Raw genomic sequence first — 115,343 nt, 5'->3', positions numbered from 1 at the left:
GCCGCATTGGCCGGCAAGCTTAAGCGTATTTAGGGATAAATTTTGGTAGCGTGCAGCAGACGTAGATACCGTTTTAAAATCGGTTAACCAGGTACTGCAGCAAAGCTCGCGGCCGCAGCTGCCTATACCGCCAAGGCGGCTTGCTTCCTGGCGCATACCTATCTGGCGCATCTCTATACGTATGCGGAAACTCTCGGCCATTTTCTTGATCAGCTCGCGAAAATCTACGCGGCCTTCGGCCGTATAATAAAAGGTGGCTTTGGTTTTATCACCCTGGTAATCCACATCGCTTATCTTCATGCTCAGCTTCAGCTCCAAAGCCAGTGTGCGTGCTTTGTGCATGGTTTCCCATTCCATATCCTTGGCCAGCTTCCATTTATCAACATCGGCAGGGGTGGCGCGGCGATAGATTTTTTTGGTTACATCCGCTTCCTTTACGTGGCGCTTGGTCATCTGCATACGCACCAGTTCGCCGGTGATGCTTACGTGGCCAATATCGTAGCCGCCGGTGGTGGTTTCAACCGCTACCAGTTCGCCCGCTTCCAGGTAAATATTATCGTGGTTATGATAGAACTCCTTTCGCGAGCCTTTGAATTTTACTTCTACTATGCTAAAGGGCTTATAATTGGTTGGCATATCCATGTGGGAAAGCCAATCGTGTACATCCAGTTTGCTGCAACCGTTAGTAAGGCAACTGCCGTTACTTTTGCAGCCCGCAGGTGAGCAACCGCCCCCTGTTGAGCAACTTCCGCATCCCATAATTAATTCGGTATATAATGATTCCCCGGGGGGACGATTTTTAAATTTAGTACTTTTATAATCTGCAAAGATACATCTAAAAACAAGATCTTAGGGTTAGCATTGCGTTCTATATGATAATGAGCTTTTTCCAGCTCGGTAATAATGGTTTCGGCTTGGGCAATATTCATTACGCCGGCCATTTTGCGGGCCGTATCCAGCTCTTGCGATGGTAAATGTACCATTCTTTCGGCACCTGCCGATATCAAACAACATTCGCGGATAAAATTGATGCCGTAGCGGATGAAATTCTTTTGGTTTTCGCGCCCCATTTTAGAGGCCTGGTCGGTAAACGCAAGCACCTCTAACCCTTTGTTGCCGAAGCATAAACGCAGCCACTGCACAAACATATCGTGGTAGCCTTTAGCATCCTGTTGCAGCATGTTTAGGGCTTCGGTCATATTGCCGTTGCTTAAGTAAGCAATTTCCGAAGCGGCGGTTTCAGTTTGATTATGCTGTGCGATGAGCTGGCTTTTTATATCATCATAATTTAAGCAGGGTATCTTGATGAGCTGCGTACGCGAGAGGATGGTGTTCAGTATCTGGTCCTGGTTTTGGGCCACCAGCAAAAATAGCGTGTTGGGCTGCGGTTCTTCAATCACTTTCAGCAGTGCGTTGCCTTGTTTATCCAGGTACTCGGGTAGCCACAGTATTAAAACTTTGTAAACCGACTCAAACGGTTTAAAGCTGAGTTTTTTGATAATTTGATGGCATTCGAGGATGTTGATGTTAGCTTGTTTGTTGCCAGAATCTAAATATCCCCGCCAGGTATCCAGGCTGAGGTACGGGTTTTCTGTAAAAGCCGTGCGCCACTGGTCTATAAAATCTATCGATGATTCTTTTGGCGTGCCGAAGGTTGGGTAGGAAAAATGCAGATCGGGGTGCATCAGTTTTTGATACTTGCGGCAGCTGGAACATACCCCGCAGGAATCTTCGGGCTGTTTATCCTCACAGCTTAGGTATTGGGCGTAAGCAACAGCAAGCGCCAGGCTGCCGCTACCTTCGGGGCCCAAAAACAGCTGAGCATGGCTTACCCTGTTCTCATTTACAGAAGTAATCAAACGTTGCTTTATAGCATCCTGCCCGGTAATTTGCTTAAACTGCATTGGTGCAAGGTAAAAAATAGATTTGAGATGTGGAATTAGATTTGAGATGTGAGATATGAGACCGAAGCTATGCCTGAGGTTTATTTTTAATGGATAATAAATAGATTGCCAGCCACAAAAAATCTCATATCTCATGTCTCACATCTCATATCTTTGTGCCATGAAAAAGTCTCATATCTCATATCTCATATCTCACATCTCATGAGAATCATGGCTTTCGATTACGGCACCAAGCGCATCGGCATTGCAGTTACCGACCCGATGCAGATCATAGCTACCGGACTGGATACCATCCACCCGCTAAAAATTATCGATTACCTCAAAAAATACCTGCAAACCGAACCCGTGGAGCGCTTTATTGTTGGCGAACCTAAGCAGATGGACAATACGCCCTCGCAATCGGCACCCCATGTAAAAGGGTTCGTTAACCTCCTGAAGAAAACTTTCCCCGAAATCCCCGTTGAAATGCTGGACGAGCGTTTCACCTCTAAAATGGCATCGGCAGTTATAGCCCAAAGCGGCATGGGCAAAAAAGCAAGGCAGAACAAGGAGTTGGTGGATACGATATCGGCGGTGATATTGCTGCAAGGGTGGATGGGGAAGAGTTTCTAATCCGTTGATCCTTCCCCCCACGTCATTGCGAGCCGCAGCGGGGAGGATGGGCGGTGGCGGCGTGGCAATCATCGGTCAGCAGAGCCGCTCTGCAAATCCGACCAGCCTGCCGATGATTGCCGCGCTATCGCTCGCAATGACGTGGTAGAGAGACATAAATTCCCTTCAAAAAATATTTCCCTAAATTTGCCCAATGGAAATTTTAGATCCGGCTCTGCAATCCTACCTCGATGCCCACCTCGACCCCGAGGCTCCCGAACTACAGGCGATCAACCGCGAAACATACCTTAAAGTGCTTAAACCGCACATGCTAAGCGGCCATTACCAGGGCCGATTGCTGAGCATGCTGAGCAAAATGGTGCAGCCGAAACTGATTTTAGAGATAGGCACTTTTACCGGCTACTCGGCTATTTGCTTAAGCGAAGGGCTTGTTGAAGGCGGTATTTTGCACACCATAGAAGTTAACCGCGAATACGAGGAAATGCTTGTTTCACATTTTAAATCAACAAATGTTGACAAAAAAATAAAGCTGCATTTTGGGGCCGCAGAGGCCGTTATTGCTGATTTAGAGGAAAATAACTTCGATTTAGTTTTTATTGATGCGGATAAAAGAAATAATTTTACTTATTTTGAACTCGTATTGCACAAGGTAAGGCCCGGTGGGTTAATAATAATTGATAATGTTTTGTGGAAAGGCAAGGTATATGGCAACGAAAAAGACGCCGATACCGTAGGCATCCGCAAGCTAAATGAACTGATAGCTTTAAATACGGATGTAGAGAAATTAATCCTCCCCGTTCGAGATGGACTACTGATCATCAGAAAAAAATAATTATGAAGAAACTCTTTACTGCTACACTACTGTTAGTATGCGCGTTAATTGCAACCACAGCAACCGTTTCGGCACAAACAGCTCCACAATCATACATCGATAAGTTCAAAGATAATGCCGTACGCATTATGCACGAAACAGGTGTGCCCGCCAGTATCATTTTAGGCGTGGCCATGCACGAATCTGCCAGCGGCAAGAGCAATATCGCCCAAAACCTGAATAACCAGTTTGGCGTAAAAGGAGGCGGCACTGTAGTTTATTACAAAAACAACAAAAAAGTACGCACACCATATAAACGGTACGATTCGGTTATGGATTCTTTCCAGGATTTTGCCCGCATCATGACAGAGCGCAAGCAATTTAGCCACCTGGCCGATAAGCTTACCCAGTATGATTACGCAGGTTGGGCGCGCGGCATACAACGCAGTGGCTACTGCAGCAGCCGCACCTGGGCATCGCAAGTGATGGCCATCATCAAAAAATACAAGCTGAACGACCTTGACGAAAAGCCAGTCGACGCAAATATGCCGGCACAACTAGCGGACAATAGCCAAAAATAATTTACTTTCGTTTTAGCCGTTCTATCGGCTAAGGTTATTGCTGCATGCGGAAATTTTACATCCTTTTCATCCTCGCTATTCTTTTCAATTCGTGCTCGGCGCATAAAAGCGCCATTAGCAATAGCAAAGCGCGAAAGAACAACCGGGCTATCCAAAAACGCAACCAGGCGGCCATCGCATCGCACCGCAATATGTCGTCCCTGGAGTATATCGACCGCTTTAAAGCCATCGCCATACAAGAGATGAACGCCTACGGCATACCCGCCAGCATAACGCTGGCGCAGGGTCTGTTCGAATCGGGCGCCGGCAACAGCGATTTAGCCGTAGCCGCCAATAACCACTTCGGCATCAAATGTGGTAGCACCTGGGCCGGGCCAAGCTACTATAAAGACGACGACCAAACCAACGATTGTTTCCGCGTGTACGACAACCCGGAAGACAGCTACCGCGACCACTCCGAGTTTTTGAAGAAGAAGAATTACGCAAGGCTTTTCGAACTGGATAAGGACGATTACACCGGCTGGGCGTATGGCCTAAAAAAAGCCGGCTATGCCACTAACCCCAGGTACCCCCAACTGCTGATAAACCTAATCGTAAAATATAACCTGGACCAGTATGATCGCCCTGAAGGTGGCGTTGCAAAAATAAAACGAGAGGACCGCGTGCTCACCGAAATAAACAACGACATTGGCAGCGCCCAGCCAGATACGATTGCCAAGACATCGCCCGACGATAAAATCTATACCGTAAAACAGGGCGATACACTATACAACATCTCCAAGCGTTTTGGTATCACCGTTGACGAATTGAAAGCGCTGAACAACCTGGCCGATAATAACCTAAAGATTGGCCAAAAACTAGTTGTGATAAAATAGCGTGTTAAAATTTGTTAATAAAACGTGCGGCTTCGCTGTAAACGCGTAGCTTTATGATTCCTACAATGAAACTATGGCTCTCCATCCTGTTTTGCATATTTTTTATGCCTGCTTTTGCCCAGCAAAAGCAGGTAACGGGTATCGTATTCGATAAAACAAGCAGCGTGCGTATTGCCCGGGTAAACGTGCGTAACAACAATACCGGCGAATCTATTTATAATACCATCAAGGGAGAGTTTACCATAAAAGCCAGCATTGGCGATGTGCTTATCTTTAGTAAATCCGACCATTTTGCCGATACCCTTACCGTAAAAAACTTTTTGCCATTGGCCGTTTATATGCGCCCGACGGCCATACAACTGCAAGAGGTAACCATACGCGACAACGTGCTTAACCCGCAACGGCGATATCTGGCCACAAAAAGCGATTACAGCAAGATATATGGTCCATCCAGCAACCCGGATCTGCTGTCGTTAGGACAAGGCGGCGTTGGCTTCAGCATAGATGCGCTTTACAACCTGTTCAGCAGCAGCGGCCGCAACGCCGAGCATCTGAAAGAAATTATCGACCGCGACTACCACCAATCGGTAATCGACTTCCGCTTCAATAAATCGTACGTGGGGGGTATTACCTTTTTAAAAGACCCCGAGTTAACCGATTTTATGCTGAAATACCGACCCAGCTACAATATGGTAACCACGGCAAGCGAGTACGACTTTGTTGCCTATGTACGCAGCAGCTACAAACGCTACCGCCGCAACCCCAGGGCATTCGAGTTGGCGCCCCTGCCAAAAATGTTTATCGATACCGCTAAATGAAGGGTTGGCTTATTGTTGCCTCCTGGCTAAATGTTAACGCCATGGCGCTGTACCCTTTTATTTTGCTCCGTAGCGATGCCATGCGCAACGACGAGGTGTTGCTTAACCACGAACAGATTCACTTACGCCAGCAGATAGAACTATTGGTACTGCCTTTTTATGTATTGTACCTGCTGAATTATCTGGTAAATCTTATTCGGTACCGCAATCATCAGAAGGCGTACATGAGCATTTCTTTCGAACAGGAGGCGTACAAAATGGAGGCGGATTTAGCCTATTTAAACTGCCGGAAATATTGTAACTGGCTGATTTTTTTTTAATAGCGAACACATTAGTTACAGTTTTTGCGTTGAAATAACAGATTTTTGCTTTTTCTTTGCGTTATGTTGAAAACCGGCTTTAGCTTCTTTTTCCTACTGTCCCTGTCAATTGCGTTGAGTGCCAACGCCCAAACAACCGATACCGCCAAGCGGGACACCGTAAAAATTGATACCAATTTATTGAACAGATACCGCATTGCGCCGCGGCCCAATTCAATACCGGTGCCAACCAGGCCCATACAGATACAGCAGGAGCTGATACCCGTAACCATGCTGGATTACAAAGTGAGCTATTGGCGCAGGTTTATTACCCTTGGTGTGAACTTTAATCAGGCCGCCTTCAGCAACAACTACAGCGCGGGTGGTGTTACCGCCATTGCTTTGGGTACTAATTTAATATACCGTACCGAGTATAGTAAAGCACCTTTTAGCTACGCTACCGAATTAAATCTGCTCTACGGAAAATCTAAAAACAAAGGTCAGGGTGCGCGCAAAACAAACGACCGTATTTTCCTGGATAACAAAGTGGCCACGCAGATGTCTAAACATTGGTTCTTCTTCGGGTCTTTAAGCTTCGAATCGCAGTTTGATAAAGGTTTTCAGTACGATGCTGCGGGCGTTAATCCGCCGGTGCTGATATCTAACTTTATGTCGCCGGGGTATTTAACCGAATCAGTGGGTTTTGAGTATAAGGCCGAAAAGTTCTTCGATCTTCGTTTGGGTACCGGCACGGCCCGCCAAACTTTCGTTATGGATACTACGATATACCACAATAACCCGGGCAATTATGGTGTTACGCCTGGCAAAACCATCCATACAGACATAGCCTTCCAGATGGTAGCCATATTTGATAAGGATATTGCCAAGAATATGCACTTTAATGCCCGTTACGATATGTTTGTACCTTACGGCAAACCGCTCGATTATGTTAGGCACAGATTGGATGCCGTGCTTGCAGCAAAGGTAAACCGCCTCATCAACGTATCTATAAACGGAACACTGCTTTTCGATAAGAATACTTCGAGCGATATACAAGGCACCGAAGGCCTGTCATTGGGGATATTGTACAGGTTTCCGTAACGGAAACCTTATTAGGCAAAGATATATTAAACAGAAAAATCGGCCATCAGCCGGTTTTTCTGTTTAATGACGTGCGTTTTATCCTTTTGTATGATGCTTCCTTAAACTCTGGAAATCTACGTAGTACAATATCTTGAGCGAGAAGTTGTTGTTCTGCGGCAGGTTGACGGTGTTATGTAAGTTATTGAGATAGCCTTCGTTTGCCGGGTTGGTGTCATTGTATGCCGAGTTTTTCCAGGCCAGGCTAAGCTCGCTGCCCGGGGTAAACTGCCATACGTACACCATATCCACGTTCCAGATGTTTACGTTTTGGTCACGGTTATGATTAAAATTTGTGGACGTTAGGGGTGCTACGTAACCATTTGCCCCGAGGTTAAAAAATTGTTTGACGTTCAGCTTGCTCCAGTAATGTCTCATACGCAGGTTTAAGCCCATGGTGCCGCTAAAGGCGTATTTGAGGCTAAAGATGTTTTCTACCGTGTGCACGTTCCTTAAAGCAAAAATGGGGTTGCCACTAATGGTATCTCTTGTTGAAAAACCAAGGTAGTTTATCCGCGGACTAAAGGTGATGTCTTCATTGATAGAAAACTTATTGCTTAGGCGCAGATTAACATACATTTCCAGGTCGTTACCGTGCGCATTGTGCCCGTTCCAAACCCAGGTATCCGAGTACCAGAAACCTCCCGAAACCATTTTAGAACGGTTGGTGCTCAAATTCCAGTTCAGCATGAAGTTCTGCGGGTTTTTATACATCAAGCCTGCAACACGCGGTTCGTAAAAATCCTGCCCCTCAAAACGAAAATGCCCATTAATATTTACCTGCCACAAATTTTTAAAGGCACCAAAGGCGCCAAAATTCTGATTAAAGTTTTGGTAAGCTGTAGGGTTTACGCGGCGCGAGTAGTATGTGTTGGTCCACACGCCATAATTGGTAAACAAATGCTTGGGTTTGTAATTACTGTATTGGAGGTTAAGATTGTGCTCTAAGTAGTTGTTGTTGTTGTAAAAGCCCAGGTCGTTAACTTCGTATTGGCTATCCACCATATCCTGCCCAACGTCCCAGGTGAAATTGCCGGATGATTTACCTCCGATAACCTCGTAGCTATAACCTGTTTTGGTTTTCATCCCGCCGCCGTACAAATTACTCATCATGGCAAAACCGCGTAATTTATAAGTGTTCTTTTTATTGTTGAGGTTATATACAAAGCCGCCAACGTCGGCAGAATAATCCTTGCCGAAACGTTTTACATTCGTGTTGATTAAAGTTATGGCCGAGTTGTTTTTTAAATTCTGGTCAAACACCAGGATGTTGTAATTGGTAACCGGGCTTGTCTGTACCTGCCTGCGGTTGCCTAAAGAGTCTTCAACGGTGGCATAGGCGGTATTGGTAACGGCGTTAAAAACGCCAATGGCAAGGCCATTTGATAACCGCCCGGAAAGTTTAACAGCATTTAGCAATTTTGTTTCGGTAGGATTGCTTACCACCACATCTTTTTTGTTTAACGGCATGTCGTCGTGGTGAAGCGGTTGCCCACCCACCCTGCGCGAATAAAACAAATTGCCTTTATTAAACAACTCGGTACCCTCGGTAAAAAAGGGCCGGTTTTCGTTATATTTTACTTCGAAGGGCGTAAGATTGAGCACCTTATTGTCAGACTGCACCTGCCCAAAATCGGGGATCAGCGTTAAATCCAGCGTGAAGGCATCATTGATACCATATTTTACATCCATACCTCCATTAACCGAAGCCTTGGTGTTAGGTACGCCGGCGGTGTTGTAAGGGTAATGGTTTACATAGGTGGAAAAATAAGGGTAGAAGGCCAATCGCACGGGCGGGTCTAATTTCTCTAAGCCGGTTAAAACGCCCTCCTGGTTAATAAAACCATTCATCTTAGGGTCTATTTCATTCCAGAATAATTGCTGCTGTATGCGCTGGCGTTTGCGTATGAGGTTCATGCCCCAGGTTTGCACATCTTTTTTTGCGAAGCGCAATGCCGAGTATGGGATACGCATCTCTACGCTCCAGCCGTGGTCGTCAACCACAACCTTGCTGGTCCAAACGGCGTTCCAGTTTGGGTCTTCGGTGTTGCCGTTTTGATCTGGCGGGGTATATTTAGCATCGAACTGGCTGTTGGCCGATGTTACGAAGAACCCCGTGCCGTTGATGCCGTCCTGGTAGGTATCGAATATCACGCCAAGGAAATCGGCGTTGCCCACGTTATCGCGCGTGGCAATCTCTTTGGCTACCTTGTCGCCGCTGGTTTCGTACATGCGGGCGCCAATGTAGATGGCGTTATTATCGTAAATTATTTTTACTTCGGTGCGTTCTTCGGGTTTTTCGTGCGTGCCGGCGTTGGGCTGCAGTTCCACAAAATCGGTTGCTATGGGCACGTTCAGCCAGGCTTTATCGTCAAGCAAACCATCCAGTTTTGGCGGCATGTCCGTTTTTGTGGCCACGAGGGTTTTCTTGGCCTTTTGCGAAAAAGCAGTTAGAGTTATTACCGATAAGGATATGGCGAGTACAAATGCCTTCATAATTGGGGAGCTAATAGTTCCTATAAGATGTGCGAAGTTTGCTAAACGTTACAATATCAACTGTTAAATATTGGTTAAGAGATGTTAAATAGTTGGCCATATGGTAAATAAGCCACAAAAAAACATGTTCCCCGTATGGATAAACGCAAAACAGGACCTTGTTTTGCACTTTTAGGGGGCGTTTGATGCCACAGATAATGCGTATTTTTACGCCTCCTCACCCATAAAAATGAGCTTTAACTGGTTTGATGTAATTGTGTCGTTTGGCATTCTGCAGGGTGTGGTTTCCTCGGTATTGCTGCTACGGGTTAAAAACAGCAACACAGCCACGAGGCTTTTAGCGGTAATGCTATTAGTATTTAGTCTGCTCAGTTTTAAAATCATACTCCACACCCTCGGGCTTTGGGACGAGCCCCTGCTACGCTATTTTCCATTAGCTATCGATCTGCTTATCCAGCCGCTGCTGTACCTGTATGTGATAGCGCTTATACGGCCCAAATTCAAGCTCCGGGGCAGGCAACTGTTGCATCTCGTGCCGCCGATGTTGCTTATGCTGCACGCCATAGCGGTTTATATAGCGGCGCTGCCGGTAAGCGGGCTAAGTGCTAAAGACGCCATGGCCGGGCGATTGTATTTTAACCAGGTTAAATCGGTGGAGGATGTGCTTTCGGTTATCAGCGGGGTTGTTTATGGGGTGCTGAGCTTTAGGCTGGTGCAGCGTTACCGGGGCTGGCTGTATAAAAACATATCTGGCACCGCTTACCCAACATTTACCTGGCTGAAGAATGTGTTGCTGCTTACCGGTGTACTAGGCGCCGGGCTGATGGTCAACGTCCTGCTCGATCAGGTTTTCCACTTCAATACGCGCCATTTTTTGCATTGGGAGGTTTTTTACATTTACCTTTCGGGGCTCATCTATTACATCGCCATTAAATCGTACCAGCAAAAAGATGGGTTACTGGCAGCCATGCCAGGCGAAGAAAAGGCCGGTTTAGCGGAAGCGCCGAAATCTAAACACACTGATGCCGAACTTGCCGCAGCAAAGGAAATGATAAGGGCGGCACTCGAAAAGGAAAAGATATTTTTAAATAATGAGCTCACATTAGATGTGCTTGCCTCTTATATAAAAAGCTCCCCGTCTTTAGTTTCCGAAGCCATCAATAAAGGGTTTGGTATGCCTTTCCGGTCGTTAATAAACCAATACCGCGTGGAAGAGGTAAAGCAAAAGCTGGCCGATAAAAAACTCAGTCACCTCTCTATCCTTGGCATTGCGCTAGAAAGCGGTTTTAATTCCGAAGCCAGCTTTTACCGCATATTTAAAGCCGCCACGGGCGAATCGCCCAAAAGCTATCTCGCCAAAACAAAGGCATTTGCCACACCGATAGTTCCCCGACTTTCTTAAGCGGCTATTTTTATTTGCTCTCATTACCTGTTTTGAGAGGATGTAGAATTCGGTTTGCCATTGCTTTGCCTTAAAACAAAGAACATGAAAAAGGCAATCAAGATTATTTTAGTATCGCTGGCTATATTATGTACCGGCTATGTATTCGCCGCAACCGCGCTTATCCCGGTTACAGATACGGTTCCCCAAGCCGATAGCGTATTCATAAAAACCCACTGGCAGCAAATGGGCGGCTTTGAAAGTTGTACGCCGGATAAAATGCGGCTGGGTTGCTGGAGCACCGCCCTGGCACAGATTATGTATTTTCACCGCCTGAAGCCATTCGGTCATGTGGCCTACATCTCCAGCAAGGGTTACCGTATAAACGAAGATATCGATAGCGCGGCCATCAGCATAGATAAACTGGCAAGCCGGATAGATAACAGTACTGGCGAAGAGCAGGTGGCAGAGCTGGCGAGGTATAACTACTACGCCGCGCTGGCCATCCAAAAAGATTTCGGTACCGATAGTTATATGCATAAGCTCGCGCCGGCCGGCCTTTTAGAGCAACATTATAAAGTAAAGGTGAGCCGCTATATCTCCTGGCGGCATTTGCTCCCCTATACTGCCGGCAAGCAAGAGCGCATCATTATGAGCGAAATCAGCAACAAGCGCCCAGTGTTCCTGCATTTTGCCAATCTTAAAAATTTCGGGCATTCGGTTGTGATAGATGGTTACCGGGATATCGACGGTGCGTTTATGGTTCACGTGAACCAGGGGCAGGGCGGCCCGCAGGATGGCTGGTATAATTATGATAAGGATATACTGAAAGAAGGCGACTGCAAGCTGCGTGTTATTTACACATTTGAGCCTTTGAAATAATAAAGACAAGGAAGTGGGCGATTTGTAATGAATTAAGTACTTTAACAGCACCCATTTCATCGCAATGAATTTTAAACTACCGGCCTTTATTACCTGCTTGCTTTTAGCGATCACCGCTTCGACCAGCTTTGCGCAAGATACAGGCCTAATCATACCCAATAATGTTAATTTGCCGCAAGACACCCTTACCAAACAATTGATAAGCGCGTTAAACGGCTTCCTCGCCAAAAAAGAAAAACCGAATAAGGACAACCCCTTCGTGCTAAAAGAAGAGCTTTTGGCAACATCGGCCCTGCTGGATGAAATGAAAGGGATAGAGCAAAATGTAACGCTCAAAGCGGCGGGTTTCTATAGGCCATACCTCACCAATGTTGTGAAACAGGGTGAAGGCCGCTATGCTGTCCAGTTTTCCTATATCGGTGTGGCCGGCGATACGCCGCTAATGAGGGCAAGCTTTAAGCTACTGGCTAAACAAGTAAACGGACGGTTTTACTTTTATTCGCCGCTCAGGCGAAACACAAGTTCCTGGAAAGTTAAAAGCCGTGGCGTAGTATCTTTTCACTATAGGGACACCCTGTCATCCGCCGACGCGAAGGAGTTTGTAAGGATGGTGGCGCTTTACAATAAAAAGCTCAACACCAAAAAACCGATCGTGCTTTATTATTGTGCGGATTTTTTAGAAGTACAACAGCTGCTGGGTATAGAATACATGGCAGATAACGCCGGCCTCGTAAGCAACCAGTTAGGCGCAGATGAAAACAACACCGACCTTATCATCAATGGCTGGAGCACGGTAAAAAACCGGTTCGACCCTCACGACCTGTTTCACGACAGGCTGCGCACCGTGATGAGCAGCGATATCATCAACCGGCCCGTAGATGAGGGTTGCGCGTACCTGTATGGCGGTAGCTGGGGCAAAAGCTGGCCCGAGGTTTCGGCAATGTTTAATACCTATGTAAAAGATAACCCCAACGCCGATTGGCTACAATTATACCAGGACGGGAAAAACTACTATAATGATGGCGGCAAGATTTTCAAGATATCCTACATGATCAACGCGCTTATCGTACAAAAACTTGAAAAGGAGAAGGGTTTTGAAGCAGTGATGGAATTGTTGGGCTGCGGTAAAAGGGAAGCCGGCGACGCAAATTATTTTAAAGCACTGGAAAAACTTACCGGCATAAACAAAGCCAATTTTAATAGCGAGGTTTCGAAATTGATAAAGGGGAGCTGATTTTCATTTTAGTAGAACGGGTTTCTGCTTCAAAATCATACCTTTGTATCCTCAAAAATTAGGATTATATAATGTTTGAAAACTTATCAGATAAACTCGACAGGGCGTTTAAAGTACTAAAAGGACAAGGCTCGATTACGGAGATAAACGTAGCCGAAACCATGAAAGAGATACGTAAGGCCCTTTTGGATGCCGACGTTAACTATAAAACCGCCAAGTCGTTCACAGACGACGTAAGGCAAAAAGCAATAGGCGCAAACGTGCTTACCTCTATTTCGCCTGGGCAATTGCTTACCAAGCTCATGAACGATGAGCTTACCGAGCTGATGGGCGGCACCACTGCCGAACTGGAACTTAAAGCATCACCTACCATCATATTGATAGCGGGTTTGAACGGTGCGGGTAAAACAACCTTTACCGGCAAGTTGGCCAACTATCTTAAAACACAAAAAGGAAAAAAACCATTACTGGTTGCCGATGATATTTACCGCCCTGCAGCTATAGACCAATTACAGGTTTTGGGCCAGCAGATAGGCGTACCTGTTTATGCTAACCGCGAATCGAAAGACCCGGTTGCTATTGCTTTGGAGGGTATAGCCCAGGCTAAACGCGATGGCAACAACGTAGTTATTATTGATACCGCCGGCCGTTTAGCTATAGACGAGGCCATGATGGTGGAGATAGAAAAGGTAAAAGCAGCCACTAAGCCACAGGAGATATTATTCGTAGTAGATAGCATGACCGGGCAGGATGCCGTGAACACCGCAAAGGTGTTCAACGACCGCCTGGACTTTACCGGTGTGGTATTGACCAAGCTTGATGGCGATACCCGCGGTGGTGCGGCGTTGTCTATCAAATCGGTTGTAAACAAGCCGATAAAATTCATAGGTACGGGCGAAAAGATGGAAGCACTGGATGTTTTCCACCCGGATCGTATGGCATCGCGTATCCTGGGCATGGGCGACGTGGTATCCTTAGTAGAGCGTGCGCAGCAGCAGTTCGACGAGAAGGAAGCTGCCGAGCTGCAAAAGAAGATACGCAAGAACAAGTTCGACTTTAACGACTTTTACAGCCAGATTCAGCAGATCAAAAAAATGGGTAACATGAAAGATCTGATGGGCATGATACCCGGCGTTGGCAAAATGATGAAAGATGTGGAAGTGAGTGATGATGCTTTTAAAAGCATAGAAGCCATTATTCAGAGTATGACACCCAAAGAGAAGGAGAACCCCGATATCATCAGCCCAAGCCGCCGTATGCGTATAGCAAAAGGCTCTGGCAGCGATTTGGCCGAGGTTAACCGCCTGATGAAGCAATTTGATGATATGAAAAAGGTGATGAAACAGATGAGCAACCCCGCAGCCATGGCCAACATGATGCGCAGGATGCCAAAACAATAAACAACATTTAAGCCTGTATTAAGCCTCAGCAGAAATGTTGGGGCTTTTTTATGGGGCGGGGGCCGCAAATAGGCTTATCAGTTTATAGCGGCGATAGGGATAGTTAAGTTAAGAACCCCCATGGGGGGTTAACGACTGTAGCACATCAATGAGCAAACTAAATCGTGCCGTTGGGTTAATGTTATTAAGGTAAGATTTTTTATCTCGCAAAGCCGCTAAGGTCGCAAAGTAAAAAGCTTCAAAATCTTTGCGCCTTCGCGCCTTTGCGTGAAATTAACTCGATGTTGCGTTTTAATCCTCCAAAAGCAACAAAAAACAAAAGCCCCGCTCAGTATAACCTGAACGGGGCTTTGGCCATTTATTTTGATTGTTTATTTAATGGTTGTGCTTACCTTGTTATCAAGCGTAAGATAATCTGTCAGTATCTGGCCGGCTTCGCGTTTCAAAAAGTCCAGGTCCTCGTTTTTAGGCTTGGTGTCGCCTTTTTTCAATGGCGGCAGGCCCATGGCTACGCGGCGCAGGTTGTTTTGCTCAAGGGCTTTCTTTTCGTCGGCATCGCGTTTAAGCCTTAATTGCGCTTCGTTAAGGGTAACGCTTACTTCCTGGTCGTGGGCTTTCATATCGGCAATATCCTGCAACAGGTATTTAAAGCTGTCGCTGCTGCTCATGCGTTGGTCGTGCAGTTTTTTAAGCTGCGGTATTATCGCGGTAAAATCGCCAACCCTGGTGTAATCCGTTTTATCGATAACATCGTAAGGCATAGCCGACGGCTCGGTGTCTTCGCCGTATTTATCAATCGGGATAACCGACGGGAACTCGATATCGGGCAGTACGCCTTTATGCTGGGTAGAACCGCCGCTGATGCGGTAGAACTTACCGATGGTTAAATTCAGTTGCCCGAATTTGTTTTGGCTACCCGTAGCAACGGTTGATTGCTTGCCCATGAGTTTCGCAAGGCGATCTTTGATGGATGGGCTTATCACCTGGTCGAGGTCTATAATGCGTTGTACCGAACCTTTGCCATAAGTTTGGGTACCTATGATAAGGCCGCGGCCATAATCTTGTATAGCGCCCGAGAATATCTCAGAAGCCGATGCGCTGAACCTATCTACCAGTACTGCCAGCGGGCCGCCATAAGCAACGGCGGGGTCGTCGTCTTTTTCCAGTTCTACCTGGTTGCGCGGATCCCTAACCTGCACTACGGGCCCTGTTTTGATGAAGAGGCCGGTAAGCTCGGTAGCTTCCATTAGCGAGCCGCCACCATTTTGGCGAAGGTCTAACACCACGCCGTCTACGCCTTCGCGTTTAAGGGTGTCCAGTATCAGCCTTACATCGCGGGTTGTGCTTTTGTAATTTGGGTTGCCCGATTTGTAATCGTTAAAATCTATGTAGAAAGCCGGCACATTGATAATGCCAATCTTAACTATTTTACCATTGGAGTTGTAGGTGCGTATTTCTTTTTTAGCCGAGATATCCTTCAGGATGATTTTTTCGCGAACCAGCTCAAGCACACGTGGTTTTACGGTTGCGCCGGTGCCTTTTGGCAATATCTGCAAACGCACTATCGTACCCTTGGTGCCGCGTATTAACGCGATAGCATTCTCTATCCTCCAACCCACTACATCCTGGAACTCGCCGGTTTTGCCTTGCGCAACGCCTATGATGCGTTCATCTACTGCCAATTGCTTGCTTTTATCTGCAGGGCCGCCGGGAACGATAGAAGTAACCGTAACATATTCGTTTTGCGATTGCAGCGTTGCACCGATACCCTCAAGCGAGCGGGAGATATCGATATTGAAGGCCGCCGCAGCCGATGGGATAAAGTAATTGGTATGCGGGTCTATAGCGCCGGTAAAGGCATCCATAAACACCTGGAATACATCGTTGCTGTTCAATTTGTTGGATTGCGAAAGCACGCCGCTGTAACGTTTTTTAAGCGTTTCTTTGTTAGCCTCGAGCTCTTTGCCGGCCAGTTTAAGGTTAAGCAGGTCGTATTTTACGCGCTGGGCCCACTGCTCGTGCAGCTCGTTCTCGTTTGCTGCGAAAGGCAGTTTCTCGCGGTCGTAAGTAAAAGTGTCGTTCTTGGTGAAGTCCATCGGCTTGCTTAGCTGCGCGATAGAGAAGTTCACATACTCGGTGTACCTTTTCTGGAAAACATTGAAGATGTAGAACACGTGGCTCAGGTCGCCGTTCTTGATGTCGTCGTCTAAAACGGTTTTGAATTGCTCAAACTCCTTTACGTCGCCGGCGGTGAGGTAATTATGGTTCTCGTCTATCTTTTTGAGGTATTCGGTGTAGATGATGGTAGAGATAGAATCGTTAAGCGGCACCTTTTTGTAATTATAGGTGCTTACCATGCCGGCTACGGTTTTCAATACCACGCTCTGCTGCTCATCGGGCTGCAAATCGTTCGGCCCGGCTTTTTTCATCATTGCCGGCTTGGTTGGCGAGGCGTTGCAGGCCAGCGCAGCCGCTAATGCCAGCATTAAATAACATTTTTTAAACATATCCTTTACAGTAGTTAAGTCGGGACTTTGGTGAAACATCAATACTAGTGCCTGGTTTAAATTCGCTTTATAAAAAAAGAGACAGCCACAAAGCCGTCCCGCTAATATATTGAATAACAATATTACAATAATGTTTGGGTTGTTTTATTATACGACCCGCATTTTACGTAAATGTTACATAAACGCGATATTAAGCCGTTTATTTTGATTTGGCGGGTAATTGAGCCGTTTCTGCATAACGCAGGTCGGCTTTTGACAGCCACACCTTATTGCTTTTTACGTAGGCTATTTTTTTATCTATGAACTGCACTTCGGCGTTGCGGCCTGTAGCAAAGGCAATGCGGCGCGCCTCTGCAAGATCTTGCTGCGCCTGGGGCAAGTCGCCTAAATCGGCTTTTACCATAGCCAGCGCAATTAGGCTTACGATAGTATGCGCATCATCGGCCTGTATTTTTGATAGGCGGATGCTTTGCAGGTAATACCATTTGGCTTCGGAAAGACGGTTCTCCAGCACGTACAGCTGCGCCAGTTCGCTAAAACTGTAACTGGCCATGGCGTATTCGCGGTAACGCATATGGTGCTGGGCGGCTTTTATCACTTCTTTTTCGCAAAGTTCGAGATTATATGCACTGCGCTGTACCTGCTTAACCTGTACCGTGGCTTTGGCCATGGTGAATTTGGGTAGGCGTTGCACGGAGTGAATTTTAGACTGCACGATGAGCGGATACCGTTTGTGCTTTTTGAAATCGCCCCGCCACCACTGGGCCGAAGCCGTAAGGTTGCAAGCGCAAAGAAGTACAATAATCAGGTATTTCATTTAGGGGTTTTTCGCCAAGGCGCAATTAAATTAACTAGTATGTAAAGATAATACAAATTTCAGAAATTCCAAATGGGGCTGGTTGCCCCTTTATTTGAAATAATCCACAATGCAATCAACGCATTTCTCGGGTGTTTGGTATATCAGGCAGGGCGCGCTAATTCACTATTTGGTCGAAAAAAATCAATTGTCAGTCTGAGCTTGTCGAAGACTTAACCGCCATGTAGAGCAGGCGAATGGTTCGATAAGCTCGGCATGACAGATCAAATTATTTTGTTTCTTTCACCAACCTCCTTATACTTACCGCGTGTGAAAATATTACCACCGGCACTAAAAAGCCGGGCAGCCATACAAAGGGGAAGTAGAACAATGCGATGTTAGGTTGTTCGAACCCGAACTGCTGAAAAGGGAAAGGCGCAGATAAAACGGCCAATACCACCACGTTGCCGAGTATCAGCAGACAGATAATATTCCAGCCTATGAGCACGGCTTTGCTCAGTACATTTTTTACATACCCGAAATACCAGGTTATTGGCGCGGTGATGCCGCACAGAATGTCGAAGTTGCGGCCTTCGAAGGTAACCAGTTGCGGCACAGCTTTGTGCAGGAATAGCCAGTACAAACAGAGCTCTACCGGTATGCGGATGATGTGCAGCAAGGTGAGGGTTTTTACGTCGAGGGTATCGATAAAGCTCCTGCCGTTTTTGCTGAGGAAGCGGGTAACAATAAAAATTACCGGGGGTATCAGCAATAGTCCAAATCTTGGTGGCATGGCATCCACCACTTTGTAAAAGCCGGTAAGGCCCAGCGCGGCATGCAGCGCCAGCCAGAGCAGGGATACGATGATAACCGTTTTGGAAAACCCGGTGGCTTTATAAAGCAGCGCTAGGGTAAGTATGGTAGTGAGGATGAATGTTATGGGTACATAAAGTGGTAGCGTTTCCATTTGTTTAATTTTTATAAAACAAAGGTGGCGCATTCTATGCGGCGGCATCTTGCCAATTGGCAAGAAATATACCAAGCGTTATTTTTTTGCGAATTCCTTGCGGATTCGGCTCAACGAGGTGTCGGTAATGCCCAGGTACGATGCGATATGCTTCAGTGGCGCATGCCGGAAAACTTCCGGATTGATTTTGAGGAGCGTTGTGTAGCGCTCTTCGGCGGTTTCGGTTATCATGGCCAGCATACGGGTTTTCAAGCCCGCGAACCCTTTCACCAATACGGAGCGACCGAACGCCCTGAAAGCTGGCAGTGAATGGAACAATCCGTTCAATTCCGCAAAGCTGATGTACCATCCTTCGCAATCGGTAAGGGCCTGTATGTTTTCTTTGGAGCGGATTCGCGTAAAAAAAGATGACACCTCAAATACCATTTGCCCCGGCGCATAGAAACTGGTGGTAACTTCATTCCCTTCGGTATCATGCGCGAAGCCGCGCATAAACCCACTCTCCAAAAACAAATACTCATCGCATATCTTGCCCTCGGCAAGCTGCAGCTGGTTTTTGGCGACGGTTTTATGTTGGAATTTATCCGCAATATCCGCTGCTATTGCATGAGATATTATTCCCGTGTTTTCTAGGTATTGTATGAGGGGTCCTTTACTCATGTTGAACAAGGTAAGGATTGTTTAATTATCCCCACAAAAACGTTACAATTTGTAGGGCGCTGATTTACTGTAAATTACACAAACCTCGAAAAAATTTAACATTTGGTTAATCTTTGCTGTGCAAAACCAGTCTAAATTTAGCTTAAACATTAGGTCTCCTATGAAACGAATTTTATTCTCCCTGGCCATTGTGGCTATATTTACTTCCTGCAAAAAAGAAAATAACCCACCAAAACCCACCGCCGGGTTCAGCTTTGCCCGCAATACATCGGCAGAAGCCATAACCATTGGTGCCAGCGATACGGCATCGGTAATCAGCAATGCTACCAACGCCGCTTCCATTAGCTGGGATCTTGGCGATGGGCGGACTGTGGCCGAGTACACAGTTGTGCTATCATACCCTAAAGCGGGCACCTACACCGTTACGCTTAACGCCAAAGCCGCCGACGGCACCATTGCTACCAGCACCAAAAAGGTTACTGTGCTGGATAGGGTGCTGAAAAACATTGTGATAAATGAAGTTTACTGGAACAACACGGATGCCATGTACAAAGATGCCGGCTGGCCCCTTACCGAAACTGCCGACATCTACGTGAAGATACAGCAGCTACAGGGCAACGAAGTGTATTTGCCCAACGGCGTAGTGCAGAATGCGCCGGTTATTTATACCAGCCCTGTAATAGCCAACGTAGCAAAAAACACCACTACCCCCCTACAGATAAACGTGAGCGGCAAGGTGGTACTGGATAAAACCGTGCTGGATAACTATAAGTACGTCATCAGCCTGGTTGCCAAAAACGCAAGTGGTGAATATGTGCTGTTCAATAACCATTACAGCGGTTCCGAACAAATGACAAAAGCAGACGATATTACAAGAAACCAGTTCGTGGTAAAAACAGATTTCTTCAGCTCGATGACGCTGAACGCGGAATTTGAATAAGCTTTCAGCTGACGCAAGCTGGAAGCTTGCTTAATGCAAGCCACGAGTTACGCTGCGCTAAACCCGCGGTAGCGATTACTTTGCATGCTGAGTTTGAATAGGGAGGCCTATTCAAACACCTCCGCTTCACCATCATGCAAAGCCCAAACCATGTAGGGGTGGGTATCCGCATGATAGATATCGCCGGTTTGGCTGATGCCGATGATGCCGGCAAAGCCATCGTAAGGCTTCATTTCATCAAGCGTTTTTTCTGTAGCGAGGGATAAAGGCATGCCGTCGGTTACGCGGGTAACTATTTTGGTTGCTACTGAGCCGCTTACGATGTCCTCACCTACGCCGGTGCAGGAGATGCCCGCAAAGGCATTGGCGTAATTGCCAGCCGTAGTTGCAGAATCGCTTACGCGGCCGGGTATCTCGAAGCCTTTTCCGCCGGTGGAGGTGGCAGCGGCTATATCGCCGTAAATATCCAGCGCAACTGCACCCACGGTGCCCAGGCGGATAGAGTCGCTTAGTTTTTTCTCGTATTCTTTGCGGCGCTGGGGTATCTCGGTATTGAAGTATCCGAAGCCGTTCTGCTTGGCAAAATCGCAGGCACCGTTTCCACTCAGTACCCGGTCGTCATACTCCATCAATTTTTCGGCAACGCAAATGGGATTGCGTACATCTTCTATATTGATAACTCCCGAAAACTTTTGGGTTTTGCCATCCATCAGGGCAGCGCTTAAACGGATCTTGCCATCGCTTTGTATCTGCGAGCCGGTGCCTGCGTTAAACAGGTCGCAATCTTCCAGCAGGCGCACGGTGTACACTACGGTTTGGGCAGCGGTATGGTGCTCCAGATATTTATGGCCCAGGTGTACTATCTCCAGCAGGGCATCCTGTTTGGCTTTTTTTACTTCCTGGTTTGTTTGGCTCTCGCTAAAAAAACCGCCGTGAATAATTAGCTTCATTGTAAAAGATCGTTACTACTATCCTGGGTGGTGATGAACACGCCATCTTCCACCCTCACCGTTTTTTTGATGATCATCCGTTGCTGCAGCAAGTCGTATTTGTCGAAGATAGACATTACATGCACCTTCAGGTTCTCTATAGAAACAGGATCGCCTATCTCTACATCATAAACGTTGGTTTCTACAATATTAGTGCCATCAACCAGCATGATCAACCCCGAGCCGATGGCTTCCATCATGCTGCCTTCGGTAATCAGCAGTCCGGCATCTTCGCCAAGGCCTATGCCTAATATGCCGGGATTTGTGGCTACGGCGTATAATAAACGACCGATACGGCCGCGTTGTACAAAGTGGGTATCAACGATAACCGAATCGATAAAACCCAGCCCGGCGGTAATCTGCACCTCGCCTTTTATCAGGGCCTCGTTGCTTTGCCCGCGGTATATCATGTGGGTTGATGCTGCGGCTGCACCAGCCGATGTACCGGCGATAACGAAGTTCTCGTTGTTATAGCGTTTTTTCAGTATCTGCAAAAATTGGGTGCCGCCGAAAATGGCCGTTAAGCGGAGCTGATCGCCGCCGCTGAACATCACTACATCTGCTTTGCTGATGCGGTCGAGATATTCGGGGTTGGCAGCATCCTCGCGGCTTTTGATATGGAGTATGTTTACGTGGGTTACATTAAGCTGGTTAAAGGCTTTGATATATTCGTTGCCAACCAGCTCGGGTATCTGCGATGCGGTGGTGATAACCTCAACCGATGAACCCTCCTTTTTTGCCGATTCGTTGATGATGCGGCGCAGGATGCCTTTTTCGAAAAACTTGATATAATGCGGCTGCATAATATGTTCCAGCACGCTTACGTTACTGCCCATATCCACAGCACCTCCAATTATTACCAATTTTCCTTTAGGATCCGCCATTTGTTCTTAATCAATTTATACAAATTAAAATAAAAATCATTAAAACAGGCTGATTTAATTAATAAAACTGCATTTTTCGGCCCAAAGGTTTTATTAGAATGATAAGTTTTTTAGATTTAAAACTTATTACTTCTCACACTCGTTTTGAATCACCTCTTATGAAGATAGAAAATATACAAGTACTGCGCGGGCCCAACATCTGGAGCGTTAACCGCAAAAAACTGATACAAATGCGGCTCGACCTGCAGGAAATGGAGCAGAGCCCCACCAATGAAATTGATGGCTTTTACGAGCGCATGAAAGCATTGTTACCTTCGCTGTACAATCACCGCTGCTCACCGGGGGTACCGGGGGGCTTTTTTGAGCGCGTGATAGCCGGCACCTGGATGGGCCACGTAATTGAGCATATTGCATTAGAGATACAAACCCTTGCGGGAATGGATACGGGCTTCGGCCGTACCCGCGAAACCAAAACGCCAGGCGTTTATAACGTAGTGTTTGCGTACCTGGAAGAAAAGGTAGGCGTTTTTGCGGCAGAATCTGCCGTGCGTATAGCCGAGGCACTGATAGGCGGCGAGGAATACGATTTGGAGAAAGATATACAGCAAATGCGCGAAATACGCGAGAATACCCGCCTTGGCCCAAGCACTGGTGCCATTGTTGAGGAAGCTATCGCGAGGAATATCCCCTGGATAAGGCTGAACAACCAAAGCCTTGTACAATTGGGCTACGGCAAAAACCAGGTACGTTTCCGCGCCACCATGACGGAGAAAACCAGCAGCATTGCCGTTGATATTGCCAGCAATAAAGACGAAACCAAGCGCCTGCTACAAGAGCAAGCCATCCCGGTTGCCAAAGGTATGACCATCAGCCGTACCGAGCAGGTGGTAGAGGCCATTCGCAAGATAGGCTTCCCGTTGGTATTTAAACCGCTGGATGGTAACCATGGCCGAGGCATCAGCATCAACATCAACACTACCGAGGATGCAATTGCTGCCTACGAGTTTGCCGCAAAGATCTCGCGCCGCGTAATTGTGGAGCGTTATATTACTGGCTACGATTTTAGGGTACTGGTGATAGATAATAAAATGGTGGCCGCCGCACTGCGCGATCCGGCACATGTTAAAGGAGATGGGGAACTCACCATCCAGCAACTCATCGATAAAGAAAACACCGACCCGCGCCGTGGCTACGGGCACGAGAATGTGCTTACCTTAATTGATGTTGACCGTGATACCTTAGACCTCCTAGAAAAGAAAGGCTATACCTTAGATACCGTGCCTGCCGCAGGCGAAAAGGTGTTCGTAAAATCCACCGCTAATCTAAGCACCGGCGGTACATCCGTCGATGTTACCGACCATGTGCATCCGCAGAACGTTTTCATCTGCGAGCGTATCTCTAAAATCATCGGGTTGGACATTTGCGGCATAGATATTATGGCCGAAAACCTTACCGAACCATTAACCGAAAACGGTGGTGTGGTTTTGGAAGTGAACGCCGCGCCGGGTTTCCGCATGCATATAGCACCAAGCGAAGGCTTGCCGCGCAATGTAGCCGGGCATGTGATAGATATGCTTTACCCAACAGGGAAATCGGCAAGGATACCTATTATTGCCATTACCGGCACCAACGGTAAAACCACCACCACCCGTTTGATAGCCCACATTGTAAAGAACAACGGGCACCGCGTGGGCTTCACCACGTCTGATGGTATCTACGTACAGAACACCATGATGCTGAAGGGCGACACCACTGGTCCTGTAAGCAGCGAGTTTATACTGAAAGACCCCACGGTTGATTTCGCCGTACTGGAAACAGCACGCGGCGGCATCCTGCGCTCGGGCCTGGGCTTTAGCTTCTGCGATATAGGCGTAATCACCAACATACAGGAAGACCACCTTGGCCTATCAGACATACATACCCTTGACGACCTTGCCCGTGTAAAAAGCGTGGTGACCAACGCGATAAAAAAAGACGGCTGGGCTGTATTGAATGCCGATAATAAATACTGCGTGGAAATTGGCAAGAAAGCCGATTGCAACGTGGCTTATTTCAGCCGCAACGAGAACAACCCCGTTGTGATTGCCCATTGCAAAAAAGGCGGCATTGCCTGCGTGCACGAAAACGGCTTTATCACCATACAAAAAGGCGATTGGAAAATCCGCGTACAGCGTACCATCGTTATCCCGCTAACTTTTGGCGGTACGGTTGGTTTTATGATAGATAATGTAATGGCAGCTACGCTGGCTACCTTCCTGCATGGGTTTAAAACGGAGGATATCAAGATATCGTTGGAAACCTTTATCCCATCGGCGGCGCAAACACCGGGACGGATGAACATCTTCGAGTTCAAGGATTTCCGTTTTATGATAGATTTTGCGCATAATCCTGATGGCTTTAACGGTATTAAGCAGTTCCTCAGCCACATCGATTCGCCGCTGAAGATTGGTATCATAGCCGGCACCGGCGACAGGCGCGACGAGGACATCATCGAACTGGGCAAAATTGCCGCCGAGATGTTCGATTACATCATCCTCCGCCAGGAAAAACACCTGCGCGGCCGCACCGAAGAAAACATTTTAGATTTATTGAAAGAAGGCATTGCATCAGAAGGCAGCAACACGCCATACGAAATAGTACCTAAAGAGATAGATGCCATTAAACACGCCATGAGCATGGCCAAACCCGGCGCATTCATCGTAGCGCTAAGCGACGTAATAAGCAACGCCATAGAAACCGTACAAAACTACCAGGAACAAGAAAGGAACGGGTTGTTTAACGTGTAGGCTCCCAGAATGGGGGCGAAGAGTATGCGGCGGCAGGATTAACACCCTGTCGCCTTTTTTATTCGTAGAGACGCAATATTTTGCGTCTCCCGTTTGCAATGTAGCGAAAGCCATTCCATGCATGTTCAGAGACGCAAAATATTGCGTCTCTACGGTTTTGCCTTTGGCGACGAAAGATAATAATGCCATAGCAACATACTCGCCACTGTGCGGTACGGCTGCCATTCCTGGCCAATTATCGCCAATTCTTCCTTAGGGGTTTCTTTTGGTAGGCCCTTCAATCTTTTGATGGCATTTACGATGGCAAGATCGCCCAAGGGGAGGATGTCCGTACGTTGTAGTACGAACATAAGGTAAACGTCTACCGTCCAGTTGCCGATGCCTTTGAGAGCACAGAGCTGGCTGCGGATGTCATCGTCTTCCATTTGTTTAAATTCTTCGAGATTTATTTGGCCACTGAGGATAGCTTCTGCCAGGTAACGGGTATAGGCCGTTTTTTGTCGACTGAAATAGCATTCGCGGAACTCCAAATCGGTTAGCAATAAAATTCTCGCTGGTGTCAATTCCCGAACCCGTTCCCGCATTTTGTTGAGGGCGGATAGGGCCGAAGCCAACGATACCTGCTGCTCCAGGATAATATGCACCAATGTTTCGAAGGTGTTTGGCCGAGACCACATGGGCGGGTAGCCGTAGCTGGAAATGACAGCTGAAAAATCGGTATCCATTTTGCCGAGCTCGTCGCAAATGGAGTGGTAGGTAGAAGAGGTAAACTGTTGTGGCATATGATTGTTATTTAAACGTACTAACTTTTTTAGGATTTAGCGTTTCAATTTCTGAATTTTACATTTATGAACAACCTCCCGCCATTAGCCGAACGCATGCGCCCAAAATCGCTGGACGATTATGTTGGGCAAAAACATCTGGTTGGCCGGGGCGCGGTGCTGCGCAAGGCCATAGAGAGCGGCTCGTTACCCTCCATGCTGTTTTGGGGGCCGCCGGGGGTGGGGAAAACTACGCTGGCGTACATCATCTCCCAATCCTTATCCCGCCCGTTCTTTTCTTTAAGCGCCATCAATTCGGGCGTAAAGGATGTACGCGAGGTGATAGAAAAAGCATCCATCTTAAAAGAACAGGGCGAAATACTCCCAATATTGTTCATCGATGAAATTCACCGGTTCTCTAAATCGCAGCAGGATTCATTGCTTGGTGCAGTAGAACGCGGCATCGTAACCCTTATTGGTGCTACCACCGAGAACCCATCTTTCGAGGTGATCTCCGCTTTGCTCTCACGCTGCCAGGTATATATTTTGCAGCATCTGGCAGAGCAGGACCTGCTCGACCTGCTGGATAAGGCCCAAAAGGAAGATGTCGTCCTCAAAGAAAAAAATATCGTAATTGAAGAACATGAAGCATTGCTGCGCCTCAGCGGCGGCGACGCGCGTAAGCTGCTCAATATATTCGAACTGCTGGTAAACGCTTTCGACAGCAAAAAAATAGTACTGACCAATGATGTGGTGCTGGAGCATGTGCAGCAAAACATGGCCCTTTACGATAAAACCGGCGAGCAGCATTACGATATAATTTCGGCCTTCATTAAATCCATGCGAGGCAGCGACCCTAACGGGGCCGTTTATTGGCTGGCCCGTATGATTGTTGGCGGCGAAGACCCACTATTCATTGCCCGCAGGATGCTCATTTTAGCGTCAGAGGACATCGGCAACGCCAACCCCAACGCCCTGCTGCTGGCACAAAGCTGCTTTAACGCCGTGCAGGTTATCGGTATGCCCGAGTCGCAATTGATATTGTCGCAAACGGTAATTTATCTGGCCACATCGGCCAAAAGCAATTCGGCCACCACGGCTATCGGCGCTGCAATAGCCTTAGTAAAGCAAAGGGGCGACTTGCCCGTGCCCCTGCACCTACGTAACGCGCCCACCAAACTGATGAAGAACATCGGTTACGGCAAAAACTACAAGTATGCCCACAGCTACGAAGGCAACTTTGCCGACCTTGATTTTCTGCCGGAAGCCATCCGCGGAACTAAAATTTACGAGCCGGGTAACAACCCGAAAGAAAACGAGTCGAAAGAGAAAATGAGGAAACTTTGGGGCGACAGGTATAAGTATTAGTTAATATTGTTATCTTCCGTCGTTAACCTTTAACCGATGCAACACCCCGATCTAAAAAAAGAATTCCAGGTAGAGCGGATCGCTTTCTTCAGTGATGCTGTTTTTGCGATAGCCATCACCTTGTTAATTATTGAGATTAAAGTGCCCGAAGTGCATGGCGAGCGTTTTTCCTCAGAAGAGATCGTTCGTGGCCTGCGGCGGCTTATCCCCCAATTTATTGGCTTTATCGTCAGCTTTTTTGTGATCGCCTTGTATTGGGTTAATCACCACCAAATATTTAAATACGTGGTACATTACAGCCCCAAACTGGTTTGGACCAACCTTTTCCTGTTATTTTCCATCGTGCTGATGCCGTTTAGTTCGGCCTTTTACAGCGACTACTGGTTATCTTACAGTGCCGTACCGCTGGGATTTTATGTAGTAAATATTTGCCTCACCGGCTTTATGAATACCCGTTTGTGGTACATTATCAGTAACCCGGCCAATAAGTTGAGCGAGGGACTGGACAATGCCGCTTTTGTAGCTTATTGCAAAACCCGCTCGATGATAGCGCCCAGCGTTTTCCTGCTTTCGTTTTTGGTAAGTATCTTTAGCATGCGTATTGCCTACTGGTGCCCGGGCCTTATTTTTATAATTATGATAGTTCTTAAAAAGCAGTACCGCAAAAAACACCCGGAACTGTTTGCCAAATAATCACATAATATGATCTCTACCTTTTTTAGCCACGAGTTAAAAGCCTTTTGGCGTTCAAAAAACACAGGCAAAACCATTGCCGTTAAGGCGGTAATGGGCGTGCTCATCCTTATCCTGCTGCTTTATGTAGTAGCATTGGGCGTATTGCTGGATATGATTTTAGGCAAAGTGTTCCCTAAAGATGATTTGGTGGTTACCTTTTGCGGCATCATCCTCATCTACTTTTTGTTTGATATGCTTATGCGCATGCAGTTGCAGGAGCTGCCAACACTTAAGGTGCAGCCATACCTGCATTTGCCCGTAAAACGCAACAGCGTTGTGGGCTATCTGGCCCTAACCTCGCTGCTTTCGTTCTTTAACCTTTGGCCAATCGTGCTTTTTGGGCCGTTCATCATCAAAGTTATTTTGCCATCATCGGGTGCCTTGGTAGCCATTGCGTTTTTGGCAGCGGTAATATCGCTGTCGGTATTCAACAATTACCTGGCTATGTACATCAAGCGCAAGTCCAATTTAAACGGCTGGGTATTTTTGGTGGCTTTTGCGGTGTTGGGACTGGCTATTGCCGGCGATTTTGCATGGCATATTTATTCGCTGCGTAACCTATCGTACCTGTACTTCGGAGCTTTGCTCACCAAACCTTATCTTGCCTTGCTGCCGCTGGCATTGGGCCTGGGCATGTTTTACTTCAACTTTATTTACTTAAAGGGTAACCTATATCTCGAAGAACTGGGCTCACGCAAGGCATCGGCCTATAAAAGCAGTACCGAGATACCTTTCCTTGGTCGTTACGGCAGCGTGGGCGATTTAGTGGCCAACGAAATTAAGCTCATCCTGCGCAACAAACGTTCGCGCTCAGCACTGGTAATGAGTAGTTTCATGTTGTTTTACGGGCTGATATTTTACACCCAAAAAGCCTATCCCGATGGCTTCAAGGTGTTCGTGGGCATGTTTATGACGGGTATCTTCATCATCAGCTACGGGCAGTTTATGTTCAGCTGGCAGGCCGCGCATTTCGATGGGCTGTTGGTGAGCAAAATTAAATTCTCCGATTTTTTGAAAGCTAAATATCTGCTGTTTACAGTAGTATCAACCCTGGCTTTTTTGCTCACGCTGCCTTATGTGTACTTCGGCTGGAAAGTTATCCTCATCCACTTTGTGATGTATCTATGGAACTTGGGCGTAAACACCACCATCGTATTGTTTTTTGCCAACCGCAATTACAAACGTATCGACCTATCTAAGGGTGCATCCTTTAATTGGGAGGGCGTAGGCGCAACCCAATTGCTGCTCTCGTTCCCGCTGATGATATTGCCTTACGTTGTGTACTGGCCGTTCAGCTTGTTAGGGATGCCTTACCCGGGATATGCCGCAATGGCCATCATCGGGTTGGCCTTTATAGCTACCCGAAGCTTCTGGATAAAAAAGCTGGAAGCCGATTTTTATGAAAAACGATTTAAAATAGCCGAAGGCTTCAGGAATATATAAGATGATTGAGATCAAAAACTTAAAAAAGGTTTACGCCGGGGTAACCGTCGTTAACGTACCTGCGCTCACTATAAACAAGGGCGAAAGTATTGGCCTTGTGGGCAATAACGGCGCGGGCAAAACCACGCTGTTCCGCATGATACTGGACTTGATACGCCCCGATGACGGCGAAGTATTATCCAACGGAAAGAATGTAGCCGGTGCCGAAGAATGGAAAGACTATACGGCCTCTTACCTGGACGAAGGGTTCCTGATAGACTACCTTACGCCCGAAGAATACTTTTACTTCATAGGCGGCCTGCACCAGCAAAACAAGCCCCAGGTAGACGAATACCTGGCCGGGCTAACCGAATTTTTCAACGGAGAGGTACTGAAGAAAGGCAAATACATCCGCGATTTATCTAAGGGCAATCAGTGTAAAGTAGGCGTTGGCAGTTGCCTGTTACAGAAACCGCAATTGCTGATGCTGGATGAGCCATTCGCAAACATCGACCCTAGCACACAGTTCCGCCTGAAGAATGTGCTGAAGGCCGAGAACAAGAATAATGGCGTAACCACTATCGTATCCAGCCACGATTTGAACCACATAACCGATGTATGCGAACGCATCTTACTGATGGAAAAAGGGCGTATCATCAAAGATATCGCCACCAGTTCATCAACCCTGAACGAGTTGGAAGAATACTTTGGCGTGGGGCAAACTATTACGCCAGGCTCCATTATAGATAAAGAAGAGAACCACTAAGCTGTATTATGTATTTGATTAGAGAGGCCACAACGGCCGACGTTGATACCATTTTGCAAATAGCCGAAGACACCTGGTGGCCCACTTACGAGCCATTATTGGGCAAAGAACAAGTTGCTTACATGCTAGGCACCATTTACACCCGCGATAAAATTTTAGGGCAGTTGGAAAAGGGAGAGCAAACCTATTTACTGTTGATAGAAGAGGGCACGCCAGTTGCCTTTGCCGCTTACTCGCCGCGTGAAGAAGATGCCGACATATACAAGCTGCACAAGCTTTATTGCCTGCCTGCAACGCAGGGCAAAGGCTATGGCAAAATACTGATTAACGCCGTTGTCGATAAAATAAAAGAGGCGGGCAAACACACACTCGACCTTAATGTAAACCGCTATAACAAGGCCAAAGATTTTTATGAGCGAATGGGATTCACGATAGCGTATGAAGAGGATATTGCCATAGGGCCTTACTGGATGAACGATTATGTGATGCGGAAAGAGCTGTAATCTGCACCATAGCTAAATCTTCAGCCGGATGTTTATTTTCTGCAATAAACCAGCCAGCCAAACAATTACCAGGGCAAAAAGCAAGGAGCGGATAAGCCCGCCGTTGCCCTGGTCAAAGTATTGGGGGTAAGTAAAGTTGGTCATTTGATACATAGGGTAAAACAGGTAAGGCAGCAGATAGCAGGTGAACGTGTTGGTGCCCGCAGGTTCTATCACCTTTACCCAGTTGTACTTTTTGCAGGTATCTACCGCAAAAACAAATATGGCGTAAACAATAAGGCTTATGCCCGTGCAAATGAGTACCCATGAGGGGGTATCGCGCATTTTGGATATGCCCCCGCTGAAATAACGCACAATAAAGCCCAGGTTGAACAATATAATGGCTATCAAAAACATAGCCACCCAAAGCATCTTCAGTTCGCGGTTTTGAGCAAGGCGCATGTATAATACTGACACAAAGATACCCGCCATGGTAAATGCCTGCATGGCCCCATTGCCCGATATCCAAACGTATTGTTGTATAGGGTTGAGGAAGGTAAGCAGCCCAAAGTGGTAATCGAGATTAAAAAACATGAAGAATAGCCAGGCCGCCGCCTGCACCCACAGCACGCCATTGGAGTAATGGTAAATAAAGGCACAAATAAGGTATGCCCAGCCGATGAGTCCAAGTATGCCCCACCAGGTAAGGTGCAGCCAGGCGTGCCCCGGGTCGGAGCTCTTATAGACCGCGCACACAGCAACTAGCAAGGCAACGCCAAAGCCCTGGCATAGGTAGCGTTTTAGCTTAGATGCAGTTTGGCTATAATCAATAAAAATAAAAAAGAAGCTAAAAGTTGCCAGGCTATCCCACACGGGCCTGGGTAAAATGGCGTGGGCCTCATCGTAAGTTTCCATATTGGCGTGGAAAAAGCCGATGAAGATGAGGGCAAAAGAGCGCGTAATGATACGCATGGGTATTTTGGCATCCTCTTTTTTAGAGCGATGCGCAAAGGCATATGGGATGGCCAACCCCACAATAAATAAAAAGGCCGGAAAAATCGTATCGGCTAATCCTAATCCATCGGCATTTACGGCCACGTGTTTGAGCCATTCGGGCGTATTGGGTACGCCGTCCAGGTCGTTCACGAAAATCATCAGGAACATGGTAACCGCACGAAACGCATCTATAGACCGGATGCGGTTAATTAAATTACTCATTAAACAGGAAAATGTTTTTTAGGGACAAATGTTTTAAGTAAACGGCAATTTTCTTAAAACAGTATCGCTAAAAGGGTAGTTTTAGTCCCTGTCGCGGCTAAGCTTGGTAAATAATAGCGGGTTTTCGTTCAGCTCGGCTGTTTCACGGCGGTGTTTGATGATATGGATGGCCGTGAATAACGCTTCACGGAAAGATATCTCCGATGCCATGTTTTTGCCCGCAATATCGTAAGCCGTGCCATGGTCCGGCGAAGTCCGTACGAAGCTGAGCCCGGCGGTATAATTTACGCCCGATTCGAAAGCGATTTGCTTGAATGGGATAAGCCCCTGGTCGTGGTACATAGCCAGTACCGCGTCAAACTGCATATAAGTACCGTTGCCAAAAAAAGCGTCGGCGGCATAAGGCCCAAAAGCCAATACATCGTGTGCACGGGCTTCTTCTATTGCCGGGATAATAACGTCTTTTTCTTCATTGCCTATCAGGCCGTTATCGCTGGCATGGGGGTTTAGGCCCAGCACGGCAATTTTGGGTTTGCGTACCCAAAAATCATCGCGCAGGCTGCTGTGCATCAGCTTCAGTTTGGCTATGATTTTTTCGGTCGTGATGCTTTCCGATATTTTCGAAACCGGGATATGCCCCGTAACCACGCCAACGCGCAGGGTTTCGCTCACCAAAAACATCAGCGATTCGTTTGCGCTATCGCGCGATTGCAAGTACTCGGTATGCCCCGGGAAATTGAACTCCTCGCTCTGGATATTATCTTTGTTGATAGGAGCGGTAACCAGCCCGTCTATCTTGCCGCTCAGGAGGTCGTCGGTAGCGCGTTGTAATGATTGATAAGCGTATTTACCGCCTTCGGCCGTAACGGTGCCCAGCTCTATACGTACGTCTTCTTCCCAGCAGTTCACCATATTGGCCCGCTTGGATATTGCTTGCGATGCATCGTCGACGATATTGAAATTAAGCTCGTTTACCTGCGTGGCCCTGCGGTGGAACGATGCCACCTTGCTGTGCCCGTAAACAATTGGCGTGCAGTAATCGTATATTTTGGTATCGGCCAGCGTTTTGATGATTATCTCTAACCCAATGCCGTTAATATCGCCGATGCTTATCCCTATTTTAGGTTTGTCGCTCATAGTTTGAATGATTTCACCGATTATATTTTTTTGATTCCACCGATTTGAATGATTTCACCGATTGATCTGTGAAATATTTGCGGGCAGAAAAACGTATCTCGGTTAGTATAATTGCTTTAAGCTTTGGCCGTTGCGGTTTAGCTTAATATGCAAAGAAAAAGATTTTAAGTTTATAATTCCTTAATAAAGCGCAAATATGCCTTAATTTGCTTAAATATACTTGTATAATGACATTAGTAAGAGCAAAAAAACATTTAGGCCAACACTTTCTTACTGATAAAAATATCGCGCAGAAAACGGTGGAGAGCCTGCAGGCGGGTGCTAAATACAGGCAGGTGCTGGAGGTTGGCCCCGGCATGGGTATCCTGTCGGACTTTTTGCTGCAAAAACCCGAGTATGAAGCCTTCCTGATCGACATCGACACCGAATCGTACACATTCCTGCAAAAGAAATATCCAACACTTGGCAACAGGCTAATCAATGCCGATTTTTTGGAGCTCGATTTCGCAAGCCTCTTCGAACCCAAGATGGCTGTTATCGGCAACTTCCCTTACAATATTTCCAGCCAGATACTTTTTAAGATACTGGATAACCGGGAGCGTGTGGTTGAGGTGGTTGGCATGTTCCAGAAAGAAGTGGCCGAGCGCTGCGCCAGCAAACCCGGCAGTAAGGAATATGGTATTCTGAGCGTTTTTTTGCAGGCCTATTATAAAGTTGAATATTTATTCACAGTTAAAGCAGGGGTTTTTAACCCTCCGCCCAAAGTACTCTCGGCCGTTATCCGCCTAACGCGTAATGAAACCGAAACCCTTGGCTGCGACGAAAAACTATTTTGGCAGGTAGTAAAGGCCGGCTTTAACCAGCGACGCAAAACATTGCGCAACGCGCTATCGTCCCTCATCAACAAAGAAAAAATGACCGAGAATAAAACGCTCGATTTAAGAGCAGAGCGTTTAAGCGTACAGGATTTTGTGGCATTGACCAATGAGATAACCGCGAATAGATGAAAAGGCTGTCGGTTACCATTTTCCTATTGTTTGCCGCTATTTGCGGCTTTGCACAAAAAACGCTCACTGCAAAGTCACCAGTTATAAGCACAAAAAAGGTTTACCTGCAGTACGGAAATCAAAAGGATAGCTTGTTAATTCCTGTAATATCTAACGATTACCCGGCTCTGCAAAAAGCGTTTTCAGATTCGGTATTATTCTCCGGCGATAAGCTCCCGGATGTGGTGGACAATTATAGTACTTGCGGATGCGGCGTTACGAGTTTAAATTACAAGGTAGAGTATTCCAACAATCTGCTTGTTTCCATTAGGTTGCTTTACGAAGGCATGGGGGCTTACCCTTCGTCTTATCAAAAATGGCTGACGCTATTTGTTGAAGATGGGAAGCCGATACCGTTAAACACAGTATTAGGCGAGGCGGGTATGGATTATGTATTGCGGAAGTATAAAGCAGTCCTCATTTCACGAATTAACCGCAATCTGATTACTCAGACGCATGATGCTGATGCTATTTCCGCACGCAAAGAACTATTAGAGGCCGCCCGAGGCTTAAAAGCGCATGATATTATTAGCAAATTCCTCATTACGCCTAAAGGACTGCTTGTAACAACGGATAATGTGCTGCCGCATGTTATACAAAGTTTTGAACCACAGCGCGAAGTGTTATTTACAAGGGCAGAATTGCGAAAATTCATCGCGGCTTATTCCGTAGAACCGGGATGGCATACTACAATCAAAAAACCTTAACCTCTGTTGAGCAATTTAACCCTGCGATTTCTTCACGCAATCGGCCATACGTTTTACAAACAGGTGGTTTGCCGTGCCGCCAATTACTACTCCGACAACAGGTATTAGCTTTGTGTTCAGCAAAACCGGCGTTTGGTTCAGAACAGACCCTATGCTTCGCATGTAGTTCAAGCGCTCGAACCCGACCGCGAGGTTTTCTTTTCTCATGCTGAACTAACAAAACATTAAACGCTTAAATTAGTAAACCTTCACCTCAACCGGCCCTTTTATCCCCTGCGATTTCTTCACCGAATCGGCCATGCGTTTTACGAACAGGTAATTTGCCGTGCCGCCAATTACTGCGCCAACAACAGGTATCAACCTTTCGGCAGTGCGTACGCCAAAGGCCAGCAACAGCTTTTCGGCAATGCTCTCCATTACGGTTTTGGTCATGGCAACGCCGGCTTCTATTTTAAAAGAGGCGGCAACCAGCCCCATAAATTCTTCGAAACTTATTTTATAACTACCGCGGCTGTAGTACATAATAGCCATGGTAACCCTGAACTGTTGAGTGATGAGGTTAATGAAATCGACCGGCATACCTACCACCATAGTGATGATGCCGCCGCTGCCCGATATGGCTCCCGAGCCTGCTGCCAGGTAGGCGCATTGGTTGATGAATTTATCCAGCCCCATTTTATCCACGCCGCGTTTGATGTTCAGCTGGTCTATATGGTCGAATATTTGCCTGAAGCCGTCGTTGGATAATTTAACGGCGTATTGTTTTATATCTGTGCGCGTACGCTTGAATGGTAATTTCATATTGGTTGCGGGCCTATGTTTGCCAATGATGTATTGCCATTTACGTGCCAACATTTTATAGCAGCAGAAATGGCACGTTTAGGCTGTTCCGTTGGCACGGATCATGTGTCATTCTTGGCTATTTTACAGGCAATTAGCCGCTGAAAATATTTTTTGCATATATGGAAATGTACGCTACATTTACCGCGTAATCGCATACCGGTGAAACTTCCCCGAAACCTCAAAATCCTCCCGGAACCTACAGGCAGGCGATGCGTTCATTAAATAACAAACATCATGTATTTACTTATTGTATTAGCTATCGCCCTTGTGCTGGTAGTAATTAGTGCTCACATTGCGCAGGAGTATCAACGCGCCATTGTTTTCCGTTTGGGCCGCTACAGCCATACGGCTGGTCCCGGGCTTTATTTTATCATTCCCTTTGTTGACAGGCAGATAACCGTAGACATTCGTACCCGCACAGTCGATTTAGAGCAGCAGGAAACCATCACTAAAGACAGCGTAACCATTAAGGTGAACGCCGTGCTTTGGTTCAAGGTAATTAATCCAGAAGACTCAATTATCAAGGTTGCCAATTACAACCAGGCGGTTTACCAGTTTGCTGTAACGGCGTTGCGTAATATTATTGGCCAGCATCATTTAGATGAAGTTTTACGCGAGCGCGAGCAGATAAACTCAACCATGCAAAAAATAGTAGATGCAGCCACCGAACCCTGGGGTATCAAGATAGTAATGGTAGAGATGAAGGACGTAGAAATCCCCGAATCGATGCAGCGTGCCATGGCCCGCGAGGCCGAGGCCATCCGTGAGAAACGCGCACGTATCATCAAGGCCGAAGCTGAGTTGGAAGCATCCATCAAACTTACCCAGGGTGCCAAACAAATGGAGGGCAGCCCAATAGCCCTGGAACTTCGCCGCATGCAGATGCTATCGGAAATAGGCATCGATAACAATACCACCACCATCGTATTGGTGCCATCCGATTTTACAAATGCTGCGAGGAGCTTTACGGAGATGGTGAGTAAGAAAACGGAGGCATAATATAGAACTTTTGTGTAGTCGCCGGACTTCTGTTCTGCGATTGTTATTTCGAGGCCTTGTAATCGCTCATCACCGGCACGCGATGGGCGATTACTTTGCTTTCTTTTTTAGTGCTTCTGTAATGAATGCACTCGGCTCATAAACCGAGATTTCGACATTCAAGTCAGATAAATACTGCTCTATAACAGGTTTGACAACCGTCCAATCCAAACCACCGTTTCCACAACCCAAAGCAGGAAGCGCAATTGATTTTATATCATATTTGATAATTTGCTCAAGAAGGTCCTTTAATCCGTCCTTAATCCATTGTAGTTTAGATGGATTACGCCAATGTTGTTTGGTTGGAAAATTGACGATGAATTTAACGCCGTTTAAGTCATTTACAGGAACAACCAGAACCTTACCTACGACAATCTCATTTCGCTCCGATGCTTGTTTATAGGCCACATAATTCTCCGGAAAAGCGTATTTAAATTGCAAAGCAATGCCTTTACCCATTACACCTACGGTATTAACGGCGTTCACAAGCGCATCGACTTTAGCTTCTAAAAGATTTCCTTCTTTATAAATTACCATAGAAATAATTCGAATATGTTGTTCTCTGTTCCCTGGGTTTAACAGGCAAACGTATCCATCTAATATAAAAACATTTTGATTAAATACTTATGTGCCAATCACGCCGCCATTCCAAGTATTCAGCGCACTTAAGTATCTTGCGACATGAACTTGCTTTTTTAGGCAGAGGATTTTGTATATTTGATTATTATGCTGACCGCAATTAAAGGATATTATGAAGAAGGGCACATCGTTTTGAGCGAGGAGGCCCCTGTACATTCAAAAACGGATGTAATAGTAACTTTTTTAACCGAACCGGTGGAGAAAAAGCAAGAAAAGCGCGTACCCGGAGGGTTGAAAGGTATGGCAACATTGCCCGATGACTTTGATGAACCATTGGACGAGCTGAAGGATTATATGTAATGGCTGGCAACAAGTATTTGTTGGACACACACGCCTTGGTGTGGTTTCAAAAGAATAACCCGCGCTTATCACGACGAGCCATTGTTATAATCGAAAACCCATCTAATATTATACTTTTCAGCCAGGTAAGCTTGCTTGAGTTGGTGATAAAACAACGGCTCGGAAAAATGCCGGAATTTTTAGTTTCGACAGACGATGTTAATTACCAAGCGGAAGAGGATGGATTTACCCTTGTTAGTATTCAAAACATTCATTTTTCCAGATATTCACAAATAGAACTGTTCGAAAGTCACAAAGACCCATTTGATAGATTGCTAATAGCTACCGCAATTGAAGAAAACGCAACAATTCTTTCGGGCGATGAAAAATTCAAACTTTATCAGGGTTCGGTAAAAGTCATCTGGTAACTACACCCCCACCACCATCAACTCCTCCAAAACCTCCAACGCTTCATTAATATTCCCCACCCTATCTACGCTTAAGCGCAGGGTGTTTTTTACTTCTTTAAGGTTGGTGCGGCGCGGGTTACGCTGTACAAAGTTGAGCACTTCCCGGAAGGCATCGCTTTCGAAATAGGCAGATTGCTGGTTGGTGATGAAGTAGCCGCGCAGCACGTTGTTTTTAAGGGATACCTTTTCGAAACCGATGGTTTTGCCCAGCCATTGCAGGCGCATGGAGTTCAGCAAATCGTTTACCTGCAGGGGTACGGGGCCAAACCTGTCGTGCAGTTGCTGTTTGAAGGCCTGCAGCTCGGTTTCGTTTTCTAGTTTGCTTAGCTCGGTGTACAGGTTATAGCGCTCGCCAATGTTGGTAACGTACTCGTCTGGTATCAGGATCTCCTGGTCGGTATCAATCTGCGTAAAGCTGATGAATGGCTTCGGCTTTTCATCAGGGAATACGCCCTTGAATTCGTCTTCCTTCAGCTCCTGTATAGCTTCGTCCAATATCTTGTGGTACATATCGAAGCCGATTTCGGCAATAAAGCCGCTTTGCTCGGCACCCAGCAGGTTACCGCTGCCGCGGATATCCAAATCGCGCATGGCAACGTTGAAGCCGCTGCCCAAATCGCTGAATTCTTCTATGGCGCTTAATCGCTTGCGGGCCTCGTTGGTAAGCGTAGATAAAGGCGGACTCAGCAAATAACAAAAGGCCTTTTTATTGCTTCGCCCTACGCGGCCACGCATCTGGTGCAAATCGCTCAGGCCAAACATGTGGGCATAGTTGATGATGATTGTATTGGCGTTGGGGATATCCAACCCAGCCTCGATGATGGTGGTAGCCACCAGCACATCGTATTCGTGGTTTACGAATTTCAGCATCACATCTTCCAGCGCATCGCCTTCCAACTGCCCGTGGGCTATGCCTATACGGGCTTTGGGCACCAGCTTGTGTATCATGCCACCCAATTGCGGCAAATCGGCGACACGGTTGTGGATGAAGAACACCTGTCCGTCGCGCTCAATCTCGTGCTCTACGGCTTCTTTTATCAGCTTATCATTAAACACATGAAGCTCGGTAACAACCGGCTGGCGGTTTGGTGGCGGGGTAGAGATAATGGAAAGGTCCCTCGCGCCCATCAGCGAAAAATGCAGGGTGCGTGGGATAGGCGTTGCCGTGAGGGTAAGCGTGTCCACATTGGCGCGCATCTGTTTTAGCTTTTCCTTAACGGATACGCCGAATTTTTGCTCCTCATCAATGATCATCAGACCGAGGTCCTTAAACTTCACGTCCTTGCTCACCAAGCGATGGGTGCCTATGATGATATCTACCTTGCCCTCCTTCAACTTGGCAAGGGTGTCCTTTATTTGCTTGCTGGTTTTAAAGCGGTTGATGTAATCGATATTGGCGGGGAAGCCCTTTAGGCGGTCGCTAAAGGTTTTGTAGTGCTGCGCGGCAAGAATGGTCGTCGGCACCAGTATGGCCACCTGCTTGCTATCCGCAACGGCCTTAAACGCGGCGCGGACGGCTATCTCGGTTTTGCCAAACCCAACGTCGCCGCAAATGAGGCGGTCCATCGGGTGCGGCGATTCCATATCCTTTTTAAAATCGGTCGTGGCTTTTTCCTGATCGGGCGTATCCTCATATAAAAAAGATGCTTCCAGTTCCGTCTGCAGGTAACTATCGGGCGAAAAAGCGTTGCCATCCTGCGCTTTACGCAGGGCGTAAAGCTTGATGAGATCGCGGGCTATATCCTTAACTTTTTTTTTTGTTGTTTTCTTCAGCCGCTCCCAGGTATCGGTGCCCAGCTTGTTCATGCGGGGCTGCGTACCCTCCTTGCCGCTGTATTTGCTGATGCGGTTTAGCGAGTTGATATTTACGTACAGCAGGTCGTTATCGGCATAAACCAAACGGATCATTTCCTGCACCTTGCCGTTCACCTCTACTTTCTCCAGTCCGGCGTATTTGCCGATGCCATGGTCTATGTGGGTAATGAAGTCGCCCGGCTTCAAATCGCGCAGCTCCTTTAGGGTAATCGCCTGCGAGCGTTGATAGCCCTTTTTGAGTTTGTATTTGTAGTATCGGTCGAATATCTGGTGGTCGGTATAGCAGGCGAGTTTTTGTTCGCGATCTATAAAACCTTCGCGAATGGATACGCTCAGCGGCGTAAACTTTACCGTTTTATCAAGGTCATCCAAAATGGCGTAAAGGCGTTCTACCTGCCTTGCGCTATCGGTAAGGATGTAGTTCTCTATCTTATCAGCTTCGTTGGTCTTGAAATTGTGTATCAGCAAGCTAAAATCCTTATTGAACGACGGCTGCGGGCGCATATCGAACATAATTTGCGCGGCATCGTGGTAAAAGAATTGCTTACCAAATTCTACCAGCGGGAAATCGTGCAGTTGGTCGGCTATCAGTTTCTCGTCGGTAAAGCTGAATTTGGGGTCTATCCAATCGGGGTTCTGATTTTTCTCCTCTGCAGAAAGGGCCTTCCACAATTGGGTGGCTTTTTTATGCCCAGTTTGGATAATATCCAGCGTAAACTGTACATCCTTTATCCACACCTGTGTATCGGCATCTACATATTCTAACAGGGAGATATTGTTCTCGGTGAGGAATTTAGATTGTACGTTGGGTACGATGGTGATATTCTTTACCTTCTCTACCGATAGCTGGCTCTCTATCTCGAAGGTGCGTATCGATTCGATGGCATCGCCGAAGAACTCTACCCGGTAAGGCAGATCGTGCGAAAAGGAAAAGATATCCACGATGCCGCCGCGTACCGAGAACTGCCCGGGTTCGTAAACAAAATCCACCCTATCAAAATCGTACTCCACCAAAAACTCGCTGATGAATTCGATGCTCAGTTTATTATTAACGGCAATCTCGAGGGTGTTTTTTTCCAGAGAAGCACGGTCTATCACCTTTTCGGCAATGGCTTCGGGGTAAGTAACGATGAGCTGGCCGTATTCGGTAGCGTGGTTAAGTTCGTTCAATACTTCGGCGCGGGCCAAAACATTGCTGCTATCGGGCTGGGTAAATTCGAAGGGCTTGCGGTACGATGATGGGAAAAGCAGGGCTTCTTTACCTGTGAGGTTTTCCAGGTCGGCCTGGAAATAGGCGGCTTCTTCGCGCTCGGGCAGCACGAATATCATGTGCTTGTGCTGCAAAAAATATGACGCAGCAGCCATGGCCGCATCGCCCGATCCGACTAAGCCCCTTAGCTGCACCCTTGGATTTTTACCGGCATTAAGCGCCTGCGCCAGTGCCTTTATCCGTTCGTCGGCCTTATACCTTTCTAATATATCGCGGATATTCAAAACGATGCAAATATAGGCAAAAAAGGGCTTTAAGACCTCTACTGTTAATTATGCAAAATTTAGGCAAACAAAACAGGACATACATTACTTTTAAATGATATTTCGCTGCCGATAAGGCGGCGCCGACCAAAACCATAAACTAAAAATTTCTGCAACATGAAAAATTCAGTAATATTCGGCATAGTGATAGGCGTGTTAAGCACTATATGGCTTTTTGTACTGCGCGGCAACCATGCCGACCTTACCGATAGCAAGGTAGCACCCATAGAATACGTATCGGTGCTCATTCCGCTTATCGGGCTTTATTTCGGAGTAAAGAACTTCCGCGATGGCGAGTTAAAGGGTAAGATGGGCTTTTTAGAGGCGCTTATCCAAAGCTTTAAGATACTGCTGGTAGGCGGGGCACTAACTACATTCATCGGGATCGTTTTTGTAAACTGGGGCGGAATAAGCGCTCACGACCCAACGCTGCAAGCCTTTAGTGGTCGTATTTTCGGCGCATTGCTGGTTGGCGTAATTATGGCCTTTGGCGTATCTTTACTGCTCACCACCCGCAGTAACAGAGTTGATTAAAAAGCTTTTTAACCGATACTTCGAACTTGTATTTTGGATAGCGGCGATGGCTTGCCTGGCGTTTACCAACCCGGCGGGGCCAGCGCATTTTAGTTTGTGTCCCTTTAAGGCCATGGGTATTGCCTGGTGCCCGGGCTGTGGGCTGGGCCACGCCATCGCTTATCTGTTTCATGGCGATATCCGTGCTTCTTTCCAGGCTCATTGGCTGGGGATACCGGCGGTACTTGGCATAATGTACAGGATATATACCCTTATTTTCCCGGTAAACTACCTTGCCCGCATGCAAGGGCGCGATACTCACCGATAAATTTTCTTCCGGCAAAAGCCCGGCCCTGTTTCACCGCAAAATCTGCCTCGTTTACCGATACTTTATTACATGCTGCCAATAATGCATTGGTCACATTAGTGTTTGGATGTAGTTTTACATCATCAATCATCACAAACATTAAAAAACAACAGCCATGAACACGCACTACGATCCTTATATGACCTTCTCGGATATGACAACCGAAGAAATGATGTTTCTGCAACAGGCTACCAATGGCCTGAGCGAAAGACAGAAACAATACTTTTATATGGTTTACTCGGGCAAAAGGCGCAGCCCGCAAGAAATCCTCATTTATACGCTGCTTGGCTTTGTGTGCATTGCCGGCGTACAGCGCTTTGTTACCGGGCAAATTGTAATGGGCATATTGTTCATTTGTACTGCCGGTTTCTGTGGTATAGGTACCATCATAGATTTGATTAACCATCGCTCTATCGCAACAGAGTATAACCAGAAAATGGCTTACGAAAGCTTCCAGATTACCAAAATGGCCGTTCAGGAATAATTAACGCAAAAACATCACCCCAAACTTTTAATACATACAAACATGAAAACCCTTAACAAAAACACCCATAAGCTAACCGTTCGTTTCGATAAAGAATTGCTGGCCCTGTTGCAGAACGACCTAAAAACCGCAAAAGCTAAAAAAGCCTGAATAAGATAAATACTGAATGGGCTTAACGCCCGGGAAGACCGAAACGATTGTAAGCATTGGGAAGGGCCACAGCGCCCGGCGGCGATTGGCCCACCAAAGAAAATATTACAGGCGTTTGGGTCTTTGTTGTTTGTGGTGATTTCTAACCACAGAGGGCGCGGAGTAGTCGCGGAGTTTCACAGAGATTTAGGAGGAATGCCATTTAACCAACAGGAAGCGACTCAAATAAAATCCTGTCAATCTTTTTAATCTCCTCAATCCTGTACTACCTTCGCTTATATGAAATTAGCACAGCTTACCACTTACCTGGAGAGCCTGGCCCCGCTGGCCTATCAGGAAGATTACGATAACTCGGGCCTGATCGTAGGCCACCCGGACGCGGATATACACCAGGCGCTTATCTCCTTGGATTGTACCGAGGCCGTGGTAGACGAAGCCATAGCCACCGGCTGCCAGGTAATCGTGTCGCACCACCCCATCGTTTTTAAAGGACTAAAGAGGTTCAACGGCAAAACCTATGTTGAGCGCGTGGTAGAGAAAGCCATCCGCCACAACATCGCTATCTACGCCATCCATACCAATCTGGATAACATCATGACGGGGGTTAACGCCCGCATCTGCGAAACGCTGGGGCTAAAAAACACACGCATCCTTGCTCCAAAGCATCAATTATTAAAAAAACTGGTAACCTACGTACCCGTTGCGCAAGCCGAAGAGGTGCGCAATGCCTTATTTGCCGCCGGAGCCGGAAACATTGGCAATTACAGCGAAGTAAGCTTCAACGCAGAAGGCTTTGGTTCCTTTAAAGCAAACGAGCACGCCAACCCCTACGTGGGCGAGCCCGGCAAACGCCACCGCGAACATGAGATACGCATTGAAAGCATTTACCCCGCCAACCTGGAGAGCAAGATAATTATGGCTCTGGTGCTGGCGCACCCCTATGAAGAGGTGGCGTACGACCTTTACGCCCTCACCAACCAAAACCAGCAAGTGGGGAGCGGAATGATTGGCGAGTTGGAAAATGCTAAGGATGCCGGTGCTTTTTTAGCTTTCGTAAAAGACAAAATGCGCGCAAGCGTTATCAGGCACACCGAGTTTACGGGCAAACCCATCAAAAAAGTAGCGGTTTGCGGCGGCTCGGGCGGCTTTTTATTGAAGCAGGCCATAGCGGCCGGGGCCGACATTTTTATCACCGCAGATTACAAATACCACGAGTTTTTTGATGCTGAAGGAAAGATAGTGATTGCCGACATCGGACATTTTGAAAGTGAGCAATTTACGCAACAATTATTGCATGAAATTATTCAAAATAAATTTGTTAACTTTGCGGTCCGTTTAACAAAAGTAAATACAAACCCCGTCAAATATTATATTTAATGGAACAAACTGTAGAACAAAAGCTTAAAGCTTTATACGACCTGCAAACCATCCACACCAAAATTGACAAGATACGCCAGGTACGCGGCGAATTGCCTATGGAAGTTGCCGATCTGGAAGATGACGTAGCCGGATTAGAAACCCGCATACAAAAAATAAAGAACGAGCTGGACGACCTTGAGGACGAAATTGTGACCCGCAAGAACATCATCAAGGAATCGCAAGCCAACACCAAAAAATACGAAGCCCAGCTTAACGAGGTTAAAAACAACCGCGAGTACGACGCAATCTCTAAAGAGATTGAGATACAGGGTCTGGATATACAGGTAAGCGAGAAAAAAATCCGCGAGTTTGGTTTCGAGATAGCATCTAAAACCGCCATCTACGAAAAAGCACAAGCCGATTTAGATGCCCGCCGTGCCGACCTTGACGCCAAGAAAGACGAACTAGGTACCATTACTGCCGAAACTGAAAAGGAAGAAAACGAGCTGAACAGCCAGGCTGATAAAGCTACCGTAAACATAGAAGAGCGCTTGCTTACCGCTTACAACCGCCTGCGCAACAATGCAAAGAACGGCCTTGCGGTAGTAACTATACAGCGCGACTCATGCGCGGGCTGCTTTAACCAAATACCTCCTCAGCGCCAGAGCGATATACGCCAACGCAAAAAGATCATCGTTTGCGAGCACTGCGGCCGTATATTGGTTGACGAGCTGATGGCTTTGGAAGAAGAGAACGCATAACACGCAACCAACTATAAATTTATATTTAGAAGGCTCCAGCTATGGGGCCTTTTTTGTTGCGCGTATAACTGCAAACTATCAGCAATCCAAGCATCGCTCCGGAAATGGCGGTTACTATAATCTCGCCATACGGAAATTCATTTTGGCTGCCCCAGGGTTTAAAACATACAGATGCTTTTATAGTCAGCACAACCAGCATTACGCCCAGTACACTAATCCAAAACCGGGCTTTATTTTGCTGGCCAGTTGCCTCGCCTTTTGGCAGCCGTGTTATAGCATACCCAATTACACCGAAGCCAACCAGCGTGCTGCAATGCTGTAAGAGTTTATAAACGAAAACCGGATGCCCGGCTAAATTAATTGTTGAAGTGAACGCTGGAAATTGTGCGGCAAAAAGCGTTGCTTGTGCGTAAAGCCATCCCAAAAAATGTGCGATGCCGCACCCATTAAGAGGCATATCATAATGATAGCTATATTGTTTACGGAAAGCTGGCCGGCAGCAGTGTTCTTATAAGCAGAGAACCGGCGATTTAAGTATGCCGGTAGATAATCAATAAGATGGTTTTTTACCAGCCGTTGATAGGCAAAATATACAAGCAAGCCAAGCGGCAGGTCGAACCAAAATAAGCCGCCCAAGCTATGCCCGTAAATACCTATCAATTTCATCCTGATAAAATATTCAAAATCGGGGATCATACTGCCTATTATTAAAGCTGTTAATGATACCATCCGTTTAGGCAAACTGCTTAAAGGTAATACGATAGCAGGGTGTGCAAAGGTGAAAGGCATAAGCGACTATGTGGTTTTATACAGATACCACCCATCACCAAGCGAGCGTATCATAATAAAATGTCCATCGCTCATTTTGGGCACGTCCTTGTTATCTTTAACATACATATACCCAACGTGGTTATCCACAATACCGCCGATATTCAGAATTACGGTGTTGGTAGTTTCTTCGCCGTTAATTTCGGCACTGTGCAGGTAAAGCGCTTTTAGTTTATTAGATAGGGCACTTTTATCGTCTGAGGCTTTTATGAAATTTCTTTTTCCGGCTGGTGGGGAGTTCAAAAAGTCGACCTTTAGTTGTTCAAAAGCCCCCTTGTTTTTTTGAAAGTGAGCGATTATGTTATCGTCCGATGCAAGCGTAAGTGCCGTGTTGTTTAACAGATAAGAATAGTCTTCACGCGACTTAAATATGCGATAATCCTTGCCTTTGTGTAACGGCATTGCTATCATTTTATTTATCTGCGCCGGGGTCATCTTTTTTAACTCGTCATACATCTGCTGTAGCATACCCGTCAAGGCAAGTGCCCTAAAAGCCGCTATTTTCCAGGTAGTATCTTTCTTCAAGTGCAGATAAGTATCCAGTTCGAAGCCGGAGGTATCAGTAATCGTTAAATTAATAACCGCAGTAGCGCTATCGCCGCTCAATTGCCTGAACCTCAATTTAACTCCAGGATTTATATCCAGGCCGTTAGGGTGCCCTTCGTACTCGTCTGTGCAATAATGTTTCAAATTGGATAAGCTATCCCTCGAGAATACTTTTTTGCACACTTCCATTGGCGAAAGCTCCTGTGCGTAAATATGAGAGATCGAAAAATACAGAAACAGGCCAAACAGTAGCTTTTTCATGCAAGGTAATTTCAAGTAAGATAATAAAAAATCAAAACATCCCCATCTGCTTCCCACCCTTCGGCGTAAACAAACTCAAATCATACGGCGGCATTTCCCTTCCCGCTAAAAAGCGTACGCAAGCCATGCGATATAACTGATGGATAGAGTTGGCCACGTGGCCATCGCCGGTCATGCGGCGTCCGAAGTCGCTGTCGTTCAGGTTGCCGTCGTGGCAGGCTTTTATCATGTTCAGCACCTTCTCGGCACGGTCGGGGAAGGCTTTGTGTACCCAATCGGTAAAAAGCTCGGCAATGCTGCCGTTGAGGCGCACTATGGTAAAGCCTGCGGCCAATGCCCCTCTATCGGCTGCCGCTTTAATAATTTCGGGCATCTCGTTGCTGTTTAGCCCAGGAATGATGGGTGCAACCATCACCCGCACGGGGATACCTTTTTCTGATAGTTTTTGTATTACGGCCAGCCGACCCATGCCGGTTACGGTGCGTGGCTCCAGCTTTTGGCGTAACGATTCGTTTAACGAATTGAGCGACACATTCACGTGGATAAGATTCATGGCGGCCATTTCGCTGAGGATATCCAGATCGCGCAGCACCAGGTTATTCTTGGTGATAATGCTCACCGGGTTGCGGTATTTAAGGAACAACTGCAGTAAAGCGCGGGTTATTTTCAGTTTTCGTTCGATGGGCTGGTAGCAATCGGTATTGCCGGAGAGTACCATGGCCACGGGTTCGTATCCCCTTTTGTTGAAGTGCTTTTCAAGCAGCTCCGGCGCGTTACGTTTTACGATGATCTTTCGCTCGAAATCCAACCCGGCACTGAAGCCATAATATTCGTGCGTATTGCGGGCGTAGCAATATATGCAGCCGTGCTCGCAGCCCTGGTATGGGTTTATAGATACGAAACGCCCCAGGTCGGGGCTGTTAGATTCGCTTACGATTTTTTTTGCATTCTCTTCAAAAAGCTGCGTGCGGGTATCTTCCAGCAGTTGCTCGTCGAGCCCTTCGGCATGCTCCAGCACGTACTTATTCTTCAGGAATTTGTTGTGCGTGTTTACCTGTGCCCCTCTCCCCTTAAAAAATTCCGGATTCTCCTCATGTGCCATAAGCACAAATTTGCTAATTAAATTAGCAAATCACAACTCTATCAAATTGTTTTTTATGGCATAAAGTACCAAACCCACGCGGCTCTTTATCTGTAGTTTTTCGAAGAGCTGGTCGCGGTAGCCGTCAACGGTGCGTGCGCTGATGCACATATGGTCGGCAATTTCTTTGTAAGTAAGTTCAGTGCCGGCCAGTTTCAAAAACTCCAGCTCGCGGCTGTTCAGTTTTATATCGTCAACATTGCGGTTGTAATTGTTTACCAGGTGGCGGGTAACAAACTCGGGGTAATAAATTTCGCCCTGCGATACCTTGCGGAGCGCGTGCTCAAACTCGTATGGTTCCGAATCTTTAAGCAGGTAACCTTTTACGCCGAGTTTCACCATGGTAAGCACTTTTTCGGCATCCTCGAACATGGAGAGTACAATTACGCATATATCCGGATAATTTGCTTTCAGCCAGCGAGCGGTTTCTATCCCGCCCATTACGGGCATGTTTATATCCAGCAAAATTATATCGGGCTTCAACTGTGGTGACAGTTTGCGGGTAAGCTCTTCGCCGTTGCCGGCTTCGAAAAGTATCTTGTATCCTCCAAGGCTGTTTATCAGCGACACCAAGCCGCTCCTGAACAGGCGATGGTCATCAACCAGTACTATTTGTATAGCGTCCGTAGGCATTTTTTGTTGTAAAAGGGGGTCAACATCTATCGTAATACAACAACAACCATTTCCTGGTTAGCTGCTTTTATTATTTAGCAGCTACTCCTGTGCAGGCTGGTCTGCGCTGTGAAATTCCTTAAGCCTACCCCGCTAATTTTTAACGTATAATTAGATGGGTTGGCGGTGTAAAAAGCGATGGTTAAGTTAAATAAATGTGAATAATACTGCAAACAAATTTTGTGTTGTTTAGCATCGGCGATTATGGCTCAAAAAAGAGCTGCGCATGCCCATCATTTATCCCTTTTCTGGCAGCCTTGCCGGCTTGCTGAAGCATAAAAAAGCCAGGCTTAAACAGGTGTAGAGCACGGCTATAGATATACTGGCAATGCCGTTAAACAATAGAAAATAAGTATAATTGCCTTTGTAGGCCATGTAAGCAAACGAAGCGTAGACCATAAAGTTAAGCACGCAAAAAAATAAAAACCCGGTATTTACCCAAAAAGCGGGCAGCCTTATAAGGGCCAGGGGCTGTATGGTGTAATGTAGCAACTCATAAAAATAAATGCCGCACAAAACGATGATGACCATGAATTGCATCAGGATGGTGAAAGAATCGAGATTCCAAAACCCCTGGAAAAAGGCCATGTTGATAAGAGAACATGCAACAGTTATGACTATCGCGGCAGCCATCCGTTTTTTAAAGTAGGGGTTTCTGAGGAGCCCCCGCAGGAAAAATGCGCAGAATAAGAACGAGATATAAGTGCTGATGTTTGTTGCATGCAAGTTGCGATGGTTGATGCTGAACCATTTTTGTATGGTGCCGAATTCGTAAAATACGATAAACAAGAGATAAGGCACAAAATAGCGGTACGGTGTTCCCTTCATTTTGGTGTATTGGATCACCGAAATAACAAAGGCCATCAATTCGAATAAAAAATACACCGACCCGAACATGGGCGCGAATATAGGTATTACCGCATTAATGCAGCCATAGCTTATTTGGCGAGCGAGGCTATATCGATTGCTATGCAGCAGCCTTTACCCGGTTCGCTGCTTATTTTGGCAACAGCGCCTACTAATGCCGCCCTGTTCTGCATGTTGCGCAAGCCCGAACCGCCCGCCTTTAACGCAGCGTAATCGAATCCGGCACCATTATCGGCAATGGTGAGGCTAAAAGAGTTGGCATCATACCGCATGCCTATTTTGAACTGACTGGCCCCGGCATGCTTAAGGGCATTGTTCAAAGCCTCCTGAAAGATGCGGAAAAACACTAGCTCGCGCTCATCTCCCAGGCTAATGGGCTGACCCTCCACATTCATTACGGCCTCCATAATGTTGCTTTTGTTTAGCCGCTCTACCTCAATGGCAATGGTTTTTACCAGGCCCAGCTGGGCTATGTGCTCAAAGCTTAAGCTTTTGGAGAGGTCGCGCAAATCGCCTATGGCTTGCGAAACCAACTTTCGGCTCTCATCTATCTTATTTGCCCGTTCTGTTTCGGCAAGGTTGCCGGTAAAGGCAAGGTTAAGCTTAACGAAAGAAAGCACCTGCGTTACGTTGTCGTGTATTTCGCGGCTTACGTAATTAAGCGTTTGCTCCTGCATCTCTATCTGCGTTTTAAGCAGTTCCTGCCTAAAAGCGGCCTGTTGCTGTTCTTTCTCGGTAATGTGGTTGTTGTGCTTACGTTGATAAAAAAACAAAAAGCTTATGATAAACATGCCCAACAGTAATAGCATGATAGTACCTGCAATAATAATTACAATAAGCTGTTGGCTTTCCGGGCGCATAAAAACGAAACAGTTAAAAAGGAGTATAATATGGCATTTGCAAGGTTAGCAACAACTTTAAATAATGTAACAAACGCCTGGAGTTTTTGGTATGCCAAAAAGGTAAACGATGCGTAAAACAGAAAGTAAACAAGACAGAAAAACAACAGGCCGGTATTGAGCCAAAACCCGGGTAAAGACACAATGGAAAGCTGAACGTGAGTGTAGTTCATTAATTCATAAAAATAAAGGCAGGTAATTACAATAAGGATAAAATACTGTAAGAGAATTGTTATGGAATTAAGACTCCAAAAGCCCTGAAAAAAAGCATTGTTTACTAAATAACAAAAGACCGCAAACAGAATTGCGGCCTTTATACATTTCTTATACAGTGGTGTTCTTATAAGTTGCAACAAAATAAGCGAATAGAACAAAAAGAAAATAAACAGGGTAATGTTGGATATCCAAAGGTTACTGCCCTTTATGCCAAACCAGCTATTTACCGAACCATATTCGTAAATGAGAATAAAAAAAAGATAGGGCACAAAGTATTTATAAACTGTGTTTTTAAGTTTCGGTAACTGAACCACTGCGACTATAAGCGCAAGTGCTTCAAAAAAAAAATATAAACGGTCAAACATTGCCACTAATATACGTATTACAAGATTATTAACAACCTATTAATGGAGGGCATAGCACGGCGTTATCCATGCCTTTTGCGGCAACACCAGCATCGTCGTTCAGGTTTTCTACCGAGCCGTTGAGGGTGACTAAAACCGCCATTAGCTTATTTTGATACCTTTTGCGCCTCTCTTCGGGGATAGGGAAAATATCATGGTCGTGTATGCCAAAATATATTTTCAACCCATCGGCGCCTGGGTTTGCGTCAAAAAGGGCATCGATGCTTTTTTTTGAGAAAATAACGGCCCGGGAATCGTTTTTTTCAGGATGGCCCGGGTCTGAACAGTCAATGGGCCTAAGCCTGCCATTGTCTATCACCTGAAGTTTTTTAAAAAAATTCGCAGAAAGCGCCGCCAGCTGTTTTTTTGTTACCACGCTGTCTTCAAACGAGTGCTCGGGTAGGGTTTCGGGTTTAGTGGGCATAATTAGGGGAGTTTAAAATGTTAGGTTAAGGGATTAGTTTCGCCTAATATATCAAAATTGCGCTTACCGGAACAACCCGTGTTTTCACGGTGTTTTTTACCGCGAAAACCACGGATTATTTGGGTGTTCTACTTCTTTTGAATGAGCCGATTTGTACCGTACTTTGGATTAACAGATAATTAGTTGATTGTACCCATGCTAAGTGATTTCAAAAGCTTACTGCGGGAAAAAGTGTTAAAAACGCCAAAGCTCAAATAAGCGTTTTAAAGTTAATCCCTACTTCGGGGGAATTTAGGGATGGAAGGAAATGGGTTATGGGGGCATCTCGCCCCCACACCTCCTTCCAAAAAAATCAAGAAATTAACAGCAAAAGGCACACAAGACCCTGCATCTACCTGCAACAATTTACGCCTTTTGCATGTTATCTTTGCCATGCACAGCTTCCTAAAAAAACTATTGTACAAACCCGTATCGCGCCTGGCCGATAAGTTCTCTGCGCGCCCGGATAAGGCGCGGGTGGATAAGGCGCTGGCTGCGTTATATAAAAATATTACTACCCGCCCGGGCAAAAAAGGGCCGCTCATCAGTTTCGATGCCGTTAAGGATAAATTCGTGATCCTGTCTGATCAGCATAAAGGCGCGCGCGACGGTGCCGATATATTTGCCGGTGCGGAGAGAAATTATCTTGCCGCCCTGGATTATTATTACGATGGCCAATTTACCTACGTCAACCTGGGCGATAGTGAAGAGCTTTGGGAGAACATCTTCCTTACGGTAAAAAACCACAACCAAGTCACCTTTGATAAAGAGAAGTTGTTTATAGATGCGGATAGATTCATCAAAATATTTGGCAACCACGACCTGTATTGGGGCAACGACCCGCTCGCCATGCTTAGCCTTACCCAGATATATGGTAAAGCCATACGGATTTATGAAGGCGCGATACTGCAAGCCGATGTGAGCGGAAAAACGCTATCCATATTTATGACGCACGGCCACCAGGGCGATCTGCAGAGCGATGGTAGCTGGTTTAGCAAATGGTTTGTTTCGGATATCTGGGGACCTTTGCAAGGTTATCTGCGCATAAACCCCAATACGCCGGCCTTTAACAACCAGCTAAAAACCGATCATAACCGCATCATGTACGAATGGAGCAGCCAAAGGAAAGATACGCTGCTGATTACCGGCCATACACACCAGCCTGTGTTTCGTTCATTTACACAACTGGAAAACCTATATGCCCGCTTAGAACTGGCTAAAAGCAAAGGCGAGCAGGCCGAAGCCGCTGTGCTGGAGAAAAAGATAACAGCCTTGCACTTAAAGGGACATACCCAGCCCGATTTTAACGGCTACCTGGATACCTACTTCAACACAGGCTGCTGCTGTTTTGATGACGGAGACATTACGGGTATAGAGATTGCCGGGGGGGCCATCAGCCTTATTAAATGGCATTACAGCCGCAATGCTAGCGAAAGGGTTGTGCTGGAAGAATGCAAACTGGAAGATTTGAAGCTGCAGTAGATGTATTTCATGCCTGCTGCAGCTAGCGGTATTTTGGCGGGCTTAGTTTTTTGCCTGCGCTATTACGGCTTCGTTAAGGCGTACGTACTCGTCATCATTAGTGGCTTTAGCCAGCTTAACGCCTTCCTGTGCGGTGGCAATAGCTTTTGCCTTATCGCCCATTTTTAGTTGGATACGGGCTTTCCATAATTTATACCATGGGCCGTTTGGCTCCATCTGCTCGGCCTCCAAAGCCCATTGCAGGGCTTTATTCAGGTCCTTGTCGTTCTCATAAAAGTATTGTATAGCGTTGAAATAAGGGCGTTTGTTTTTATCGCCCAGCATCAGCTTTTCTATATTGGCAGTAATTTGGGCATCATCGTCTGTTTGCAAACGTATGGGCACTGCGGTATGGTCCCAAACCAGGTACAGCTCGGTAGATTTTGTGGTAGAGTTGGCAAACTGCATGGTAAAGGTTTCCCTTTTTTCATCAACCGAGCGCGATTTTACTTTTACGCGCAACACGTCATCCCCTTGTTTGTAGCCATAAGCGCCCCATTGTTTGGCGGTTTTGTTCAGGATGATGGTCCAATCGGTCTCTTCGGGTATGCTAAAGAGGGCATAAGTACCGGCCGGCACTTTGTTGCCTTCAAAAATTACGTTCTCGGTAAAAGTGATGGTTGTGGCCGCGTTGGCACCGGTGCGCCAAACCTGGCCGTAAGGGTTTATACCGCCGAATATTTTACGGCCTTTTACATTGGGGCGCGAGTAGGTAACGGTTACTTTGCCTAAGCCAAAATCCTGTATAATGGTTTGGGTAGAGCTGGCTTCGGGTATGCGCAGTTCCTGGGCAAATGTTTGGGCTGTTGTACAACAGGCGAGCAACATAATGCACAGGCAGTAAAAAGACTTCTTCATCGTCAGGTATAAATTTACTACTAAGGTAATGATTGTTGAATGAATTTTAAATGAAATAGACTTGCCTGCGGGCCAAAGGTTCAATCGTCTTAAAAAAATAAAAGCCCCCTAGACTTGCTCCGGGGGACTTTCAACCTAAACCTTATCACAATTAACCGGTAAGGAATACCGGTCCGATGTGTTTATTACAAATACTGTACCAAAAAGCATTGCGTGTTTAAACGCGCATTTTTATTGCAAATAGAACACAAAACGCACTATTTTGTGTATTTTGTTTTGAGGGTGTTTGCCATGAGTGTACAATTTGTCAGGAAAATTGTACAGCAGTGTACACAATTAGTGTTGTTTTATCCCCTGCCGCTTGCGCAGAAAGGCATCCAGCAGGAACAGGCCCATCACCACATCGAAAAACAGGAAGCCTTTTAATACAGAACCAGAGAAAAAACTTTTGATGTGCGAGGCATCCAATTGCTCGGGCATTTGAATGTTGATGTCAATTGCCATAGCTGAGCCCCCGTTCCAGTTAACAGAAGTTAACACAAATATAAGCAGCGCCGCTATGGTGATAACAAAAAATGCCGCTATCCCCCAAATAATTCGCTTGTTGATGGTTGCTTTAAGTGGTTGCATGGCGTTTTCCGTACGGATATTTTCCATTACGTTGTAAGTGAAAGCCATCGATGGCTCGTCCAGGTCCATCGTACTAAATTCCTCATTCAATTTCAGCAGTTCATTGTACTGTATGCGCAGGGCCTCGTCCTGTGCAATAAGCTGCGCCATGGCCTGCTGCTCGTCTTTGCTGCAGGTGCCATCAATGTAGCTCCAAAGTTGTTCTTCTATACTGTTCATATCAGTTCTTTAACTTCGTGTTTTAAATTACGCTCCAGCTTTTCTTTCAAACGCTGGCGCGCCCTAAATAGTTTCACCTTAACCGTATTTGCCTCGATACCTAAGGTTTGCGCTATTTCATCTAACGATTGCTCGCCTTTATAAAACAGCGTAATAATGGTTGCATCATCGGGCAATAGTTGTGCTATGGCCTGGTTAAGGTAAAACGACCTTGATTTATTTTCGATGTTGTGCGCATCATACGCGCTTGGTTTGTTTTCAATCTGTATATAAGCCTCATCATCGTCTATGGACGAGGTATCTAACCGTTTCTTACGCAAAAACGTCATGGCGGTGGTATATACAATACTATACAGCCATGTACTGAATTTGCTTTGTTGCTGAAAGCTCGATAACGAGCGATAAGCTTTAACAAAACAGTCCTGCGCAACCTCTTCGGCATCCTCGCGCCCCTTTGTAAACCGCAGCGCTAGCGTAAAAACGAAACGCTGGTGCCGTTTAACCAGGTCGGCATAGGCCGATTGGTTACCCGCCAGGGTTTGTTCTATCAGTTCGATATCGGAAAGCTTGCTTTGCATATTATACAAACACTCTGACTACATGGCGTGGAAATAGGTTACAGGTTAAATTTACGATTTTAGATTTACGAATTGGTTCGTTTATCCGCCCGGCGTTGATATATACGCTCTACTATTATATACTACATCTAAATTCCAAATTCTAAAATATTTTCTCCATTGCCTGTAACCTCATTAAAAAACCGGTGGTCATAGCTTACAAATACACCGTAGTGGTGAGTTTGAAAACAAAAATACACACTTATTTAATTGTAAAATATCATGAATACTGCAAGTTTGGCCGTTTTCGCCGGCATCATTTTTATCATCAGCATGTTTGCAACCATTTTTGGTGCTATCTACTTACAAAAACGCGAAAAAATGGCCATGATTGAGCGCGGCATGGATCCGCGAAATTACAAGCCGCAACCAGCGCCATATCAAAACTTAAAATGGGGTTTATTATTGGTTGGCGCAGGTTTTGGATTGTTCCTGGCCTTTTTATTGGACCGTACCATATTTGCCAGCGCTGATAGGTATAACGATGAAAATGCCGCTATCTACTTCGGGCTGATCGCTATCTTCGGTGGTTTGGGCCTGGTGCTTTCTTACCGTATCGAGAAAAAAGAGCTTTACAATAACGATAAAGAGTAAGCCGGCAAAAAAACTTTACAAAAGCAAAAAAGGGTAGCGCATTGCGTTACCCTTTTTAATTTATAAATATCTTTCCTTCAGTATCCGCAGGTGATGCAGCTCGTGCCCGGCAGTCATATAAAGCAGTGCACGCACAGTTAGGTAGTTGCCGCTTGCGGTACCGCTGCGGTTCAGTTGTTCTTCCGTCAGGTTACGGAAAACGTACAGGTTAGACTGGCGGGTAACCTTAAACTCTTCGGCCAGTTCGGCCAGGCTGCGGCTGTTGTAATCGGTGTTATCCACGTAAGTGTCCTGATCGAAACCCGGCAGTACGATTTGCTCGCGCGAGAAGCAAAAAGCCCTGAAAGCAAACACGCGTTCCGTATCTATGATGTGGCCCAGCACTTCTTTAATGGTCCACTTGCCTTCGGCATAAGCATATAGGTGCTTATCTGCGGGCAGCGCGGTGAAAAACGCATAAGTATCCGTAAGGGAATCGGTTAGTAGCTGCATCACATCGGCACCTTCGGGTACCATGTTTACGTAGGTGCCGGCAAATACCGGGTACTGGTTAGGTTGTGGCCTTTGTATCATCTGTTAAACTTTTTAATGCTATCCTGAATGTGGTGCCCTTGCCAAGCTCCGAATCGCGTACGAATATCTGCCCGTTGTGGTAGTTTTGTATCATACGCTTGGTGAGCGATAGCCCCAGGCCCCAGCCACGCTTGCGCGTAGTGTATCCCGGTTGGAAAACCGTTTCGAATTTAGAGCGGGGTATGCCTTTGCCGGTATCAGATACATCGATAAAAACCTGCTTTTTTGCCCGGCTGCCACTGATGTTTACTTTGATGCTGCCCGTGCCGTCTATAGCATTTACGGCATTTTTCAGCAGGTTCTCCAGCACCCAATCAAACAGCGGGATATTGAGGCCTGCCAACAATCGCCGGTTACCCGTAAGTTCGAAGCTGATTTTATCGCTTACACGCACCTTAAAATAATCTACGAAATCTTTCACTACATCATAAACCGGATGGGTCTCCAGCTTTGGCTTGGAACCTATTTTAGAGAATCGGTCGGCCACTATCTCCAGCCGTTTTACGTCATTCCCCATCTCGGCCAGCAGCGGGTCGTCCTCCGCATCAAACTTGTCTTTGATGAGTTCTATCCACGCCATCAACGATGATATAGGCGTACCCAGCTGGTGCGCGGTTTCTTTGGCAAGGCCCACCCAAACCTGGTTCTGCTCAGATTTGCGCGACGAGCTGAACGCCGTGTAGGCAACCATCAGGAATATGGCGATAACCGATAATTGTATATATGGAAATATTTTTAACTGCGTGAGCAGGGGCGAATCTTTATAGTAAACCAGCCAGCGCTCGTTTAAAATGGTTAACTGTATAGGGTCGTGCTGAGACTTCATATATTCCAGCTCATCTTTAAAGTAACCGGGGTCGTATTTCTGATGCTTTTGCTTAAGCTCTGCGGCATCCAGCTTAATAAAAGTTTTGGTGGTATCCAGCCCGCGGGTAAGCTGAAACTCGCCTTTAGAATTCACCACCAGCGAGGGTACTACCGAACTATCGCGCACGGCGAAAACGTAGTTTAGGAAATCGTTATCGTCCGAAGACATCATCTGCCGCATGCTCAACGCCCACACCTGCGCCCGCGTACGTTCAGATTTGGCAATGTTACGCACCAAATAACTCGTGTAAAGCAACGACCCGGTGGCAATAACCACCGCAAAAGCAAGTAACGAATATTTCCAGATACGTTTTTGTTGGTATGGGTTCATGTATTAAGTCCGAAAGTCTGATGTTCGTAAGTCAGAAGAAGCGGCAAATTACGTAAAATGTTTTATTGATTGACACAGGCGCAAGCCTTCAAGCGCAAACGCACAAAGCGGCAAATCTTCCGATTTGAGGTTTTGTAATTTCCGGGGATTTCCATAATAGGGTTAATGGTTTGCTGTATAGCCATGTTATAGAAAAATAAAATTCTTTCTATGAATAAAACAATCCGCATATTTGAATAAACTGGCTTTCAGTTATAAGTAACCATAGCAATTAAGTTTGTTATTAAATTACCTAAGCCAATTTTGAAATAATTATTTTCAATGTCAACCACAGCAGACCAAGAATCAGGCAAGATAAGAGTTGCCGATATTACGCTTGCACAATTAAGTCGCGGCCTATATCGCAGCAATGCTACTGTTTTTAAAGAGCTGATCAACAACGCTTACGATGCTGATGCAACAGAGGTAAGGGTTAACACCAACTTTCCTGCATTTGATTACATATCTATCGTTGATAATGGAACAGGTATGCCATTGGAAGGCTTTAAAAAACATTTTGCTGACGATGGAATTGGAAGTAGCTCTAAAAGGCGCGGCAATGCCAATGAAACAGAAATTTTCAAAAGGCCTGTTATTGGAAGATTAGGTATCGGAATGATGGCTATTGGACAATTGTGCCACAGTTTTGAAATCGAATCCCATTATAAAGACGACAAAGGAAATTTACTTGCTTTTAAAGGGGAAATAGTACTTACTAATGAGAGTATCCCCGATCTTGTTTCAGAGATCACTAAACCCAAATCTAAAGGAAAAGAAATTGATGTCGGCGAATGGTCATATGAAAAGATAGATTATGAGGCTTCAAAAAAAGGCTTTAGAATTTACTCCAATGATGTTCGTGGAACTTTTCGCCGGGAAATGCGGGAAAGCTATGAGACTCTTGAAGAATTTAAAAACGTCCCCTTTTCTCTAAAAAGTATCATATCGATTCTTTATAATAGTCGCTCTGTGCGAGATTGTAAGGCTTACCTCGAGACAATTTGGGAATTGTGTACATTGTGCCCTTTGCCATATTACGATAATGAAAAGTCGCCCATAAAATGGGATCAAAATAAAAAAATTGATATCCTGGATAAAAAATTCTCTTCGTTTATCAATGAGCGGCAAGGTGCGCTATTAGGCTATAATTTTGATTTGCATTTTGATGGGATACTTTTAAATAAGCTTATTCAATTGCCGTCTGTTGAGGATATAACCTCAAGGGTGTATTATTTTGAATTTGATGAAGACATATTTGATTCCCGTCTAAAATTTTCCGGATATGTGTTTTCCCAAGTTTCTCGTGCCATTCGGCCTTTTGAACTTAATGGTATTCAAGTAAGGTTGCGAAATGTTGGTATCGGTGGGTATGATGCTACATTCATGAAATATTACAAGCAAGTCGAAACAATAAGAAGTAAATGGGTATCAGGGGAAATCTTTGTTGATTCTGGCTTAGAGGCCGCGTTAAATATTGACCGGGATAGTTTTAACGAGCATGAGGAACATTATAAGTCACTACAAAAGTATATCCATGAGGTCTTAGATAAGGTATTTGATGAAACAAATAAGGCGGCAATTCAAAAAAGGGAAGTTGTAAAAGAAACAAAGTTATCAACCCAAAGTAACAAATTAAAAGATTATGTAATTACTGCCAGTAAAGGCAAGTTTGAACTTAAGGAAGATAAAAGTATTAATACATCGTTGGAAATAGATAATGATAAAGGTGTCATTACAATTAACAATGATATCCAGGAAATCAGAAGTAGTAAAGCCGATCAATTATATAAAATCATAGAAATTGCTTATCATATTTCGCGAGCTTCCAAAAGTGAACAGGTACGTCATGATACATTTATGGAACTGGTGAAAAAGGCGCTAAAAGAAATCATCTAATGAAGGATTGGGATAACTATTACAGTAAACATTGCACTCGATTCTATGGATGGCTACCTGCCAGTAAAGAATTTAAAGAACGAAAAGGGGACATAAAAATAAAATATTTAACTCTTTGTGACACAAATGCCATTGATATTTTTATGCTCGAAATGGAAGGCGTTTTACAAAGAGATGCCAACCAAACCTTAACCGGCGTAACCATTTGTGAAATGGAAGAAAGTAAATTGGCCGATATTTTCAAAAACGTCAACCCGCCGTTAAGAGAGTCTATCGTAAAAGGGAAAATACAACAGCTATTGCTTTTCAAAGATACGGCGGAACTACAAGCTATGGACCCAGATGGCGATGTAAGAAATAGAGAAGTGCGGAGGAAATTAAATATGCGCCGGGATGCTATTCGTTTACAACAAGGTTTCCCTTTTGATATTATTAATTTTGACCCTTGCGATTCGATCATCAACCCTAACAAGGAGATGTTTCAAGCGCTGGACAAAATTTTTGAACTTCAAAATAATATTGATGAGTTTCTAATATTTTCAACAACACCGATTCATCTTAATGACGCAGTAATTAAATTGTTCAGCGATGACTTTAAACAAAACATTGAAGATCATGAAGTTATCAAAATTGCCTCTGAAGCAACTTTAAATACTTTAGAATTTGCCAATATCGACGATGGGCACAAAAAGGCGGCGATTGGTTTGGGGAAAACGCTTATTGCAAAACTGTCGATAAAAAATGGCTTTGTTAGCAATCAATTGGGTATTTATGTCTACAAAAGTGATAATGGAACCCCGATGATGAGTTCAGTTACTTTGCTAAGTAAGGCAAACGGCAAAGACCCTATTGAATGGTATCCTAGCGAAATTGTAAAAATAATAAAAGAGATGCCTACCGTATATGAGCCAGAATATGCAGAAACAAATGAAGATGTGATAAATCATTTATCATCTGTCATTCAAAGAAGAGAGCAGATACAAAGTCAGTTTATGGCACAGTAAGGAATATGGCAAGTGCTTAACTAAGAGCTTCTCTAAGCTTAACGCTTCTCGGGTCGTCTTGATTTATAGGAGGCCAAATCTCCAGGCTCATATCCAAAAATAAAATTGTTCTTATAATAAAATGGCACATTAAATATGCTGCAATCCTAATTCTATCCTACTTGCGATAAATTCAAAGCCCGTAGTATTATGATTTTTTTCAAATTCCTTCATCAATAATTGAAGTCCATCATCTACGTGCATCTTAATATATCTCACCACGTCTTTATCTGAAGCATATATATTGTAATTCATACAAACTAATGCTACGTAGTAATCAGTAAAATCACCAAATAACACTTTTTCGCTGTATTCTTTCCCTCCCGAATCTTTAATGCTTTTCAAATCCAAGTTTTGATTTTGCGATAATGAGTATGCAAATGCAATTCTGGCGATAATATTTTCGGTTCCTAAAGACAGCTTGTTAGTTAAATTAGTAACAACCTGCTTGTTTTCTTTTGAGGTTTTAATGTTACTAAACATATGATTGTGATGTAATAAATGAGTTAAATAAATTTTCCGGCTCGACTGCGTTAAAACCAGAATTATATTGATTGCTTTGTTTAATAAGATAGGTTTTACCTACTCTATTTTCCATCCAACCGTATTCTTCTTCATTCAATTCCTTCTGCAATAATGGGAAGAGCACTACTTGCGTGGATAGATTAGGATAGAACTCCTTTATGATGTTTTTTGAGTGGTTTTTGTCGAACTTTTGCAAAGGGCTATCAATAAAAACAGGAAAACGAATATTTGACTCATCAACCAATGCTTTCAATAATGCGGTAGCGTATAACTGCTGTTCGCCTTTTGACAACAGCTCCTTATCAATAAATGTATTTTGATTGTCGTATAACTCGATATCAATTAATTCACCCCTTATAATTACATCTACTTTACTAACAAAATCGGTTTTGTGCATCAAGCTATTAAGTTCGCGCAATATGTTGTTTTCAAGCGAACCCTTTTTTTTGTATTTTAATTTTTCAATGAATATTTCCAGGTTTTTTATTAATCGCGCTGCAGTTAGATCTTTTTCTTTATCCACATCTTCCAACTCAACTTTCTTACTCAGTTCTGAAATTTGACGTAAAAAGGTCTGCATTTCAGATTCTATATGGCCTTTTTGGGACTGTATTAAATTTTTCTCCTGTTCAAGCTGATAAATTTCCTCATCAAGTTTTTCTTTTGATTTTCTAATATCGGCAATTACGGGGTCTTTGCTTTTCGATTCTGCATCTTGTAACTTGCGACTGACATCATTAAATACACTTTGAAGCCGTTTTTGATCAGTTATAAGTGTTTTAAATGTTTTAGTATAAGAATTTTTCAAGGTTTCATACACCACGAAAAATCTATTCTGTTGCTCCGGCGTAAAATTTAACAACATTTTGACATCAGAAATTTGCGTAGGCAGGAGTGTTAACCTTATCAACTCGATTAGTTCTTTTTTATTTCCTTCATCTAAACCTATGAGCACTGATTTGTCTTCTATAATATTACTTAGTTGGGTTAGTTTACCCGATAGTAATGCTAACGCGGTCGCACTATTTACGTTTTCTGCTTCAAGTTGCGTTTTTATATTATTCATCCTATCCGCAAGGATAGCAAAAGGTGCCAGCTCCAACATATCATTAAACCTTGCCTTTATCTTAGCCAAATCTGTTAATAGGATATGTTTCTGATCTTTTAATCTACGAAGTTCCTCTAAGGTAATTGCGCTCCCTTCTCTAATTAATTGTTCCTGGTATTTATCTGATGATAATTTTTTGAATCGAATGATTTCCGCCAACTCGTCTAAGCGGTCATTTTTGTGCAAAACCAACTTCTTTGATTGCTCTAATTGTTTATTCAAGCGGTCAAGATTGTTACGGTCACTTTTTATTGCCGATTTTTCCCTAATCCTGTAACGCATATGCTCCAGGTTGCTCTTTAAGTCGGTGTATTTTTTTATACCCAAAACCTCGGCATAAGACTGACTTAAATACTTCTTTTCTTCTATAGTATTTATTTCAGCAAGTGAAACTATTTTTTCAGCATCAAAAAAGAAAAATTTCGCAATTTCCTTAGGCAGAATAAAGTCGTTAATAAAAATCTCAGATCCAACGTTTCTGGTTAGTTCATTAATCCTTCCATCGATTAATATTTCGACAACTTCTTTATGTGTTTGTACATTATAGCGCCGCGTAATTTCTACCTGATTGCAAACAACAGAGGGAATCTTTATTTCCGAAAATATTAGCGATACGCTAAAGGATGTTTCATCTTCAATTTTCGACTGAATAGTTTCCCGTTGAGAAAAGTTTTTACCGGTAAGCTCAACACCAAGTTGCTTTGCTCTGGTAATTGCCCCAACAAAAGCATTGCGATTCATCAATTTTTCACAATACCTTTTGTACCCTCCTGACTCTTTAATATCCTGACGATAACGGTCATCTACGTCGACCATTAATTTTCCATATAAGCCCCAAACTAAGGCCGTTAAAAAAGAGGTCTTACCAAAGCCATTGTTACCAGCTATAACTGTGATGTTTTTATATTGATCTTTAGAAAAAGACAGGTCATTGATGCCGTTATAAACCCTGAAATTATTTAATACGATATGATCAATTAACATGGTCGCTACTTAATTTGATGAATCTTTCTAAGTGATTTTCCAAGTCATTCTGTAGACCATAATTGTTAACCAAGATGTATTTCGACTTTTGGACCGCTAACATTTCATTAATTAAGTCAAAATCGGTTTTATCTGTAAAGACTTCTTTTAAAATGTCCTTTTCAAATATATCGTTTACATCAAAATCCTGGGGTTTTAAATCTGTGCCGTTAACCTGATTATAAATTTCAGCAACACTGAAACGGAATAGTGAATCTCTATGCCAAGTAACCTGAATACCGACTAACTCTTGTGCATTTATCAAAACAAGTTCAGGTTCACTCTTTTGCACCTCATTTTGAGCCTCTAACAATGTTCTAAGCATGTAAGCTCGATGTTCTTCGATATAAGGCCCCCACGTATTTTCATCTTCTATATAGCTGCCCCGCCTTTTTGTGTCCCGCAATTCCCTTTTATTCCTGTTCTCTTGCAACATATCACGGAAGTCGGCCAAGGGCTCCATCCATTCTTCGCCATTATCAATCAGCGCGGCCATTGACTTATCCTTTTTTACAACAGTACAAACCCAACAACCAAACCGGCTATTGCCACAAGATGGCGTCGTAGTATCAATAACAAGCGGGCAATCACCACCGTTAGCATTCCTATAAAGGGTGACTAAATCTCGATTAGTTCCACCCCATCCAGGATCATTTTGAAGTAGATATTGCCAAACCTCTTCTGTTTCCACATCTTTAATCAGAGCAAAAACATATGCGTTAGGCAGAATATGCTTGCGCAATCTTTCTCCTTTAACTTCATATTTCTTAATGCTCCTTGCCCGGCTATTGCTTTCAGCGCTACGCGTACCCAATAAAATAATTACTTCTCCAATTTCGCTAATTTTGGTTTTTATAAATTCAGTGGTAGGATTAATTTTCAATCGCTCGGTACACCACCGAAAAGTATTATTTGGTGCTGGGTAACCCTTGCCTATGAGATTTACCCAAAAACTTTCTTCTAATTTCGGAGTAGTTTCGTGTACAGTCAATGGCATGCCCTGCCTTACAGCTTCCAATTGAATGTTATTAAGGGTTATCCTAATAAATTGGGATATTTTCGGATTTTCTACAAGAGTATCGTTACAAACCACGTGTATAGGTCGAGTTCTTAGTATTGGGTCAATTTTTTGAATTGTCGACCATACTAGTTGCAACAACATTGTTGAATCTTTTCCTCCGCTAAATCCTATGATCCAGGGACGATTACTATCGTCAGCCAAATATTGTTCAAATACTTCCGCTTGTAAAAATTTAATATCGAGGGCCATTTCGTTCCGTAAGTCACTATCTAATATAACTCAAAGATGCCTATTCAATATATCAATTCGAACATTAAAATGCAACTATTTATCAATAAGCCTGTTACTTTTGAACATTTATTAATGAAGCGTAAATGGCCACAGCTTATTATCAAATCTTAGCAATGCAGTAAACAGCTTCAAGATATGTTTTTAAGCACTTTTGCTCATCCTGTTGCAATAATGATGTCTTGGGTCAGCACACAAAAACTTTCCATCTTTCCCACTTCCACAGTAAACCCTATCTTTGCCCTGCAATGTCTGAGAAAAAAGTAAGAGTCCGTTTTGCGCCGAGCCCTACAGGTGGTTTACACCTTGGCGGCGTGCGCACCGTATTGTTTAATTACCTGTTCGCCAAAAAACACGGCGGCGATTTTGTTTTGCGTATAGAGGATACCGACCAAAGCCGCTATGTAGAAGGTGCCGAAAAATATATAGCCGACTGCCTGGCCTGGTGCGGCCTCATCCCCGATGAAAGTCCGGCCGTAGGTGGCCAATACGCGCCCTACCGCCAAAGCGAACGCAAGGTAATTTACCGCGAATACGCCGAAAGGTTGGTATCACAGGGGCATGCTTACTATGCCTTTGATACGCCGGAAGAACTGGATGCCAAACGTAAGGAGGTGCCCAACTTCCAATACGGGCATGCGCACCGCAGTGGTTTGCGTAACTCGCTCACGTTGCCCTTGCAGGAAGTAGAAACCCTGCTGCACAATGGCACCCCGCATGTTATTCGTATAAAAATGCCTGATGACGAAACCATCAGCTTTCATGATATGATACGCGGCTACGTAAGTTTTGAAACCGCGCAGGTGGATGACAAGGTATTATTAAAAGCCGACGGCATGCCAACATATCACTTAGCCGTGGTGGTTGATGATTATCTGATGAAGATATCGCACGCTTTCCGCGGCGAGGAATGGCTACCATCGGCACCCGTACACCTGCTGCTGTGGGAGTATCTCGGCTGGAAGGCAGACATGCCCCAGTGGGCGCATTTGCCCTTGATATTAAAGCCCGATGGGCACGGCAAGCTAAGCAAGCGCGATGGCGCACGCCTGGGTTTCCCGGTGTATGCCATGAGCTGGTACGATGCCAAGACTGATGAGCTTACCCCGGGTTTCCGCGAGCTGGGCTTTTTGCCCGAGGCGTTCATAAACCTGCTGGCTATGCTGGGCTGGAACGACGGTACCGATCAGGAGATATTTACGCTGGATGAACTTGTAGAGAAGTTTTCGATAGAGCGCGTAAGCAAAGCCGGCGCTAAATTCGATTTCGAGAAAGCCAAATGGTACAACGCCGAATGGATAAAGCACGCGCCAGCCGAAAAACTAAAAGTAAAAGTTGCCGAGGTGCTTACCGCCCAGGGCATCACGGTAAATAAAGAAGCCTACCTGCTGAAGATAATAGATGTGGTGAAAGACCGCTGCGTGCTGCTGGCCGATTTTTACCAGCAGGCGGGGTACTTCTTCCGGGCACCGACGGAGTATGATGCTGCATCGGTAATACCAAAGTGGAACGACGCAAAAAGCCAATTCTTTGCGGCCTTAAAAGAATCTTTCAGCCTGTCGGCAGTTTTTGAGCCAGCCGACCTTGAAGCCCGTTTTAAAGCCCTTACCGAAGAGAAGGGACTTAAACTTGGCGACGTGATGCTACCCTTCCGCATTATGCTGGTAGGCGGCAAATTTGGTCCGCATGTGTTTGATATTGCCGCGCTGCTTGGCGAAGGCGAAACCTTACGCCGGATAGATAAAGCATTAGCGGTATTTAGCGAGGCTGTATCATAAGTAAAAACAGATTTGCGCAACAGTTTGGCGGCTATTTAAACACAGAGCACCCAGAGGTTTGCACAGAGGTCGCGGAGTTTTTTGTTCGGTTAAAGCCAATAAAATCTCTGTAATCTCTGTGTTTTTATCTTTGTGGCCTCCGTGTTTAAATCGCCACCATAATATAAAAGACAAAAACCGGACCTTATTTGAGTGTTTTTCTATTATGTATTACAGCCTCTAAACTTACATTTTTGGTATCCAGGGGCAGCAATGGTAAAAGGCCTTGCGCAGGGTGTCTTTCGGTATGCCCTCTGCCGGCAATTTGCCGGGGTATGTTTTCTCGAATACCTTTACCATGCAGTCACAAAGTTCGGCTTTTTGCTGTTTGGTGCCAGCGGCATTCGGCATGTTTAGCTTAAGGCGTGTAGTAATTGTATCCTTTACAGTTTGTTTGTAATCAGCACTCCATCCGCACGATGCGAGGGTAAGTACCAATAGACATAAACATAGCATCATTTTTTTCATCACCCAAAATTTGAAGCTAAAATAGGTAAAAAAATGGTGTTGCTCATCCTGGCATTTTAGTGATTTTCTGCCTCCTACGCCATTTTCTTGCTTCCTGGTTCTTGCTCGCCCGCCTCTTCAGCATCCATTGTTAACAACCTCTTCCCTATTTAAAAAAACAGTTTCCTGATTTAAGAATTTTACCTACATTTGCGGGCTAATTGTTGCTCATTGAAATTGCTACGGACATACGCTATTCCCTTTACCGGCCTTAAGCTGGGGAAGCACCTGTTTGAATACCAAATAGGTGACGAGTTTTTTAAAGAGTTCGAGTATTCGCTGGTTAAGAAAGCCAACTTGCTTTGCAAGCTTGAGCTTGATAAGCAGGAAACCATGATTATCCTTAATTTTGATATTAAGGGTACGGTTACCGCTACCTGCGATAAGTGCCTGTCTGAATATCAGCAGCCCATCGATATAGAAGAGCAGCAGATAGCCCGTTTCGGCGAAGAAGAAATGGGCGAAGATGACGAGATTATTACCCTCGGCAAAAACGATCATGAGATTAGTGTTGCCGGGTTGATATATGAATACGTGAATGTTGCCCTGCCGTTTGTTGCCCAGTGCAGCAACCAGGAAGGCGGGAAACAGTGCGATGAACAAATGCTGGATAGCTTAAGTAAGCTATCAGTAACTGATGAACAAGCAGAGAAAATAGACCCGAGGTGGGACGCTCTGAAAAAATTAAAGTAAATTAAACAACAGGATCATGCCACATCCAAAAAGAAAAATTTCGAAATCGAGAAGAGATAAACGCCGTACCCACGATAAGGCTATTGCGCCAACCTTAACTACTTGCCAAACAACCGGCGCAGTACACTTGCCACACCGTGCTTATACTGTTGACGGTAACGTTTACTTCAACGGTAAAATCCTTATAGAGAAAGCAGTAGCTGTATAAGTTAATTTTCTGAAATGAAGATTGGCTTAGATATAATGGGTGGCGATTATGCCCCCAAGGCAGCTGTTTTAGGGGCGATAGAAGCGCAAAAAACGCTGTCTGCCGGCCAGAAACTGGTGCTTATAGGCGATAGGGATATCGCAGTTACTATTCTTCAGGAAAACAATTTCAGCCCGGATAACTTCGAGTTTGTTCATACAACCGAAGTGATAACCATGGGCGAGCACCCTACCAAGGCAATCATGCAAAAGCCGGATAGCAGCATTGCTGTGGGCTTTAAAATGCTGAAAGAAGATAGCATACAAGCGTTTTCTTCGGCAGGCAACACGGGTGCTATGTTGGTGGGTTCTATGTTCAGCGTAAAAACCATACCCGGCGTTATACGCCCGGCCATGACAACCATTGTACCCAAACTGAAAGGCGGTTTGGGTATTTTGTTGGATGTAGGCGCCAATGCCGATTGCAAGCCCGATGTGCTTTTGCAGTTCGGCGTGCTGGGCAGCCTGTTGGCCGAATCGGTTTACAGCATGCCCAACCCCCGCGTAGCGCTCATGAACATTGGCGAGGAGGAAGAAAAAGGCAATTTGCTTAGCCTGGCCACTTACCCGCTCATGCGCGATACCAAGTTGTTCAACTTTGTTGGCAACGTTGAGGGGCGCGACTTGTTCGAAGACAATAACGACGTGGTAGTGTGCGACGGTTTTACAGGCAACGTGATACTGAAGCTTGCCGAATCGTTTTACGTAATTACCTTGAAAAAGAGGTTGAAGGACGAGTTCTTCGATCGCTTTAACTACGAGCAATACGGTGGCAGCCCCATACTTGGGGTAAATGCGCCGGTGGTGGTAGGGCACGGCATCTCCAGCCCCGAAGCCATTAAAAACATGGTGCTGCTATCAAAAAACATGATAGAGACCAATCTCATCGATAAAATTAAACAGGCTTTTCAGTAAAAATATGAGTAAGATCCATGCCGCTATTACTGCAGTAAATGGTTACGTACCCGATTACGTCCTCACTAACCACGAACTCGAAACAATGGTGGATACCAACGACGAATGGATAATGAGCCGTACAGGTATCAAGGAACGCAGAATATTGAAAGGCGAAGGAATGGGCACATCTGAAATGGCCGTACCGGCTGTAGAGGGCCTGCTAAAAAAACGCGGCATAAGCGCAGAGGAAATCGACCTGATTATTTTTTGTACTGTAACGCCGGATCTTACCTTCCCCGCAACGGCCAATATACTGGCGCATAAAATAGGCGCAAAAAATGCCTGGGGATACGATTTGCAGGCAGCCTGCTCGGGCTTCGTGTTCGGTTTGGCTACCGGCGCGCAATTCATCGAAAGCGGCAAGCATACCAAAGTATTGGTTGTTGGCGGCGATAAGATGTCGTCCATCATCAACTACGAAGACAGGGCAACCTGCATCATCTTCGGCGATGGCTGCGGTTGCGCATTGCTCGAACCCAATACCGAAGGTTATGGCATAGTTGATTCTGTGCTGAAGAGCGATGGCGCCGGTGCGCAGTTGCTGTACCAAAAAGCAGGTGGATCTGTGCGGCCCGCCAGCTACGAAACCGTTGCCAACAAGGAGCATTATGCTTACCAGGAAGGGCAGGCGGTATTTAAATTCGCGGTAACCAATATGGCCGATGTAGCCGCCGAAGTAATGGAGCGCAACAACCTTACAGCCAATGACATTGCCTGGCTTGTACCTCACCAGGCCAACAAACGCATTATTGACGCCACGGCAAACCGCACCGGCGTAAGTGCCGATAAGGTAATTGTGAACATAGAGCGCTTCGGCAACACCACCAACGGCACCATACCTTTGTGCCTGTGGGAATGGGAAAGCAAATTCAAAAAAGGCGATAACCTGATACTGGCGGCGTTCGGCGGCGGCTTTACCTGGGGCTCGATCTACTTAAAATGGGCGTATAATTCATAAATGTGCAGGTTTCAGATGTGCAAATTTCAGATGTGTAGATATGCAAACATTGAAAGCACATATCTGATCAAAACATCTTAAAATTATACCTGTTAAGTAACATTGTAGTTAAAAATCATTTGCACATCTGCATATTTGCATATCTGCACATTTTATACATACTTTTATCCAAAACCAATTAGCTCCAACATGGATATTAAACAAATTCAGGATCTTATACGCTTTGTTTCCAAATCGGGCGTAAACGAGGTTTCTATCGAACAAAAAGATTTCAAGATTACGATTAAAACCAACGAAACGGCCCCGGCTGTTTATCATGCTACTTTGCCTGCGCCCGCACCGGTTGCAGCAGCACCTGTGGCCGCAGCCGCGCCAGCGGCAGAGCCGGTTGCAGCTATAGCCGATACCAGCAACTACATCACCATAAAATCGCCAATGATCGGCACTTTTTACCGCTCGGCATCGCCGGAGAAACCGTTGTTCGTAAACGTAGGCGACGAGATAAGCAGCGGCAGCGTGCTTTGCATCATAGAAGCCATGAAACTGTTTAACGAGATAGAATCAGAAGTATCGGGCCGTATAGTAAAAATACTGGTTGATAACGCATCGCCGGTAGAATACGACCAGCCTTTGTTTTTGGTAGAACCTAAGTAATTTTTGTTGATTTCACCGATTAACGTGATTTCACAGATTTTTATCGGTGCGATCTTTTAAATCGGTGTAGTCCTAAAATCGAAATCATGTTTAAAAAAATATTGATAGCCAACCGTGGCGAGATTGCCTTGCGTATTATACGTACCTGTAAGGAAATGGGCATCAAAACCATCGCTGTTTATTCTACTGCCGATAGGGATAGCCTGCACGTGCGCTTTGCCGATGAGGCAGTGTGTATAGGCCCACCCGCCAGCCGCGATTCTTACCTCAATATCCCTAATATAATTGCCGCTGCCGAATTAACCAATGCCGATGCTATACACCCTGGCTATGGTTTCCTTTCGGAAAACGCCAAATTTTCTGCCATTTGTGCAGAATACGGCATCAAATTCATAGGCGCTACGGCCGACCAGATAAACCGCATGGGCGATAAGGCTTCGGCCAAAGAAACCATGAAAAAAGCCGGCGTACCTATCGTTCCCGGTTCTGAAGGCTTGCTATCTGACATCAAAACAGGTATTGCCATAGCCAACAAAATTGGCTACCCCGTTATACTGAAAGCTACTGCCGGTGGCGGTGGCCGCGGGATGCGCATCGTGTGGAAAGACGAAGAGTTTGAGAACGCCTGGGACAGCGCACGTGCTGAATCTGGCGCGGCCTTCGGTAACGACGGCCTTTACCTGGAGAAATATGTACAGGATCCACGCCACATCGAAATACAGGTTGTGGGCGATCAGTATGGCAAAGTTTGCCACTTATCTGAGCGCGATTGCTCTATACAGCGCCGCCATCAGAAACTGGTAGAAGAAGCCCCATCGCCTTTCATGACCGATAAACTGCGCAAAAAAATGGGCGAGGCTGCTATAAAAGGCGCCAAGGCTGTAAAATACGAAGGTGCCGGTACGGTAGAGTTTTTGGTTGATAAAGACCGCAACTTTTACTTTATGGAAATGAATACCCGTATACAGGTAGAGCACCCGGTTACCGAAGAGGTAATCAACTTCGACCTGATAAAGGAGCAGATAAAGGTTGCTGCGGGTATCCCCATCTCGGGCAAAAACTACGAGCCAACCATGTGCGCTATTGAGTGCCGCATCAACGCCGAAGATCCTGCTAATAATTTCCGCCCGTCTCCGGGTAAGATAACTAATTTCCATTCGCCGGGCGGCCACGGCGTGCGTGTAGATACGCACGTGTACAGCGGCTACGTTATCCCGCCGAATTACGACTCGATGATAGCCAAGGTAATTTGCATGGCTCAAACCCGCGAGGAGGCCCTTGCAACTATGGAACGCGCATTGAGCGAGTTCGTTATCGAAGGCATTAAAACCACCATTCCGTTCCATTTAAAATTACTGAAGGACCCTAACTTCAGGGCCGGTAATTTTACCACCAAGTTTATGGAAACCTTCGAATATTAATTGATAAAAACTTTCCGGTTAACAGATAACGTAAGTAGTATTCCTGCGTTTAGAAGGGGGACTATTTAATACAGATAATGAGCGATAATAAACTGATAAAGGCCATCAAGGAAAAAGGCCAGAATATGGAAGCCGAGATGTCGTTCTTCGATCATTTGGAGGCTTTGCGCTGGCACCTTATCCGCGCGGCAATCGCCATCATCGTATTCACCTCGGCCGCTTTTTATTTTTATCGTTTTATATTCGATACCATTATCATGGGCCCCAGCCGCCCCGATTTTTGGACCTATCGCATGCTTTGCAAGCTGGGCGAGGGCTTTTGTATCAAAGCAATCAACATCCAGCTCATCAATACCGAAATGGCGGGGCAGTTTACCTTGCAGATCAACTCGTGTTTATTGATTGGCATTACGTTGGGGTTCCCATACCTATTGTATGAAATATGGCTTTTTGTGAAGCCTGCCCTGCACGAGAAGGAACGCAAAGCGGCCACAGGCTTTGTTTTTTATGCATCGTTCCTTTTTATATTGGGCATACTATTCGGTTATTACGTCATCACACCCGAATCGGTGAACTTCTTATCAAGCTACACCATAAGCGATAAGATACAGAACCTGTTTGATATGGATTCGTACCTGTCGTCCGTAGCCACGCTTACTTTAGCTACAGGCCTGGTTTTCCAACTGCCGATATTGGTTTACATATTATCCAGCCTTGGCATACTTACGCCTAAATTCATGCGCAGTGGCAGGCGCTACGCCATCATCGTGATATTGATTATATCGGCGGTAATTACCCCAACGCCAGATATGATGACCATGACTATCGTGAGCATCCCGCTGTTTATATTGTATGAGGTGGGTATAGTAGTAGCCGGCGTAGTTGAAAAACGAAAGCTTAAACGCGCAGAAGAGCTGGATTTATAAGCCGATGGCGTTAACAGTATCGAACACCGAATGCTGAACTTCGAATGATGAAGCAAGCTTCGGTGTTTTTTTGCCACATCGCTTCGTCCTTCGATATTCATTATTCGAAATTCGGTGTTCGATATTGAAAATCCGAAATCAGACAATCGCAATCCGAACTCTCCTCCTCTCTTCCTATCAAAAAATTTACGTAAGCCCTTGTATAAAAAGTATACATTTGGATAATGAAAACAGGGTTAAAGATAGCCATTGGTGCAGACCACGCCGGCTTCGAATACAAGCAGGCCATACTGAGCATGTTTGATGATATTACATTCCACGATTTTGGCACCTATTCCACAGAATCTGCCGATTACCCGGATTTTGCGCATGCCGTAGCTTCGGCTGTAGAAAGCGGCGATTTCGACTATGGTTTCCTGCTTTGCGGCAGCGCCAATGGCGTAGCTATGACAGCCAATAAACACCAGGGCATCCGCGCAGCCATTTGCTGGAAAGAAGATGTAGCCATACCGGCCCGCACGCATAACGACGCCAACGTGCTGTGCATCCCCGCCCGCCACGTTAGTTTAGACGAAGCAAAAACCATCATCGAAAGGTTTTTGACCGAAGAATTCGAAGGTGGCCGCCACGCACGCCGCGTAGGCAAGATTAGTTGTTAAACACCATACATAAAACGCAAATATAAAATAGATGAAGAATGCATCACTTTGGGTAGTTACCCTGGCCCTGCTGGCAAGCTCTTGTGCCGTTAAAAAAAGCGGGCCGGTTAGCCCTGTAAAATACGGCAGTTTAATTACTGCCGATGATTCGAAGAAACACTTGAGCATATTGGCATCAGACGATTTCGAAGGACGTGAAACCGGCAAGCCGGGTGCCGACAAAGCAGCCAATTACATCGCAAATGAGTTTAAGAAGCTGGGCCTTGTAGCCCCGGTAAACGGCTCGTATTTTTTTGATGTGCCTTTGGCCGAAACCAAACTTAACATAACTGCGTTTGCCATTAACGGGCAGACCTTCAACAACGGCGACGATTTCTTTTTGAACGGCCTTTTTGCCGATAAAAGCATAAATGCTACCGATGTGGTTTTTGTTGGTTACGGAACCGAAGCAGAATTAGCCAATACGGATATTGCCGGCAAAGTGGTACTGTGGATTAATGAGGACAAGCCGGAGGCTGGCAAAACGCCAAATACCAGCTATCGCATGACGACTGCACGCCAGGCGATTGTTAAGGCCATACAGGCTAAAAACCCAGCGGCTATATTGGCCGCGAACGGCGAGCTTGGCCCCTTGCTTAAACGCTTTGGCAGCAGCGTACGCGGCGGTCGTTTAGCAATCAAGAAAGATGGTGGTGTTAAGCTTACCGCTACAGCGCCAGTGTTCAACGTTACCCTCGCGGTTGCAGATGCCGTGGTTAAACCATCCGGAAAAAGCTATACCGATTTGAAGGCTGCGGCAGCTACTGCAAGCCAAACCCAATCTATCAAATCAACCGCAACTATTGCTTACGCTACCGAAAACAAAGATGTGAAGGCGGTTGACGTTTTAGGTTTCCTGCCCGGCAGCGATCCTAAGCTGAAAGATGAGGTTTTAATCTTCTCGGCCCACTACGACCATATTGGCCTGGTTACTACCCCCGGCGCAACAGATAAAGTAAACAACGGTGCCGATGACGATGGCAGCGGTACCACCGGCGTACTGGAAATTGCGCAGGCATTTGTTAAAGCTAAGAAAGATGGCCATGGCCCGCGCCGCAGCGTACTGTTCCTGGCTAACGTTGGCGAAGAAAAAGGCCTGTTAGGTTCTGAGTATTACACCGACCATCCGGTTTATCCCTTGGCAAGCACCATTGCCGATTTGAACATAGACATGATTGGCCGCGTAGGCGAAGAATACATCGGCAAGCCCGATTCTGCAAACTACGTGTATTCTATCGGCTCAAACATGCTGAGCTCAGACCTGAACAAGATTGGCGAGGATGCCAACAACACTTACACCCAGATGAAATTGGATTACAAGTACGACGATCCAAACGATCCTAACCGTTTCTACTACCGTAGCGATCATTACAACTTTGCCCGTTACAACGTGCCGATTATATTTTACTTTAACGGCGTACATGCCGATTACCACCAACCCGGCGACGAGGTGAGCAAAATAAACTTCCCGCTGCTGGCCAAACGCGCTCAACTGGCGTTTTATACCGGCTGGGAACTGGCTAACCGCGATAACCGCCCCGTTGTAGATAAAAAACCTACAGGCGGCGTACGCTAAGGTTTCGGTAATATTTATGACAAGGAAGCGCCCCGCAAAGGGCGCTTTTTTGTTTTAAATGCCATATTTCCCGTGGCGATATATATCGCCATATCCCTTAAAGCAAACAGCCCTAATGCTGCCATCAATCGGGCGAAGCCCGGGGAGATAAAGTGCGATTTGTCTCATTATCTCACATCTAAAATCTCATATCTAAAAAAATGCTTGTAAATATGTAAAGTATGTTTTACATTTGGTAAATTAAACTTTACAAAAAATGAAAACACGTTTCCTGTTTCCGCACTGGTGTAAATACCTGGGCTGGTTTTTCGTAATCGTTCATATTCCCATTATGGCATTAACCAAAGGGATGGATGGTGAGCATTATCAAGGGTACAAAACCGGTGAGAATACTGCATTTTTTAGCCATGATCATTGGTTCTTTATTGGCACGGCTCTGCTGGTTGCCGTTGGTTTGTTCCTGGTTGCGTTTTCAAAGGAACGGATAGAAGACGAGCAGGTAACCCAGTTGCGGCTCGATTCGCTGCAGTGGGCCATTTATGTGAACTACGCCCTGTTGGTTGCCATGCTGGTAATATCTGAGGACAGGGAACATATCCTCTTTTTAAATTTATGGATACCGCTTGCCTTCTTCATCATCCGTTTCCGATGGAAGATATGGCAGCTGAACCGTTTACTAACAAAGGAAGAGGCATAGGCGATGAAGAACAATATAAGGGTTGAGCGGGCTATTATGAACATTACCCAGGCCGACCTGGCCGGGTTGATAAATGTATCGCGGCAAACCATAAACACAATCGAAAGTAACCGCTATGTGCCATCAACCATACTGGCACTAAAGATCGCCAAAGTGTTTGGCAAACCCGTTGAAGAAATATTTACATTAGAGGAAGAGGATTAACTAATTTATAAAGAAATGAACGTCAAGGTTTTTGATCAGGAATCAGCGCCACGGGAGCCGAAAGGATTTGCTCCGGAGTTATACATACCCAATGGGGTAAGCGATGTAAGCTTTTACGAGAAAGCATTCGGCGCGGTAGAGCTGCGGCGTTTTGGCAACGACGATGGCACCATCCACGTTTCGGAGTTTATAATTGGAGATGCCATGTTTCACCTGCACGAGCAAACGCGGCATTCCGGCGGATTAAGCCCCGCCGGCGGCACCACCGTACTTATCGGGCTATTTGTAGATGATGTGCATGCAGTAATAGCGAAGGCCGTAGCGGCTGGCGCAAAAATAGCCTCGCCGGTGCAGGATTACGACTATGGCTACCGGCAGGGCTCCATCATTGATCCATTTGGGCACCAGTGGCAAATACAGAAAGCGATTTAGCTTTTAAAAAGAGGCAAGAACCAGGATTCAATAACTAAGAGAAGAAAATCAAGATAAATATTAAACAATGGCAAACCAGGAACCGATATTTGGGCACGGCAAAATCTGTTATGTAGAGATACCAGCGCTTGATATAGCGCAGGCGATAGCGTTCTATCAAACGGTATTCGGCTGGGAGATACGCAGCGACGAGCAGGGCAACGTCAATTTCGACGACGGTACGGGCGGCGTAAGCGGCATGTGGTATCAAGTAGATGAACCGGTTACAACAATGGGTATGCGGGTTTCTATTATGGTAGACGATGCGCAAAAGACGCTGAAGGATATTGCAGCAGCGGGAGGAACAGTTGTCGAGCCGTTTGATGCTGATTCCGGTATCCCTATTGCCCGCTTTGCCGACCCATCAGGCAATGTGTGGACGATTTACCAGCATGGGAAATAGATGTGCAGATTTCAGATGTGTAAATATGCAGATGATAGCAAATAGATGTGCAGATTTCAGATGTGCAAATATGCAGATGATACAAGCCCCCGTTTGCTATAAAATTTTATCTGCACATCTGAAATCTGCACATCTGCACATTCGGTTAGTCATTTGCACATCTATAATTTGAAATCTGCACATCTGAACCCTATCTTTAGGGCAATGTTACTCCCCCGCATATTTAGGCTTATTGGTTGGGTATTGCTGCTGCCTGTTGCGGTTTTATGTGCCGAGGTGCAATTTGGGCATTACATAATACCCTTTTTAGATTTTAATACCCATCCCAAACCAGCAGGTTTGTTTGAGGTGTTGGGCATGCGGTATGATTATTCTGATGAGGCTACCACTACAGCCCTCATAATCGTCCTGCTGTTCATTGCTTTCGGCAAGATTAAGAACGAGACTGAGCTTACCGGTAAAATCAGGCTCCATGCGCTTTATTGGTCGGCAGCTATAACCTGGGCAATTACCGCGCTGTATCTTCCTACAGATATTTTGCCAAAAATGTTCGGCATCGAATCGCGGGGGCTTGAGGTTATTTTCCAGTTGGCCTCTGCTTTCGCAATCAATAGCTTTCTGATTCCTATAGTGCTTTTTATTCCATTCTTTGGTTATCTCAAACGGAAAATAAAGCATGAGGACCAATTGAAACGGGTTTATCTGTTGCCTTACATGCCTTTCAACCTCATTGGTAAGTGCGCTACGATGTTGTATTTATTTTTTGGCATCGTGGTTTTGTTATTCGAAACCGGGTACAGCCTGCAATCGGATATAATGATGCTTTTCCCGATAGCCCTTGCCCTTTGGACTTGTTCAAAGGAACGGACCGAAAACGCAGCGATTTACGAAACGAGGTTACGGGCTTTACAAATAAGCACCCTGATACACTATGTTTTGGTTGTTATTGCTTATTGGCTTGTATACGGCGGGGACTTTTTAGTTGTACTTCAATGGAGCATATCTTCCTTGGCGCTTATTTTCCTGATGGTATTTTATTGGATGAGGTACAAAGCCCCGAAACAAGCAGTGCCCGGCGCGATTGCCGAAGCCTCTTAGGGGGCATCATTTGCATATCTATCATCTGCACATTTGAATTTAGCTATCTTTGCAACATGCGTTTCGATATCATCTCTGTATTGCCCGGCTTGTTGGATAGCCCTTTTGCCCACTCTATTTTGCAGCGTGCCCAAAAAAAGGGCATAGCCGAAATTGTGGTGCATAACCTGCGCGATTATGCCCCCGGCAAGCAAAAAAGTGTAGACGATTACCCCTACGGTGGCGGCAGTGGCATGGTGATGGCGATACCTCCCTTCGCGGCCTGCATCGAAAAGCTGAAATCAGAGCGCGAGTATGATGAGGTTATCTTCATGTCGCCCGATGGCGAAACCCTCAACCAAAAAATAGCGAACCAGTTATCCATCAAGGGGAACATCATTATCCTGTGTGGTCATTATAAAGGCATCGACCAGCGCATCCGCGACATCTTCGTAACGCGCGAGATATCCATAGGCGATTACGTACTATCCGGCGGAGAACTGCCCGCAGCCGTACTGGTTGATGCCGTAGTGCGGCTGATACCCGGCGTATTGTCAGACGAAACCTCCGCCCTGTCAGATTCTTTCCAGAACGACCTGCTGGATGCCCCCGTTTACACCCGCCCCGCCGATTGGAATGGCCACAAGGTGCCTGATATATTGCTTAGCGGCGATACCCCAAAAGTAGAGCAATGGCGCTTTGAGCAGGCCGTAGAGCGTACCAGGCAACGCAGGCCCGATTTGCTGGAGTAGCCCCCTAACCACCTTAGGGGACTACTTTTGAAAACACCAATAATTTGTGGAATTAAGGAATTAATCGATGGCTTGTGCATATCTTTAGCGTAAATTAAAGCCTATTTCTTGTCATGAAAATCATCCTCGCCTTTTTTCTGCTTTGCTCTGTATCATTTGCTGCCGCCGCCCAAACCCTGTCGAATAAGGATTTGAACAACCTTGTTGCCTTAAGCATGCTTTATTCAAAGAACAATATGTTTAAGGGCGATGATGTGGCTAAAGCCGCGAACGCTTTGCGTACACCAGTATTAAGCCACGTTATTGACGTGCTTATAGCGCACGGCAAGGGCGATACCTGCGTTTTGAATAAAAACTACCTAAGCAGGCCCGATAATAATGAGCTTAAACTATGGTACGTGATACGCGAGATACATTACGACCAGATAGATACCACAAAAAAACCCTCGCCGGCTATCGACGTAGCCAAAGCAACCCTTGCCAAAAACATAAACGAACAATGGCTGGTAGAAAATTATTATCATATGAGCATAGTAGGCGGTATAGCCATGCTTTTCAATGATGCCGATTTGAGCAAATACAATTTCGACTTGGACAGCCTCGGTTTAAAAAATGAACAGGAAAAAGCTGTCTTTTTCTTGCGGGTGACGGATGGGTTGATACGCGGCCGGTTTTTGGTGCTCAGCTATATGAAAAACAACGAACGGATTGCGGAGTTTGTGCGCAAGCTGCCCACCTTTAACGGCAGGCAATATTTTTACTTCACTAATTTTAATTTGAACGATGCCGATTGGGTGGGCTACTACGCCAAAGAATCGTACATGGACCGCAACATTGGCGATTTTTTGAACACCTTGTATATACAGGTTGTTAGCGCGGGTGCCGTAAAAATGCCCTTTACCGGCCGCGAGGTGTATTTTAATTCCATACTACATCACCCCGAGTATTTTAAATACAGCAAGGATAAGGATAGCCTGCAAAAGATATACGACGGCTCTAAATAATAACAGGCAATAGCATTTCGTTTCTCTAACTTAAAAATTCCTTACCTTCCACTGCAACCAATTTTGCTTTTTGCATTATAAAAACAGTGGATGCCCAACAAGAACAACAGCTTATACAACGCTGCCGCGATAACCCTGCGGCATTCGGCGATGTTTTTGATATTTGGTACGCACCGGTGTTTGGGTATGTCTATCGCCGCACGGCGGATTATGACCTCTCCCGGGATATCGCCGCCGAAACATTCCTGAAAGCTTACCTCAAGATCGGCAATTTTAAATGGCGGGGCATCGGTCTCTCCTCCTGGATATACCGCATAGCCACCAATGAGCTTAACCAATATTACCGCAAGCAAAAGTATCAGCCACAAAGCCTGCAGCAACTGCTTGAGGAGCCCGGCATGGAAAAGTTGCTCCACGCACAGGCAGATAACGAACGCGAGATCATCGAAAAAGAAATGCAGGACCTGAGCACCTATAGCCAGGTGCGTGTCAACTTACTCAAGCTGGATATCAAATACCAGGAGGTGATTGCCCTGCGCTACTTCGAACAAAAAACCAATACTGAAATCAGCAGCATACTGGATAAAAACGAGGGTACGGTAAAATCGCTGCTATCGCGCGGACTTGAAAAACTGAGAAATATGCTTTAACGCTGCAACCAATTGCCATTTACGCATTATAGAGATATAACCATGAAAGATAAAAACGAATTCATAAAAGAAATGGAAAACCTGCAAGTACCCGCTGCCGATCCGTCGGCACATCATCAAAACAGCGTTAAGATGGCCATCATGAACGCTAACCGCTCCGCCGCGCTGGGTGCCTGGCTCATTGCCGTACCCTGTTACTTTTTGCTCTGCGTATTTGTGTATTACTATTCGCATGGGCAAAGTAACTGGTTCGAGGCCATGTTCAATGTAATAGATAATATGGATAACACGCCCTGGCTTGACATCCTGGCGCCCATAGTACTCTTCATCCTGCCAATAGTGTGTATCATCATCAATGTGCTGGCCATAACGCATGTGCAGTACCGACAGGTAGGCGAGGCACGCAAGTACAGGGAGTTCAGCTTCACCATACGCATACGATGGTGGAACGTGTTGCTCATCGTATTGAGCATCCTAATCATTACGGCCTTTATCGCCTTCGCTATGACAGAAAGTATATCCATCTCAAAATAACCCCATCATCATGAAATTAAATTGGTTCACCCGCAAAGGCATTATTTATTTGCCTGTATCTATATTTGGTTGGCTTATATTTGCAGCCGCATTAGCTTACGCTGTTTATAGTTTTTTCGCAATCAGCTACCACTCGCCGTCGTTAAGCAATACGCTCATCAATTTTGTGTTAAACTTGCTATTGATAGGGATGGTTTATGCAATAGTGGCTTATTTTACAGAGCGGAAGCCAGCGCTGCGCGGTGAATAGTGAATGGTTGATTAGGTGAATGGTTGACAACTATTTAACCACTATCCCAATCAACTCAATCAACCACTCACCCCACATAATTGTGCATAAAACATAAAATGTGGAAATTTTTAAAACATACTTTTTTATTTCAAATAAAATCCCTATTATTGCACTCCGATTTTTACGGGTTAAAAGTCGCTTTAAAGGCTAGAAATCATGGATTTAGTAAAATTTGTAGAAGAGCAATCAGTAGTTAAGAATCAATTTCCCGCTTTTAAAGCCGGTGATACTGTTAGCGTATATTATAAAATTAAAGAAGGTGCAAAAGAACGTATCCAACTTTACCAGGGTGTTGTATTACAGCGCAATAGCGTTGGCAACAGCGAAACCTTTACCGTGCGTAAAGTTTCTAATGGTATAGGTGTTGAGCGTATATTCCCATACAATTCACCAAATATTGATAAGGTTGAAGTAAACAGCGTTGGTAAAGTACGCCGTGCTAAATTGTACTACCTGCGTGCCCTTACCGGTAAAGCAGCCCGTATCAAATCAAAAAGAGTTTAATTTACATTTTTGTATATTAAAGCCTTTCTGCATATTGCAGAGAGGCTTTTTTTGTTGCCCGCCGGCTTGCTGATGAAACACTTGTTGACTTTATTCGTTTTTCTTACCGCAATTACGGCCCATGGCCAAAACCTTACGGGCAAATGGCTGGGCGAGCTGCCGCAGGATAATAAGGACGTTAAATTTAAGCTGGAGATAGACCTGGTGCAAACCGGCAAAACGCTCAGCGGCACCTCTACCTTCAGCACGGTGGATAACCATAAGGTTGTTTTCGCTCTGCAGGGCACTATAGACGGCAATAAGGTTACGCTGGAGGAATATAAAGGCGTTAGCTGCGATTGCGAAGGCGGGCATTATGAGTTTTGCCTCAAAAAAATGCGCGGCACTTTTACGGTCGATTCGCTCAACACCCTGTTCGTTATAGATGGTACCTGGACAAGCGACCGATCCTTCAACGGTAAAGACTACCTGACCAGTACTTGTGTACCGGGCCGGTTTACCATAGTAAAACCCGCCTTTATACGCCCGCTTGATGGCTATTACCGCAAAACCAATATTCCCAACTCTACCAAGACAACCCCTTATGCAGCAGCGCACGAGCGCGATGTGGTATTTGCCAAGCGCGTATGGCGCGAGATAGACCTGCGCGAAAAGATGAACCAATACCTGGCATCGCCCAAGCGTAGGTTGATAGATGTAATCTTAGCCGGCATAGATAACCGCGATATAGCAGCTTATGACCCCCGCTCTACCAAAGACGATCCCAATGGCGATAGCTTCGCCGCACGCCTAACTGTTGCACAGGCACGCAGCATGCTGGCAGATAGCACGGTGGTAGATATTGTAGATAAGAAAACAGGCGATAAAACAAGCTCTAGATTGGTAGCAGGCGAATTTAACCCCGATAACGTGGTGAAATTCCGTATCAAAGAGGATTGGCTGTACGATAAGCAACGGGGTGTTTTCGAGCCGCGCATCATCGGCATAGCCCCGCTGATAAAAGTAAAAATAGCCGGAAACGTAAATAATACCGAGTACCAGCCCGCATTTTGGATATACTTCCCCGAGGCACGCCCCCTGCTGGCAACCAGGGAAGCCATACGGCGCGATAACGACGCAACTGGCTTAAGTTTCGACGATGTTTTTATGAAAAGGCTGTTCAACAGCTATGTGGTAAAACAATCTAACGACCGCGACGAGCGCATACGCGATTACGCCAAAGGCATTGATAAGCTTTACGAAGCCGAGCATCAAAAATTGCACCTGATGGGCTGGGAATTGGGCCTGTGGCAAAATTAATCAGTTTGCGGTGGGCGGTTGGCAGTTGCCGGTTCGCAGCAGGCAGGTGGCATCAAATCGTAACAGCATAACAGATAAAAACAAAAAGGTTCGCAATACTAAACTGCGAACCTTTTTGTTTTTATCTCCTGGCGGCTAACGGCTGACGGGTTGCTAACTGCCCACCGCAACGCCAACTATTTCTTAACCTTTGCAAATTTCTCTTTTGGAGCTGTTTTTGCTTTGCGGGTGCTTGCTCTTTTAGACTTTGCTTCGTGTTCTACAACCATGGTTGGCTCGCCGTGCTCATCAGATAAAGCGGCTTTGGATGGCTGGGTAAAATCGGGTATCTGCATGTCATCGGGCACGTCGTCAATATCTACGAATTTGCCAACGCTTGGTAATTCGGCTAATACAGTGCGCCCGCCTTTTACCACATCGTTGATGGAAACGTTTATTTTGGCGTTAAGCGGCAAAAAGATATCCACCCTCGAACCGAACTTAATAAAGCCGAACTGGTGCCCTTGCTGCACCTTGTCGCCCTCTTTTACGTACCAAACTATACGGCGGGCCAATGCGCCTGCAATCTGGCGGAACAATACGGAAACGCCCTCGCTATTTTCGGTAACAACGGTAGTGCGTTCGTTCTCGGTAGATGATTTTGGGTGCCAGGCCACCAGGTATTTGCCCGGGTGATATTTGAAGTATTTTACTATGCCGCTTATAGGGTTACGGTTGATGTGCACATTAACCGGCGACATAAATACAGATACCTGGATGCGTTTATCTTTGAAATATTCGGTCTCTACCGTTTCTTCTATAACCACCACCTTGCCATCGGCCGGGCAAAGCACTTCGGTTTCTTCGGCATTAAGCGCCAGCACCGGGCTGCGGAAAAACTGCAGGATAATAAAAAACAACAAGGCCGAGAGGATATACACTATCCACCTCAGCGTATTGGCCTCGGGATAGTAAAATTGAATAGCTGCGTTTAAAACCGCGATAAACAGTACGCACAAGGCTATGGAGGTGTATCCTTCTTTATGGATAGTCATAGGAGCTTATATATAGGTTAATGAATTATTACAAAACTAAACATTTACAATGAAGTACAGATAGGTATATACCACCGGCGCAGCAACTAAAAAACCATCGAACCTATCCAGTAGGCCGCCGTGCCCCGGCAGTATGCCGCCCGAATCTTTGATGTTGATACTGCGCTTGAACATCGATTCTACCAAATCGCCCAGCGTGCCAAAGCAGCCGATGATAATGGCTATAGAAACCCATTGGTTCCAGGGGAGATCTTTAAAATACAGGCTGATGATGAAACCTACCAACGCGGCAATCAACACCCCGCCAATAAAACCCTCCCAGGTTTTCTTGGGCGAATGCCGCTCGAACAGTTTGGTGCGACCGATGGCCCGCCCTACTAAGTAGGCGCCTGTATCATTGGCCCAAAGCATCAGCAGGAAACCAAGCGGGATATGTAAATTGTGCGCTCCCGCTGTGCCCGTTGGCTTTACATAGGCCAATGCAACAAAAAAGCTAAAAGGGATGCATATTAGCACGATACCAAGAATGGTGTAAGCTATATTGGTGAACGGCGATGCGTCTATTTTAAAAAGTTCGTGGATGAATATAGCACTAACCGGGAGGGGTAAAAGAAAGAGTAGCCTATGGCCCCAAACCAAGGTGTTTTCCGTTGCCGGTAATGCCGACAGGCCTGCGTAATTAATAAGGGCAAAGCCCGAAAACACGAGTATTGCCGTTATAAACCCGGCCAATCGATTAGGTTGTATGCCGCTTTTGATGTTGAGCCCATAAAACTCGTGCAGGCAAAGCAAGCAAAGGAGTAAGTAAAAAGCCCCGAAGATATAATCGCTCAGAAGTACCGAGCCTAACATTACGATAATAAAAAAAAAGCCTGTGATGGCGCGTGTCTTCATAAGTTCAATTGGTTCAAAATCATAATCTCGAGGGCTGTGCTGAAGTTTTCCTGGTGTATGTAAACCTCGATATCCCCGAAATCCTGGTGCGATGATGCCTGCCGGTTGAGCAATACAGCGTGAATATGGTGTCCGGTAAGCATTTGCTTAACAATTTCTGATTGGTAAAAATTGGTTGAAGTAAAAATTTTAACCCAGTCCTTCTCCATTAATGTCAACTGCCTGCTTTTTGCCCGATGTTATGTTTTTATAAACTAAAAGCAAAATTATAATAATTATGGCGCTAAATATATAGCCCCCGTAAGTAAATGTGTGCGTATCGTCGGGGTTTACCTTTATTTTTTTCTGCTGAAACAAATAGGTTGCTAAAACGGCAAGTCCGTTGTTGATGAAATGGCCCCATACAGCCGGCCATATACTGCCGCTAAAGGCCACAAAGTACCCAAACAATGCCCCAAGTAACATCCTGGGCAAAAAGCCATAAAATTCCATGTGGAAGGCGCTGAATATAGCAGCTGTTATCCAAACGGCACCGTGCGTGTTTTTGGTCCACCTTTGCATAATGGTCTGCAGCGCCCCGCGGAACATAAATTCCTCGGCAATGGCGGTAAGCAGGCCTACCAGCATTACGTTCTTCAGCATATCCCAAACATTATCCATCTTTAAAATAGCCTTGGTTAGAGCCTGCGCCTGGTCCTCGCTCTTTTTCATCCATCGCTCAACCCCGTTTAGCCATTTGGGTAACAGCATCTGCTGATTAAGGTTGCTCAAAAGCTCTATCAGCGCCAGGGATGACATCATTACGAAAAACACGATGACCATCAGAACCCATGGGAATTTAACGCCAGGCTTAAGGTATGCGGCAGGCTCTTTCACGATAAAACGCGCGAAGATAACGGGAGCGATAAAAATAGGCACCGTAGTGCTGATGATTTGCAGAAGGTACAGGGCCTGCGCCATTCGCGGGCCCGAAAAATCCAGCCGGTACAGTTGCTCTATTAGTCCCTTACCATAAAGTGCGGTAATAACGCCAAGGCCGATGAGGTTAAAAAGGAACACCGTACCTACAGAAAGCCCTATAAAAACAGCGAATTGCAGCTGGGGCGACAGCTGATTTGCGTGATTTACAGGCCCTTTTATCATTTAGCTTAATTTTTGTAAATTTGCAACGAATATAATCCATGGCGGTACAAATAGGAAATATAGATTTAGGGGAGTTCCCGCTGCTGCTGGCACCAATGGAAGACGTGAGCGATCCGCCTTTCCGTTACGTATGCAAGCAAAACGGCGCAGACATGATGTACACGGAGTTTATTTCTTCGGAGGGATTGATACGCGATGCCGCCAAAAGCCGCCAGAAACTGGATGTATTCGAGTACGAACGCCCGATAGGTATACAGATATTCGGTAGCGACATCGACCACATGCGCGAAGCTACCGAGATAGCCAGCCTTGCCGGCCCCGACCTGATGGACATCAACTACGGTTGCCCTGTAAAACAGGTGGCATGCCGTGGCGCCGGCGCAAGCCTTTTGCAGGACATAGATAAAATGGTAGCCATGACCAAAGCGGTTGTAAATGCTACACATCTGCCCGTAACCGTTAAAACCCGCCTCGGCTGGGACGATAACACCAAAAACGTTTACGAAGTTGCCGAGCGCTTGCAGGATGTGGGCATAAAAGCGCTTACCATACACGGCCGTACCCGCGCGCAAATGTACAAAGGCGTTGCCGACTGGAGCCTCATACATTCTATCAAGAAAAATCCGCGCATAAAAATCCCCATTTTCGGTAACGGCGACATCGATTCGCCCGAGAAGGCAGCCGAATGGCGCATGCAGTACGAGGTGGATGGTATGATGATAGGCCGTGCCGCAATTGGTTATCCATGGATATTTCGCGAGATAAAGCATTATTTTGCAACAGGTGAGCATCTGGATAAGCCAACTATTGCCGAACGCATAGAAGTTTGCAAAACCCACCTGCAAAAAAGTATGGAATGGAAAGGCCCGCGCACCGGCATTTTTGAGATGCGCCGCCACTATAGTAACTATTTTAAAGGTGTGCCCGATTTTAAGGAGCACAGGATGAAACTTGTTACCGCCGCCACCGTAGAAGAGATTATGGAAATATTAGCCGAGGTAGACAAAAAATATGCCTTTGAAATGGCGTAATATTTGTTGCGAAGCTATATATTTGAATTAAAAGAGATTAACAAGCCATGGCTACTATCATAACTGAAGGTGTTAAGGTTTCAGTTGAAACAATTTACCAGCCCGAATATTCGAACCCGGCTAATGACCACTTTATGTTTGCCTACCGGGTAATCATAGAGAATATGGGTAATTATGCGGTGCGCTTACTTAGCCGCCACTGGTATATTTTCGACTCTAACGGCGCCAAGCGCGAGGTAGAGGGCGAGGGCGTAGTAGGCCAGCAGCCCATCATAGAACCCGGTAACTCCCACGAATACGTATCGGGCTGCAACCTCAAAACCGATATGGGCAGCATGAAAGGCGAATACCAAATGGAGCGCCTGTTAGATACTTCCGTATTCAACGTACAAATCCCCGAGTTTTATTTGGTAGCGCCGTATAGGTACAATTAAGCAATGATTAGTAAAGGTTTAAAGCTCGTTGCCTGCTTATGCCTTGTATTTGTCATCGGCTTACTTTCTAATTGCACCCCGTCTCCAGGAAAGATACAATTCAAAGTTGATAAGCCAGAGTACCCTACCGACCACCCGCTTACATCTGCGGAGCGGAAAAAGATTACCGACGACTTCCTGAAATCACGTAAGATACCCGTGCTGGCCAGCTTGCCCGAAGTGGAGGACCATACCAGCGCGCATTTCCGTAACGATATTGATGTTGCCCGCCGCTGCGTTATCCTTTATGGGTTGATATATGTGGCGCATGGTACCAAAACCGCTGAATATATGGTTGATTATTTCAAGAAAAACCATTTGTGGGGAAGCGTGTCGCCCGATGAACAGAAATACCTTTTAGGTAAACACTCACGAAAGGAGAACAACCAAATGTCCTGGCGGATGGAGAGCCTTAATGTTTTACTTTGGGCCTTGGGCCATTTTAAAACCTTGCCGCTGCCTAATGCCCAATGCAGTTTCACCCATTACGAAAACCTGCCCGACCTCGATGGTAACCCTTTAAATTGGATACAGGATGCGAAACTGCGTAACACCGAGGGTATATTGAACGAGGCGGACCTCATCTACCGCATCCATTGGGCAACAACAGAGGCGAGACTGAACAAAACCCCTATGCCCTATCATATGGACAATGATGTGGTGTACGAACGCCACTACGCGCTGAACTGGCTAACGATGTATGCCGATGAATGGGATGAGATAACGACAGATACCTAAAAACGAATCAAATCAGGCTGGTTTCCATACAGCCTGATTTGATTCGCACAACTTATTTCTGCCCTGCTTTAATCACCCCGCTGGTTTTATTGTACCCGAAACTCTTTATTACGATTTCGTTTTTGGCGGCATCGTGGCTCAGCTTTACCCAGTCGTAATGCACCTGCCCGGCATTTTAAATTGGATACCCAGGTATTTGTCGTTACAATTAAATTAAAAAAACAAAAAGCAGCCCGAATCAAGGGAGGGCACTGAAAAAGTCCTCTTAATGTTTGAGGTCGAAAAAAGGCAGTAAAAAACTCAATTTGATGCCCTGAGATTCGTTTATACGAGTCAGGTATTAGGTGTATCGTCTTATAAGGCAAGGAAAAGGGGTTGTTCATGATTTATGATGCAACCCCTTTCTTTTGCCCGAATTTTAGGGACTTTTTCAGTGCCCTCAATCAAGGCGCTTCCTAATCTCTAATTAACTAACCGCTAATCGCTAAAATTAGTCTCTCCTGTTCAGCAAAAACGAAGCGTAGTAAACCAGTGTGGCTAATGAGCCAACGGCGGCAACAACGTAGGTCATGGCGGCCCACCACAGCGCATCTTTTGCCTGGGCATGCTCGTTGTCGGTTTGTACTACCGTGTAATTATTATTCAGCCATGCCAATGCGCGGTTGCTGGCATCAAATTCTACCGGCAGGGTAATGAAACTGAACAGCGTAACCAGCGCCAACGCGCCAACACCGATGGCCAATACGAATGTGCTATGGATAAATATCATCAGCAGTACGCCAATCATCAATGCCCATTGGGTAAGGTTAGAGGCTACGTTGACTACCGGCACCAATGAAGAGCGCAGGTTTAACCAGGCATAAGCTTTGGCGTGTTGTACGGCGTGCCCGCATTCGTGTGCGGCTACTGCAGCGGCGGCAACGCTGCGGCTGTAATACACATCGGGACTAAGGTTAACCGTTTTGTTGGCGGGGTTGTAGTGGTCGGTAAGCTGGCCCTCCACCGAAATTACGCGCACATCGAAAATGCCATGGTCGCGCAGCATTTTTTCGGCTACCTCCTGGCCCGATAGGCCCGAAAGCAAAGGCATCTCGGCATATTGCCTGAATTTGCTTTTGAAGCGCATCTGCACCAAAAAGCTCACCAGGGCTATAACAATCATCAATAACCAGGCAGAGCCGGGGTTGATGAATAACAGTATATGATTTAATTGAAACATCGTGTGATTGATTTTTATACGTGGGGTATTTCAAAAAGTATTCCATATTGCGCAAAAGGGTATAGTAGGAATGTCAAAATGCCTTGCTGATATGCTGTTTTTTGATTACCGGATTGCTACTTTTGAGTTTGGAACAGAACTTTTCATACTGGGAACGCACAGCGTTTATAGATAATGCCGACGTAGTTATCATCGGCAGCGGCATCGTTGGCCTGAGCGCGGCTTTGCACCTCAAGACCCGCGAACCTAATTTAAAAGTTTTGGTACTGGAACGAGGCTTCCTGCCCAGCGGCGCAAGCACAAAAAACGCTGGTTTTGCCTGTTTCGGCACCGTTTCTGAGCAATTATCTGCATTAAAACACTCTACCGAAGAAGAGGTGGCGCGTTTGGCCAATTACAAATGGCGCGGCTTGCAACGCCTGCGGCAAAACCTGGGCGATACCAATATCGACTACCACCAGCACGGCGGCCACGAATTATTTATGCAGGGCGAAGAACAGTATGCCGATGAATGTATTGGCCAGATTGAATACCTCAATAATTTATTGAAGAACGCCATTGGCGGGCATGACATTTATTCAGTTGCCAATGAAAAAATTGCAGGTTTTGGCTTTAATAAGGTAAGCCGCATGATATATAACCCCTTTGAGGGGCAGATACATACCGGTAAAATGATGCGCACGCTGCTGAATAAAGTTTATCAAAAGGATGTACTGGTACTGAACGGCTGCGAAATCACGTGGGTTGGGCGGGAGGATAATCATATCCGACTGGAAACGTCAGCGGGTACCTTTAAGGCGGGTAAAGTAGTATTGGCAACCAATGCATTCGCCGGCCGACTTTTCCCCGAGTTGAATGTGGTTCCGGGCCGCGGGCAGGTGTTGGTAACAAAACCCATCCCGGGCTTAAAATTGCAGGGCACCTATCATTTCAACGAGGGGTATTATTATTTCCGCAATATCGATGGCCGGGTACTATTCGGCGGTGGCCGCAATCTTGATTTTGCTGCCGAAGAAACCGTCCAGTTTGGGCATACTGATGCCGTGAAGCAAAGCCTCATCCATTACCTGAATGAGGTTATCCTCCCCGGACAGAATGCAGAAATCGATTATTGGTGGAGCGGCATCATGGGTTTCGGTGAGGATATCAACCCTATCGTTAAACAAATAGAGCCGGGTATTTATTGCGCCGTGCGCTGCAACGGAATGGGTGTGGCCATGGGTAGTTTGGTGGGCGAAGAAGTGGCAGGTTTGGTTTTGGGCAGTTGAAATAGTTTTAGAGGTAAAAAATAAATCGTAGATTAGGGTATTAAATCGTTAGCCATGACATACGCAGTACATCCAATAACAGAAGCACAGGAAAAGGCGGTAAGAGCTGTTTTAGAAGCGATGCAAATACCTTTTGAGGAAGAACCCGATTTAAATAGGCCTTACGATGCTGAGTTTATGGCTAAAATTGATGAGAGCCGTAAGCAAGCAAGGGAAGGAAAAGGCACGATAATCAAAACAGAGGATTTGTGGAAGTAAGGTATATGGATAAGGCATTAGCCGACCTTACCTACTGGAAAAAGAGCGGCAATATCCAGGCTCAGAAAAAAATAACACAATTAATTCAGGCAATTCAGGAAAACCCATTCACGGGTATTGGCCAGCCCGAAGAATTAAAATATAATTGGGCCGGGTTATGGTCGAGGAGGATTAATTTGGAACACAGGGTTATTTACGAGGTGCTCGACGACTCGATAATCGTTCATTCGTTAAAGGGCCATTACTGAAGAATTCCTTAATATTTATTTTAACTCCTTTGCCGGCCGCAAGAGCTATATCGGCCAGTTCAATTCGCGCTATCATTGCAGGAGATGCGTTAATATATTCGGTTTCGTTTATTTTAATGTTTTTCATGTCAAAAGTTAAGATAAATCCTCAATCAAAACAACCCCACCAATCTTTCCAATGCCATTCCGCGTGAACCTTTTATCAGCACCGTCGCATTGCTAATCGGTTCTGCTTTAAAGCCTGCCATGGCATCCTCCGCCGTTAAATAAAAGCGTGTACTATCTTTATTTTCCAGTATCGAAGAAGCTGTGGTGAAATCCTTGCCAATGAATATCCGCTCGTTAACTTGGGCACCCATTGCTTTTTGCAATACAGAGGCGTGTTCGGCAGCGGCTTCATCGCCCATTTCGAACATATCCCCTAAAATCAGCACTTTATGGCCGCTCTGCATCTTATCCATATTTTCTATGGCTACAAACATGCTGCTGGGGTTGGCGTTATAGAAATCGCAAATGAGCGTGTTGTTTATGGTATGCAATATCTGTGAGCGGTTATTCTTTGGCTCATAACCGGCGATGCCCTCGCTTATTTCCTCCGGCGTTAGCCCGAACGTGGAACCTATAGCGATGGCCACTAAAATATTATCCAGGTTGTAGGCACCGGTTAAGTTGGTTGGCACCGTGTATGAGCCGCCCTCTAAATTATCTTTCCATTCTAAAACCAGCAATGGCGAACTATCCAGCAGCTTGCCGCTTACAATATTATCCGGATTATCGTTCTTGCCGTAATAAATTACGTTGCTTAAGCCGCGTTCTTCCTTCATCGCCAGCAAAACCGCATCATCGCTGTTAATAAATGCAACTGCGCGTTGCTTTTCAAAAGCTCCCCCTTCAGGGGGCTGGGGGGCTACCAGATAATCGTACATCTCCCCTTTCCCTTTTTTTACGCCTTCCACGCCGCCGAAACCCTCCAAATGCGCTTTACCCACATTGGTAATCAGGCCGTGCGTGGGTTGGGCAATGCTGCAAAGCAGCGCAATTTCGCGTTGGTGGTTGGCCCCCATCTCTATTACCGCCATTTCATGCTCTGCCGTAATTTTAAGCAGGGTTAACGGTACGCCTATGTGGTTATTCAGGTTCCCTTCGGTGGCCAGCGTATTGAAGCGTTGCGACAATACCGCGTTGATAAGCTCTTTAGTGGTGGTTTTGCCATTTGTGCCTGTAAGGCCTATCACCGGGATGCTAAATTGCCTGCGGTGATGCGCGGCCAGGCCTTGCAGGGCGGCTAGGCCATCTGCTACCAGGATGTATTTTTCGCCAAGGGCGTATGCGGGGTTATCGATAATGGCGTATGCGGCACCCGTTTCCAGGGCCTGCGTGGCAAAGGTATTGGCATCAAACTTATCGCCTTTAAGGGCAAAGAACAGGCTGCCCGGTGCAATTTTGCGCGTATCGGTACTGATAACCGGGTGCTGCAGGTAAAGTTGGTAGATGTCTTCTGTAGTGGCCATGGTTGCAATATTAATCCCAGATATCCGGGCGCTCAATATTATGGATTCTTAAGTACGAGAGCAAATTGCCCGCGTGTACGCTTTCGTGGTAAGCAATACGCAACAGGTAATCGCCCAGTTTGCGTCGTTGGTTCCTTTCCTCCCGGATGATTTCTACTTCGGCCAAATCCTGTGCAGAATAATTGCGCAGGCGCTGTATGAATTGCTCATGATACGCTACCGAAAATGCTATTTCATCGGCAATCGTGGTAAAAGGCCTGCCCTCCCAGGGCGAAACAAAATCCTCGCCTAAATTGCCGCCGTTTTGTACGATAATGCTGTAGATGTATTCCGATTCCAGCATATGGCGCACCATTTCGATAATCGACATGGCCTCCTCATCCGGCTTCCAGTGTATCACGTCGGTAGGTATGCTCTCCATCAGCATAACACTACGGCGGCGCACCTCTTCAGAATTTAGGATAATCAGTTCTGCAGCTGTCATGTTAATTGGTTTTGCCGGTTTAGCCAGGCAATTACCGCCCGTATCTCGCCATAGGAGTAATCTTCTCCTAAAACCTCTTTCAAGGGTGCAAGTCGCTCGTTGCCATATTTCTCAACGGCATCTTTTATTGCCGGTATCTTCTCTTCCTTAACAAAACTATGCACATCCAGTTCTCCGTTTTGTACAAAAACACCTAAATGGTTTTCGATGGTGTTTGGCGAGAGGCTGCGTAAGCGCGCAATATCAGCAGCCGACAAGCCCTGTTTAAAAAGCGCAAGCGATGCCCTTGCCGTTTCCGGAATTTGCTCTTTTTTGGGTTTACGCTCCCGCTTTGGTGTTTTTTGGCCGATGCGCGATTCGAGGCCCTTTTGTGCGCAGTACTGCGTAACCAAAGCCAAAAACTCCCGCCCATAGCGCGCCAGCTTGATATCGCCGAAGCCGGATATCAGCCGCAATTCTTCCAGCTTTTGGGGCAGGTAGGTGGCAATTTCAAGCAAGGTAGCATCGGATAGAATAATATAAGCCGGCAGGTTTTCCATTACGGCAATTTCCTGGCGTTTTTTGCGGAGGATGTCCAGCAATTGGGCCTCGAAATCCAGTGGAGCGGCCTCTTTCTCGTCGGTAGTTTGCGAGGAAATGAGTTCTACCTTTTGCAGTCCTTTTAATACCAACTCGCTTTTGGCGGTCAGCTTGAGCGAGGCGTAAGCATCGTCGGTAACACGGAGATAGCCCGTGGCAATCAGCTCGCGCAGGTAGCGCTGCCAGTCGGCCTTGCTGATGTCTGCGCCCGCGCCATAGGTTTTCAATTCTTTATGCTCGGTCCATATCTTTTCGGCGCGGGAACCACGCAGGAAATCGACGATATACGTTACCCCAAAACGCTCCTTCAGCCGCGTTACTGCTGATAGGGCCTTTTGCGCGATAAGCGTACCATCGAATTTCACGAACTCGCTCAGGCAATAATCGCAGGAGCCGCAATTATCGGGGAAGGCCTCATCGAAATACTGCATCAGATACTGGCGACGGCATGCATGCAGCTGGCAATAACCCACCATATCGTCCAGCTTTTTCAGCATGATGGCGCTTTGTTCGGCATTGTTTTCTACCGTGGCGAATTTTCGTAGTTTGATAGCATCGCCCGGCGAATAAAGCAGGAGCGCATCTGATGGAAGGCCGTCTCGACCAGCACGGCCGGTTTCCTGGTAGTAACCTTCGATGTTTTTGGGCAGATCCATGTGCACTACGTAGCGCACGTTCGATTTATTGATACCCATCCCGAAGGCGATTGTAGCCACGATAATTTTTACATCATCCCGAAGGAACGCTTCCTGATTTTTAGCTTTTTTTTCGTTGGTCAAACCCGCGTGATAGGCCTCGGCGGCGAAACCTTCGTCTTTTAAGTTATCGGCTAGTAACTCTGTTGATTTACGCGAAAGGCAGTAGATGATGCCCGAATCTTCCTTGCGTTGCCCTAAAAAATTGATAAGCTGGTTAAAGCTATTGTTCTTAGGATTAACCCGGTAGGTAATATTCTCGCGGTTGAACGAGGAGATAAACACTGCCGGTTTGTGCAGGTTAAGTTTATCGAGGATGTCTTTTTGGGTGAGTTTATCGGCAGTTGCCGTCAAAGCGATGACCGGTACGCCGGGGAACTCATTCTTCAATCCCGCCAGCATAAGGTATTCGGGCCGGAAATCATGTCCCCATTGCGATATGCAATGCGCTTCGTCGATAGCTATCTGCACCACGTCCAGCGTTTTCAGGAAGGTCATCAGGCGGGTATCCTTGCCGAACAGACGCTCGGGCGCAACATATAGCAAGCGCAGCTGGTTGTTTTTTAGCCGTATGGCGATATCCTTTTGCTCATCAGGGTCCTGGCTGGAGTTTAAGAACGCCGCCGGGATGCCGCTGAGATTGAGGCTATCTACCTGGTCCTTCATCAGGGCTATCAGCGGCGATATCACGATGGTTAGCCCATTCAGTAGCACCGCAGGCAGCTGGTAGCAAAGCGATTTGCCCCCACCGGTAGGCATCAGCACCATCACATCTTGTTTGTTGAGCACATGCTGTATAATGGCCTCCTGCGAATGCCTGAAATTGCTGTAGCCAAAATATTTCTGAAGGGCGTGTAATGGAGTCATGTTAGATGTGCAAATTTCAAATGGTTTAGAATGCGCAAATTACTGATTTTAAGAATAAAATGCTAAAAATATTAGAATTTTTGCTTTGTAACGGAACCTTTACTGTCCTAATCTGCACATTTGAAGTCTGCATATCTGCACATCAATTTTTTTCCTCATATTAGCCTTTGCATCATCCCAGATACATTTATGATAAAAAGATTACTCCTCGTTTTCGTTGCTGTAGCGTCTTTCACAACAGTATTTGCCCAAAGCATCCAATCGCCTGAGCAATTTTTAGGCTATAAGCTTGGCGAGCAGTTTACGCCGCATTACCGCATAGTAGAGTATTTTAAATACGTAGCCACAGCATCTAAAAGCGTAAAGCTGCAGCAATTCGGCACTACCAACGAGGGTAGGCCGCAGCTGGCTATGTTCATCGCATCTGACGAGAACATCGGCCGCCTGGAGGATATCCGTCATAATAACTTGAAACTGGCCGGCATAGAAAGCGGCAACGCCGACCTGCCCAACGCGCCGGTTATTTTATGGCTGAGCTTTAACGTACACGGTAACGAGCCGGCATCCAGCGAAGCCTCCATGTGGACCCTCTTTGATTTGGTTGACCCGGCAAGCACCCGTAACAAGGGCTGGCTTAAGAACACCCTGGTGGTGATAGACCCATGCCTAAACCCGGACGGTCGCGACCGCTACGTAAACTTTTATAATTCCGTAAAGGGTGCCAAACCCGACCCAACGCCTGGTGCGCGCGAGCACATCGAACCATGGCCAGGCGGCAGGGTAAACCATTACTATTTCGATTTGAACCGCGACTGGTCCTGGCAGGCCCAAAAAGAAACCCAGAACAGGGTTGGCCTTTATAACCAATGGCTGCCCGAAGTACATGTAGATTACCACGAACAAGGTTATAACGCGCCATATTACTTTGCACCGGCTGCCGAACCCTACCATAAAGATATTACCCAATGGCAGCGCGATTTCCAGGTAACGATAGGTAAAAACAACGCCAAAGATTTTGATAAGAACGGTTGGATGTATTTTACCAAGCAGGTATTCGATTTGCTGTACCCATCTTATGGGGACACCTACCCGCTGTATAATGGCTCGATAGGCATGACCTACGAGCAAGGCGGCATTGGTGCAGGCCTGGCGGTGGTTACCCGCAGCGGCGATACCTTAACGCTGGTGCAGCGTGTGGCGCACCACCACTCTACTGCGATCAGCACTATTCAAACCAGTTCCGATAACGCCACGAAGCTATTGTCGGAGTTTAAGAAATTCTACGATAACGCCAAGACCAACCCTCCGGGTGCGTATAAAACCTATGTAGTTAGGAACGATAATAACGAGAAGGTAGACCAGCTGGCCAAATTGCTGGCGCGTAACGGCATACAATACGGCTACGGCTTATCCACAAAAACGATTACCGGGTACGATTACTTTAGCGGTAAAACCGAGACCTACAACGTGGATGCCAACGACCTGGTGATAAACGCCTATCAACCTAAAGCCGTATTGTTAAACGTGCTGATGGAGCCCACTACTTTTATTGCCGATTCGGCCACTTATGATATTACCGCCTGGGCCTTGCCTTATGCTTACGGCCTGCGCGCTTATGGTTTAAAAGAATCTTTGAAACCGGCAACCGCAAGCTGGAACGTAGCTAAGCCTGCCGCTTTACAAAATACGCATGCATATGCCTATGTATCGTCGTGGGTGTCGATAGCAGACGTACGCTTTTTAGCGGCGATTATGAAGAAAGGCATCAAAGCCCGCTACTCCGAAACGCCGTTCGAGATTGCAGGCAAGAAATTCCCGGCCGGCTCGGTACTGGTGACCCGCGCAGGCAACGACCGCGCCGATTTTGACCAGATAGTTACGCAAACCGCCGCCGAACTGGGCCACGAGCTTACGCCGATATCCACCGGTTTTATGGATAAGGGTAACGACATTGGCTCCAGCGAGGTTCACTTCATCAAACAGCCACGTGTTGCGCTGATGGCCGGCGACGGCGTAAACTCCGAAGCGATGGGCGAGGTTTGGCATTTGTTTGAGCAGCAGATAGGTTACCCGATTAGCCTCATCAAATACGCAGACCTTGGCCGCAGTAAACTCTCTGATTTCGATGTGATGATTTTCCCGGATGGTCGTTACGATGGCTTCCCCTCGGATAAATTACTTGGATGGGTACGCGATGGCGGCCGTCTGATCGCGATGGAGAATGCCGCATCGCTACTGGCCGATAAAAAGGACTTCGGCATTAAGCTGAAGGAAGGGAAAAAAGACGATAAGAAAGATGCCGCGACGGTAAAAATTTATGCCAATCGCGAACGCGATGCGATATCTACCGGCATCCCCGGCGCGATATTCAAAATGAACCTGGATAATACGCATCCGCTCGGCTTCGGCTTGCCCAACTTTTACTACACCCTAAAAATGAATGATGATATTTACGAATTGCTTGGCGACGACGGCTGGAACGTTGGTACGATAAAGAAAGACGCCTATGTATCCGGTTTCGTGGGTGCGCAATCTAAACAACGTATTGCCAATGGCCTGTTGCTTGGCGTGCAAAGTATGGGCCGCGGCTCGGTAATCTTTATGGCCGATGACCCGCTGTTCCGCAGTTTCTGGGAAAATGGCAAGCTGCTGTTCAGCAACGCCGTGTTTATGGTGGGGCAGTAGATGCCCCCCAGCCACCTGAAGGGGGAGTTTTGAAAAGCTTAAAGCCCACATACACACGTTAAAAGTGTGTATGTGGGCTTTGTTTATTTATAATAGACTTATTTAATATCCAAACTGCGTAATGCCGGCCACTTGGTAACCAGCTTTTTGGCGAGATTTTGAAAGGGGATTTCCACCAATTTATATGCTGCAAAGCTTAGTGCGTATGCCGCGATAATGGCCGTTAGCATAATTACAGCCGCGCTGCCGGGGAACTTGTTGCCAATCAATCCGCAAAGCGTAATCAGCAATGGCATGTGCAGCAGGTAGAAACTATAGGAGGTGTCGCCCATAAAATTGAACAGCGGTATTTGCAGGGCATTGGCAATCCTCGTCCGCGCCAAAGCAATCATCATGATGACGGCGCCGCCTATTGCGTTGGTATAATCGCGCCAGAAATAGGCAAATGGATTGGTGGCATCGCCCCAGGGCTTATAAAACTCGAAGCTGATGTTGTAGCAGAATATCGCCAATAATAAGAGCATCAGCACCCATGCCGTACTTAAGGCCCGAATGCGGCTTTGAAGTTCATCCTTATATTTAGCGCAGAGTACGCCGACGTAAAACACCCCCAGAAAGCCGTTTGCGTGGTTGTAAATCAGCGCCAGCACCAATAAAAAGAATAACAGATTGAATAGCAGGTTGCCGCGCGATACCACCATGATAAAGAAAGGCAGCAGTAAGGACATCTTCATCTCTACCACCAAACTCCAAATTACAGGGTCTATCAGGTCGGCATCGAAGTTGGGGCCTATCAGCAAGAAGGTTTTGATGATTTCCTGGCGGTGCGTGGCATCCCATGGCCAGCCCCAAAAGCTGCGTATCCAATCAGAGAAACCGGCCACGCCCTCAGGCCGGAATGCATATGTTTTTAAGATAACAGCAAACAATATAGCCAACACATACGCCGGGTATATCCTGAAAATGCGTTTTAGGTAAAACTCTGTGAGTTTTAAGGGCTTATTGGAATTGATGAAAGGCAAGCTCAAAACGAAGCCGCTCAGCACAAAAAAGAACATCACGGCCGCCCGGCCATTCAGCAGGATACCCAAGGGGCTTTGCTTTACAACCATAACCCAGGCACCGGCAGGATTCAGCATCAAAAAGCAATGCGATATAAAAACGCATAATGCGGCGAGGCCGCGCAGGCTATCTAATTGTTTGTAGCGTATGGGTTTCGGTTGCGAGGTGCTTGCGTTGGGCATGTTGTATTGTTAGGTGCTGCAATATCAACATTTAGAACACAACAAAAAAACCAGGAGACAGCGCAGCCCCTGTCGCTTGCGCCAGAGCTTCAGCGGCGCAGCAAAGCATAAACCTTTGATGACCCCGCTTTACCGGCGAAGGCGGTATAAGGGGCTGTATGCCTGCAAAACCTCTAAACCACGCCAAAAGTGTTCACGCTGGCGCGCGTGAACGCCGTGAGCATTATCAAGATGCTTGTAATCAGCTAATTAAAAATAATGAAATGGTGTCAATATCGTGCCACCACCGCGCATATTGCTATCTGTTATATTAATGGCGATTTTCCCGGTTACGAAATAAAAGCCCCCTATCTGAAGAATCCCTTCGGATAGGGGGCCTGGGAGGTTTTTTAATTCGACCCTTTCACCCTGTTGCTTTCGTCATCGGCACCGGTGCGGTGCTGGCGGCTTTTAATAGCACTGTTGCCAAAGTTATAGGTGAGCGTAAGGCGCATTACCCGGGTATCGTTCCGTTGCTTTATATCAAAGTTATTGTTTACGATGTGGCTGCTCAAATCGTTGCGGCGCAGGAAGAAGATATCGTCGCAGGCCAGTTTCACGTTCAGCTTTTTGGCAGCAAACGAATGGCTTACACCAGCATCGATAGAGTAACGTGCTTTTATCTTATAAATGCCATAAGTTAACGGCGAACGGTAATCGCCCAGCACCTCGAAACGGTAAGCACCGAAGGTAAATGTCTGCGTCAATTTACCCTGTGCGGCAAATTGCCCGTCGTTAAAGTTCACTATCGAGGTAGAGTCGGTATTGAAGCCCAGGTAAAAGGCGTTTACGTTGATGTTGCCGGTCCACCATTTGGCAATGGTGAAAGGCGTGTTCACATTGATATTGTAGCTTTTCTGGGTTTTTAAGTTCTGGTGCGTTTCGAACGATTTGTTGCCCTGCGTCAGTATCAGTTCAGTAATTACATCGGTAGTAAGGCTATAACCGAGGCTTACGTTCAAGTCGTGGTTGTAGGTGTAATTCAACTCGAAGTTTTGGGTGTATTGCGGGTTTAAGAACGCGTTGCCCTGGCTGTAGGTGTATGGATCCAGGTAATAGATAAAGGGGTTAAGGTCATCATAGCCGGGGCGATCTATGCGGCGGCTGTACGAAAAATTCAGTTCGTTTTTATCGTTCAGCGTTTGATTGATGAATACGCTTGGGAAGAAATTGAGGTAGCTGCGGTTTACCGGACTGCTGCCTATGAGATTACCGTTAGATTTTGTTTGCTCTGCGCGTAAACCCAACTGTATAGATGTTTTCTTGAATTGCTTGTTCAGGTTGATGTAGCCTGCGTTTATTTTCTCGTCGTAAATGAAGCGGTTGGTGCGGTTTGCGTCGTTTATCAGCACGCCATTGCTTACAATCTGGGCCTGCAGGTCGTTATCTGTTTTTACGCTGCTGAATTTTGCGCCGGTTTCCAGCTTGATGGTTTTAGTGATGGGTTTGGTATAATCGAACTTGCCTGTATATATAGATATAGTAGAAGGTGTTTGGTTGCGCAATATCTGCGGCGCATGTTGGGTGCTGCCATCGGGCAAAAAGTAATCGGTATGGTAATCGGCGTTGGAGTTGTTCCGGAATTTCGAATAATCGAGGTCGAAACTGATTTCCTGCCCGGCGGTGTCTATCTTATAGCGGTCGTTTAAATTAAGCGCAAAGTTTTTATAGGATTGTTTTACAAGCGATGTAGTATGCAGTGATGAATCGGCCACGCCAAATTGTTTGCCAATAATGGTAGAGTTGTTGTTATCGTCGCGGCCGGTGTTAGCGTATCCGTTCAAAACGAAACCGATGGTGTGTTTTGGTGTAAGGTCGTAGTCGGCACCCAATCGGTAATTGTTATAGTGGTTTACACCAGGCATCGAGGACAGCTGGTTAAAGTAGGTTTTGTTACCCGCGTCGTCGGTAATTACACGGTTGATAGATAAATCGTGCCCGCGTTTGATATCACCCCGGCCAAAAGAGCCGAATACGTTTAAATCGCCCTCTTTATGGTTTAAATTCAGGTTGGTGCTTTCGCGCCAGTACTTGCCGCGCGCTACTGCTGCGGTGAGGCTACCGTTGGTACCCGATTGAGTGTTCTTTTTCAGTTTGATATTGATGATGCCCGAGTTGCCGGCTGCATCGTATTTAGCCGACGGATTGGTGATGATCTCGATCGATTTAATGGTACTGCCGTCGGTAGACCTCAAGAGCGTAGCCAATTGAGCTGCCGTAAGGTAGGTAAGCTTATCGTTTATCATCACGGTTACACCTTCTTTCCCTTTAAGGCTGATGTTGTCGTCTTTATCCAGGGATACGCCGGGCGCGCGGGCCAGTATTTCCAAGGCGGTGTTGCCTGCGGCCAGTACGCTGTTCTCTACGTTCATAACGGTGCGGTCTATCTTGCGCTCTATCAAGGGCTTTGTGCCGCTTATGGTAACCGTTTGCAGGTTACGGCTGTTTGCCTGCATTTTTATGGTCGGCACAGCAACTGTTTGTTGATTACCGTTTGCTTCAATGGCGGCGCTGTAGGCCTTGGTGTAGCCCAGGTTGGTTACGGCTACGATATAGTTACCGGCGGCTATATGGTCGAAAACGTAAGTGCCTGCATCCGTACTCAGGGTGCCTTTTACAACGGAAGAGTCTGTTGCGCGCAGTAGGGTTACGGTAGCATAATCTACAGGCTTGCCCTGTTCGTTCAGCAAGGAGCCGGTGATGGTAAGCGTTTGCGGCGCGGCTATTTTGGGCTGGGCATATGCCGTTGCGCATGACAACACACATATTAATATATATAGGCGGCGGGTGATGGTTTTCATAGGGTGTAAAAATTTAGCAATAGGAATCCCGTGGGGGCGTGGCCCTCAATTTTTTTTTGTTTAGTAAGTAAATGGAGTTTAGTACCGTGCTATCAAATGGCAGCAGGGGTTTGGTTGGCGATTATATGGCTGTTTTGCATGGGTGTCTGTTTAATCCGGCCGATTGTATTAACGGCCGGGGCCTTGTTTATGGGTTAGATGCAAAAACAGTGGCGAAGGTTACATGCTTTTTTCACTTTTTAGTATGGGAAACAGCATTTGAGGCGTTTCGGGGCCGATTAGGAAGCGGTAGTCAGTAGGCTTTTGGGGCTGTGCCTTAATGGATTGTGCCGCCTTTTTGGCGGGCAGAAGAGTAGCCACTAAGGGGTGTTTTAGGATGCAAAAAGGCAATATAAGCCCGCTGAACAGCAGCAGGCTTATATACTTGATAATGGGTTTCATTATTCGCCGGTGTTTGCGCTATCGATAGGTATCGCAATTTTTTTGCTTTGGGGCAAAACCAGGGTATCAACTTTGCATTGTAAGCCGTTGTCGGTCATAATAAATTTAGCCGATGGCGCATTCTCCTGTTTGTTATCGCGCTTACAATCGTAAATATTAATGCCCCCTATATAGTTGCTCATGTCCTCATCTATAACCAGTTTAGAATTTAACGGCACTTTTAAAGTAAGACGTAACTCCTGGTCGCGGTATTTATCAATGCGCTTGTCAAAATGGCGATTAAACTTTAGTACATTACCTTCCTGCACAAATTGATAACTGATAGCGCGTGCGTTTGCTAAAGCGTCAACTTCATCAAAGCCACGGGCGCTAAATGTTTCAACTAAAACGGGTTTAGGGACATCACTTTTTTCGATGGACATATAAATGTTCCTACCCGGCATATCCATATTGTCGTCGTTATCATTATCGAGTATAACACGGTCGCTAAACTTGCCTTTAATATCCAATCGCAGGCTGTCATCGCTTGTAAGGTATTTAATATCATTTAGCTTTAGGTAGTAGGTGCTGTCTGCTTGTGGCTGAATGCTAATTGTTTGATTAAAACTTTCGCCTTCTCTAAAATTGGCCGCCGCTTTCGACGTATAGTATATTACGATGCTGATTGAGATTACCCAAACCATTAATAGGGCTGTACCGGTGGTGCGGCCGATAGCATTGCTTTTGAAAACAGTATTGATGATAACCAATATTATCGTGAGCAGCGGCAAAGCCATAGTAAGGAATCCGCAGATAAAGAACACCATATTTGCTTCGCGGTTTACAATGTTGAAAGGGAATACATGCATTAAGAAAGCATTGCCGTAAACAACATAGGTAATAATGGCAATTACCAGCCCAATCATGGCCGCAAAGCAGCTTACTAAAATGGCTATGGCAATCACCTTAAACAGTAATTTGGCAGTGCCGCCCACAAAAGTGCCGAAGTGGGTGAATACATCGCCGGCAAAATCGCGGGTTTTGTAAGCGAGGGGCTTAGCTTCGTGCTTTAGGGTGTGCAGGTTGCCTTTTACGCCACTAAGTTCTTGCTCAAAGTTTTGTTTAAAGCCTTGCAGGTCCAGCCGCTGGCCTTTCATGGCCATACGATCTGCACGGGTAACGGCCTTAGGCACAACTATCCACAGTATTATATATAGCAGCAGGCCAATGCCGCCGGGGGCGCACAGTAAAACAAAGCCAAGCCTTACCCAAATGGCATCAATATCGAAGTAATTGGATATGCCTGCTGCTACGCCTCCCACCAGGTGGTCATCTGCATCGCGAAAAAGGCGGCGGTTCTCGGTGGCGTATGCGAACGCCGGGCCGGCTACCTCGCCGTTTTCCTCGGCCTCGAAATCTTCTACCGAACCCATTTGCTGTACAACGGCATCTACATCCTGCGCAACTACAACCTGCTTGCTTTCGCGCTGCAAAATATCGTTGAACATTTCGGCGATGCGGTTTTCTATATCGGTGGTGATTTCCAGGCTGTCGGCCGAGTTCATAAAGTGGCGCGTTACGGCCGACATATACGTTTTTAGTATCTCGTAGGCATCTTCCTCTATATGGAAAACCATGCCGTTTATGTTGATGATGATAGTTTTATTCATGATGGTGGTGATTAAAGGGTGGTGATTAATTTTTCCTCTCGCCTATGGCGGTTTGCACGGCGAAGGCCAGTTCCTGCCAAGTGCTGTCGAGCTGTTCCAGAACTTTACGGCCCTCATCGCTAAGCACATAGTACTTGCGGGGCGGCCCCGAGGTAGACTCTACCCAGTTGTAGGATAGCAGGCCATTGTTTTTTAATCGGGTTAGCAGGGGGTATAAAGTACCCTCAACTACGAGCAGCCGGGCCTTCTTCAGCTCGGCAATTATGTCCGATGCGTATATCTCGCCCTTTGCTATAACGGAAAGTATGCAATACTCCAGTATGCCTTTCCTCATTTGGGTTTGGGTGTTCTCAACAATCATAATGCAAAGATATATGTTTTGGAATGTATTATGCAATACATAGTACTGGAATTATTTAACTTTATTTAACTTTTTAACTTTTTTTAACAAAACCACCCTTTTTTTTACATTTTATTTGATTTATTGGTAGCGTAACACTACTTTTATGATTAATTAACTATTAACTGATCTTATTATTAACAAACATGAAAAAACTTCTACTAGTAAGTTTGTGTTTCCTGATGTTATGCGTAACGCAGGTTTATGCACAAAATCGTACAGTTTCCGGTACGGTTGTGGCCAAGGATGATGGTCTTCCGATCCCAGGCGCAACGGTGAAAGTGAAAGGTACTTCTACAGGTACCCAAACCACAACAACCGGTAAATTCACCCTATCGGTTCCGGCCGGTTCTACCCTGGTGGTATCTTTCCTTGGCTACAAACCCTACGAGGTTAAAGTTGGCTCCAGCGACGTAATCAACGTTTCGCTTGAATCTTCTTTTACTGATATAGGCGAGGTTGTGGTAACGGGCAGCTTAGGTGTTAAGCGTGCAGCCAAAGAGCTTGGTTACGCTACAACACGTGTAAGCGGCAAGGATATCAACCAAACAAACGTTACCAACTTCGCAAACGGTTTAACAGCAAAGGTTGCTGGTTTGGCCGTTCAGTCAGTTGATAACAGCATCGACCCAAGCATCCGTATCACGCTGCGTGGTAACCGTTCATTAAGCGGTAACAACACTGCGCTGATCGTATTGGATGGTGTACCAATCCCAAGCGGTACAATTTCATCTATCAACCCGGATGATATCGCTGAAACCCAGATACTGAAAGGTGCTGGTGCTGCTGCGATCTACGGTTCTGAGGCATCTAACGGTGCGATCATCATTACCACCAAACGTGGTACAGGCGATGGCAAACCGCAAATTACTTACGGTAACTCGTTCCAGTTTAAAACTGTAGGTTTCTTCCCTGAGTTGCAACGTACTTACGGCCCTTACGGCGGTGAGCCTGCTCCTTACCTGGATCCTATCACCGGTTTCTCTTTGTACACCCCATACGAGAACCAATTATACGGACCTGCTTTTGATGGTAGCGAAGTTGTTGTTGGTTACCCTGCCGGCGGCCCTAACGGACCAGTATTGAAAGCTAAATACAGCGCATTGGCACAAAACCCTATCACCTCTTTCTTCAACAGGGGTATGGTTGAGCAAAACCAGGTTGCATTGCAACAGGGCGATGCTAAAAACTCGTTCTACTTCTCGGCTCAGAATGTTATAGATAAAGGTGTTGTTCCAAAAGATAAAAGCACCCGTACATCTGCCAGCGTAAGAGGCGCACGTACATTCGGTATATTCAAAGTAGATTACTCTGTTTCTTATACCCGTACAAGCATCAGCACTTACGGTACAGGCTACAACGGTGCAATCCTTTACACCACAGTAATGCAATGGCCCGCGTTCCTGGATATCAAACAATTCCAGGATTCAAACAACGGTACATTCTCTAACCCAAGCGATTTTTACGATGCTTACGCGATCAACCCATACTGGATCACTGATAACTCAAGGCAAAACAGGCAGAAAGATGTATTCCTGTCTAACTTAAAAATGACTTTGTCTCCAACCAAATGGTTAGACCTGGGTTACAACGTTTCTCAAAACTTTGGTAACTACCAAAGCCGCTTTACCAGCAAGCAAGTAAACTTTACGCCATACTCTTTAACTGACCCTTACGGTGCAGGTAGCGTACAGGCAAGCTTCTCTACCGGCCTTGTGCAAGGTAGGGTGCAAGACTTTAACCAATTTGGCGACGGTACTGGTGCCGGCGATGGTTATGCAAGGTTACAGGGCGATGCGACAGCAAACTTCCACTACAACTTCTTTAAAGATTTGAAGACCACTTTGTTAGTAGGTAACACTATTTATCAACGTAGCTTAAATAACATTATAGCGGGTAGCAATACACTGTTGATACAGGATTACTATAACATCAACACCGTATCGGGTTTCCCAACTGCGGGCACAGGCATTGCTAAAATACGCCAGATAGCTTACTTTGCAGATTTGAACATCGGTTACAAAGATTACCTGTTCTTAGAAGGTACTTTAAGGAACGACCACGATTCGCGTTTACCTGAGGTTAACCGTTCATTCTGGTACCCATCCGGTAAAATCTCGTTCATCCCTACTGAAGCCTTGTCTTTCTTAAAAGGCAACCGTACTTTCAACTATGCTAAGTTTTACTTATCAGTAAGTCGTGTAGGTAACATTTCTATCCCTCCTTACTTCCTGTTAAATACAGTGGGTGTAACCGGTGGTTTCCCTTACGGTACGTTGGGTGGCTTAAGCTTAGGCGGCACCAACTTCAGCCCAACGCTTAAACCAGAAATCATCAATGAAATTGAGGTAGGTACTGAGCTTTCGTTCCTGGATAGCCGTATCAACGTTCGTGCTACTTACTACAAACAAAACAGTAAGAACCAAACCTTAAACGTAGGTACTTCCGGCGCAACCGGCTTTACAAACGCCGTATTGAACGCTGGTGAAATCCAATCGAGCGGTGAGGAGTTTGAGGTAGCAGGTATCATCTTGTCAAACCCTAAAGGTTTCGGCTGGGATGTGAAAACAAACGTTTCTATCAACGATTCTAAAGTTATATCGCTTATCCCTGGTATTAACCAGTTAGATCTAGGCGGCGGTATATTCGCAGTAGTTGGCCAGCCGTTCCCTGTTTACAAAGGTACCGATATGAACCGCGACCCTAACGGCAACGTTATCGTGAGCGCTACTACGGGTTTACCTTCATTGAACAGCACGCAGCAAAACTTTGGCCGTACCAGTCCTAAATACATCTGGGGCGTTACCAACAACTTCAGCTACAAATTCGTTAGCCTGAGCGCAACCGCAGAGTACCGCGGTGGTAACATCATCTATAACTCTGTAGGTGGTACATTAAACTTTGCCGGTTCTTCGTTGATCTCTACACTTGCCGGCCGTCAAAGATTCGTTTACCCGGGTTCTGTTATCAACACAGGTACCGCTGCAGCCCCTGTTTACACGCCAAACACCAACGTTACCGTACAAGATGGTAACTACGGTTTCTGGCAGAGCTCTGCTTACAACACGGCTAACCAGCCACGTGTTTCGAGCGCAGCGTTCTGGAAATTACGCGAAATCAACCTTAACTTTAATTTAACACAGTTTGTTAAGAACACCAGGTACATCAAAGGCTTAAACCTTTCTTTCACCGGCAGGAACTTATTCTTGTGGAAACCTAAAAACAACCCTTGGAGCGATCCTGAGTTTGCTGATACTGCAGGTAATGCTATTGGTACAACAAGTGCTAACCAGGTTCCGGGCCAAAGGATTTATGGTGCAGATCTTAGAGTAACCTTTTAATTCTTTTAATTAAAACGACGATGAAAAAATATACATTAATCATATCAGCTTTTTTTGCAACGGGTGTTATCTTTTCCGGTTGTAAGAAAGACTTCCTGAGCCTGGAGGTGAACCCGAATACGCCTTCAGTATCAACGCCGCAGTTTGCACTGTCTGGTGCCGAAAAAGTAGCAGCAGATATCGTAAACACGAGTTACAACGTACAAGGTGTTTGGGGCGGTATCTGGAGCCCAAGCGGTAACTACGTGCCAAGCCCTGCATTGCAGCAGTACCAGTTTACCAATGGTGATTTCCAGGTGTTTACTCCACTGTTCCAAAATGCTACCAACTTTGATAACCTGGAGAAAATTGCTGTAGCAAGCCCTTCTTTAGCTTATTTCCAGGCCATTGCCAAAATCATGAAAGCTTACGATTTTGAGCAACTGGTAGATGTTTACAACGATGTGCCTTACACACAGGCATTCAACGCATCGGTTTACCTTTTCCCTAAATACGATAAGGGTAAAGATATCTACGACGATTTGGCCAAGCAACTAGTTGCTTCTATCGCCCTTATCAATGCAAATGCAGGCGCAACTAATCCAGGTGTATCAGACATCATTTTTGGTGGCGACATGACCAAATGGAAAAAGTTTGCTAACACCCTGCTGCTTCGTTTAGCTGTACGCCAAAGCAATGTAGGCGATGGTGGAACTGCAAAACCGTTATTGGCTTCTGTAGCTGCTGAAGGTTATATCGACGAATCTTTCTCCGCAAAAGCCAACCCTGGTTACACAGGTGCAGGCGTTCAGGGCCAACAAAGCCCGTTCTGGAGAGTTTACGGTAGCGATTTGAGCGGCAACCAAACCGGTAACAACCTTTACTACCGTGCAAACCAGTTTTCGGTAAATTTGCTGAACGCATATACCGACCCACGTGTGTCACGGTTTTATACACCTATCCCAAGCGGCTTAGAAGGCAAACCGGGTACTGTTAAAGGTATTATATTAGGCGACCCTGATGCAGTAGCAAACGCTGGTACCAGTTCTATTGGCGCAGGCTTGTTAAAATCAGCATCGATGGATGCAAACCTGTTGTCATCTTCTGAGTCGTTATTTTTACAGGCAGAAGCTGTTCAGCGCGGTTGGATTACCGGTGATGCAAAGGCACTATATGAAGCTGGTATACATGCATCATTCGTAATAACCGGTGCAACTTTGTTGAAAACACCGTATGAACCAGCAGTTCCTGCAGACAACACCACTACGCCAGTTACGCCGGCTAAACCAGCTGTACCAGCTACGTACTATACTACGCAGGAATCGTACTTGCTTTATATTGCTCAGGCAGTACCTAACACAGGTTGGGCTGCGTCGACTGACAAATTACAAGCTATTTCTACCCAAAAGTATATATCGTTAAACGGCTATGCTAATCTGGAAGCTTTCTCTGAATACAAAAGGACCGGCTTTCCGCTTGGCTTAACTCGTTCAATCGACTCAAAAGCTATAGGTACCACTATTCCTAACAGGATTTTCTTCCCGGCATCAGAGTATGCCCAGAATGCGGACGCGGTAGGCGCAGAAGGCGTTATCGATCCGTTTACGTCGAAAATATTCTGGATGAAATAATTGTTATTACGTTATACTGGATATAGTATTTAAAAAATAAAACGATTAAGATGAAAAAGACATTAATAAGAAATTATTCCATGCTGCTGGGCTTAACGGCGATGCTGGGCTTTAGCTCGTGCCTTAAGGATAGCAACTATGTGGACTTTGCCGGAGTAGGTACTACGGTTGAGATTCCATTGAGTGGTACATCGAACTTTTCAAAAGGTTCGTTAACCGAATCTACGGACGAGATTGTTAAACAATTTGCGGTGAACGTGGCTTCTCCAAAACCGCTATCTACAGACCTTACGGTTACTATCGCAGTTGACGACGCCGCGCGTGTTGCTTACAACGCCGCACAAACAGCTGTAGCATTCGATCCGTTCCCTGCTGGTTCTTACGTAATCGATAAAACAAGCATCGTGGTACCGGCTAACACCCGTACCCAGGTGGTAACTGTTACTTTCGATAAAACCAAATTGGATCCTGCGAAAAGCTACCTGTTACCTATAAGCATTACCGATGCTGGTGGCCAAACAATCAACAAAAACTACCACACCAAGTATTACTCGATTATCGGTAACGACTTTGCTGGTGCGTACGATTGGCATTACGAAAGAAGGAACAATGCAGATGGCTCCGGTGCTCCTGTAGGCGGTTCTTTCGATGATGAGGTTACTATATTCCCGGTAACACCAAGGATTTTTGAAGTAACCAGCGGTTATTACGTGGCTACCGAAAGGTACCAGGTTACTTTCGAGAAACCAGATGCTACCCACTACAAAAACTTCACTATTAAGTTTAACCCTGATGACCTTGCTAACATATTTACTGTTAACGGTATCACAGTTACTCAACAGCCGGTAGTTTTTGTACCTGGTTACGATGCTACAAAATCATACACCTACGCAGAAGCGCTTGGTTTATTAACCTTCCAGTACGTGGTAATGAACACTACCCCGGCTTACAGGTATAACATCGATAAATACACACACAAATAGTAGCGATATTATTTTGGTAATGAACGGCCCCGGATATCCCGGGGCCGTTTTTCGTTTTACGAAATGTTGATAGAATATTTCGGGAATGCTTAAACTCTTTACGATATTTGTGGTCTAAGCCTTACATTGCCTTATCGTTTGAAACAAAATTTAACCCAAATCTTACATCTATGAAGAATGCCCTCTTTTCTTTTGCGTTGCTTTTAGCAGTAAATTTTTCTTTCGCGCAAACTGTTTCCGTACAAGGCACAGTGGTTGATGCAGCCGGTAAGCCTGTGCCCCTTGCCTTTGTGCGCGACGCTTTGCACCCTTACGCTACTTATACAGATGCCGATGGTTCCTATACCTTAAAAGCCGACCCGGCTTCGAAGCTTATCGCTACAGCTAAGGGTTATGGCACTGGTAATGCCCCCGTAAAAGAGGGTGGCGTTAATATTACGCTGCCTGCTGGCGATGGCGGCGGGGCAGCCACTACGGGCGGCGGCATCTTCAGCGTACGCAGCGATGCACAAACAGTTACCACATTAGGAAGCTTTAGGGCTACCGCCGAAGTACAGGGCAACCGTTTCCTGGGCGAAGATTGGATGCACGGGTTTGCAATTGGTAAAGACGGCGGTGTAATACAAGATCCCGGCTTGCTGTTTAACTACGATATGATGGGCGGCGATATTTTTTACACATCCGACCAAAAAACATTCGTATCGGTAGATCGGTCCACTGTTAAAACAATTTCGCTTTTTGACGATAAGGCTGTGCGTACCACATTGGCCTACGTGCCGGAGATAGATAATGCGCATTACGTAAAGGTGATTGCCGACGGCCCTAAATACAAAATATATAAGCAAATCATCATCCGGTACATGAAAGCCACGTACCAAACCAACGGAATGACGTCTACCGGAAATAAGTATGACGAGTACCAGCCCACCTATTTTTACTTTTTAGTAAAAGCAGATGGAGCGCCTGTAAAATTTACGCCTAAAAAGAAGGCGTTTAAAGAGTTATTTGCAGCAGATGCCGATAAGCTGGATAAATACACATCATCCGCCAAAGGCGATATCGACGATGCGTACCTTGTAGGCCTTGGCGAAGCTTTGAATCAATAACACAACCGAAATATTGAAGAGGGCTTGCTAATGGCGAGCCCTTTTCTATTTCTTAGCAACGCTGTACGCTCCGGGGCCAATAAAGAATAGCCCGGCAAATACGATGGCATCTTCTATGGCATGCGAAGCATCACCCCAATCGCCGCCTTTGCCAAAATGCGAAAGTGCTGCAACAATTAAGTTGATAACCAGCAACAGGCATACAGGCCGGAATGCCAACCCTAATATTACCAGCAACCCGCCAAGGGTTTCTACCACGGCGGCCAGCAGGCCCCACACCATGGGCAAAAACGTTATGCCGATGTATTTAGTAGAACTGCCCAGACCGATCCAGGCTTCTTTACCACCCATAAGTTTTGGATAGCCGTGGTAAATGAACATTGCCCCCAGCCCAACACGGATGATGAGCAAACCGAAATCTTTATACTTGTTTAAACTGCTTAAATAAGCCATAATGCAATTGTTTTAGTTTAATAACTTAAGGTAAGGCCATCTTGTTTTACAGATAATGCTGCTTGTTGCCCTAATATGATGCTGCAATTGTTGGGAATGTGCCCTGCCGGGAAATCGAAACATACAGGGTAGTCATATTCGCCCACCACATCCATCACCATCTCGGGTATAGTTTGGCCAAAGGGGATGTCGTTATCCTTCATGTCGGTAAAGCCGCCCACTATTAACCCGGCCAGGTTGCTGAGTTTGCCGGCGCGTTTCAAGCATCGAAGCATACGGTCTATCGAGTATAGATATTCACCCACATCCTCTATGAACAGTATTTTGCCGCTGTAGTCCATATCGCTTACCGAGCCGTTCAATGCCACCAGGAGGGATAGGTTGCCGCCGATTACGATGCCATTGGCGCTGCCGAAGCGGTTTGAAGCGTTGGTAGGTACTGCGTAGTAAAGCTCTTCACCAAACAGGGCCATGCGAAGCGTTTTTAACGAATAGGCAGATGCATCAGGTATGTTCAATGGCATTTGGCCGTGTATGCAGGCAATTTGGTAATTGCCAATGATATGCGCATGCAGCAGTGTGATATCGCTAAAGCCCACTATCCACTTAGGGTTGGTGGCCATGCGGCTAAAATCAACCATATCAATCATGCGGATGGTGCCGTAGCCGCCCCGGGCTGCGATGATAGCCTTAATACTGTCATCATCAATAAACCGCTGCATATCTTTCGCCCTCTGTCGGTCGTCGCCGGCAAACTGGTTGTAGGATGCGGTTACAGTTTCGCCCAGTACTACCTCCAGCCCCCAATCCGTAAGCAGCCTTATTGCATCTACCATGGGCGTAGGTAGCTTTTTGGCCGGGCAAGTAATCGCCACCCTATCGCCTTTTTTTAAGTACAGGGGTGTTTTGAAGTCCGAATGTCCGAAAGTCCGCATAAGTCCGGAAAATTTAGTTTTAATATTCAAGGCTCACCACCCCGGTCTTTCGGCCTTACGGACTTTCCGTCGTTCCCGAATTCTGACTTAAAAGATTTATCTTTGCAAATTAATAAACATCCCCGCTTAATGTCGCAACTTAATCAATATAAAAGATACACTATCACTTCGGCACTGCCCTATGCTAACGGGCCTTTGCATATTGGCCACCTGGCAGGGGCCTACCTGCCGGCAGATATTTTTGTGCGCTACTTGCGGTTGATGAAAAAGGACGTGGTGTACATTTGCGGCTCGGATGAGCATGGCGCGGCCATTACTATTAAAGCCAAAAAGGAAGGCACCACGCCCCAGGCCATCATTGATAAATACCACAAGCAGATAAAAGATAGTTTTGAGGAGTTCGGCATTGCATTTGATATATATCACCGCACTTCATCCGCCATCCATCACGACCTTTCGCAGGAGTTTTTTCTGAACTTGTACGAGAAAGGCGAGTTTATAGAAAAATTCTCTGAGCAGTATTACGACGAAGATTTCGACCAGTTTTTGGCCGATCGCTACATTACCGGTACCTGCCCCGTTTGCAGTTACGATAAGGCCTACGGCGACCAATGCGAGAATTGCGGCACCTCGCTCAACCCTACCGACCTTATAGACCCGATATCTACCCTGAGCAACAAACGCCCGGTATTGAAGCCTACCAAGCACTGGTATCTGCCGCTTGATAAATACCAGCCCTGGCTTGAGAAATGGATAGACGAGAAAGAGGGCGAGTGGAAAGTTAACGTTTTCGGCCAATGCCGCTCGTGGCTGAAATCGGGCCTGCAGCCCCGCTCTATGACACGCGACCTGGATTGGGGCATAGACGTTCCGCTGGAGGAAGCCAAAGGCAAAAAACTTTACGTGTGGATGGATGCGCCGATAGGTTACATCTCGGCTACAAAACAATGGGCCATTGATAACGGAAAGGACTGGCAACAGTATTGGAAAAAACAAAATAATGACGAGGATGATGCCTGCCTGCTGCACTTTATAGGCAAGGATAACATCGTGTTCCATTGCATCATATTCCCGGCGATATTGAAGGCCCATGGCGATTATATTTTGCCGCAGAACGTGCCCGCCAACGAGTTTTTGAATTTGGAAGGCGATAAGCTGTCCACCTCGCGTAACCACGCCGTTTGGCTGCACGAATATCTGGAGGAATTCCCCGGTAAACAGGATGAGCTACGCTATGTGCTTACCTCCATCCTTCCCGAAACCAGCGATAGCGAGTTCACATGGAAAGATTACCAGGCCCGCGTAAACAATGAGCTGGTGGCCATATTGGGCAACTACATTAACCGTATCATGGTGCTGATGCACAAATACTACGATGGTAAGGTAGAGAGCAGCAACGAAGTCATAAAGCTTACTGATGCCAAAATAGATGCCGAGCTTGGTGGTTATTACGACGAACTGGGCAAAAATCTGGAGAGTTACCGTTTCCGCGCGGCCATGCAGAACGTAATGGATATGGCCCGCATGGGCAACCGCTATTTAACCGAGCAAGAGCCATGGAAAACGATTAAAGCCGACCCCGATGCGGCCAAAGTAGCCCTGCATAATAACTTGATTTTGGTTGGCCATATTGCTACCTGCCTGCAACCCTTTTTACCGGCTACCGCCAGCAAGATATTCGGCATGCTGAATATTGCGCCCGTAAGCTTCGATCAGGAGATGGAATTTGCCAACGGGCACCAATTAAACCCCGCTGCGTTACTTTTTGCCAAGGTAGAGGATGAAGCGATGGATGCACAGATACAAAAGCTGGCTGATAAGAAACAAGCCGCAGTAGTTAAAGTTGCCCCGCCGGTAATACCCGCTAAACCGAACATCAATTTCGATAGTTTTGCCACGATGGACATCCGTACCGGCACTATCTTAACCGCCGAAAAAGTAGCCAAAACCAAAAAGCTGCTGAAGCTAACTATAGATACCGGAATAGATCAACGCACGGTAGTATCGGGCATTGCCGAGCATTACGAGCCGGATGCCATTATTGGCAAGCAGGTGAGCATGCTGGTGAACCTGGAGCCGCGTGAGATAAAAGGAATACTATCGCAAGGGATGATACTGATGGCCGAAGATGCCGATGGCAAGCTAAGCTTTGTAGCCCCAACAGATGCTATGCCCAACGGTTCGGTAGTGCGGTAGAGCTGTAGATTGGAAATTTCGGATGTGCAAATGATTTTGACAAAACCAATCAAAATTCGCACCTTTGCACTTCTTATAATTTGCATATCTGCACATTCGCATATTTGCACATTTGAAAGGTCCCGTAGTTCAACGGATAGAATAGGAGTTTCCTAAACTCTAGATATGAGTTCGATTCTCGTCGGGACCACCTAGAAGTCAAAAGCCTTTAGATTAAAATCTGAGGGCTTTTTTTGTGTGCGCCCGGCACGGGCGCAAGCTATAGGGTGAGAGTCCCGAACGCGCCTTGATAGTGGGAAGCGTTAACCAAAAGCAAGGGTGTCGTGGGTGACTGCGAATCTGAAGGAAGCTGGCGGTAAATCTCTGGCCTGAC

General features: G+C 46.0%; 111 protein-coding genes, 1 tRNA gene and 2 pseudogenes (1 of these 114 running past the window's edge). 67 read left to right on the top strand and 47 right to left on the bottom strand.

Annotated features, from left to right (window positions below):
* Positions 1–759: the 5' portion of a regulatory iron-sulfur-containing complex subunit RicT gene (ricT, locus tag AC1DYT_RS12950; protein ID WP_477470021.1), read on the bottom strand. 690 nt of this gene lie to the left of the window's left edge; 759 of the gene's 1,449 nt are visible here — the first part of the coding sequence; it begins with the start codon at positions 757–759; its stop codon lies off the left edge, out of view.
* A 2-nt stretch (positions 760–761) separates the two neighbouring features.
* Positions 762–1,904, bottom strand: a complete 1,143-nt coding sequence (locus AC1DYT_RS12945) for a DNA polymerase III subunit (protein ID WP_477470020.1) — start codon at positions 1,902–1,904, stop codon at positions 762–764.
* Positions 1,905–2,105: 201 nt separating this feature from the next.
* Here AC1DYT_RS12945 and ruvX point away from each other — a divergent pair, with 201 nt between their 5' ends.
* The 7 genes from ruvX (at position 2,106) to AC1DYT_RS12910 (ending at position 7,001) form a co-directional block, all read left to right on the top strand.
* On the top strand, positions 2,106–2,516 hold the full coding sequence (gene ruvX / locus AC1DYT_RS12940; protein ID WP_477470019.1) for a Holliday junction resolvase RuvX: 411 nt from the start codon (positions 2,106–2,108) through the stop codon (positions 2,514–2,516).
* A 193-nt stretch (positions 2,517–2,709) separates the two neighbouring features.
* Complete coding sequence (locus AC1DYT_RS12935) at positions 2,710–3,348, top strand: O-methyltransferase (RefSeq protein WP_477470018.1); 639 nt, start codon at positions 2,710–2,712, stop codon at positions 3,346–3,348.
* 2 nt (positions 3,349–3,350) lie between these two features.
* On the top strand, positions 3,351–3,908 hold the full coding sequence (locus AC1DYT_RS12930) for a glucosaminidase domain-containing protein (RefSeq protein ID WP_477470017.1): 558 nt from the start codon (positions 3,351–3,353) through the stop codon (positions 3,906–3,908).
* A 44-nt stretch (positions 3,909–3,952) separates the two neighbouring features.
* Positions 3,953–4,783, top strand: coding sequence for a glucosaminidase domain-containing protein (locus AC1DYT_RS12925; protein ID WP_477470016.1), 831 nt, complete (start codon positions 3,953–3,955; stop codon positions 4,781–4,783).
* Between the two features lie 65 nt (positions 4,784–4,848).
* Positions 4,849–5,601, top strand: a complete 753-nt coding sequence (locus tag AC1DYT_RS12920) for a hypothetical protein (protein WP_477470015.1) — start codon at positions 4,849–4,851, stop codon at positions 5,599–5,601.
* Positions 5,598–5,921, top strand: coding sequence for a hypothetical protein (locus AC1DYT_RS12915; RefSeq protein WP_477470014.1), 324 nt, complete (start codon positions 5,598–5,600; stop codon positions 5,919–5,921). Before AC1DYT_RS12920 ends, AC1DYT_RS12915 begins: the two co-directional genes overlap by 4 nt.
* A 63-nt stretch (positions 5,922–5,984) precedes the next feature.
* Positions 5,985–7,001: a DUF3078 domain-containing protein gene (locus tag AC1DYT_RS12910; RefSeq protein ID WP_477470013.1), complete on the top strand. Its 1,017-nt coding sequence runs from the start codon at positions 5,985–5,987 to the stop codon at positions 6,999–7,001.
* Between the two features lie 78 nt (positions 7,002–7,079).
* Here the strand turns inward: AC1DYT_RS12910 and AC1DYT_RS12905 are convergent, their stop codons facing one another.
* Positions 7,080–9,536, bottom strand: coding sequence for a DUF5916 domain-containing protein (locus tag AC1DYT_RS12905; protein WP_477470012.1), 2,457 nt, complete (start codon positions 9,534–9,536; stop codon positions 7,080–7,082).
* 229 nt (positions 9,537–9,765) lie between these two features.
* Between AC1DYT_RS12905 and AC1DYT_RS12900 the strand changes: the two genes are divergently transcribed.
* The 4 genes from AC1DYT_RS12900 to ffh all read left to right on the top strand — a co-directional run bounded on the left by AC1DYT_RS12900 (position 9,766) and on the right by ffh (position 14,433).
* Positions 9,766–10,938: a helix-turn-helix domain-containing protein gene (locus AC1DYT_RS12900; protein ID WP_477470011.1), complete on the top strand. Its 1,173-nt coding sequence runs from the start codon at positions 9,766–9,768 to the stop codon at positions 10,936–10,938.
* A gap of 84 nt (positions 10,939–11,022) precedes the next feature.
* The gene (locus tag AC1DYT_RS12895) at positions 11,023–11,799 is read left to right on the top strand and encodes a C10 family peptidase (protein ID WP_477470010.1); all 777 of its coding nucleotides are present in this window, start codon (positions 11,023–11,025) and stop codon (positions 11,797–11,799) included.
* Positions 11,800–11,863: 64 nt separating this feature from the next.
* Positions 11,864–13,033 carry a hypothetical protein gene (locus AC1DYT_RS12890; RefSeq protein WP_477470009.1) on the top strand — a complete coding sequence of 390 codons (1,170 nt, stop codon included), beginning with the start codon at positions 11,864–11,866 and terminating at the stop codon, positions 13,031–13,033.
* A 71-nt stretch (positions 13,034–13,104) separates the two neighbouring features.
* Positions 13,105–14,433, top strand: a complete 1,329-nt coding sequence (gene ffh, locus AC1DYT_RS12885) for a signal recognition particle protein (RefSeq protein ID WP_477470008.1) — start codon at positions 13,105–13,107, stop codon at positions 14,431–14,433.
* 371 nt (positions 14,434–14,804) lie between these two features.
* Here the strand turns inward: ffh and AC1DYT_RS12880 are convergent, their stop codons facing one another.
* The 4 genes from AC1DYT_RS12880 to AC1DYT_RS12865 form a co-directional block, all read right to left on the bottom strand.
* On the bottom strand, positions 14,805–16,940 hold the full coding sequence (locus AC1DYT_RS12880; protein WP_477470007.1) for a carboxy terminal-processing peptidase: 2,136 nt from the start codon (positions 16,938–16,940) through the stop codon (positions 14,805–14,807).
* A 199-nt stretch (positions 16,941–17,139) separates the two neighbouring features.
* Positions 17,140–17,757, bottom strand: a complete 618-nt coding sequence (locus AC1DYT_RS12875; protein ID WP_477470006.1) for a hypothetical protein — start codon at positions 17,755–17,757, stop codon at positions 17,140–17,142.
* 268 nt (positions 17,758–18,025) lie between these two features.
* Positions 18,026–18,703, bottom strand: a complete 678-nt coding sequence (locus tag AC1DYT_RS12870) for a hypothetical protein (protein WP_477470005.1) — start codon at positions 18,701–18,703, stop codon at positions 18,026–18,028.
* 78 nt (positions 18,704–18,781) lie between these two features.
* The gene (locus tag AC1DYT_RS12865) at positions 18,782–19,363 is read right to left on the bottom strand and encodes a Crp/Fnr family transcriptional regulator (RefSeq protein ID WP_477470004.1); all 582 of its coding nucleotides are present in this window, start codon (positions 19,361–19,363) and stop codon (positions 18,782–18,784) included.
* Between the two features lie 160 nt (positions 19,364–19,523).
* Between AC1DYT_RS12865 and AC1DYT_RS12860 the strand changes: the two genes are divergently transcribed.
* The gene (locus tag AC1DYT_RS12860; protein ID WP_477470003.1) at positions 19,524–20,303 is read left to right on the top strand and encodes a PKD domain-containing protein; all 780 of its coding nucleotides are present in this window, start codon (positions 19,524–19,526) and stop codon (positions 20,301–20,303) included.
* Positions 20,304–20,410: 107 nt separating this feature from the next.
* Here AC1DYT_RS12860 and AC1DYT_RS12855 read toward each other — a convergent pair whose 3' ends face one another.
* Both AC1DYT_RS12855 and AC1DYT_RS12850 read right to left on the bottom strand, forming a co-directional pair.
* Entirely contained in the window at positions 20,411–21,253 is an 843-nt protein-coding gene (locus tag AC1DYT_RS12855; protein ID WP_477470002.1) for an isoaspartyl peptidase/L-asparaginase, read from the bottom strand.
* On the bottom strand, positions 21,250–22,176 hold the full coding sequence (locus tag AC1DYT_RS12850; protein WP_477470001.1) for a cyanophycinase: 927 nt from the start codon (positions 22,174–22,176) through the stop codon (positions 21,250–21,252). Before AC1DYT_RS12850 ends, AC1DYT_RS12855 begins: the two co-directional genes overlap by 4 nt.
* Before the next feature lie 158 nt (positions 22,177–22,334).
* Here AC1DYT_RS12850 and cphA point away from each other — a divergent pair, with 158 nt between their 5' ends.
* Positions 22,335–24,962 carry a cyanophycin synthetase gene (gene cphA, locus AC1DYT_RS12845; RefSeq protein WP_477470000.1) on the top strand — a complete coding sequence of 876 codons (2,628 nt, stop codon included), beginning with the start codon at positions 22,335–22,337 and terminating at the stop codon, positions 24,960–24,962.
* Between the two features lie 149 nt (positions 24,963–25,111).
* Here cphA and AC1DYT_RS12840 read toward each other — a convergent pair whose 3' ends face one another.
* Positions 25,112–25,744, bottom strand: coding sequence for a DNA-3-methyladenine glycosylase family protein (locus tag AC1DYT_RS12840; RefSeq protein WP_477469999.1), 633 nt, complete (start codon positions 25,742–25,744; stop codon positions 25,112–25,114).
* Positions 25,745–25,810: 66 nt separating this feature from the next.
* On the opposite strand from AC1DYT_RS12840, the gene AC1DYT_RS12835 reads away from it, so the two are divergent.
* The 5 genes from AC1DYT_RS12835 to AC1DYT_RS12815 are packed head-to-tail and all read left to right on the top strand — an operon-like array spanning position 25,811 to position 30,517.
* Entirely contained in the window at positions 25,811–27,091 is a 1,281-nt protein-coding gene (locus tag AC1DYT_RS12835; RefSeq protein ID WP_477469998.1) for a replication-associated recombination protein A, read from the top strand.
* Positions 27,092–27,127: 36 nt separating this feature from the next.
* The gene (locus AC1DYT_RS12830; RefSeq protein ID WP_477469997.1) at positions 27,128–27,784 is read left to right on the top strand and encodes a TMEM175 family protein; all 657 of its coding nucleotides are present in this window, start codon (positions 27,128–27,130) and stop codon (positions 27,782–27,784) included.
* Positions 27,785–27,793: 9 nt separating this feature from the next.
* Positions 27,794–29,269, top strand: a complete 1,476-nt coding sequence (locus AC1DYT_RS12825) for a DUF5687 family protein (RefSeq protein ID WP_477469996.1) — start codon at positions 27,794–27,796, stop codon at positions 29,267–29,269.
* Position 29,270: 1 nt separating this feature from the next.
* The gene (locus tag AC1DYT_RS12820; RefSeq protein WP_477469995.1) at positions 29,271–30,014 is read left to right on the top strand and encodes an ABC transporter ATP-binding protein; all 744 of its coding nucleotides are present in this window, start codon (positions 29,271–29,273) and stop codon (positions 30,012–30,014) included.
* Positions 30,015–30,022: 8 nt separating this feature from the next.
* Positions 30,023–30,517 (top strand): N-acetyltransferase family protein, encoded by a 495-nt coding sequence (locus AC1DYT_RS12815; RefSeq protein WP_477469994.1) that lies wholly within the window; start codon positions 30,023–30,025, stop codon positions 30,515–30,517.
* 12 nt (positions 30,518–30,529) lie between these two features.
* Here the strand turns inward: AC1DYT_RS12815 and AC1DYT_RS12810 are convergent, their stop codons facing one another.
* Together AC1DYT_RS12810 and pdxA are read right to left on the bottom strand one after the other, a co-directional pair.
* Positions 30,530–31,714, bottom strand: coding sequence for a DUF5009 domain-containing protein (locus tag AC1DYT_RS12810; RefSeq protein WP_477469993.1), 1,185 nt, complete (start codon positions 31,712–31,714; stop codon positions 30,530–30,532).
* A gap of 81 nt (positions 31,715–31,795) precedes the next feature.
* On the bottom strand, positions 31,796–32,851 hold the full coding sequence (pdxA, locus tag AC1DYT_RS12805) for a 4-hydroxythreonine-4-phosphate dehydrogenase PdxA (protein ID WP_477469992.1): 1,056 nt from the start codon (positions 32,849–32,851) through the stop codon (positions 31,796–31,798).
* A 227-nt stretch (positions 32,852–33,078) separates the two neighbouring features.
* On the opposite strand from pdxA, the gene rsmA reads away from it, so the two are divergent.
* Together rsmA and AC1DYT_RS12795 are read left to right on the top strand one after the other, a co-directional pair.
* On the top strand, positions 33,079–33,858 hold the full coding sequence (gene rsmA / locus AC1DYT_RS12800) for a 16S rRNA (adenine(1518)-N(6)/adenine(1519)-N(6))-dimethyltransferase RsmA (protein WP_477469991.1): 780 nt from the start codon (positions 33,079–33,081) through the stop codon (positions 33,856–33,858).
* Positions 33,859–33,884: 26 nt separating this feature from the next.
* Positions 33,885–34,604, top strand: coding sequence for a hypothetical protein (locus AC1DYT_RS12795; protein WP_477469990.1), 720 nt, complete (start codon positions 33,885–33,887; stop codon positions 34,602–34,604).
* Positions 34,605–34,619: 15 nt separating this feature from the next.
* Here AC1DYT_RS12795 and AC1DYT_RS12790 read toward each other — a convergent pair whose 3' ends face one another.
* Together AC1DYT_RS12790 and AC1DYT_RS12785 are read right to left on the bottom strand one after the other, a co-directional pair.
* On the bottom strand, positions 34,620–34,811 hold the full coding sequence (locus AC1DYT_RS12790) for a hypothetical protein (protein WP_477469989.1): 192 nt from the start codon (positions 34,809–34,811) through the stop codon (positions 34,620–34,622).
* 30 nt (positions 34,812–34,841) lie between these two features.
* A complete protein-coding gene (locus AC1DYT_RS12785; RefSeq protein WP_477469988.1) occupies positions 34,842–35,405 on the bottom strand; it encodes a hypothetical protein in 564 nt (187 codons plus the stop codon).
* Positions 35,406–35,681: 276 nt separating this feature from the next.
* Between AC1DYT_RS12785 and AC1DYT_RS12780 the strand changes: the two genes are divergently transcribed.
* Positions 35,682–36,446 (top strand): slipin family protein, encoded by a 765-nt coding sequence (locus AC1DYT_RS12780; protein ID WP_477469987.1) that lies wholly within the window; start codon positions 35,682–35,684, stop codon positions 36,444–36,446.
* Between the two features lie 90 nt (positions 36,447–36,536).
* Here AC1DYT_RS12780 and AC1DYT_RS12775 read toward each other — a convergent pair whose 3' ends face one another.
* On the bottom strand, positions 36,537–37,022 hold the full coding sequence (locus tag AC1DYT_RS12775; RefSeq protein ID WP_477469986.1) for a macro domain-containing protein: 486 nt from the start codon (positions 37,020–37,022) through the stop codon (positions 36,537–36,539).
* Between the two features lie 189 nt (positions 37,023–37,211).
* Between AC1DYT_RS12775 and AC1DYT_RS12770 the strand changes: the two genes are divergently transcribed.
* Both AC1DYT_RS12770 and AC1DYT_RS12765 read left to right on the top strand, forming a co-directional pair.
* A complete protein-coding gene (locus AC1DYT_RS12770; protein ID WP_477469985.1) occupies positions 37,212–37,424 on the top strand; it encodes a DUF2281 domain-containing protein in 213 nt (70 codons plus the stop codon).
* The gene (locus AC1DYT_RS12765; RefSeq protein ID WP_477469984.1) at positions 37,424–37,831 is read left to right on the top strand and encodes a type II toxin-antitoxin system VapC family toxin; all 408 of its coding nucleotides are present in this window, start codon (positions 37,424–37,426) and stop codon (positions 37,829–37,831) included. The genes AC1DYT_RS12770 and AC1DYT_RS12765 overlap by 1 nt, the downstream gene beginning before the upstream one ends.
* Here the strand turns inward: AC1DYT_RS12765 and mfd are convergent, their stop codons facing one another.
* Entirely contained in the window at positions 37,832–41,182 is a 3,351-nt protein-coding gene (mfd, locus tag AC1DYT_RS12760; protein WP_477469983.1) for a transcription-repair coupling factor, read from the bottom strand.
* A gap of 156 nt (positions 41,183–41,338) precedes the next feature.
* On the opposite strand from mfd, the gene AC1DYT_RS12755 reads away from it, so the two are divergent.
* The 5 genes from AC1DYT_RS12755 (at position 41,339) to AC1DYT_RS12735 (ending at position 44,855) form a co-directional block, all read left to right on the top strand.
* The gene (locus AC1DYT_RS12755) at positions 41,339–41,755 is read left to right on the top strand and encodes a DUF4199 domain-containing protein (protein WP_477469982.1); all 417 of its coding nucleotides are present in this window, start codon (positions 41,339–41,341) and stop codon (positions 41,753–41,755) included.
* The gene (locus tag AC1DYT_RS12750) at positions 41,748–42,062 is read left to right on the top strand and encodes a DUF2752 domain-containing protein (RefSeq protein WP_477469981.1); all 315 of its coding nucleotides are present in this window, start codon (positions 41,748–41,750) and stop codon (positions 42,060–42,062) included. The genes AC1DYT_RS12755 and AC1DYT_RS12750 overlap by 8 nt, the downstream gene beginning before the upstream one ends.
* A gap of 154 nt (positions 42,063–42,216) precedes the next feature.
* Positions 42,217–42,585, top strand: a complete 369-nt coding sequence (locus AC1DYT_RS12745) for a TM2 domain-containing protein (RefSeq protein ID WP_477469980.1) — start codon at positions 42,217–42,219, stop codon at positions 42,583–42,585.
* 429 nt (positions 42,586–43,014) lie between these two features.
* Entirely contained in the window at positions 43,015–44,112 is a 1,098-nt protein-coding gene (locus AC1DYT_RS12740; protein WP_477469979.1) for a Nif3-like dinuclear metal center hexameric protein, read from the top strand.
* Positions 44,112–44,855 (top strand): zinc ribbon domain-containing protein, encoded by a 744-nt coding sequence (locus tag AC1DYT_RS12735; RefSeq protein WP_133226539.1) that lies wholly within the window; start codon positions 44,112–44,114, stop codon positions 44,853–44,855. Before AC1DYT_RS12740 ends, AC1DYT_RS12735 begins: the two co-directional genes overlap by 1 nt.
* A gap of 25 nt (positions 44,856–44,880) precedes the next feature.
* On the opposite strand, the pseudogene AC1DYT_RS12730 reads toward AC1DYT_RS12735, so the two are convergent.
* The 7 genes and pseudogenes from AC1DYT_RS12730 to AC1DYT_RS12700 form a co-directional block, all read right to left on the bottom strand.
* Positions 44,881–45,644 (bottom strand): annotated as a pseudogene (locus AC1DYT_RS12730) (DUF4184 family protein).
* Positions 45,645–45,650: 6 nt separating this feature from the next.
* Positions 45,651–46,490 carry a hypothetical protein gene (locus AC1DYT_RS12725; protein WP_477469978.1) on the bottom strand — a complete coding sequence of 280 codons (840 nt, stop codon included), beginning with the start codon at positions 46,488–46,490 and terminating at the stop codon, positions 45,651–45,653.
* 31 nt (positions 46,491–46,521) lie between these two features.
* The gene (locus AC1DYT_RS12720) at positions 46,522–47,592 is read right to left on the bottom strand and encodes a PA0069 family radical SAM protein (RefSeq protein ID WP_477469977.1); all 1,071 of its coding nucleotides are present in this window, start codon (positions 47,590–47,592) and stop codon (positions 46,522–46,524) included.
* 30 nt (positions 47,593–47,622) lie between these two features.
* The gene (locus tag AC1DYT_RS12715) at positions 47,623–48,264 is read right to left on the bottom strand and encodes a response regulator transcription factor (RefSeq protein ID WP_477469976.1); all 642 of its coding nucleotides are present in this window, start codon (positions 48,262–48,264) and stop codon (positions 47,623–47,625) included.
* 276 nt (positions 48,265–48,540) lie between these two features.
* A complete protein-coding gene (locus AC1DYT_RS12710) occupies positions 48,541–49,131 on the bottom strand; it encodes a hypothetical protein (protein ID WP_477469975.1) in 591 nt (196 codons plus the stop codon).
* 110 nt (positions 49,132–49,241) lie between these two features.
* On the bottom strand, positions 49,242–50,030 hold the full coding sequence (locus AC1DYT_RS12705; RefSeq protein ID WP_477469974.1) for a sensor histidine kinase: 789 nt from the start codon (positions 50,028–50,030) through the stop codon (positions 49,242–49,244).
* A 648-nt stretch (positions 50,031–50,678) separates the two neighbouring features.
* Positions 50,679–51,113 (bottom strand): hypothetical protein, encoded by a 435-nt coding sequence (locus tag AC1DYT_RS12700; RefSeq protein ID WP_477469973.1) that lies wholly within the window; start codon positions 51,111–51,113, stop codon positions 50,679–50,681.
* 432 nt (positions 51,114–51,545) lie between these two features.
* On the opposite strand from AC1DYT_RS12700, the gene AC1DYT_RS12695 reads away from it, so the two are divergent.
* Positions 51,546–52,634, top strand: coding sequence for a metallophosphoesterase (locus AC1DYT_RS12695; protein ID WP_477469972.1), 1,089 nt, complete (start codon positions 51,546–51,548; stop codon positions 52,632–52,634).
* Positions 52,635–52,676: 42 nt separating this feature from the next.
* Here the strand turns inward: AC1DYT_RS12695 and AC1DYT_RS12690 are convergent, their stop codons facing one another.
* The 3 genes from AC1DYT_RS12690 to AC1DYT_RS12680 form a co-directional block, all read right to left on the bottom strand.
* A complete protein-coding gene (locus AC1DYT_RS12690; protein ID WP_477469971.1) occupies positions 52,677–53,531 on the bottom strand; it encodes a DUF2911 domain-containing protein in 855 nt (284 codons plus the stop codon).
* 336 nt (positions 53,532–53,867) lie between these two features.
* Positions 53,868–54,380, bottom strand: coding sequence for a hypothetical protein (locus AC1DYT_RS12685; protein ID WP_477469970.1), 513 nt, complete (start codon positions 54,378–54,380; stop codon positions 53,868–53,870).
* Entirely contained in the window at positions 54,377–54,958 is a 582-nt protein-coding gene (locus AC1DYT_RS12680) for an RNA polymerase sigma factor (protein ID WP_477469969.1), read from the bottom strand. Before AC1DYT_RS12680 ends, AC1DYT_RS12685 begins: the two co-directional genes overlap by 4 nt.
* Positions 54,959–55,219: 261 nt before the next feature.
* Here AC1DYT_RS12680 and AC1DYT_RS12675 point away from each other — a divergent pair, with 261 nt between their 5' ends.
* Entirely contained in the window at positions 55,220–55,591 is a 372-nt protein-coding gene (locus AC1DYT_RS12675; RefSeq protein ID WP_477469968.1) for a DUF6249 domain-containing protein, read from the top strand.
* Positions 55,592–55,651: 60 nt separating this feature from the next.
* Here AC1DYT_RS12675 and AC1DYT_RS12670 read toward each other — a convergent pair whose 3' ends face one another.
* Together AC1DYT_RS12670 and AC1DYT_RS12665 are read right to left on the bottom strand one after the other, a co-directional pair.
* On the bottom strand, positions 55,652–56,164 hold the full coding sequence (locus AC1DYT_RS12670; RefSeq protein ID WP_477469967.1) for a DinB family protein: 513 nt from the start codon (positions 56,162–56,164) through the stop codon (positions 55,652–55,654).
* On the bottom strand, positions 56,142–57,362 hold the full coding sequence (locus AC1DYT_RS12665) for a sensor histidine kinase (RefSeq protein WP_477469966.1): 1,221 nt from the start codon (positions 57,360–57,362) through the stop codon (positions 56,142–56,144). The genes AC1DYT_RS12670 and AC1DYT_RS12665 overlap by 23 nt, the downstream gene beginning before the upstream one ends.
* 321 nt (positions 57,363–57,683) lie before the next feature.
* On the opposite strand from AC1DYT_RS12665, the gene AC1DYT_RS12660 reads away from it, so the two are divergent.
* Together AC1DYT_RS12660 and AC1DYT_RS12655 are read left to right on the top strand one after the other, a co-directional pair.
* On the top strand, positions 57,684–59,297 hold the full coding sequence (locus AC1DYT_RS12660; RefSeq protein WP_477469965.1) for an ATP-binding protein: 1,614 nt from the start codon (positions 57,684–57,686) through the stop codon (positions 59,295–59,297).
* Positions 59,297–60,301 carry a hypothetical protein gene (locus AC1DYT_RS12655; protein WP_477469964.1) on the top strand — a complete coding sequence of 335 codons (1,005 nt, stop codon included), beginning with the start codon at positions 59,297–59,299 and terminating at the stop codon, positions 60,299–60,301. The genes AC1DYT_RS12660 and AC1DYT_RS12655 overlap by 1 nt, the downstream gene beginning before the upstream one ends.
* Positions 60,302–60,430: 129 nt before the next feature.
* Here the strand turns inward: AC1DYT_RS12655 and AC1DYT_RS12650 are convergent, their stop codons facing one another.
* The 3 genes from AC1DYT_RS12650 to dndC are packed head-to-tail and all read right to left on the bottom strand — an operon-like array spanning position 60,431 to position 64,266.
* Entirely contained in the window at positions 60,431–60,823 is a 393-nt protein-coding gene (locus AC1DYT_RS12650; RefSeq protein ID WP_477469963.1) for a DndE family protein, read from the bottom strand.
* Complete coding sequence (locus AC1DYT_RS12645; RefSeq protein WP_477469962.1) at positions 60,816–62,957, bottom strand: AAA family ATPase; 2,142 nt, start codon at positions 62,955–62,957, stop codon at positions 60,816–60,818. Before AC1DYT_RS12645 ends, AC1DYT_RS12650 begins: the two co-directional genes overlap by 8 nt.
* A complete protein-coding gene (gene dndC, locus AC1DYT_RS12640; RefSeq protein WP_477469961.1) occupies positions 62,947–64,266 on the bottom strand; it encodes a DNA phosphorothioation system sulfurtransferase DndC in 1,320 nt (439 codons plus the stop codon). Before dndC ends, AC1DYT_RS12645 begins: the two co-directional genes overlap by 11 nt.
* Before the next feature lie 287 nt (positions 64,267–64,553).
* Here dndC and gltX point away from each other — a divergent pair, with 287 nt between their 5' ends.
* Positions 64,554–66,083, top strand: a complete 1,530-nt coding sequence (gene gltX / locus AC1DYT_RS12635; protein ID WP_477469960.1) for a glutamate--tRNA ligase — start codon at positions 64,554–64,556, stop codon at positions 66,081–66,083.
* A gap of 225 nt (positions 66,084–66,308) precedes the next feature.
* Here gltX and AC1DYT_RS12630 read toward each other — a convergent pair whose 3' ends face one another.
* Positions 66,309–66,590: a hypothetical protein gene (locus tag AC1DYT_RS12630; protein WP_477457745.1), complete on the bottom strand. Its 282-nt coding sequence runs from the start codon at positions 66,588–66,590 to the stop codon at positions 66,309–66,311.
* A 216-nt stretch (positions 66,591–66,806) separates the two neighbouring features.
* Here AC1DYT_RS12630 and AC1DYT_RS12625 point away from each other — a divergent pair, with 216 nt between their 5' ends.
* The 21 genes from AC1DYT_RS12625 to porN all read left to right on the top strand — a co-directional run bounded on the left by AC1DYT_RS12625 (position 66,807) and on the right by porN (position 82,645).
* Positions 66,807–67,322 (top strand): YceD family protein, encoded by a 516-nt coding sequence (locus AC1DYT_RS12625; RefSeq protein ID WP_477469959.1) that lies wholly within the window; start codon positions 66,807–66,809, stop codon positions 67,320–67,322.
* Between the two features lie 16 nt (positions 67,323–67,338).
* Positions 67,339–67,530: a 50S ribosomal protein L32 gene (gene rpmF, locus AC1DYT_RS12620; protein ID WP_133226593.1), complete on the top strand. Its 192-nt coding sequence runs from the start codon at positions 67,339–67,341 to the stop codon at positions 67,528–67,530.
* Between the two features lie 14 nt (positions 67,531–67,544).
* Positions 67,545–68,483 (top strand): phosphate acyltransferase PlsX, encoded by a 939-nt coding sequence (gene plsX / locus AC1DYT_RS12615; protein WP_477469958.1) that lies wholly within the window; start codon positions 67,545–67,547, stop codon positions 68,481–68,483.
* A 4-nt stretch (positions 68,484–68,487) separates the two neighbouring features.
* Entirely contained in the window at positions 68,488–69,483 is a 996-nt protein-coding gene (locus AC1DYT_RS12610) for a beta-ketoacyl-ACP synthase III (RefSeq protein ID WP_477469957.1), read from the top strand.
* Positions 69,484–69,672: 189 nt separating this feature from the next.
* Entirely contained in the window at positions 69,673–70,137 is a 465-nt protein-coding gene (gene accB, locus AC1DYT_RS12605) for an acetyl-CoA carboxylase biotin carboxyl carrier protein (RefSeq protein WP_477457741.1), read from the top strand.
* Positions 70,138–70,223: 86 nt separating this feature from the next.
* Positions 70,224–71,558 (top strand): acetyl-CoA carboxylase biotin carboxylase subunit, encoded by a 1,335-nt coding sequence (gene accC, locus AC1DYT_RS12600; RefSeq protein WP_477469956.1) that lies wholly within the window; start codon positions 70,224–70,226, stop codon positions 71,556–71,558.
* 77 nt (positions 71,559–71,635) lie between these two features.
* On the top strand, positions 71,636–72,484 hold the full coding sequence (tatC, locus tag AC1DYT_RS12595) for a twin-arginine translocase subunit TatC (protein ID WP_477469955.1): 849 nt from the start codon (positions 71,636–71,638) through the stop codon (positions 72,482–72,484).
* 224 nt (positions 72,485–72,708) lie between these two features.
* On the top strand, positions 72,709–73,143 hold the full coding sequence (gene rpiB, locus AC1DYT_RS12590) for a ribose 5-phosphate isomerase B (RefSeq protein ID WP_477469954.1): 435 nt from the start codon (positions 72,709–72,711) through the stop codon (positions 73,141–73,143).
* A gap of 31 nt (positions 73,144–73,174) precedes the next feature.
* Complete coding sequence (locus AC1DYT_RS12585) at positions 73,175–74,758, top strand: M28 family peptidase (RefSeq protein WP_477469953.1); 1,584 nt, start codon at positions 73,175–73,177, stop codon at positions 74,756–74,758.
* A gap of 256 nt (positions 74,759–75,014) precedes the next feature.
* Complete coding sequence (locus AC1DYT_RS12580; protein WP_477469952.1) at positions 75,015–75,455, top strand: hypothetical protein; 441 nt, start codon at positions 75,015–75,017, stop codon at positions 75,453–75,455.
* A 3-nt stretch (positions 75,456–75,458) separates the two neighbouring features.
* Positions 75,459–75,659 carry a helix-turn-helix transcriptional regulator gene (locus AC1DYT_RS12575; RefSeq protein ID WP_477469951.1) on the top strand — a complete coding sequence of 67 codons (201 nt, stop codon included), beginning with the start codon at positions 75,459–75,461 and terminating at the stop codon, positions 75,657–75,659.
* Between the two features lie 15 nt (positions 75,660–75,674).
* The gene (locus AC1DYT_RS12570) at positions 75,675–76,091 is read left to right on the top strand and encodes a VOC family protein (RefSeq protein WP_477469950.1); all 417 of its coding nucleotides are present in this window, start codon (positions 75,675–75,677) and stop codon (positions 76,089–76,091) included.
* 67 nt (positions 76,092–76,158) lie between these two features.
* Positions 76,159–76,533 (top strand): VOC family protein, encoded by a 375-nt coding sequence (locus tag AC1DYT_RS12565; RefSeq protein ID WP_477469949.1) that lies wholly within the window; start codon positions 76,159–76,161, stop codon positions 76,531–76,533.
* 204 nt (positions 76,534–76,737) lie between these two features.
* Positions 76,738–77,631 (top strand): hypothetical protein, encoded by an 894-nt coding sequence (locus AC1DYT_RS12560; protein WP_477469948.1) that lies wholly within the window; start codon positions 76,738–76,740, stop codon positions 77,629–77,631.
* 56 nt (positions 77,632–77,687) lie between these two features.
* On the top strand, positions 77,688–78,362 hold the full coding sequence (gene trmD, locus AC1DYT_RS12555) for a tRNA (guanosine(37)-N1)-methyltransferase TrmD (RefSeq protein ID WP_477469947.1): 675 nt from the start codon (positions 77,688–77,690) through the stop codon (positions 78,360–78,362).
* Between the two features lie 113 nt (positions 78,363–78,475).
* A complete protein-coding gene (locus AC1DYT_RS12550; protein WP_477469946.1) occupies positions 78,476–79,366 on the top strand; it encodes a hypothetical protein in 891 nt (296 codons plus the stop codon).
* An 86-nt stretch (positions 79,367–79,452) separates the two neighbouring features.
* Positions 79,453–80,016 carry an RNA polymerase sigma factor gene (locus AC1DYT_RS12545; RefSeq protein WP_477469945.1) on the top strand — a complete coding sequence of 188 codons (564 nt, stop codon included), beginning with the start codon at positions 79,453–79,455 and terminating at the stop codon, positions 80,014–80,016.
* Between the two features lie 42 nt (positions 80,017–80,058).
* Positions 80,059–80,550, top strand: coding sequence for a hypothetical protein (locus AC1DYT_RS12540; protein WP_477469944.1), 492 nt, complete (start codon positions 80,059–80,061; stop codon positions 80,548–80,550).
* A 10-nt stretch (positions 80,551–80,560) separates the two neighbouring features.
* Entirely contained in the window at positions 80,561–80,800 is a 240-nt protein-coding gene (locus tag AC1DYT_RS12535) for a hypothetical protein (protein ID WP_477469943.1), read from the top strand.
* A 198-nt stretch (positions 80,801–80,998) separates the two neighbouring features.
* Complete coding sequence (rplS, locus tag AC1DYT_RS12530) at positions 80,999–81,346, top strand: 50S ribosomal protein L19 (protein ID WP_477457726.1); 348 nt, start codon at positions 80,999–81,001, stop codon at positions 81,344–81,346.
* 72 nt (positions 81,347–81,418) lie between these two features.
* Positions 81,419–82,645, top strand: coding sequence for a type IX secretion system ring subunit PorN/GldN (gene porN, locus AC1DYT_RS12525; protein ID WP_477469942.1), 1,227 nt, complete (start codon positions 81,419–81,421; stop codon positions 82,643–82,645).
* Positions 82,646–83,025: 380 nt separating this feature from the next.
* Here porN and AC1DYT_RS12520 read toward each other — a convergent pair.
* From AC1DYT_RS12520 to AC1DYT_RS12505, 4 genes and pseudogenes are all read right to left on the bottom strand, one after another.
* Positions 83,026–83,679 (bottom strand): annotated as a pseudogene (locus AC1DYT_RS12520) (phosphatidylserine decarboxylase family protein); the annotation flags it as partial.
* Between the two features lie 36 nt (positions 83,680–83,715).
* On the bottom strand, positions 83,716–84,573 hold the full coding sequence (locus AC1DYT_RS12515; RefSeq protein ID WP_477469941.1) for a phosphatidate cytidylyltransferase: 858 nt from the start codon (positions 84,571–84,573) through the stop codon (positions 83,716–83,718).
* Positions 84,570–84,716, bottom strand: a complete 147-nt coding sequence (locus AC1DYT_RS12510; RefSeq protein ID WP_477469940.1) for a hypothetical protein — start codon at positions 84,714–84,716, stop codon at positions 84,570–84,572. The genes AC1DYT_RS12515 and AC1DYT_RS12510 overlap by 4 nt, the downstream gene beginning before the upstream one ends.
* A 46-nt stretch (positions 84,717–84,762) precedes the next feature.
* Positions 84,763–85,716, bottom strand: coding sequence for a lysostaphin resistance A-like protein (locus tag AC1DYT_RS12505; protein WP_477469939.1), 954 nt, complete (start codon positions 85,714–85,716; stop codon positions 84,763–84,765).
* Positions 85,717–85,754: 38 nt separating this feature from the next.
* On the opposite strand from AC1DYT_RS12505, the gene dusB reads away from it, so the two are divergent.
* The 3 genes from dusB to AC1DYT_RS12490 are packed head-to-tail and all read left to right on the top strand — an operon-like array spanning position 85,755 to position 87,958.
* On the top strand, positions 85,755–86,747 hold the full coding sequence (dusB, locus tag AC1DYT_RS12500) for a tRNA dihydrouridine synthase DusB (RefSeq protein ID WP_477469938.1): 993 nt from the start codon (positions 85,755–85,757) through the stop codon (positions 86,745–86,747).
* A gap of 47 nt (positions 86,748–86,794) precedes the next feature.
* Positions 86,795–87,181, top strand: coding sequence for a Co2+/Mg2+ efflux protein ApaG (gene apaG, locus AC1DYT_RS12495; protein WP_477457720.1), 387 nt, complete (start codon positions 86,795–86,797; stop codon positions 87,179–87,181).
* Positions 87,182–87,184: 3 nt separating this feature from the next.
* A complete protein-coding gene (locus AC1DYT_RS12490) occupies positions 87,185–87,958 on the top strand; it encodes a DUF4272 domain-containing protein (protein WP_477469937.1) in 774 nt (257 codons plus the stop codon).
* Positions 87,959–88,448: 490 nt separating this feature from the next.
* On the opposite strand, the gene AC1DYT_RS12485 is transcribed toward AC1DYT_RS12490, so the two are convergent.
* Positions 88,449–89,177 (bottom strand): zinc metallopeptidase, encoded by a 729-nt coding sequence (locus AC1DYT_RS12485; RefSeq protein ID WP_477469936.1) that lies wholly within the window; start codon positions 89,175–89,177, stop codon positions 88,449–88,451.
* Between the two features lie 128 nt (positions 89,178–89,305).
* Here AC1DYT_RS12485 and AC1DYT_RS12480 point away from each other — a divergent pair, with 128 nt between their 5' ends.
* Genes AC1DYT_RS12480 through AC1DYT_RS12470 form a run of 3 tightly spaced genes read left to right on the top strand, consistent with a single transcriptional unit; the run spans position 89,306 to position 90,951 of the window.
* Positions 89,306–90,445: an NAD(P)/FAD-dependent oxidoreductase gene (locus AC1DYT_RS12480; protein ID WP_477469935.1), complete on the top strand. Its 1,140-nt coding sequence runs from the start codon at positions 89,306–89,308 to the stop codon at positions 90,443–90,445.
* A gap of 54 nt (positions 90,446–90,499) precedes the next feature.
* On the top strand, positions 90,500–90,703 hold the full coding sequence (locus AC1DYT_RS12475; RefSeq protein ID WP_477469934.1) for a DUF2683 family protein: 204 nt from the start codon (positions 90,500–90,502) through the stop codon (positions 90,701–90,703).
* Positions 90,704–90,708: 5 nt separating this feature from the next.
* Positions 90,709–90,951 (top strand): Txe/YoeB family addiction module toxin, encoded by a 243-nt coding sequence (locus AC1DYT_RS12470; RefSeq protein WP_477469933.1) that lies wholly within the window; start codon positions 90,709–90,711, stop codon positions 90,949–90,951.
* 152 nt (positions 90,952–91,103) lie between these two features.
* On the opposite strand, the gene AC1DYT_RS12465 is transcribed toward AC1DYT_RS12470, so the two are convergent.
* From AC1DYT_RS12465 to recQ, 3 genes are read right to left on the bottom strand one after another with little or no spacing between them, the layout of a single operon-like run.
* Positions 91,104–92,462 carry a UDP-N-acetylmuramoyl-tripeptide--D-alanyl-D-alanine ligase gene (locus AC1DYT_RS12465; RefSeq protein WP_477469932.1) on the bottom strand — a complete coding sequence of 453 codons (1,359 nt, stop codon included), beginning with the start codon at positions 92,460–92,462 and terminating at the stop codon, positions 91,104–91,106.
* A 10-nt stretch (positions 92,463–92,472) separates the two neighbouring features.
* Entirely contained in the window at positions 92,473–92,946 is a 474-nt protein-coding gene (locus AC1DYT_RS12460; protein WP_477469931.1) for a DinB family protein, read from the bottom strand.
* A complete protein-coding gene (gene recQ, locus AC1DYT_RS12455; RefSeq protein WP_477469930.1) occupies positions 92,943–95,087 on the bottom strand; it encodes a DNA helicase RecQ in 2,145 nt (714 codons plus the stop codon). Before recQ ends, AC1DYT_RS12460 begins: the two co-directional genes overlap by 4 nt.
* A gap of 189 nt (positions 95,088–95,276) precedes the next feature.
* Here recQ and AC1DYT_RS12450 point away from each other — a divergent pair, with 189 nt between their 5' ends.
* The gene (locus tag AC1DYT_RS12450; protein ID WP_477469929.1) at positions 95,277–97,772 is read left to right on the top strand and encodes a M14 family zinc carboxypeptidase; all 2,496 of its coding nucleotides are present in this window, start codon (positions 95,277–95,279) and stop codon (positions 97,770–97,772) included.
* Positions 97,773–97,870: 98 nt separating this feature from the next.
* On the opposite strand, the gene AC1DYT_RS12445 is transcribed toward AC1DYT_RS12450, so the two are convergent.
* The 5 genes from AC1DYT_RS12445 to AC1DYT_RS12425 all read right to left on the bottom strand — a co-directional run bounded on the left by AC1DYT_RS12445 (position 97,871) and on the right by AC1DYT_RS12425 (position 104,307).
* A complete protein-coding gene (locus AC1DYT_RS12445; protein ID WP_477469928.1) occupies positions 97,871–99,016 on the bottom strand; it encodes an acyltransferase family protein in 1,146 nt (381 codons plus the stop codon).
* Between the two features lie 389 nt (positions 99,017–99,405).
* Positions 99,406–101,856 carry a TonB-dependent receptor domain-containing protein gene (locus AC1DYT_RS12440; RefSeq protein ID WP_477469927.1) on the bottom strand — a complete coding sequence of 817 codons (2,451 nt, stop codon included), beginning with the start codon at positions 101,854–101,856 and terminating at the stop codon, positions 99,406–99,408.
* Between the two features lie 219 nt (positions 101,857–102,075).
* Positions 102,076–102,297: a hypothetical protein gene (locus tag AC1DYT_RS12435; protein ID WP_477469926.1), complete on the bottom strand. Its 222-nt coding sequence runs from the start codon at positions 102,295–102,297 to the stop codon at positions 102,076–102,078.
* Complete coding sequence (locus AC1DYT_RS12430; RefSeq protein ID WP_477469925.1) at positions 102,297–103,946, bottom strand: PspC domain-containing protein; 1,650 nt, start codon at positions 103,944–103,946, stop codon at positions 102,297–102,299. Before AC1DYT_RS12430 ends, AC1DYT_RS12435 begins: the two co-directional genes overlap by 1 nt.
* A gap of 25 nt (positions 103,947–103,971) precedes the next feature.
* Positions 103,972–104,307: a PadR family transcriptional regulator gene (locus AC1DYT_RS12425; protein WP_477457705.1), complete on the bottom strand. Its 336-nt coding sequence runs from the start codon at positions 104,305–104,307 to the stop codon at positions 103,972–103,974.
* A gap of 185 nt (positions 104,308–104,492) precedes the next feature.
* Between AC1DYT_RS12425 and AC1DYT_RS12420 the strand changes: the two genes are divergently transcribed.
* The 4 genes from AC1DYT_RS12420 to AC1DYT_RS12405 all read left to right on the top strand — a co-directional run bounded on the left by AC1DYT_RS12420 (position 104,493) and on the right by AC1DYT_RS12405 (position 111,386).
* Complete coding sequence (locus tag AC1DYT_RS12420; RefSeq protein ID WP_477469924.1) at positions 104,493–107,687, top strand: SusC/RagA family TonB-linked outer membrane protein; 3,195 nt, start codon at positions 104,493–104,495, stop codon at positions 107,685–107,687.
* A 20-nt stretch (positions 107,688–107,707) separates the two neighbouring features.
* Complete coding sequence (locus tag AC1DYT_RS12415) at positions 107,708–109,297, top strand: SusD/RagB family nutrient-binding outer membrane lipoprotein (protein ID WP_477469923.1); 1,590 nt, start codon at positions 107,708–107,710, stop codon at positions 109,295–109,297.
* Between the two features lie 50 nt (positions 109,298–109,347).
* Positions 109,348–110,280, top strand: a complete 933-nt coding sequence (locus tag AC1DYT_RS12410; protein ID WP_477469922.1) for a DUF1735 domain-containing protein — start codon at positions 109,348–109,350, stop codon at positions 110,278–110,280.
* A 170-nt stretch (positions 110,281–110,450) separates the two neighbouring features.
* A complete protein-coding gene (locus AC1DYT_RS12405; protein WP_477469921.1) occupies positions 110,451–111,386 on the top strand; it encodes a carboxypeptidase-like regulatory domain-containing protein in 936 nt (311 codons plus the stop codon).
* Positions 111,387–111,431: 45 nt separating this feature from the next.
* On the opposite strand, the gene AC1DYT_RS12400 is transcribed toward AC1DYT_RS12405, so the two are convergent.
* Positions 111,432–111,839, bottom strand: a complete 408-nt coding sequence (locus tag AC1DYT_RS12400) for a DoxX family protein (protein WP_477469920.1) — start codon at positions 111,837–111,839, stop codon at positions 111,432–111,434.
* 17 nt (positions 111,840–111,856) lie between these two features.
* On the bottom strand, positions 111,857–112,774 hold the full coding sequence (locus AC1DYT_RS12395; RefSeq protein WP_477469919.1) for a S66 peptidase family protein: 918 nt from the start codon (positions 112,772–112,774) through the stop codon (positions 111,857–111,859).
* Between the two features lie 129 nt (positions 112,775–112,903).
* On the opposite strand from AC1DYT_RS12395, the gene metG reads away from it, so the two are divergent.
* Both metG and AC1DYT_RS12385 read left to right on the top strand, forming a co-directional pair.
* On the top strand, positions 112,904–114,970 hold the full coding sequence (gene metG, locus AC1DYT_RS12390) for a methionine--tRNA ligase (protein WP_477469918.1): 2,067 nt from the start codon (positions 112,904–112,906) through the stop codon (positions 114,968–114,970).
* A 118-nt stretch (positions 114,971–115,088) separates the two neighbouring features.
* Positions 115,089–115,160: transfer RNA gene (locus AC1DYT_RS12385), tRNA-Arg, on the top strand.
* The last annotated feature ends 183 nt before the right edge of the window (positions 115,161–115,343 follow it).

It is taken from the genome of Mucilaginibacter sp. P1_D10 (assembly GCF_056406215.1).
This window is presented reverse-complemented; position numbering and strand designations above follow the sequence as displayed.

Bases quoted from the DNA above. Each gene is read 5' to 3' on its own strand.
- AC1DYT_RS12725 (WP_477469978.1), bottom strand. From the start codon at position 46,490: ATGAAAAAGCTACTGTTTGGCCTGTTTCTGTATTTTTCGATCTCTCAT.
- AC1DYT_RS12790 (WP_477469989.1), bottom strand. From the start codon at position 34,811: ATGAGAAAAGAAAACCTCGCGGTCGGGTTCGAGCGCTTGAACTACATG.
- AC1DYT_RS12735 (WP_133226539.1), top strand. From the start codon at position 44,112: ATGGAACAAACTGTAGAACAAAAGCTTAAAGCTTTATACGACCTGCAA.
- AC1DYT_RS12785 (WP_477469988.1), bottom strand. From the start codon at position 35,405: ATGAAATTACCATTCAAGCGTACGCGCACAGATATAAAACAATACGCC.
- cphA (WP_477470000.1), top strand. From the start codon at position 22,335: ATGAAGATAGAAAATATACAAGTACTGCGCGGGCCCAACATCTGGAGC.
- AC1DYT_RS12580 (WP_477469952.1), top strand. From the start codon at position 75,015: ATGAAAACACGTTTCCTGTTTCCGCACTGGTGTAAATACCTGGGCTGG.
- AC1DYT_RS12690 (WP_477469971.1), bottom strand. From the start codon at position 53,531: ATGAAGAAGTCTTTTTACTGCCTGTGCATTATGTTGCTCGCCTGTTGT.
- AC1DYT_RS12505 (WP_477469939.1), bottom strand. From the start codon at position 85,716: ATGATAAAAGGGCCTGTAAATCACGCAAATCAGCTGTCGCCCCAGCTG.
- AC1DYT_RS12900 (WP_477470011.1), top strand. From the start codon at position 9,766: ATGAGCTTTAACTGGTTTGATGTAATTGTGTCGTTTGGCATTCTGCAG.
- AC1DYT_RS12780 (WP_477469987.1), top strand. From the start codon at position 35,682: ATGTATTTACTTATTGTATTAGCTATCGCCCTTGTGCTGGTAGTAATT.
- AC1DYT_RS12695 (WP_477469972.1), top strand. From the start codon at position 51,546: ATGCACAGCTTCCTAAAAAAACTATTGTACAAACCCGTATCGCGCCTG.
- AC1DYT_RS12610 (WP_477469957.1), top strand. From the start codon at position 68,488: ATGAGTAAGATCCATGCCGCTATTACTGCAGTAAATGGTTACGTACCC.
- AC1DYT_RS12575 (WP_477469951.1), top strand. From the start codon at position 75,459: ATGAAGAACAATATAAGGGTTGAGCGGGCTATTATGAACATTACCCAG.
- AC1DYT_RS12485 (WP_477469936.1), bottom strand. From the start codon at position 89,177: ATGTTTCAATTAAATCATATACTGTTATTCATCAACCCCGGCTCTGCC.
- AC1DYT_RS12585 (WP_477469953.1), top strand. From the start codon at position 73,175: ATGAAGAATGCATCACTTTGGGTAGTTACCCTGGCCCTGCTGGCAAGC.
- AC1DYT_RS12655 (WP_477469964.1), top strand. From the start codon at position 59,297: ATGAAGGATTGGGATAACTATTACAGTAAACATTGCACTCGATTCTAT.
- AC1DYT_RS12670 (WP_477469967.1), bottom strand. From the start codon at position 56,164: ATGATACAAAGGCCACAACCTAACCAGTACCCGGTATTTGCCGGCACC.
- AC1DYT_RS12825 (WP_477469996.1), top strand. From the start codon at position 27,794: ATGATCTCTACCTTTTTTAGCCACGAGTTAAAAGCCTTTTGGCGTTCA.
- AC1DYT_RS12720 (WP_477469977.1), bottom strand. From the start codon at position 47,592: ATGGCACATGAGGAGAATCCGGAATTTTTTAAGGGGAGAGGGGCACAG.
- AC1DYT_RS12935 (WP_477470018.1), top strand. From the start codon at position 2,710: ATGGAAATTTTAGATCCGGCTCTGCAATCCTACCTCGATGCCCACCTC.
- AC1DYT_RS12830 (WP_477469997.1), top strand. From the start codon at position 27,128: ATGCAACACCCCGATCTAAAAAAAGAATTCCAGGTAGAGCGGATCGCT.
- AC1DYT_RS12410 (WP_477469922.1), top strand. From the start codon at position 109,348: ATGAAAAAGACATTAATAAGAAATTATTCCATGCTGCTGGGCTTAACG.
- AC1DYT_RS12905 (WP_477470012.1), bottom strand. From the start codon at position 9,536: ATGAAGGCATTTGTACTCGCCATATCCTTATCGGTAATAACTCTAACT.
- AC1DYT_RS12540 (WP_477469944.1), top strand. From the start codon at position 80,059: ATGAAAGATAAAAACGAATTCATAAAAGAAATGGAAAACCTGCAAGTA.
- AC1DYT_RS12510 (WP_477469940.1), bottom strand. From the start codon at position 84,716: ATGCTTACCGGACACCATATTCACGCTGTATTGCTCAACCGGCAGGCA.
- AC1DYT_RS12865 (WP_477470004.1), bottom strand. From the start codon at position 19,363: ATGAGTAAAGGACCCCTCATACAATACCTAGAAAACACGGGAATAATA.
- AC1DYT_RS12810 (WP_477469993.1), bottom strand. From the start codon at position 31,714: ATGAGTAATTTAATTAACCGCATCCGGTCTATAGATGCGTTTCGTGCG.
- AC1DYT_RS12850 (WP_477470001.1), bottom strand. From the start codon at position 22,176: ATGGCGGATCCTAAAGGAAAATTGGTAATAATTGGAGGTGCTGTGGAT.
- AC1DYT_RS12675 (WP_477469968.1), top strand. From the start codon at position 55,220: ATGAATACTGCAAGTTTGGCCGTTTTCGCCGGCATCATTTTTATCATC.
- AC1DYT_RS12915 (WP_477470014.1), top strand. From the start codon at position 5,598: ATGAAGGGTTGGCTTATTGTTGCCTCCTGGCTAAATGTTAACGCCATG.
- recQ (WP_477469930.1), bottom strand. From the start codon at position 95,087: ATGACTCCATTACACGCCCTTCAGAAATATTTTGGCTACAGCAATTTC.
- AC1DYT_RS12490 (WP_477469937.1), top strand. From the start codon at position 87,185: ATGATTAGTAAAGGTTTAAAGCTCGTTGCCTGCTTATGCCTTGTATTT.
- AC1DYT_RS12405 (WP_477469921.1), top strand. From the start codon at position 110,451: ATGAAGAATGCCCTCTTTTCTTTTGCGTTGCTTTTAGCAGTAAATTTT.
- AC1DYT_RS12855 (WP_477470002.1), bottom strand. From the start codon at position 21,253: ATGAAGCTAATTATTCACGGCGGTTTTTTTAGCGAGAGCCAAACAAAC.
- AC1DYT_RS12835 (WP_477469998.1), top strand. From the start codon at position 25,811: ATGAACAACCTCCCGCCATTAGCCGAACGCATGCGCCCAAAATCGCTG.
- AC1DYT_RS12680 (WP_477469969.1), bottom strand. From the start codon at position 54,958: ATGCAAAGCAAGCTTTCCGATATCGAACTGATAGAACAAACCCTGGCG.
- AC1DYT_RS12870 (WP_477470005.1), bottom strand. From the start codon at position 18,703: ATGGAAACGCTACCACTTTATGTACCCATAACATTCATCCTCACTACC.
- accC (WP_477469956.1), top strand. From the start codon at position 70,224: ATGTTTAAAAAAATATTGATAGCCAACCGTGGCGAGATTGCCTTGCGT.
- AC1DYT_RS12570 (WP_477469950.1), top strand. From the start codon at position 75,675: ATGAACGTCAAGGTTTTTGATCAGGAATCAGCGCCACGGGAGCCGAAA.
- AC1DYT_RS12515 (WP_477469941.1), bottom strand. From the start codon at position 84,573: ATGAAGACACGCGCCATCACAGGCTTTTTTTTTATTATCGTAATGTTA.
- AC1DYT_RS12920 (WP_477470015.1), top strand. From the start codon at position 4,849: ATGAAACTATGGCTCTCCATCCTGTTTTGCATATTTTTTATGCCTGCT.
- metG (WP_477469918.1), top strand. From the start codon at position 112,904: ATGTCGCAACTTAATCAATATAAAAGATACACTATCACTTCGGCACTG.
- AC1DYT_RS12860 (WP_477470003.1), top strand. From the start codon at position 19,524: ATGAAACGAATTTTATTCTCCCTGGCCATTGTGGCTATATTTACTTCC.
- AC1DYT_RS12425 (WP_477457705.1), bottom strand. From the start codon at position 104,307: ATGATTGTTGAGAACACCCAAACCCAAATGAGGAAAGGCATACTGGAG.
- AC1DYT_RS12665 (WP_477469966.1), bottom strand. From the start codon at position 57,362: ATGAACCCATACCAACAAAAACGTATCTGGAAATATTCGTTACTTGCT.
- AC1DYT_RS12820 (WP_477469995.1), top strand. From the start codon at position 29,271: ATGATTGAGATCAAAAACTTAAAAAAGGTTTACGCCGGGGTAACCGTC.
- AC1DYT_RS12685 (WP_477469970.1), bottom strand. From the start codon at position 54,380: ATGAACAGTATAGAAGAACAACTTTGGAGCTACATTGATGGCACCTGC.
- AC1DYT_RS12395 (WP_477469919.1), bottom strand. From the start codon at position 112,774: ATGCGGACTTTCGGACATTCGGACTTCAAAACACCCCTGTACTTAAAA.
- AC1DYT_RS12645 (WP_477469962.1), bottom strand. From the start codon at position 62,957: ATGTTAATTGATCATATCGTATTAAATAATTTCAGGGTTTATAACGGC.
- AC1DYT_RS12460 (WP_477469931.1), bottom strand. From the start codon at position 92,946: ATGACAGCTGCAGAACTGATTATCCTAAATTCTGAAGAGGTGCGCCGC.
- AC1DYT_RS12875 (WP_477470006.1), bottom strand. From the start codon at position 17,757: ATGAAATACCTGATTATTGTACTTCTTTGCGCTTGCAACCTTACGGCT.
- AC1DYT_RS12550 (WP_477469946.1), top strand. From the start codon at position 78,476: ATGAAAATCATCCTCGCCTTTTTTCTGCTTTGCTCTGTATCATTTGCT.
- AC1DYT_RS12430 (WP_477469925.1), bottom strand. From the start codon at position 103,946: ATGAATAAAACTATCATCATCAACATAAACGGCATGGTTTTCCATATA.
- AC1DYT_RS12630 (WP_477457745.1), bottom strand. From the start codon at position 66,590: ATGAAAAAAATGATGCTATGTTTATGTCTATTGGTACTTACCCTCGCA.
- AC1DYT_RS12415 (WP_477469923.1), top strand. From the start codon at position 107,708: ATGAAAAAATATACATTAATCATATCAGCTTTTTTTGCAACGGGTGTT.
- AC1DYT_RS12745 (WP_477469980.1), top strand. From the start codon at position 42,217: ATGAACACGCACTACGATCCTTATATGACCTTCTCGGATATGACAACC.
- apaG (WP_477457720.1), top strand. From the start codon at position 86,795: ATGGCTACTATCATAACTGAAGGTGTTAAGGTTTCAGTTGAAACAATT.
- AC1DYT_RS12765 (WP_477469984.1), top strand. From the start codon at position 37,424: ATGGCTGGCAACAAGTATTTGTTGGACACACACGCCTTGGTGTGGTTT.
- porN (WP_477469942.1), top strand. From the start codon at position 81,419: ATGAAACACTTGTTGACTTTATTCGTTTTTCTTACCGCAATTACGGCC.
- AC1DYT_RS12440 (WP_477469927.1), bottom strand. From the start codon at position 101,856: ATGAAAACCATCACCCGCCGCCTATATATATTAATATGTGTGTTGTCA.
- AC1DYT_RS12775 (WP_477469986.1), bottom strand. From the start codon at position 37,022: ATGGTAATTTATAAAGAAGGAAATCTTTTAGAAGCTAAAGTCGATGCG.
- AC1DYT_RS12895 (WP_477470010.1), top strand. From the start codon at position 11,023: ATGAAAAAGGCAATCAAGATTATTTTAGTATCGCTGGCTATATTATGT.
- AC1DYT_RS12890 (WP_477470009.1), top strand. From the start codon at position 11,864: ATGAATTTTAAACTACCGGCCTTTATTACCTGCTTGCTTTTAGCGATC.
- dndC (WP_477469961.1), bottom strand. From the start codon at position 64,266: ATGGCCCTCGATATTAAATTTTTACAAGCGGAAGTATTTGAACAATAT.
- AC1DYT_RS12930 (WP_477470017.1), top strand. From the start codon at position 3,351: ATGAAGAAACTCTTTACTGCTACACTACTGTTAGTATGCGCGTTAATT.
- trmD (WP_477469947.1), top strand. From the start codon at position 77,688: ATGCGTTTCGATATCATCTCTGTATTGCCCGGCTTGTTGGATAGCCCT.
- AC1DYT_RS12420 (WP_477469924.1), top strand. From the start codon at position 104,493: ATGAAAAAACTTCTACTAGTAAGTTTGTGTTTCCTGATGTTATGCGTA.
- AC1DYT_RS12465 (WP_477469932.1), bottom strand. From the start codon at position 92,462: ATGGCCACTACAGAAGACATCTACCAACTTTACCTGCAGCACCCGGTT.
- AC1DYT_RS12660 (WP_477469965.1), top strand. From the start codon at position 57,684: ATGTCAACCACAGCAGACCAAGAATCAGGCAAGATAAGAGTTGCCGAT.
- AC1DYT_RS12740 (WP_477469979.1), top strand. From the start codon at position 43,015: ATGAAATTAGCACAGCTTACCACTTACCTGGAGAGCCTGGCCCCGCTG.
- rsmA (WP_477469991.1), top strand. From the start codon at position 33,079: ATGACATTAGTAAGAGCAAAAAAACATTTAGGCCAACACTTTCTTACT.
- AC1DYT_RS12650 (WP_477469963.1), bottom strand. From the start codon at position 60,823: ATGTTTAGTAACATTAAAACCTCAAAAGAAAACAAGCAGGTTGTTACT.
- AC1DYT_RS12925 (WP_477470016.1), top strand. From the start codon at position 3,953: ATGCGGAAATTTTACATCCTTTTCATCCTCGCTATTCTTTTCAATTCG.
- AC1DYT_RS12400 (WP_477469920.1), bottom strand. From the start codon at position 111,839: ATGGCTTATTTAAGCAGTTTAAACAAGTATAAAGATTTCGGTTTGCTC.
- AC1DYT_RS12475 (WP_477469934.1), top strand. From the start codon at position 90,500: ATGACATACGCAGTACATCCAATAACAGAAGCACAGGAAAAGGCGGTA.
- pdxA (WP_477469992.1), bottom strand. From the start codon at position 32,851: ATGAGCGACAAACCTAAAATAGGGATAAGCATCGGCGATATTAACGGC.
- AC1DYT_RS12435 (WP_477469926.1), bottom strand. From the start codon at position 102,297: ATGAAACCCATTATCAAGTATATAAGCCTGCTGCTGTTCAGCGGGCTT.
- AC1DYT_RS12710 (WP_477469975.1), bottom strand. From the start codon at position 49,131: ATGAAGGGAACACCGTACCGCTATTTTGTGCCTTATCTCTTGTTTATC.
- AC1DYT_RS12560 (WP_477469948.1), top strand. From the start codon at position 76,738: ATGTTACTCCCCCGCATATTTAGGCTTATTGGTTGGGTATTGCTGCTG.
- AC1DYT_RS12705 (WP_477469974.1), bottom strand. From the start codon at position 50,030: ATGCGCCCGGAAAGCCAACAGCTTATTGTAATTATTATTGCAGGTACT.
- AC1DYT_RS12815 (WP_477469994.1), top strand. From the start codon at position 30,023: ATGTATTTGATTAGAGAGGCCACAACGGCCGACGTTGATACCATTTTG.
- tatC (WP_477469955.1), top strand. From the start codon at position 71,636: ATGAGCGATAATAAACTGATAAAGGCCATCAAGGAAAAAGGCCAGAAT.
- accB (WP_477457741.1), top strand. From the start codon at position 69,673: ATGGATATTAAACAAATTCAGGATCTTATACGCTTTGTTTCCAAATCG.
- rpiB (WP_477469954.1), top strand. From the start codon at position 72,709: ATGAAAACAGGGTTAAAGATAGCCATTGGTGCAGACCACGCCGGCTTC.
- AC1DYT_RS12445 (WP_477469928.1), bottom strand. From the start codon at position 99,016: ATGCCCAACGCAAGCACCTCGCAACCGAAACCCATACGCTACAAACAA.
- AC1DYT_RS12945 (WP_477470020.1), bottom strand. From the start codon at position 1,904: ATGCAGTTTAAGCAAATTACCGGGCAGGATGCTATAAAGCAACGTTTG.
- gltX (WP_477469960.1), top strand. From the start codon at position 64,554: ATGTCTGAGAAAAAAGTAAGAGTCCGTTTTGCGCCGAGCCCTACAGGT.
- rpmF (WP_133226593.1), top strand. From the start codon at position 67,339: ATGCCACATCCAAAAAGAAAAATTTCGAAATCGAGAAGAGATAAACGC.
- AC1DYT_RS12880 (WP_477470007.1), bottom strand. From the start codon at position 16,940: ATGTTTAAAAAATGTTATTTAATGCTGGCATTAGCGGCTGCGCTGGCC.
- AC1DYT_RS12770 (WP_477469985.1), top strand. From the start codon at position 37,212: ATGCTGACCGCAATTAAAGGATATTATGAAGAAGGGCACATCGTTTTG.
- AC1DYT_RS12535 (WP_477469943.1), top strand. From the start codon at position 80,561: ATGAAATTAAATTGGTTCACCCGCAAAGGCATTATTTATTTGCCTGTA.
- plsX (WP_477469958.1), top strand. From the start codon at position 67,545: ATGAAGATTGGCTTAGATATAATGGGTGGCGATTATGCCCCCAAGGCA.
- AC1DYT_RS12470 (WP_477469933.1), top strand. From the start codon at position 90,709: ATGGATAAGGCATTAGCCGACCTTACCTACTGGAAAAAGAGCGGCAAT.
- ruvX (WP_477470019.1), top strand. From the start codon at position 2,106: ATGAGAATCATGGCTTTCGATTACGGCACCAAGCGCATCGGCATTGCA.
- AC1DYT_RS12910 (WP_477470013.1), top strand. From the start codon at position 5,985: ATGTTGAAAACCGGCTTTAGCTTCTTTTTCCTACTGTCCCTGTCAATT.
- AC1DYT_RS12700 (WP_477469973.1), bottom strand. From the start codon at position 51,113: ATGCCCACTAAACCCGAAACCCTACCCGAGCACTCGTTTGAAGACAGC.
- AC1DYT_RS12715 (WP_477469976.1), bottom strand. From the start codon at position 48,264: ATGCCTACGGACGCTATACAAATAGTACTGGTTGATGACCATCGCCTG.
- ffh (WP_477470008.1), top strand. From the start codon at position 13,105: ATGTTTGAAAACTTATCAGATAAACTCGACAGGGCGTTTAAAGTACTA.
- AC1DYT_RS12840 (WP_477469999.1), bottom strand. From the start codon at position 25,744: ATGCCACAACAGTTTACCTCTTCTACCTACCACTCCATTTGCGACGAG.
- AC1DYT_RS12755 (WP_477469982.1), top strand. From the start codon at position 41,339: ATGAAAAATTCAGTAATATTCGGCATAGTGATAGGCGTGTTAAGCACT.
- rplS (WP_477457726.1), top strand. From the start codon at position 80,999: ATGGATTTAGTAAAATTTGTAGAAGAGCAATCAGTAGTTAAGAATCAA.
- dusB (WP_477469938.1), top strand. From the start codon at position 85,755: ATGGCGGTACAAATAGGAAATATAGATTTAGGGGAGTTCCCGCTGCTG.
- AC1DYT_RS12450 (WP_477469929.1), top strand. From the start codon at position 95,277: ATGATAAAAAGATTACTCCTCGTTTTCGTTGCTGTAGCGTCTTTCACA.
- AC1DYT_RS12565 (WP_477469949.1), top strand. From the start codon at position 76,159: ATGGCAAACCAGGAACCGATATTTGGGCACGGCAAAATCTGTTATGTA.